At 72.0% G+C, this 115343-nt stretch carries 96 protein-coding genes, 4 tRNA genes and 1 riboswitch (1 of these 101 only partly in view); of the genes, 60 read left to right on the top strand and 40 right to left on the bottom strand.

Features of this window, described 5'->3' with window-relative positions; genetic code table 11:
- Positions 1-7 precede the first annotated feature (7 nt).
- From ATL41_RS07270 to ATL41_RS07255, 4 genes are all read left to right on the top strand, one after another.
- Positions 8-1060: a LacI family DNA-binding transcriptional regulator gene (locus ATL41_RS07270; RefSeq protein ID WP_342744426.1), complete on the top strand. Its 1053-nt coding sequence runs from the start codon at positions 8-10 to the stop codon at positions 1058-1060.
- Positions 1061-1217: 157 nt separating this feature from the next.
- Positions 1218-2600: an ABC transporter substrate-binding protein gene (locus ATL41_RS07265; protein WP_098457881.1), complete on the top strand. Its 1383-nt coding sequence runs from the start codon at positions 1218-1220 to the stop codon at positions 2598-2600.
- A 188-nt stretch (positions 2601-2788) separates the two neighbouring features.
- The gene (locus ATL41_RS07260) at positions 2789-3748 is read left to right on the top strand and encodes a carbohydrate ABC transporter permease (RefSeq protein WP_245854676.1); all 960 of its coding nucleotides are present in this window, start codon (positions 2789-2791) and stop codon (positions 3746-3748) included.
- Positions 3745-4674, top strand: coding sequence for a carbohydrate ABC transporter permease (locus ATL41_RS07255; RefSeq protein WP_098457879.1), 930 nt, complete (start codon positions 3745-3747; stop codon positions 4672-4674). Before ATL41_RS07260 ends, ATL41_RS07255 begins: the two co-directional genes overlap by 4 nt.
- 72 nt (positions 4675-4746) lie before the next feature.
- Here the strand turns inward: ATL41_RS07255 and ATL41_RS07250 are convergent, their stop codons facing one another.
- Positions 4747-5694: a zinc-binding dehydrogenase gene (locus ATL41_RS07250; protein WP_245854675.1), complete on the bottom strand. Its 948-nt coding sequence runs from the start codon at positions 5692-5694 to the stop codon at positions 4747-4749.
- A gap of 273 nt (positions 5695-5967) precedes the next feature.
- On the opposite strand from ATL41_RS07250, the gene ATL41_RS07245 reads away from it, so the two are divergent.
- From ATL41_RS07245 to ATL41_RS07180, 14 genes are all read left to right on the top strand, one after another.
- Positions 5968-10431: a sensor histidine kinase gene (locus ATL41_RS07245; RefSeq protein ID WP_169924513.1), complete on the top strand. Its 4464-nt coding sequence runs from the start codon at positions 5968-5970 to the stop codon at positions 10429-10431.
- A gap of 20 nt (positions 10432-10451) precedes the next feature.
- Entirely contained in the window at positions 10452-10895 is a 444-nt protein-coding gene (locus ATL41_RS07240; protein WP_098457876.1) for a roadblock/LC7 domain-containing protein, read from the top strand.
- Positions 10896-10906: 11 nt separating this feature from the next.
- Complete coding sequence (locus ATL41_RS07235; RefSeq protein ID WP_098457875.1) at positions 10907-11311, top strand: DUF742 domain-containing protein; 405 nt, start codon at positions 10907-10909, stop codon at positions 11309-11311.
- Entirely contained in the window at positions 11292-11891 is a 600-nt protein-coding gene (locus ATL41_RS07230; protein WP_098457874.1) for a GTP-binding protein, read from the top strand. The genes ATL41_RS07235 and ATL41_RS07230 overlap by 20 nt, the downstream gene beginning before the upstream one ends.
- 113 nt (positions 11892-12004) lie before the next feature.
- Positions 12005-12448 carry a hypothetical protein gene (locus tag ATL41_RS07225; protein WP_098457873.1) on the top strand — a complete coding sequence of 148 codons (444 nt, stop codon included), beginning with the start codon at positions 12005-12007 and terminating at the stop codon, positions 12446-12448.
- A gap of 33 nt (positions 12449-12481) precedes the next feature.
- Positions 12482-12569: transfer RNA gene (locus ATL41_RS07220), tRNA-Ser, on the top strand.
- A gap of 253 nt (positions 12570-12822) precedes the next feature.
- Positions 12823-14091, top strand: coding sequence for a threonine/serine exporter family protein (locus ATL41_RS07215; protein WP_245854674.1), 1269 nt, complete (start codon positions 12823-12825; stop codon positions 14089-14091).
- A gap of 51 nt (positions 14092-14142) precedes the next feature.
- Positions 14143-14231, top strand: a tRNA-Ser gene (locus tag ATL41_RS07210).
- A gap of 151 nt (positions 14232-14382) precedes the next feature.
- Positions 14383-14455, top strand: a tRNA-Arg gene (locus ATL41_RS07205).
- 343 nt (positions 14456-14798) lie between these two features.
- Positions 14799-15476 (top strand): copper resistance protein CopC, encoded by a 678-nt coding sequence (locus tag ATL41_RS07200; protein ID WP_169924512.1) that lies wholly within the window; start codon positions 14799-14801, stop codon positions 15474-15476.
- Between the two features lie 28 nt (positions 15477-15504).
- The gene (locus ATL41_RS07195; RefSeq protein WP_098457870.1) at positions 15505-16047 is read left to right on the top strand and encodes a copper chaperone PCu(A)C; all 543 of its coding nucleotides are present in this window, start codon (positions 15505-15507) and stop codon (positions 16045-16047) included.
- Positions 16047-17291 carry a Dyp-type peroxidase gene (locus ATL41_RS07190; RefSeq protein WP_098457869.1) on the top strand — a complete coding sequence of 415 codons (1245 nt, stop codon included), beginning with the start codon at positions 16047-16049 and terminating at the stop codon, positions 17289-17291. The genes ATL41_RS07195 and ATL41_RS07190 overlap by 1 nt, the downstream gene beginning before the upstream one ends.
- A gap of 75 nt (positions 17292-17366) precedes the next feature.
- Positions 17367-18167: an isocitrate lyase/PEP mutase family protein gene (locus ATL41_RS07185; RefSeq protein ID WP_098457868.1), complete on the top strand. Its 801-nt coding sequence runs from the start codon at positions 17367-17369 to the stop codon at positions 18165-18167.
- Between the two features lie 8 nt (positions 18168-18175).
- The gene (locus tag ATL41_RS07180; protein WP_245854673.1) at positions 18176-18526 is read left to right on the top strand and encodes a TraR/DksA family transcriptional regulator; all 351 of its coding nucleotides are present in this window, start codon (positions 18176-18178) and stop codon (positions 18524-18526) included.
- A gap of 26 nt (positions 18527-18552) precedes the next feature.
- Here the strand turns inward: ATL41_RS07180 and ATL41_RS07175 are convergent, their stop codons facing one another.
- Positions 18553-19122 (bottom strand): GNAT family N-acetyltransferase, encoded by a 570-nt coding sequence (locus ATL41_RS07175; RefSeq protein WP_098457867.1) that lies wholly within the window; start codon positions 19120-19122, stop codon positions 18553-18555.
- Between the two features lie 139 nt (positions 19123-19261).
- On the opposite strand from ATL41_RS07175, the gene ATL41_RS07170 reads away from it, so the two are divergent.
- Positions 19262-20215, top strand: a complete 954-nt coding sequence (locus ATL41_RS07170; protein ID WP_098457866.1) for a hypothetical protein — start codon at positions 19262-19264, stop codon at positions 20213-20215.
- Positions 20216-20230: 15 nt separating this feature from the next.
- Here ATL41_RS07170 and ATL41_RS07165 read toward each other — a convergent pair whose 3' ends face one another.
- The 7 genes from ATL41_RS07165 to ATL41_RS07135 form a co-directional block, all read right to left on the bottom strand.
- Positions 20231-20698, bottom strand: a complete 468-nt coding sequence (locus ATL41_RS07165) for a hypothetical protein (RefSeq protein WP_098457865.1) — start codon at positions 20696-20698, stop codon at positions 20231-20233.
- Between the two features lie 37 nt (positions 20699-20735).
- The gene (locus ATL41_RS07160; protein ID WP_098457864.1) at positions 20736-22277 is read right to left on the bottom strand and encodes a SulP family inorganic anion transporter; all 1542 of its coding nucleotides are present in this window, start codon (positions 22275-22277) and stop codon (positions 20736-20738) included.
- Between the two features lie 136 nt (positions 22278-22413).
- Positions 22414-23001 carry a DUF2231 domain-containing protein gene (locus ATL41_RS07155; RefSeq protein ID WP_098457863.1) on the bottom strand — a complete coding sequence of 196 codons (588 nt, stop codon included), beginning with the start codon at positions 22999-23001 and terminating at the stop codon, positions 22414-22416.
- A gap of 88 nt (positions 23002-23089) precedes the next feature.
- Positions 23090-24574 (bottom strand): NAD-dependent epimerase/dehydratase family protein, encoded by a 1485-nt coding sequence (locus ATL41_RS07150; RefSeq protein WP_098457862.1) that lies wholly within the window; start codon positions 24572-24574, stop codon positions 23090-23092.
- Complete coding sequence (locus ATL41_RS07145; RefSeq protein ID WP_098457861.1) at positions 24571-25791, bottom strand: zinc-dependent alcohol dehydrogenase; 1221 nt, start codon at positions 25789-25791, stop codon at positions 24571-24573. Before ATL41_RS07145 ends, ATL41_RS07150 begins: the two co-directional genes overlap by 4 nt.
- Before the next feature lie 75 nt (positions 25792-25866).
- The gene (locus ATL41_RS07140) at positions 25867-26094 is read right to left on the bottom strand and encodes a CDGSH iron-sulfur domain-containing protein (protein WP_169924511.1); all 228 of its coding nucleotides are present in this window, start codon (positions 26092-26094) and stop codon (positions 25867-25869) included.
- Entirely contained in the window at positions 26091-27152 is a 1062-nt protein-coding gene (locus ATL41_RS07135) for an iron-containing redox enzyme family protein (RefSeq protein WP_098457859.1), read from the bottom strand. The genes ATL41_RS07140 and ATL41_RS07135 overlap by 4 nt, the downstream gene beginning before the upstream one ends.
- 129 nt (positions 27153-27281) lie before the next feature.
- On the opposite strand from ATL41_RS07135, the gene ATL41_RS07130 reads away from it, so the two are divergent.
- Positions 27282-27671: a DUF6328 family protein gene (locus ATL41_RS07130; RefSeq protein WP_219810409.1), complete on the top strand. Its 390-nt coding sequence runs from the start codon at positions 27282-27284 to the stop codon at positions 27669-27671.
- A 28-nt stretch (positions 27672-27699) separates the two neighbouring features.
- On the opposite strand, the gene ATL41_RS07125 is transcribed toward ATL41_RS07130, so the two are convergent.
- From ATL41_RS07125 to ATL41_RS07110, 4 genes are all read right to left on the bottom strand, one after another.
- Positions 27700-29460 carry a glycoside hydrolase family 35 protein gene (locus ATL41_RS07125; RefSeq protein ID WP_098457857.1) on the bottom strand — a complete coding sequence of 587 codons (1761 nt, stop codon included), beginning with the start codon at positions 29458-29460 and terminating at the stop codon, positions 27700-27702.
- Positions 29461-29554: 94 nt separating this feature from the next.
- Positions 29555-30889, bottom strand: coding sequence for an ABC transporter substrate-binding protein (locus ATL41_RS07120; protein ID WP_098457856.1), 1335 nt, complete (start codon positions 30887-30889; stop codon positions 29555-29557).
- An 82-nt stretch (positions 30890-30971) separates the two neighbouring features.
- The gene (locus ATL41_RS07115; protein ID WP_098457855.1) at positions 30972-31862 is read right to left on the bottom strand and encodes a carbohydrate ABC transporter permease; all 891 of its coding nucleotides are present in this window, start codon (positions 31860-31862) and stop codon (positions 30972-30974) included.
- 3 nt (positions 31863-31865) lie between these two features.
- Positions 31866-32798, bottom strand: a complete 933-nt coding sequence (locus ATL41_RS07110) for a carbohydrate ABC transporter permease (protein ID WP_425432663.1) — start codon at positions 32796-32798, stop codon at positions 31866-31868.
- A 151-nt stretch (positions 32799-32949) separates the two neighbouring features.
- On the opposite strand from ATL41_RS07110, the gene ATL41_RS07105 reads away from it, so the two are divergent.
- Positions 32950-33993: a LacI family DNA-binding transcriptional regulator gene (locus tag ATL41_RS07105; protein ID WP_098457854.1), complete on the top strand. Its 1044-nt coding sequence runs from the start codon at positions 32950-32952 to the stop codon at positions 33991-33993.
- Between the two features lie 223 nt (positions 33994-34216).
- Entirely contained in the window at positions 34217-38860 is a 4644-nt protein-coding gene (locus ATL41_RS07100; protein ID WP_143556589.1) for an Ig-like domain repeat protein, read from the top strand.
- A gap of 122 nt (positions 38861-38982) precedes the next feature.
- Here ATL41_RS07100 and ATL41_RS07095 read toward each other — a convergent pair whose 3' ends face one another.
- From ATL41_RS07095 to ATL41_RS07080, 4 genes are all read right to left on the bottom strand, one after another.
- Positions 38983-39600, bottom strand: a complete 618-nt coding sequence (locus ATL41_RS07095) for a PadR family transcriptional regulator (protein ID WP_098457852.1) — start codon at positions 39598-39600, stop codon at positions 38983-38985.
- A 118-nt stretch (positions 39601-39718) separates the two neighbouring features.
- Positions 39719-40699, bottom strand: coding sequence for a DNA topoisomerase IB (locus ATL41_RS07090; RefSeq protein WP_169924510.1), 981 nt, complete (start codon positions 40697-40699; stop codon positions 39719-39721).
- Between the two features lie 5 nt (positions 40700-40704).
- Positions 40705-40971 (bottom strand): DUF7218 family protein, encoded by a 267-nt coding sequence (locus tag ATL41_RS07085; protein WP_098457850.1) that lies wholly within the window; start codon positions 40969-40971, stop codon positions 40705-40707.
- Between the two features lie 7 nt (positions 40972-40978).
- Positions 40979-41527, bottom strand: coding sequence for a type 1 glutamine amidotransferase domain-containing protein (locus tag ATL41_RS07080; RefSeq protein ID WP_098457849.1), 549 nt, complete (start codon positions 41525-41527; stop codon positions 40979-40981).
- Between the two features lie 290 nt (positions 41528-41817).
- Between ATL41_RS07080 and ATL41_RS07075 the strand changes: the two genes are divergently transcribed.
- On the top strand, positions 41818-43461 hold the full coding sequence (locus tag ATL41_RS07075) for a methyl-accepting chemotaxis protein (RefSeq protein WP_098458974.1): 1644 nt from the start codon (positions 41818-41820) through the stop codon (positions 43459-43461).
- Between the two features lie 104 nt (positions 43462-43565).
- The gene (locus ATL41_RS07070; RefSeq protein WP_098457848.1) at positions 43566-45161 is read left to right on the top strand and encodes an aspartate:alanine exchanger family transporter; all 1596 of its coding nucleotides are present in this window, start codon (positions 43566-43568) and stop codon (positions 45159-45161) included.
- Between the two features lie 21 nt (positions 45162-45182).
- Here ATL41_RS07070 and pnuC read toward each other — a convergent pair whose 3' ends face one another.
- Complete coding sequence (pnuC, locus tag ATL41_RS07065) at positions 45183-45875, bottom strand: nicotinamide riboside transporter PnuC (RefSeq protein WP_098457847.1); 693 nt, start codon at positions 45873-45875, stop codon at positions 45183-45185.
- A gap of 61 nt (positions 45876-45936) precedes the next feature.
- Here pnuC and ATL41_RS07060 point away from each other — a divergent pair, with 61 nt between their 5' ends.
- Genes ATL41_RS07060 through ATL41_RS07040 form a run of 5 tightly spaced genes read left to right on the top strand, consistent with a single transcriptional unit; the run spans position 45937 to position 52559 of the window.
- Entirely contained in the window at positions 45937-47004 is a 1068-nt protein-coding gene (locus tag ATL41_RS07060) for a threonine aldolase family protein (protein WP_098457846.1), read from the top strand.
- Between the two features lie 56 nt (positions 47005-47060).
- On the top strand, positions 47061-47735 hold the full coding sequence (locus ATL41_RS07055) for a TetR/AcrR family transcriptional regulator (RefSeq protein ID WP_219810370.1): 675 nt from the start codon (positions 47061-47063) through the stop codon (positions 47733-47735).
- A gap of 55 nt (positions 47736-47790) precedes the next feature.
- Positions 47791-50838, top strand: a complete 3048-nt coding sequence (locus tag ATL41_RS07050) for an efflux RND transporter permease subunit (protein WP_098457845.1) — start codon at positions 47791-47793, stop codon at positions 50836-50838.
- 43 nt (positions 50839-50881) lie between these two features.
- The gene (locus ATL41_RS07045) at positions 50882-51949 is read left to right on the top strand and encodes a YihY/virulence factor BrkB family protein (protein WP_098457844.1); all 1068 of its coding nucleotides are present in this window, start codon (positions 50882-50884) and stop codon (positions 51947-51949) included.
- 43 nt (positions 51950-51992) lie between these two features.
- A complete protein-coding gene (locus ATL41_RS07040; RefSeq protein WP_098457843.1) occupies positions 51993-52559 on the top strand; it encodes a CDP-alcohol phosphatidyltransferase family protein in 567 nt (188 codons plus the stop codon).
- A gap of 111 nt (positions 52560-52670) precedes the next feature.
- Here the strand turns inward: ATL41_RS07040 and ATL41_RS07035 are convergent, their stop codons facing one another.
- The 3 genes from ATL41_RS07035 to ATL41_RS07025 all read right to left on the bottom strand — a co-directional run bounded on the left by ATL41_RS07035 (position 52671) and on the right by ATL41_RS07025 (position 56318).
- On the bottom strand, positions 52671-52874 hold the full coding sequence (locus tag ATL41_RS07035) for a cold-shock protein (RefSeq protein WP_098457842.1): 204 nt from the start codon (positions 52872-52874) through the stop codon (positions 52671-52673).
- A gap of 226 nt (positions 52875-53100) precedes the next feature.
- Positions 53101-55215, bottom strand: a complete 2115-nt coding sequence (locus tag ATL41_RS07030) for a thioredoxin domain-containing protein (RefSeq protein WP_219810369.1) — start codon at positions 55213-55215, stop codon at positions 53101-53103.
- A gap of 122 nt (positions 55216-55337) precedes the next feature.
- Positions 55338-56318 carry an aldo/keto reductase gene (locus ATL41_RS07025; RefSeq protein WP_098457840.1) on the bottom strand — a complete coding sequence of 327 codons (981 nt, stop codon included), beginning with the start codon at positions 56316-56318 and terminating at the stop codon, positions 55338-55340.
- 184 nt (positions 56319-56502) lie between these two features.
- Here ATL41_RS07025 and ATL41_RS07020 point away from each other — a divergent pair, with 184 nt between their 5' ends.
- Together ATL41_RS07020 and ATL41_RS07015 are read left to right on the top strand one after the other, a co-directional pair.
- Positions 56503-59901 carry a putative Ig domain-containing protein gene (locus tag ATL41_RS07020; RefSeq protein WP_098457839.1) on the top strand — a complete coding sequence of 1133 codons (3399 nt, stop codon included), beginning with the start codon at positions 56503-56505 and terminating at the stop codon, positions 59899-59901.
- Positions 59902-59962: 61 nt separating this feature from the next.
- Positions 59963-60760, top strand: coding sequence for a nuclease-related domain-containing protein (locus tag ATL41_RS07015; protein WP_098457838.1), 798 nt, complete (start codon positions 59963-59965; stop codon positions 60758-60760).
- A gap of 45 nt (positions 60761-60805) precedes the next feature.
- On the opposite strand, the gene ATL41_RS07010 is transcribed toward ATL41_RS07015, so the two are convergent.
- From ATL41_RS07010 to ATL41_RS06995, 4 genes are all read right to left on the bottom strand, one after another.
- Complete coding sequence (locus ATL41_RS07010; RefSeq protein ID WP_098457837.1) at positions 60806-61393, bottom strand: TetR/AcrR family transcriptional regulator; 588 nt, start codon at positions 61391-61393, stop codon at positions 60806-60808.
- A 47-nt stretch (positions 61394-61440) separates the two neighbouring features.
- Complete coding sequence (locus tag ATL41_RS07005) at positions 61441-63975, bottom strand: YhgE/Pip family protein (RefSeq protein WP_098457836.1); 2535 nt, start codon at positions 63973-63975, stop codon at positions 61441-61443.
- Positions 63976-63994: 19 nt separating this feature from the next.
- Positions 63995-64780, bottom strand: a complete 786-nt coding sequence (locus ATL41_RS07000; protein WP_098457835.1) for an ATP-binding cassette domain-containing protein — start codon at positions 64778-64780, stop codon at positions 63995-63997.
- Positions 64781-65017: 237 nt separating this feature from the next.
- Positions 65018-65962 (bottom strand): hypothetical protein, encoded by a 945-nt coding sequence (locus ATL41_RS06995; protein WP_098457834.1) that lies wholly within the window; start codon positions 65960-65962, stop codon positions 65018-65020.
- A gap of 212 nt (positions 65963-66174) precedes the next feature.
- Here ATL41_RS06995 and ATL41_RS06990 point away from each other — a divergent pair, with 212 nt between their 5' ends.
- Positions 66175-66462, top strand: coding sequence for a DUF4235 domain-containing protein (locus tag ATL41_RS06990; protein WP_098457833.1), 288 nt, complete (start codon positions 66175-66177; stop codon positions 66460-66462).
- Between the two features lie 89 nt (positions 66463-66551).
- Here the strand turns inward: ATL41_RS06990 and ATL41_RS06985 are convergent, their stop codons facing one another.
- Positions 66552-67481 (bottom strand): VOC family protein, encoded by a 930-nt coding sequence (locus ATL41_RS06985; protein ID WP_098457832.1) that lies wholly within the window; start codon positions 67479-67481, stop codon positions 66552-66554.
- A 91-nt stretch (positions 67482-67572) separates the two neighbouring features.
- Positions 67573-67692, top strand: a riboswitch (TPP riboswitch).
- A 68-nt stretch (positions 67693-67760) separates the two neighbouring features.
- On the opposite strand from ATL41_RS06985, the gene ATL41_RS06980 reads away from it, so the two are divergent.
- From ATL41_RS06980 to ATL41_RS13360, 6 genes are all read left to right on the top strand, one after another.
- Positions 67761-68840 (top strand): thiamine ABC transporter substrate-binding protein, encoded by a 1080-nt coding sequence (locus ATL41_RS06980; protein ID WP_098457831.1) that lies wholly within the window; start codon positions 67761-67763, stop codon positions 68838-68840.
- Between the two features lie 13 nt (positions 68841-68853).
- Entirely contained in the window at positions 68854-70629 is a 1776-nt protein-coding gene (locus ATL41_RS06975) for an ABC transporter permease (protein ID WP_425432662.1), read from the top strand.
- On the top strand, positions 70629-71750 hold the full coding sequence (locus tag ATL41_RS06970) for an ABC transporter ATP-binding protein (protein WP_098457830.1): 1122 nt from the start codon (positions 70629-70631) through the stop codon (positions 71748-71750). Before ATL41_RS06975 ends, ATL41_RS06970 begins: the two co-directional genes overlap by 1 nt.
- Before the next feature lie 661 nt (positions 71751-72411).
- Positions 72412-74478 (top strand): Ig-like domain repeat protein, encoded by a 2067-nt coding sequence (locus tag ATL41_RS06965; RefSeq protein ID WP_098457829.1) that lies wholly within the window; start codon positions 72412-72414, stop codon positions 74476-74478.
- Between the two features lie 144 nt (positions 74479-74622).
- Entirely contained in the window at positions 74623-75063 is a 441-nt protein-coding gene (locus ATL41_RS13365; protein WP_219810368.1) for an alpha/beta fold hydrolase, read from the top strand.
- Positions 75021-75365: a hypothetical protein gene (locus tag ATL41_RS13360; protein WP_219810367.1), complete on the top strand. Its 345-nt coding sequence runs from the start codon at positions 75021-75023 to the stop codon at positions 75363-75365. The genes ATL41_RS13365 and ATL41_RS13360 overlap by 43 nt, the downstream gene beginning before the upstream one ends.
- 15 nt (positions 75366-75380) lie before the next feature.
- On the opposite strand, the gene ATL41_RS06955 is transcribed toward ATL41_RS13360, so the two are convergent.
- Positions 75381-75944, bottom strand: coding sequence for an LURP-one-related family protein (locus ATL41_RS06955; RefSeq protein ID WP_098457828.1), 564 nt, complete (start codon positions 75942-75944; stop codon positions 75381-75383).
- Positions 75945-76064: 120 nt separating this feature from the next.
- Here ATL41_RS06955 and ATL41_RS06950 point away from each other — a divergent pair, with 120 nt between their 5' ends.
- The 10 genes from ATL41_RS06950 (at position 76065) to ATL41_RS06905 (ending at position 85843) form a co-directional block, all read left to right on the top strand.
- A complete protein-coding gene (locus tag ATL41_RS06950; RefSeq protein ID WP_098457827.1) occupies positions 76065-77921 on the top strand; it encodes an ABC transporter ATP-binding protein in 1857 nt (618 codons plus the stop codon).
- 221 nt (positions 77922-78142) lie between these two features.
- The gene (locus ATL41_RS06945; protein ID WP_098457826.1) at positions 78143-78436 is read left to right on the top strand and encodes a hypothetical protein; all 294 of its coding nucleotides are present in this window, start codon (positions 78143-78145) and stop codon (positions 78434-78436) included.
- 94 nt (positions 78437-78530) lie between these two features.
- Positions 78531-79004: a P-loop nucleotide/nucleoside kinase family protein gene (locus ATL41_RS06940; RefSeq protein WP_098457825.1), complete on the top strand. Its 474-nt coding sequence runs from the start codon at positions 78531-78533 to the stop codon at positions 79002-79004.
- A gap of 9 nt (positions 79005-79013) precedes the next feature.
- Complete coding sequence (locus ATL41_RS06935) at positions 79014-79946, top strand: LLM class flavin-dependent oxidoreductase (RefSeq protein ID WP_098457824.1); 933 nt, start codon at positions 79014-79016, stop codon at positions 79944-79946.
- A 156-nt stretch (positions 79947-80102) separates the two neighbouring features.
- A complete protein-coding gene (locus tag ATL41_RS13600) occupies positions 80103-81068 on the top strand; it encodes a cold-shock protein (protein ID WP_098457823.1) in 966 nt (321 codons plus the stop codon).
- A 376-nt stretch (positions 81069-81444) separates the two neighbouring features.
- Entirely contained in the window at positions 81445-83295 is a 1851-nt protein-coding gene (gene dnaK, locus ATL41_RS06925; RefSeq protein WP_098457822.1) for a molecular chaperone DnaK, read from the top strand.
- Positions 83292-83867, top strand: a complete 576-nt coding sequence (locus ATL41_RS06920; RefSeq protein ID WP_098457821.1) for a nucleotide exchange factor GrpE — start codon at positions 83292-83294, stop codon at positions 83865-83867. The genes dnaK and ATL41_RS06920 overlap by 4 nt, the downstream gene beginning before the upstream one ends.
- A 93-nt stretch (positions 83868-83960) precedes the next feature.
- Positions 83961-84959 (top strand): DnaJ C-terminal domain-containing protein, encoded by a 999-nt coding sequence (locus ATL41_RS06915; protein ID WP_098457820.1) that lies wholly within the window; start codon positions 83961-83963, stop codon positions 84957-84959.
- A 16-nt stretch (positions 84960-84975) separates the two neighbouring features.
- A complete protein-coding gene (locus tag ATL41_RS06910; RefSeq protein ID WP_098457819.1) occupies positions 84976-85383 on the top strand; it encodes a heat shock protein transcriptional repressor HspR in 408 nt (135 codons plus the stop codon).
- Between the two features lie 160 nt (positions 85384-85543).
- The gene (locus tag ATL41_RS06905) at positions 85544-85843 is read left to right on the top strand and encodes a DUF1540 domain-containing protein (RefSeq protein ID WP_098457818.1); all 300 of its coding nucleotides are present in this window, start codon (positions 85544-85546) and stop codon (positions 85841-85843) included.
- Between the two features lie 100 nt (positions 85844-85943).
- Here the strand turns inward: ATL41_RS06905 and ATL41_RS13160 are convergent, their stop codons facing one another.
- Positions 85944-86690 carry a hypothetical protein gene (locus tag ATL41_RS13160; protein ID WP_169924509.1) on the bottom strand — a complete coding sequence of 249 codons (747 nt, stop codon included), beginning with the start codon at positions 86688-86690 and terminating at the stop codon, positions 85944-85946.
- Positions 86691-86835: 145 nt separating this feature from the next.
- Between ATL41_RS13160 and ATL41_RS06895 the strand changes: the two genes are divergently transcribed.
- Entirely contained in the window at positions 86836-89667 is a 2832-nt protein-coding gene (locus tag ATL41_RS06895) for a sigma-70 family RNA polymerase sigma factor (RefSeq protein ID WP_169924508.1), read from the top strand.
- An 86-nt stretch (positions 89668-89753) separates the two neighbouring features.
- Here the strand turns inward: ATL41_RS06895 and upp are convergent, their stop codons facing one another.
- The gene (gene upp / locus ATL41_RS06890; protein ID WP_098457815.1) at positions 89754-90389 is read right to left on the bottom strand and encodes a uracil phosphoribosyltransferase; all 636 of its coding nucleotides are present in this window, start codon (positions 90387-90389) and stop codon (positions 89754-89756) included.
- Positions 90390-90491: 102 nt separating this feature from the next.
- Between upp and ATL41_RS06885 the strand changes: the two genes are divergently transcribed.
- The gene (locus ATL41_RS06885) at positions 90492-90926 is read left to right on the top strand and encodes a nucleoside deaminase (RefSeq protein ID WP_098458971.1); all 435 of its coding nucleotides are present in this window, start codon (positions 90492-90494) and stop codon (positions 90924-90926) included.
- Positions 90927-90969: 43 nt separating this feature from the next.
- Here the strand turns inward: ATL41_RS06885 and ATL41_RS06880 are convergent, their stop codons facing one another.
- From ATL41_RS06880 to ATL41_RS06865, 5 genes are all read right to left on the bottom strand, one after another.
- The gene (locus ATL41_RS06880; RefSeq protein WP_098457814.1) at positions 90970-91707 is read right to left on the bottom strand and encodes a tyrosine-protein phosphatase; all 738 of its coding nucleotides are present in this window, start codon (positions 91705-91707) and stop codon (positions 90970-90972) included.
- Between the two features lie 43 nt (positions 91708-91750).
- Positions 91751-92635 carry an NAD-dependent protein deacetylase gene (locus ATL41_RS06875; RefSeq protein ID WP_098457813.1) on the bottom strand — a complete coding sequence of 295 codons (885 nt, stop codon included), beginning with the start codon at positions 92633-92635 and terminating at the stop codon, positions 91751-91753.
- 9 nt (positions 92636-92644) lie between these two features.
- Complete coding sequence (locus ATL41_RS13595; protein ID WP_281253862.1) at positions 92645-92770, bottom strand: hypothetical protein; 126 nt, start codon at positions 92768-92770, stop codon at positions 92645-92647.
- Positions 92771-92852: 82 nt separating this feature from the next.
- Positions 92853-93776 (bottom strand): hypothetical protein, encoded by a 924-nt coding sequence (locus ATL41_RS06870; RefSeq protein WP_098457812.1) that lies wholly within the window; start codon positions 93774-93776, stop codon positions 92853-92855.
- A 187-nt stretch (positions 93777-93963) separates the two neighbouring features.
- Complete coding sequence (locus tag ATL41_RS06865) at positions 93964-94641, bottom strand: hemerythrin domain-containing protein (RefSeq protein ID WP_098457811.1); 678 nt, start codon at positions 94639-94641, stop codon at positions 93964-93966.
- Between the two features lie 232 nt (positions 94642-94873).
- Here ATL41_RS06865 and ATL41_RS06860 point away from each other — a divergent pair.
- The 4 genes from ATL41_RS06860 (at position 94874) to ATL41_RS06845 (ending at position 98676) form a co-directional block, all read left to right on the top strand.
- A tRNA-Ser gene (locus ATL41_RS06860) sits at positions 94874-94963 on the top strand.
- Between the two features lie 232 nt (positions 94964-95195).
- A complete protein-coding gene (locus ATL41_RS06855; protein ID WP_098457810.1) occupies positions 95196-96305 on the top strand; it encodes an SPFH domain-containing protein in 1110 nt (369 codons plus the stop codon).
- Between the two features lie 3 nt (positions 96306-96308).
- The gene (locus ATL41_RS06850) at positions 96309-97403 is read left to right on the top strand and encodes a hypothetical protein (protein WP_219810366.1); all 1095 of its coding nucleotides are present in this window, start codon (positions 96309-96311) and stop codon (positions 97401-97403) included.
- A gap of 166 nt (positions 97404-97569) precedes the next feature.
- The gene (locus tag ATL41_RS06845) at positions 97570-98676 is read left to right on the top strand and encodes an alkene reductase (protein ID WP_098457809.1); all 1107 of its coding nucleotides are present in this window, start codon (positions 97570-97572) and stop codon (positions 98674-98676) included.
- Positions 98677-98736: 60 nt separating this feature from the next.
- On the opposite strand, the gene nhaA is transcribed toward ATL41_RS06845, so the two are convergent.
- Positions 98737-99999 carry a Na+/H+ antiporter NhaA gene (gene nhaA, locus ATL41_RS06840; RefSeq protein WP_098457808.1) on the bottom strand — a complete coding sequence of 421 codons (1263 nt, stop codon included), beginning with the start codon at positions 99997-99999 and terminating at the stop codon, positions 98737-98739.
- Between the two features lie 246 nt (positions 100000-100245).
- Between nhaA and ATL41_RS06835 the strand changes: the two genes are divergently transcribed.
- Positions 100246-101781, top strand: a complete 1536-nt coding sequence (locus ATL41_RS06835) for a peptide MFS transporter (RefSeq protein WP_098457807.1) — start codon at positions 100246-100248, stop codon at positions 101779-101781.
- Between the two features lie 170 nt (positions 101782-101951).
- Here ATL41_RS06835 and ligD read toward each other — a convergent pair whose 3' ends face one another.
- Together ligD and ATL41_RS06825 are read right to left on the bottom strand one after the other, a co-directional pair.
- Positions 101952-103001: a non-homologous end-joining DNA ligase gene (gene ligD, locus ATL41_RS06830; RefSeq protein ID WP_098457806.1), complete on the bottom strand. Its 1050-nt coding sequence runs from the start codon at positions 102999-103001 to the stop codon at positions 101952-101954.
- A 329-nt stretch (positions 103002-103330) separates the two neighbouring features.
- On the bottom strand, positions 103331-104401 hold the full coding sequence (locus ATL41_RS06825; RefSeq protein ID WP_181010234.1) for an ABC transporter permease: 1071 nt from the start codon (positions 104399-104401) through the stop codon (positions 103331-103333).
- Between the two features lie 112 nt (positions 104402-104513).
- On the opposite strand from ATL41_RS06825, the gene ATL41_RS06820 reads away from it, so the two are divergent.
- The gene (locus tag ATL41_RS06820) at positions 104514-105110 is read left to right on the top strand and encodes a TetR/AcrR family transcriptional regulator (protein WP_169924507.1); all 597 of its coding nucleotides are present in this window, start codon (positions 104514-104516) and stop codon (positions 105108-105110) included.
- A 4-nt stretch (positions 105111-105114) separates the two neighbouring features.
- Here ATL41_RS06820 and ATL41_RS13355 read toward each other — a convergent pair whose 3' ends face one another.
- On the bottom strand, positions 105115-105822 hold the full coding sequence (locus ATL41_RS13355) for a TetR/AcrR family transcriptional regulator (protein ID WP_098457804.1): 708 nt from the start codon (positions 105820-105822) through the stop codon (positions 105115-105117).
- A gap of 120 nt (positions 105823-105942) precedes the next feature.
- Between ATL41_RS13355 and ATL41_RS06810 the strand changes: the two genes are divergently transcribed.
- The 4 genes from ATL41_RS06810 to ATL41_RS06795 all read left to right on the top strand — a co-directional run bounded on the left by ATL41_RS06810 (position 105943) and on the right by ATL41_RS06795 (position 113352).
- Positions 105943-108660: an MMPL family transporter gene (locus tag ATL41_RS06810; protein ID WP_098457803.1), complete on the top strand. Its 2718-nt coding sequence runs from the start codon at positions 105943-105945 to the stop codon at positions 108658-108660.
- Position 108661: 1 nt separating this feature from the next.
- Entirely contained in the window at positions 108662-111058 is a 2397-nt protein-coding gene (locus ATL41_RS06805) for a YhgE/Pip domain-containing protein (RefSeq protein WP_098457802.1), read from the top strand.
- 193 nt (positions 111059-111251) lie between these two features.
- Positions 111252-111632: a hypothetical protein gene (locus ATL41_RS06800; RefSeq protein ID WP_098457801.1), complete on the top strand. Its 381-nt coding sequence runs from the start codon at positions 111252-111254 to the stop codon at positions 111630-111632.
- 46 nt (positions 111633-111678) lie between these two features.
- The gene (locus ATL41_RS06795; protein ID WP_245854670.1) at positions 111679-113352 is read left to right on the top strand and encodes a glycoside hydrolase family 13 protein; all 1674 of its coding nucleotides are present in this window, start codon (positions 111679-111681) and stop codon (positions 113350-113352) included.
- A gap of 15 nt (positions 113353-113367) precedes the next feature.
- Here the strand turns inward: ATL41_RS06795 and ATL41_RS06790 are convergent, their stop codons facing one another.
- Together ATL41_RS06790 and ATL41_RS06785 are read right to left on the bottom strand one after the other, a co-directional pair.
- On the bottom strand, positions 113368-114663 hold the full coding sequence (locus ATL41_RS06790; protein ID WP_098457800.1) for a hypothetical protein: 1296 nt from the start codon (positions 114661-114663) through the stop codon (positions 113368-113370).
- Between the two features lie 182 nt (positions 114664-114845).
- Positions 114846-115343, bottom strand: partial view of a right-handed parallel beta-helix repeat-containing protein gene (locus ATL41_RS06785; RefSeq protein WP_098457799.1) — the 3' portion only. 831 nt of this gene lie beyond the right edge of the window; only the last 498 of its 1329 coding nucleotides appear in the window; its start codon lies beyond the right edge, outside the window; it ends in the stop codon at positions 114846-114848.

Raw genomic sequence — 115343 nt, 5'->3', positions numbered from 1 at the left:
ACCTTGCGTGCACAATCAGCCAGTGGCGCATGGCATCGATGATGTTGCCCGGGCGGCCGGTGTCTCCACCGCGACCGTGTCCCGAGCTCTCCGAGGCATGCCCAACGTGTCGGCGAAGACCCGTGAGCACGTCCTGTCGGTGGCTGCGGAGATGGGTTACCGCGCCTCGCCTCTCGCCTCGGCCCTCGCGTCCGGGCGCACCCACACGATCGGCCTGCTCACCCCCTGGGTGAACCGCTGGTTCTTCTCCAACGTCATCGAGGGCGCCGAGCGCGCCCTGCGCGAGGTGGGTTTCGACGTCCTGCTCTACTCGTTCGCGGTGTCGGAGAACGGCCGCACCCCGCGCGTCGACCCGGACGTGCTGCGCCGTCGCGTCGACGGCATCCTCGTCGTCGGCCTGCCCCTCGAGGACACCGAGGTCCGGTCGCTCGAGACGCTCGGCAAGCCGATCGTGTTCATCGGCTCAGGAAGCTCGGACCACCCGATCGTCGGGATCGACGACGTGCGCCTGAGCGTCGAGGCGGTGCGCTACCTGCGGTCGCTGGGCCACCGCAACATCGGGCACATCACGGGGACGCCGGACGACCTGCGGCGCTGGACGCCGCCGGTGGACCGGCGCACGGGCTGGCTGACCGCTCTCGAGGAGGCGGGGGTCGAGGCGGACCCGCGCTGGGAGGAGTTCGGCTTCTTCGACATCGACGGCGGCAAGGAGTCGGCGCGGCGGCTGCTCGAACGGTCGCCCGAGATCACGGCGCTGTTCGTCGCGTCGGACGAGATGGCGATGGGCGCCCTGCTCGCGGCGCGCGAGTGCGGTATCCGGGTGCCCGAGGACCTGTCGATCATCGGCGTGGACGGCCACGAGATCTCGGAGCTCGTCGGTCTGACGACCATGAGCCAGCCGGTCGTCGCCCAGGGCGCGACGGCGGCGGCGCTCGTGCTCGACCTGATCGCCGGCAGGCCCGTGGACCAGCACGTGGTGTTCGACGCCGAGCTCGTCGTCCGGGGGACGACGGGGGCGCCGCGCGAGGGGCCGTTGAGGGTGGTCAACCCGGCGCTGTAACGAAGCGGCAACGTGACGCAATCGTTACTCGGTTGCGACCGGACGGGGTTGAAAGTGGCCGATGTAAACGCTTACATGGATCCCGGAGGCGACGTCCGACCACAAGGTTCGGCCGTCGACACCTAGGGGCAACATCACATCGTTGTGGAGGAACTCAATGAGGAGCTTCAACAAGGGCCGTGCCATCACGGCCTCAGTCGTGGGCCTCGGGCTCGCGCTCTCGCTCGCCGCGTGCAGCGACGACGACAACAAGTCTGAGGAGCCGGGCGCTGCGAGCGGCGACTGCGCGGCCTACGAGCAGTACGGCGACCTGAAGGGCAAGACCGTCTCGGTCTACACCTCGATCGTCACGCCCGAGGACACGCCGCACATCGACTCGTACAAGCCGTTCGAGGAGTGCACCGGCGCCAAGATCACGTACGAGGGCTCCAAGGAGTTCGAGGCTCAGCTCCTCGTCAAGATCAAGTCGGGCGCTGCGCCTGACATCGCGTACATCCCGCAGCCGGGTCTGCTCGAGACGATCGCCAAGGACTACCCGGACGCTCTCGTCCCGGCCTCCGAGGGCACCGTCGCGAACGTCGACAAGTACTACTCCCCGTCGTGGAAGTCGTACGGCACCGTCGACGGCACGTTCTACGCCGCTCCGCTCGGCGCCAACGTGAAGTCGTTCGTCTGGTACTCGCCGAAGCAGTTCGAGAAGAACGGCTACACGATCCCGACGACGTGGGACGAGCTCATCGCCCTCTCGGACAAGATCCTCGCCGACCACGGCGCCGAGGGCGCCAAGCCGTGGTGCGCGGGCATCGGCTCCGGCGAGGCCACGGGTTGGCCGGCCACCGACTGGCTCGAGGACCTGGTGCTTCGCACCGCCGGTGGTGACGTCTACGACAAGTGGCTCACCAACGAGGTCAAGTTCGACTCGCCCGAGATCAAGGAGGCGCTCGCGAAGGTCGGCGAGATCCTCAAGAACCCGGACTACGTCAACGGTGGCTACGGTGACGTCGCCTCCATCGCGACCACCACGTTCCAGGACGGCGGCCTGCCGCTCGTCGAGGACGAGCCGCTCTGCTACCTGCACCGCCAGGCCTCGTTCTACGCGGCCAACTGGCCCGAGGGCACGGAGGTCTCCGAGACCGGTGACGCGTTCGCGTTCTACCTCCCGGGCCTGACCGCTGACGAGCGTCCGCTCCTCGGTGGTGGCGAGTTCGCCGCCGCCTTCTCGGACCGCCCCGAGGTCGCCGCCTTCCAGGCGTTCCTCGCGAGCCCCGAGTGGAACAACGCCAAGGCGAAGGCCACCCCCGCGGGTGGTTGGGTCTCGGCCAACTCGGGTCTCGACCCGGAGAACCTGGTCTCCCCGATCGACAAGCTGGCGGCCACCCTCCTCGGTGACACCACCCAGGAGTTCCGCTTCGACGGTTCGGACCTGATGCCTGCTGCGGTCGGCCAGGGTACGTTCTGGACCGAGATGACCAGCTGGCTCGCCGAGGACAAGGACGACGCGGCAGTTCTGTCGGCCATCCAGGCTTCTTGGCCCAAGTGAACCCAGGCCTCGGCCTGACAAAGCCTGACCTCACGGTCTGAGCACCACGGACCGAGGGCCCGTCGCAGCAGCGGCGGGCCCTCGGGCCGCCAGGGTCCACGGGACCCGCAGCTGCACGACGACGACCTCGGGAGGGTCTGGTGGACTGGTTGCTACATCCGGCGACGACTGGAGGAAAGCTCCTCCTGATGGTCTTCGCCGTCGCGCTCTTCGCCGCAGCGATGGGCCTGATCCTGTTTGGCGTCTCGCGCCTCAAGCGTCCGCGCAAGTGGGTGCTGGCCGCCGCGTTCGTCGGGCCCGCCGTGCTGGGCCTGCTCTTCGGCCTCGTCTACCCGGCCCTGACCACCATCAAGGCGTCGTTCTACGACGCCAAGGGCAACAACTTCATCGGCGTCGACAACTACGCCCGTGCGCTCTCCGAGGACGCCTTCCAGAAGGTCCTCGGCAACACCGCGATCTGGGTCATCCTGGTGCCGCTCCTGTCGACCGGCATCGGCCTCGTCTACGCGATCCTCGTGGACCGCAGCAAGTTCGAGAAGTTCGCCAAGGCGCTGATCTTCCTGCCGATGGCGATCTCGATGGTCGGCGCGTCGATCATCTGGAAGTTCATGTACGACTACAAGGCCGTGCTGGAGAACGTCCCGGCGGCCCGCCAGCCGAAGCAGATCGGCCTGCTCAACCAGGTGATCATCTGGATGGGCGGCGAGCCCTACAACTTCCTGCTCAACGGCCCGTGGAACACGCTGTTCCTCATCGTCGTCATGGTTTGGATCCAGGCCGGTTTCGCGATGACCATCCTGTCGGCCTCCATCAAGGCCATCCCCGACGACATCATCGAGGCGGCTCGCCTCGACGGCGTTAACGCCTGGCAGATGTTCTCCCACATCACCGTCCCGAGCGTCCGGCCCTCGCTCGTCGTGGTCCTCACGACGATCGCCATGGGCACGCTCAAGGTCTTCGACATCGTCCGCACGATGACCGGTGGGCAGTTCGGCACGTCGGTCGTCGCGAACGAGTTCTACACGCAGAGCTTCCGGCAGGGCAACGAAGGCCTGGGTGCCGCTCTCGCGGTGATCCTGTTCATCATCATCCTGCCGCTCATCGTGTACAACGTCCGCCAGATGAAGAAGACGGAGGAGGTCCGATGAGCAACACAGAGGTTCCTGTGGACCAGGTCGGGACGGTTCCGACCCCGAGCACCTTCGACAAGGTCGAGCACCGTGCGGACACGGTTCGCAAGACGATGGCCAACCGGATCGGCTCCGCCGTCGCGATCGTCATCGCGCTCCTGTGGACGGTCCCGACGGTCGGCCTGCTGATCACCTCCTTCCGTCCGGAGCGGGACATCAAGACGTCGGGCTGGTGGACGTTCTTCTCCAACCCGACGGTCACGACGGACAACTACGTGTCCGCGATGACGAGCTCGTCGATCAACCTGTCGAACTACTTCGTCAACTCCCTCGTCATCACGATCCCGTCGGTCCTCATCCCGATCACGATCGCGCTGCTCGCGGCGTACGCGTTCGCGTGGATCGACTTCAAGGGCCGCAGCATCCTGTTCGTCGGTGTCTTCACGCTCCAGGTCGTGCCGATCCAGGTCACCCTGATCCCGCTGCTCACGCAGTTCGTGAACTGGGAGCTCAACGGCTCCTTCTGGGTCCTGTGGCTGTCGCACTCGATCTTCGCGCTCCCGCTCGCGATCTTCCTGCTGCACAACTTCATGACCGAGATCCCGCGTGAGCTCGTCGAGGCGGCCCGCGTCGACGGCGCAGGCCACGTGAAGATCTTCTTCTCGGTCCTGCTCCCGCTCCTGGTCCCGGCGATCGCCTCCTTCGCGATCTTCCAGTTCCTGTGGGTGTGGAACGACCTGCTCGTCGCGCTCACGTTCGCGGGCGGTGACAACGCGGTCAAGCCGCTCACCGTCTACATCGCCGACCTGTCGGGTACGCGTGGCGCCGACTGGCACCTGCTCTCCGCAGCGGCGTTCATCTCGATGATCGTGCCCGTGATCATCTTCGTCGGGCTCCAGCGTTACTTCGTCCGCGGTCTCCTCGCGGGGTCCGTCAAGGGCTGACGACGTACGTACGCCGAGAGGGCCGGGTCCTGGTGGACCCGGCCCTCTCGGCGTCTGCGGGGAGTCCTGGCGTCAGCCGTGCCGGACGAGGACGACCTTGCCGAACGGGGACCCGGCGCGGACCGTGTCGTGCGCCTGCTGGGCCTCCTCGAAGGGGAAGGTCGCGTGGACGACGGGCGTGATCGTCCCGTCGACGACGAGCGGCCAGGCCTCCTCGCGGACGGCGGCCATGATCGCGGCCTTCTCCTCGGCGGGCCGCGCCCGCAGGGTCGTGCCGTGCACGCTCGCGCGCTTCGCGAGGAGGGCGCCGAGGTCGAGCTCGCCCTTGCGCCCGCGCGGCAGGCCGATGACGACGAGCCTGCCTCCGGTCGCGAGCGACTCGACGTTCCGTCCGAGGTTCGCAGCACCCACGACGTCGAGCACGACGTCGGCGCCGCCGAGGTCCTGGCAGGCGGAGACGAAGTCCTCGCTCGTCCTGTCGACGACGACGGCCTCGTGGGAGCCGGGGACGCGCGCCAGGAGCTCGCGCAGTCGCTCGGCGCGCTCGGCGCCTCCGGCGACCGCGACGACGCGCGCGCCGCGCGCGACCGCGAGCTGGGCCGCGACCGAGCCGACGCCACCCGTGCCGCCGTGGACCAGCACGACGTCGTCCTGCTGCATCCCGCCGACGTCCACGAGGTTGGACCAGGCCGTCGCGAGCGCCTCCGGGAGCGCCGCTGCTGCGACGTCCGAGAGCGCGTCGGGAACCGGCAGGAGCTGCGACGCGGGCACAGCCGCGAGCTCTGCGTAACCGCCCCCGGCGAGCAGCGCGGCGACGCGCTGGCCCACCTCCCAGCCACGGACCAGCGGACCCGTCGCGACGATGCGACCGGCGACCTCGAGCCCGGGCCAGGACGGTGCGCCGGGCGGGGGCGGGTACTTGCCGGCGACCTGCAGGAGGTCCGCCGGGTTCACCCCCGCCGCCTCGACCGCGACGACGACGCCGTCGTCCAGGAGCCCCGGATCGGGTGAATCCCGCACTACCAGCGGCACCCTGGCTTCCGAATCTGGGGGGTCTGCTGTGATAATGCGCACGGCGCACATCCTAGTTCTGCCACGTCGTCATCACACGGTGAGACATGATTTGGGTGTTTTCCCCGCCCCGCGGGGTGGTGTCTCGTCATCCGAGGCTGCGCTCTGCTAATGGAACCGGCCGAACATGCCGATTCACTGATCACGGCGAGCAACCTGCCTGGTGGCGCGCTGGGGGAGGCCTCCCGTGGGCTCCCTGCGACAAGGGCGAGAGAGGTACCGATGCTCCGCAGACTAGGGGTGCGCGGAAAGATCCTGGCGACACTGGCCGTGCCGGTGCTCGTCCTGGTTCTTGGCGCCGGTTACCTCGTCGTGTCGGCGTACGACACGTGGCAGTACTCGCGTCTGCAGACCAGCTACCTCGGCGTCGTCGTCGTCGAGGACGACCTCATCGATGCACTCCAGCAGGAGCGCTGGTCCTCGGTCGCCGTGGCGACCGGGCGCACCGCGTTCGTGAAGGACCTCGCCGCCGCCCGCAAGGCGACAGACGACGCGGTCAGCAAGCTCGACCGCGCCCTGCGCCAGATGGACCGCAAGAGCGACAACGCGGCCGTCAACGAGACGATGGCCCGGGCCGTCCAGACCCGTCAGCCCGAGCAGCTCGCGCTCGCGCGCAGCCTCGTCGACGAGCGCATCGGCTGGGGAACGTCCGGTGGCGGTACGACCGTCCGTAACCTCATGTCGTACTACGACACGATGATCGACGCTCAGCTCGACCTCGGTGACATCCTCGCGACCACGGTGCGCGACCGTGGCCTCGGTACTCACGTCGTGGCGTACACGAACACGAACCGCCTCATGAACAACATGCAGGTCGAGGCGCAGTCGGGACAGATCCTCATCGAGGACTCGTTCTCGAACATGGACACCGAGGTCGACCGCCGCGCCGTCGCGGTCCAGATGGCCGAGGGCACCACCGTCCGCACCAACGCGATCCGCACCGTCGCCGACCTCGGCTACGAGGGCATCGAGATCCCGTCGCTCAGCGCGTCGTTCCAGATCGCCCGTGACGGTCTTCTCCAGGCCGCCCCGAACACCATCCCGGTGCAGTACCGCACGCAGTGGGAAGATAACGCTGCTGCCGAGAACACGCGCCTGCGCGACGTGCGCGACGACCTGCGCCAGCTCGCCGTGGACTACGGCAAGTCGTCGCAGGACGCCGCGACCCGCTCGCTCCTCCTGACGCTCGCCGCCGCGCTCGCCGCTGTCGCGGTCTCCGTGTTCATCGCGCTCACCGTCGCCCGCACGATCACCGAGCCGCTCCGTCGCCTGACGGACGCCGCCGGTCGTGTCCGTGACGAGCTGCCGCGCATCGTCGACGAGGTCGCCGAGCCGGGCAAGAGCCCCGACGTCTCCGTCGAGAAGATCGAGGTCACCTCGCAGGACGAGGTCGGCCGACTGGCCGGCGCGTTCAACGAGGTGAATGCCGTGACGCTCCGCGTCGCCCGTGAGCAGGCCCTCCTGCGCGGCTCGATCGCCGAGATGTTCATCAACGTCGCTCGTCGCGACCAGGTCCTCCTCAACCGCCAGCTCGTCTTCCTCGACGAGCTCGAGCGCTCCGAGGAAGACCCGGGCACCCTCGCGAACCTCTTCCGCCTCGACCACCTCGCGACGCGAATGCGCCGTAACGCCGAGTCGCTCCTCGTCCTCGCCGGCATCGAGTCGGGCCGTCGCGTCCGCGCTCCCATGCCGCTGTCCGACGTCGTGCGTACGGCATCCTCGGAGATCGAGCTGTACGAGCGCGTCGAGCTCGACCTGCACGTCGACCCGCTCATGCTCGGTCACAACGCGCTGCCCGCCGCGCACCTGATCGCTGAGCTCCTCGAGAACGCGACCGTCTTCTCCGACCCTGGCACCCCGGTCGTCGTGACGGTCGAGGAGGACTCGCGCTGGTACACGGTCGCCGTGCTCGACGAGGGCCTCGGCATGACCGACGAGGAGCTCGACGAGGCCAACGAGAAGGCGTCGACCTACGCCGCGTCCGAGATCGTCGGCTCGCAGCGTCTCGGCCTCTACGTCGTCGGTCGACTCGCCTACAAGCTCGGTGCGTCCGTCCGCTTCTCGCGGCCCGAGGGCCGTGACGGCACGGTCGCTCGCGTCATGCTCCCGCGCGCGCTGTTCATCGCTGCGGACGAGGTCCCGCTCGACGAGCCCGTGGACGTCCTGAGCAAGGACACCCGCGAGGCCACCGAGGCCTGGGTCGCGCCCGAGCCGGCTGCGGCGCAGCCGCTCTCCACGCGCCGCAACGTCGAGCCAGAGCCGCCTGTCGCGGTGCCCGTCGACCTCGACGCGCTCACCGACGGCTCCACGAGCACGGGCATGCCGCGCCGCAAGACGCGCAACGCCCCCGAGACCGCGGCGCCGAGCGCCTCGCTCGGTGCCGTGCCCGAGGCGGACATCGTCCTCCCTGAGCTCGCGGCCTCGGAGCTGCCGAGCGACTTCGTCGCCGGTGCCAACGAGCTGTGGACCCCGCCGAGCAACATCGCCGGTCCCGCATCGCTCCCGACGCGTGGTGGTCGTTCTGCCCTCCCCACGCGCGGTGGCGACGCCCTCCCGACGCGCGGTGGCGACGCCCTCCCGACGCGCGGTGGCGACGCCCTCCCGACGCGCGGTGGCGACGCCCTCCCGACGCGTGGTGGCGCGGACGCTCTCCCGACGCGCGGCGGTGCTTCTGCTCTGCCGACGCGTGGCGGTGGCTCCGGCCTGCCGACGCGTGGCGCTGCCCCGACGGGCGCGTCGGCGCCGCTCCCCGCGGAGCCGACGGCCGACCAGAACGGCCCGATCGCTCCCGTCCCCGAGCGCGCCGCGGTCTTCTCGAACTTCCGCACCCGTCGCTCGCTCGAGTTCATGGGCGAGACGGTCGAGCCGCTCCCCGCGCACGAGCAGGCCGAGACGCCGACCGTGCCGGTCGTCGAGTCCTCGCAGGCCGACGCGTTTGCGCCGGTCGAGGCTGAGCTCCCGGCTCTCGACGAGCACCAGGACGCTGCCGTGCAGGCCTTCGCCGAAGCATGGGCCCCGAGCTCCGACGGCGCCTCTGCGCACGACGCTGCCGAGTCCTTCCACGACGCCGAGAGCGCCGCCTGGCAGCCGACGCACGCCTCGGAGCTCCCCGCTCCGACGCGTGAGGACGAGCGCCTGCGCACCCTCGGCGCGCACGTCGGCTCGATCGCGTCCGCCGCTGACGTCGACGACGAGGCCTACCCGGACGTCCCGACCCGCCGCGGCCGCTACGCCCGCTACGAGGAGGAGACGCCGGCTCCCGTCGCCGACGCCGCACCCGCACCGATCGCGGAGACCGCCCCCGAGGCCGTCCCTGCCCCGGAGATCGACCCGGAGCTCGGTTTCGCGATCCCTGGTCTGGTCGAGGACGAGGTCGAGGTCGAGGTCCCGGATGTCGAGGACGTCGTGTACGACGAGGTGGCTGCGGAGGCCTACCCGGGCGAGCACGTCGACCACGCTGTCGAGCCCGCGGCTCAGGCGGACGAGGCCTACGAGGCAGCGCCCTCGCACGACGAGGCCGCGCAGTACGGCGCCGCTGCGGCGCAGTACGACGCGGCGGCTTACGAGGCGGCGCAATACGAGGCACCCGCGGCGCAATACGAGGCCCCCGCGGCGCAGTACGGGGCCCCCGCGGCCCGGTACGACGCTCCGCAGGCTGAGGCTCCGGCCGCGCACGTCGAGGCCCCTCAGGCCGAGCCTGCCGTGCCGCAGAACGAGCCCGCACCTGCGCCCGCGGACGGCGGCTTCCTGCCGATGCCCGCGGCGAGCGCAGACATCGCTCCCTTCGCGGTCAGCCCTTCGGGAGCAGCGCTGCCCAGCTTCAGCGACGTCCTCGGTGCCGCTCCGGCGGAACCGGCACCGGCCGCCGAGCCCGAGAAGAAGCGTGGCTTCTTCGGGCGCAAGCGGAAGAAGAAGGGCGCCGAGGCTCCCGCCGTCACGCCGCCGCCGGCACCCGCCGCCGCTCCGCAGGAGCAGGCCGGGTGGGGCTTCGCACCCGCCCCGGCAGCCCCGGCGGCCCCGGCCGCGGAGGTCTTCGCCCCGGAGCCGCAGGCTGTCGCGTCGTACGAGGCGCCCGCTGCCTTCGCGCCGGCGGCCCCGGCGGAGGAGACGGCACCGCTCGAGCGTCGTTCGCCGTCCACCTTCACGCCGCAGCCGATCGAGCCCGAGGGCTTCACGTACTCGCCCCCGGCGTTCGACGCGACCATCGGGTCGGCTGTCGAGCCCGAGAGCGCGGCACGCCCCGCGCCGTCGGCCACCGCATTCTTCGGACCGAGGGACGAGGCCGCACCCGCGGCACCGTCCGCGCCTGCCGCTCCGGCAGCACCCGAGGCCCAGCGCACCAGCTGGGGCGTCGGGGAGCTGGACGCAGAGCTCTCTGCCCGGCTCGCACTGCAGGCCGGGATCCAGGAGCAGGCCCTGGCGGAGCTCAGCCAGCTCTCCGCGTACCGGCCGAACCAGATGGCCGGACCCGCGGCGAGCAGCAGCCTCACGAAGCGAGTTCGGACGGAGGTGCCCGCCTCTACACTTCCGGACGAGGGCTCTTCCAAGATCAGCCGCGACGCGGCCGAGCTCCGGGCACGTCTGTCGTCCTTCGTCAGTGCCACCAACCGGGCACGTCAGGAGGGCGACGGAGCTCCGGTGCAAGATGTCCATGAAAACCACGACCCCGCACCACAGTCGCGTTGACTCTGGAAGAAGGAGAGAAAGTGTCCATCAGTACTGAGGCAACCAACTTCGGGTGGTTGCTCGACAACTTCGTCAGGACAGTTGCCGGCACCCGACACACGCTCGTCGTGTCTGCGGACGGTCTGCTCATGGCGATGTCGGAGAACCTGGACCGGACCTCCGGTGACCAGCTCGCCGCCATCGTGTCCGGCATGTCCAGCCTGACGCGCGGTGCCGCGCGCCAGCTCGAGGCCGGGAACGTCCGCCAGTCCATCATCGAGATGGACGACGCGTTCCTGTTCCTCATGAACGTGTCCAACGGTTCCGTGCTCGCTGCGGTCGCAGAGTCCACCTGCGACGTCGGCCTGATCGGTTACGAGATGGCACTGCTCGTCTCGCGCACCGAGGCGACGCTGACTCCGCAGCTCATCACCGAGATGCGCGGCAACCTTCCTGTCGACGGTGCGACTCGTCTTCTCGGCTGAGGGAGATTCACATGTCTAGCTCGCACGACGGTCACGAGTACGAGAGCTCGACCGTCAGGCCTTACGCAGTCACCGGCGGTCGCGTCCGGTCGGCTACGTCCGACCTCCCGCTGGAGGCGCTGGTCGAGGCGATGCCGGGTGCCGTCACGGGAACGCGTCTGACGCCCGAGAAGCGCGAGATCATCCGCCACGCGGCGCTGAACTACGTCTCGGTCGCGGAGCTCTCCGCTCTCCTGCGCATGCCGATCGGCGTGGTCCGCGTCGTCATCGCTGACCTTGCCGACGACGGCTACATCAAGGTGCACACCGCGGCGCCCGTCAACGTCCACACGGGTCACGGCCAGCCTGGCCACCAGAACCCTGCCCTGTCCCTGAGCGTGTTGGAGAGTGTTCTCAATGGCATTTCCTCCCTCTGAGTCCGCGTCCGGCACGCCGCACGCCCCCGCCCCTACGGTCGTCAAGATCGTCGTCGCAGGTGGCTTCGCAGTGGGCAAGACGACGTTCATCGGCTCCATCTCTGACATCGAGCCCCTCAACACCGAGGCTGCGATGACCGAGCACTCCGTCGGCGTCGACGACGCCGGTGGCGTGACCGACCGCAAGACGACGACGACGGTCGCCATGGACTTCGGTCGCATCGAGCTCTCGAGCTCGCTGTGGCTGTACCTCTTCGGCACCCCCGGCCAGGACCGCTTCCTCTTCATGTGGGACGACCTGGTCCGTGGCGCGATCGGCGCCGTCGTGCTCGTCGACACCGACCGCCTCGAGCAGTGCTTCCCGGCGATCGACTACTTCGAGTCGCGCGGCATCCCGTTCGTCGTGGGCGTCAACTGCTTCGACGGCGTTGCCAAGCACCGGCTCGAGGACGTCCGTGAGGCCCTCCAGGTCCCCGCGCACGTCCCGATGCTCTACACGGACGCGCGTTCGCGCGCGGCGACGAAGCAGACGCTGATCTCGCTCGTCCAGCTCGCGATGGCGCGCCTGCGCGCCGCCTGAGCCTCCGCGCACAGCAGTCCCCGGCCGGGGCCGTCCCTGACGGCCCCGGCCGGTGTCGTCTCGGGTAGATTCGTCCCGTCTGCGGGAAGGGCCCGCGCGCGACGGAGGTGGCCGTGTTTCTCGTCGACGGATCAGCGCTGCGGCTGTCCGTCATCGACGACTCGTACCAGCCGCTCCCGGGTGAGGACCCCGCCGTCGTCCGTGAGGCGGCCGCCTGGCAGGCGTGGCTGGACGAGAACGAGCCCGATGTCGGGGTCACGCAGATCGCGCTGACGCAGCTGCGCACCACGGCTGCGCCGCTGGGGCCGGACGCGCGCGAGACGGCGCGTCAGCTCGCGCGCCGCCTGAACCTGCTGCGGATACCCGACCAGGCGATGACCGTGTCGCCGCTCGTGACGCCCGTCCTCGGGCCGTTCGACGCGCTGCACCTGGGCCTCGCCGTCGTGAACCACGAGATCACGACGCTCGTCACGTACGAGCGGGATCTTGCGCGCCTCGCGCGCATGTACGCGCTCGAGGTCGTGAGCCCTGGTCGCGACGACGCCTGGTGGGTCTGAGCGGCGGCTCCTGCGTGGCAGAATGTGCCGCGAGGAGGGCTGACAGAGCGGCCTAATGTGACGGTCTTGAAAACCGTTGTCCCGCAAGGGACCGGGGGTTCGAATCCCTCGCCCTCCGCCACGGTCGAAGGCTGCGCCCACGGGCGCGGCCTTCGTCGTGCTGGTCCGGCGTCGAACGGTGCGTCGTCGCGCTGCGCGGAGTCCAACGGCGCGGCGCCGCGCTGAGCGTGGTGCCTCGCGGCGCGTCGTCGTGCTGCGCGCGGTGCCCGACGGCGCGAAGTCCCAAGGCGCGGAGAATGCGTAGCGGGGCTCCCGGCGCGGCTGGCGGGAGGTTGGTCCCGCGCCCCGGGAGGCGTGCGAGGGATGATGTCCCGGTGAACACCCCCGTGACAGAGGACGAGCTCGAACCGGTCGGGCTCATCAGACAGTCTGGCGCGATCCTGCGGCTCGGCCGCCTCAGCCTCTCGGCCGGCACGGGAAGCTACCGCGTCAAGGCGACGATGCAGCGCGCGGCGCGCGCTCTCGGCATGGCGCGGCACGAGGCGCACGTGACGCTCACGGAGATCACCGCGACGTCGCACCGCGGCCCCATCTTCCGCACGGAGGTGACCGAGGTCCGGTCGATCGGCGTCAACGCCGACCGGCTCATGGAGATCGAGCGGTACGTCTCCGCGCTCCCGGAGCGGACGACGGTCGAGGAGCTCGAGCGTGGCGTCGACCGGATCGCGTCCAAGCCGTTGCTGTACGGGAGCCTCGCCAACGCGCTGTTCGCGGCCGTCGCGTGCGCGGCGTTCGCGTTCCTCAACAACGGCGGACCGGTCGAGTGCGCGGGCGTGTTCCTCGCGGCCGGGTCAGGCCAGCTCTTGCGCCGCACCCTCCTGCACAAGGGACTCAACCAGTTCGCGGTGACGATGCTCGCCGCGTGCCTCGCGTCGTTCATGTACCTCGGCCTGATGATGGTGCTCGACTCGACGGTCGCCGGGTGGGGCGGCCACGAGGCCGGGTACGTCTCTGCCGTCCTGTTCCTCGTGCCGGGCTTCCCGCTCGTCACGGGAGCCCTCGACCTCGCGAAGCTCGACTACTCGGCGGGCGTCGCGCGGCTGACGTACGCCGTCATGATCCTCATGTCGGCCGCGCTCGCCGTGTGGGGCGTCTCGACCCTCGCGGGGGTGACGCCCGACGTCGTGCAGCCGCCCGACATGGCCGCCGGCCTGCTGCTCGGGCTGCGGCTCGTCGCGAGCTTCCTCGGTGTGCTCGGGTTCGCCCTCATGTTCAACAGCCCCTTCCCGATGGCGCTCAGCGCCGCGACGATCGGCATGGTTGCGAACGTGCTGCGCATCAGCGTCGTCGAGCAGGGCCTCGCGCCGCAGGCGGCCGCCGCGATGGCGGCGTGCCTCGTCGGGCTCATCACCGCCGTCGTCGCGCCCGCGATCGACGTGCCGCGCGTGACCGTGTACGTGCCGGCGGTCGTCATCATGGTGCCCGGCGCGACGGCGTACCGCGCCGTGTACTACCTCAACGACCGCGCGTCGACGATGGCCCTTGGCTACGCCGTCGACGCCGGCCTGATCGTCATCGCGCTCGCCATCGGACTCGCGGTCGGACGCATGCTCACGGACCGCGGATGGATGTTCGAACGCTAGTGAGCAGCCGGTTTTGCCCGGGGCTCATGCTCGGATAGGCTGTGCGGGCCTGGAGACGTCGCATAGTCAGGTCTAGTGCGCCACCCTGCTAAGGTGGTAACGGGGCAACCCGTTCGAGGGTTCAAATCCCTCCGTCTCCGCTTCCGAAGGGCCCCGGTCAGCAGACCGGGGCCCTTCGACGTACCCGGCTCTCCCCGGCCGCGAGCATGTGATCGAAGCCATGACCTCGCCGATTTCGCATCCGGCCCTCGCTGCGGGTATGCTCTTCGAGGTCGCCCAAGCGGTGACCACGCGCCCGTAGCTCAACGGATAGAGCATCTGACTACGGATCAGAAGGTTGGGGGTTCGAATCCCTCCGGGCGCACTCGTTTGAGACAGCGAGCAGACCCCCGCGGCCATCGGTCGGCGGGGGTCTTTGCTATGTCCGGAGCCCGGAGCCCGGAGCCCGGAGCCCGGAGCCCGGAGCCCGGAGCCCGGAGCCCGGAGCCCGGAGCCCGGGTCGGGCGCGGCGCCACACCGGGGTCTACTTCCTGACCTTCTCGGACCCGAGGGGCCGACCCGTGTATGGCCTTACCGCCAGGACGGCCGCGCAGGTCCAGGCTAGCGAGCCTGCCGGCCGCCCGGCCTGGAGGGAGTGCCGTGCGTCATAGCGGCGGGCTGACCTGGATCGATAACGTGGCTGACATGTCTGGGCTGTGTGGTGGCGCGTGATTACGTCGCCGAGGCGCCTCGTCCGCCGCTCCCTGGCCGCCCTCGCCCTCGCGGTCGTCGCGTTCTTCTGCTCCGCAGGTGTGGCAATCGCTCACGACCAGCTGGTCGACAGCGTCCCGGCCTCAGGTGAGCGGCTCGACGACGTGCCCGCCGAGGTCCGACTGACGTTCTCCGGCGAGCTCATGGACATCGGGACGACCGTCGTCGTGGCCGACGCCGCAGGCCAGGACTGGGCTGCGAGCGCGCCCGTCCTCGACGGGGCCGCGCTGACCGTGCCGCTCGCGCCCGACCTGCCGGACGGTGCGTACACCGTGCGGTGGCGCGTCGTCTCTGCCGACGGGCACCCCGTCTCCGGGACCGTGCCGTTCCAGGTCGGGGACCGGTCCCCGTCGGGGATGACGGCGTCACGTGGATCCGAGCCGGCGCCTGCTGCTGCGACACCGAGCGCGTCGTCGACGAGCGCGCCGTCCACCAGTGCCGCGCCGGCGCCCGCAGCCCAGGCCACGGACGTCGCCGAACGACAGACCACCAGTGCCGACCCGCAGGCCCCCGGCGCCGAGCCCGCCAGCCCGCTGCGCACCGTCCTGGTCGCCGCCGTCGGCGCGGTGATCGCGCTGGGGATCTACGTCGTCCTGCACGTGACGCGCCGCAGGGCGCGCAGCCGCCAGCCTTGAACCGAGCCCCGATGAGAAACGAGAAGTGATGTCCGTCCGTCGTGCCCTGTCCTCTGTCGCCGCCCTCGCGGTGGTGCTCGCGCTGTCCGCGTGCGATGCGGGTGACCCGAGACCCGCGGCGTCGTCGATCGGGACGCCCGGGCCCAGCGCCGCCACGGTCGTCCTCGAGGACGGCTGGGTCAAGGCCGCTGAGTCGGGCATGTCGGCGGCCTTCGGCGAGCTCGTGAACTCGACGGGCGCGGACGTCACGGTCGTGTCCGTCAGCACGCCCGCCGCGACGTCGACCGAGCTCCACGAGACGGTTCAGGACGACGCCGGGCAGATGGTCATGCGCGAGAAGCAAGGCGGGTTCACGGTCGCGGCAGGGCAGTCGCTGAGTCTCGCGCCCGGTGGGAACCACCTCATGCTCATGGGCCTCGCCGGGCCCCTGCAGGCCGGCGACGAGGTCGAGCTGACCCTCACGCTCGACGACGGCACCACCGTCGACGCGTCAGTCCCGGTCAAGGACTACTCGGGTGCCAACGAGACCTACGAGGGCGACGGCGAGAACATGGAGACGGACGGCCACTGATGGCACGCGGGCAGACGCCTGAGACGGGGCGCATCGGGCTGAGCCGCCGCCAGGTCCTGCTGGGAGGCGCGGTCGCTGGCGCCGGGGCTGTCGTCGCGGTCGGGGCGGACGCGCTGACGCGGCGCGCGACGACGTCGGGCCCCACGGCCACCCGCGCCGAGCCGCACGAGGTGCTGCACGGCGGGGACACCGTCGCGTTCTACGGCGAGCACCAGGCCGGGATCGCGACGACGCCGCCGCAGTCGTGCGCGACGCTCGTCGCCCTCGACCTGCGCCCCGAGACCGACCGCGACGCGCTGCGTCGCATGATGCGGTTGCTGACCGACGACGCTGCTCGCCTCACGCAGGGGCGGTCGGCGCTCGCGGACTCGGAGCCTGAGCTCGCCGTCGTGCCCGCACGGCTCACGGTGACGTTCGGGTTCGGGCCGGAGCTCGTGCGGCGCACCGCCGCCGTGGCGCCGCCGTGGCTGCGGCCGCTCCCGGCCTTCGGGATCGACCGTCTCGACGACGCGTGGAGCGACGGTGACCTGCTGCTCCAGGTCGCGGCCGACGACGCGCTCACCGTCGCCCACGCCGTGCGGATGCTGCTCAAGGACACCCGCCGCTTCGCGACCGTGCGCTGGACCCAGGCCGGGTTCCGGCGCGCTCGGGGCTCCGAGGCGTCGACCACGACGATGCGGAACCTGTTCGGGCAGGTCGACGGCACCGTCAACCCCGAGCCGGGCACTGCGGACTTCGACGAGGTCGTGTGGTCGCGCGACGGCTGGCTCGCGGGCGGCACGAGCATGGTCGTGCGGCGCATCGCGATGAACCTCGACACGTGGGACAAGCTGGACCGCGACGGGCGCGAGCAGTCCGTCGGCCGGCTCCTGGCCAACGGTGCGCCGCTGACCGGCACGCAGGAGCACGACGAGCCCGACTTCGAGGCGACCACACCGCTCGGCTTTCCCGTCATCCCCGAGTTCTCCCACGTGCGCCGTGCGCGGTCGGACGACCCGCGCGAGCGGATCTTCCGCCGCTCCTACAACTACGACGACGCGCCGCGCGGCGAGGAGATCTCCGCCTCCGGGCTCGTGTTCATCGCCTGCCAGGCGGACGTCGACGCGCAGTACGTGCCGCTGCAGCGGCGACTCGACGAGCTCGACCTGCTCAACGAGTGGACGACGCCGATCGGCTCCGCCGTCTTCGCGATCCCGCCCGGCTGCGCCGAGGGCGGGTTCGTCGGGGAGACGTTGCTCGCGTAGCCGCGGCCGTCCGGCCTTCTGAGACGGCACGTGGGCGGACGGGCCGGTGTCTGCGGGCCGGGCTAGCCTGGCCGCATGACCGCGAACACGAGCCCTGCGTCCCTGTCCGTCGCCGACCGCGCTCGTCGCCTGCGCGAGCTGCACGCCGCGCCGGAGATCCTGCGCGTCGTCAACGTGTGGGACGTGATCTCCGCGAAGGCTGTGCTCGAGCTTCCTGAGACGAAGGCGCTCGCGACCGCCGGTCACTCGATCGCCGCGACCTTCGGCTACGGCGACGGCGACATCCCGCTCGACATCACGCTCGACATGGTCGGCCGCATCGTCGAGGCCGCTGGCGACGTGCCCGTGAGCGCCGACCTCGACAACGGCTACGACAACCCGGGCGAGACCGCCCGCCGCGCGATCGGCGTCGGAGTCGTCGGCGCGAACGTCGAGGACCGTCTCGTCCCCGTCACCGAGGCTGCCGATCGCGTCGCCGCGATCGTCGCCGCAGGCGAGGCGGAGGGTGTGCCGTTCGCGCTCAACGCCCGCACGGACGCGTTCGTGCGCGGCGGCGACAAGCCCGTCGCCGACAAGGTCGCCGACGCGATCGAGCGCGGCCGCGCCTACCTCGACGCAGGCGCCGACATCATCTTCGTGCCCGGCGTCCTCGACGCAGACGTGACCCGCCAGCTCGTCGAGGGCATCGGCGAGCGCAAGGTCTCCGTCATCGGCCTGCCCGGCGCCCTCACCGCCGCCGAGTACGAGGCGCTCGGCGTCGGCCGCATCTCCTACGGACCCATGACACAGCGCGTCGCGCTCACCGCCCTGCAGGACGTCGCCGCAAGCCTCTACGCCGACGGCGCCATCCCGACCAGCACGCGCGCGCTCAACTGAGGCCACCTGTGCTCCAGGCCGACGCCGTCGCCGAGCTGCGCACCGCGCTGCTCGCCCGCCGCGCCGAGGCCGAGGAGCGCCTCGGCGCGCACGCCCGCACCTTCCAGGACATCGTCGACGCCGCCGCCAACGCCAACGTCGACGACGAGCACGACCCCGAAGGCACCACGATCGCCTTCGAACGCTCGCAGGTCGACGCCCTCGCCCAGAGCGCCCACGACGCCCTCGACGAGATCAGCGCGGCGCTCGCCCGGCTCGACGACGGCACCTACGGCGTCTGCGAGGCCTGCGGGCAGCCCATCCCGCTCGACCGGCTCCGCGCCCGGCCCACCGCCCGGCGCTGCGTCGCCTGCGCCTGAGCCGTCAGGGCCGAGAGGCACCGGGCTCAACGAGCAGGTGCGCGCACCATCGAGAACACGTCCGGGCCGTCCGGCACGTCCGTGTGCGCGGTGACCGCGAACCCGTGCCCCTCGTACAAGCGGACGTTGCGCACGTCTGACGTCTCCAGCGCGACCGGTGCATCCGGAGCACGCTCCGCGACGAGCGTCAGCGCATCCGTGAGCACCGCAGACCCCAGCCCGGCACCCCGACGGTCCGGGCGCACACCGAGCGTCGCGAAGTCCCACGCCCCTTCGGGGCGCTCCGGCTTCGCCACGCCGAGCAGCCGCTCGAGCCGGTCCCCGTGCAGCTCCGCGACCCGCGCCTGCACCTCGTCCGACGGGGCCGGTGCGTCGGGCGGCAGGACCGCCGCGACCGCTGTCACCGCGTCGTCGACCAGCACGACGCCCCAGCCCACCGCGTGCGCGAGATACAGCGCCTGCAGCTCCTCGAGCCGAGCGTCGTGGTCCTCCGCGGGCACGGACCAGCGCGTCCACGGATAGTCTGCGAAAGCGAGAGCGAGGGTGCGTGCAGCGGCAGGGACGTCGGCGAGCGTGGCCAGTCGCGTCGAGATCATCGGACCTGCCTATCAAGTCCGCGGCTGGCGGCGCCACTCGGACACACGACACACAGCTAGGCTCAGACGCACACCGGCGAACGCGACGAGCGCGTGCGGCGGCCGTCATCACCGCTGATGACCAGCCCGAGGGAGAGCCATGACGTCCACGCAGGCAAGCACGAGCGAGTTCGACCTGTTCGGACCGTGGATCGACGTCGTCGAGACTCCTGACCAGGTGCCGCCGCTCTACCGTGACCACCCGCTCGACCTCGACGCGAGCGAGCTCGTGCTCAAGTTCCCGCGCAACATCGCGCGGCGCGACGCCCACCCCGACATGGACCTCTACGACCACCTCGTGGTCGTCGACGCCACGGCCCTCACCATGCTGTCCCGCCGCGCCGGCGTGCGGAGCGACCGCGGCTACGACACGGTCCGCGTGCGGCACGACGAGATCGTCGCGGTCCGCGACGCCGTCAGCATCCTCGACGGCACCGTCACCGTGACGACCCGCTCCGGGAACGCTGTGAGTGTCCCCTACAACGGCTCCTCACGTGACAACGTCCGTCGCCTCGTCGAGCTGCTCCGAGCCCACGTCACGACCGGCGCCCCGACGCAGCGGGGCGCCGCCGTGCTGCGCGCAGGTCGCGCGACCGCCGACCCCGTCGCTGCGCTCGACCTCGGCCGCGACGACCAGTCGCTCGCCAGCCACGTCCGCGAGATCCGACGCGCCCACCCCGAGCTCGCACCGTGGACCGGGCACTCCCGCCGCGACGTGCGCCGCCACGCGACCGTGATCACCGCACCCTTCCACGCGATCGTCCGGGCGTTCTCGCCCGCGACCCTGCACGCCGCCATCCTGTCCGCCGACGACCGCACGCTCGAGGTCTACGGCCGCCACGCCTGGGTCGTCCGCGGACGCGCCCCCGTCATGTCGACGTCCCGCCTGATCGTCCCGCTCGGCCTGCTCGACACGATCGAGATCGCCCCCGACCCGAGGTACCGCGAGACGATGCGCGCGACGCTCGGCATGGGCGCCGCTCGCATCGACGTCCTTTTCCCCGAGGGAACGGAAGCGCACCAGCTCCTCGAGCGGGCCGCCCGCGGCGCCTGACACGCTTGGGAGGCGTCAGCGCGGATGGCGTCCCCCGTGCTCTCGCAGCTCGCGCAACGGCGCGATGCACCACGGCGTGAGGAAGAACGACGCCCCACCAGTGATCGTGGCGACCGTCAGCACGGCGACGGGGCCCCGTCCCGCAGCGCTGTCCTGCGCGAGGAACCAGACTGCGACGAGCGCGGCCCAGACAGGCACCATCGTGAGCCACATTCGCGCTCGCGCGGTCAGGGGCGCAGGCAGCCGCAACGCCACGACTGCGAGGATCCCACCCACCACGAGGCCGACGAGACCGGCGACGACCGCGTAGATCGTCATGAGCACGCCGAACCACTCGGAGTCGCTCTGGTCGAGCAGCGCGCCAGCGACGGCCCCGGCCCCCATGCCCGTGCACAGGCCGACGAAGAGGTAGCGGCCGACCACGGCGAGCCGCAGGTTGGCGGCCTGCCCGCGGCGGTACGCGGCGACCTCGGAGCTGTCCATGCGCCGAGGCTAGCGCCCGCCATGAGCGGTGAACAGGTCAGGAACCGAGCGTCCCTGACAGTCGCCCGTGCCGCGCCGCACTGTCCGGGTTCATGCCGACGATCTCGACGGTCGCGCCCTTCGCCTCGTAGCGGGTGGTGATCGCGTCGAGCGTCGCGACCGTCGACGCGTCCCACACGTGCGCGCTCGACATGTCGACGACGACGTGGCGCGGACCGTTCGCGTAGTCGAACTGGTAGACGAGGTCGTTCGACGACGCGAAGAACAGCTCGCCGCGCACCGTGTACACGCGCGTCTCGCCGTCGGCGGCGTCGACGTGCGTCACCGACGTCATGTGCGAGACGCGGTTCGCGAACAGCACCGCCGCCACGAGCACCCCGCTGACGACGCCGTACGCAAGGTTGTGCGACCACACCGTCACCACCACGGTCGTGAGCATGACCGCCGTCTCGCTGCGCGGCATGCGTCGTAGCGTGCTCGGACGGACCGAGTGCCAGTCGATCGTCGCGACGCACACCATGATCATCACCGCGACCAGCGCGGCCATCGGGATGGCCGCGACCACGTCGCCCAGCCCGACGACGAGCGCGAGCAGGAACACGCCCGCGAGGAACGTCGAGATGCGGGTGCGGGCGCCGGACACCTTCACGTTGATCATCGTCTGGCCGATCATCGCGCAACCGCCCATGCCGCCGAACAGGCCCGTGATGATGTTCGCGGCGCCCTGGCCCCACGCCTCGCGCGTCTTGTTCGAGTGGGTGTCCGTGACGTCGTCGACCAGCTTGGCGGTCAGCAGCGACTCCAGGAGACCGACGAGCGCGACCCCGAGCGCGAACGGCGCGATGATCTCGAACGTCTCGAGCGTGAGGGGCACGTGCGGCAGCCCGAACGTCGGCAGGGACTCGGGGAGGGCGCCCTCGTCGCCGACGTCCGGCACGTCGATGCCCGCGACCACGACCGCCGTCGTCAGCACGACGATCGCGACGAGCGGCGCCGGGACGATCGTCGTCCAGCGGGGGATGAGCACCATCATGGCGATGCCTGCGGCGGTCAGCGCGTAGACCGCCCACGGGACGTCCACGAGGTGCGGGAGCTGCGCGAGCAGGACGAGGATCGACAGCGCGTTGACGAATCCGACCATGACTGAGCGCGGCACGAACCGCATGAGACGCGCGACGCCGAGCAGCCCGAACGCCACCTGGATGACACCCGCGAGGATGATCGTCGCGACGAGGTAGTCGAGCCCGTGCTCGCGCGCGACCGGCGCGACGACGAGCGCCACAGCCCCGGTCGCCGCAGAGATCATCGCCGGGCGACCGCCGAGGAACGCGATCGCGACCGCCATCGTGAACGACGCGAACAGCCCGACCCGCGGATCGACGCCCGCGATGATCGAGAACGCGATCGCTTCGGGGATCAGCGCGAGCCCGACGACGAGACCGGCGAAGACCTCCGTGCGCAGCCGTCGCGGCGACCGGAGCGCGGCGGCGACGGAGTGGACGGCGTCCGCCTCAGGTGCGCCGGTCGAGGACTGCTCGGGAGCGGCGTCGCGCGGCTCGGGTGTCGGGGAAGCGGGCACAGAGGTCTCCGTCCAAGGGGGTGGCGGCGCGAGAGCCCTCGCTCGATCGCGCCGCCCGACGATACCTTAGCGGCGCCGCCCTGCGCCGCGTCCGGGTGCGGGGCGAGACCCGCCTCACATCACCGGGCCGGGCCCGTCAGTCAGGAATTTCGTCGGTCGTCGCGAGCTGGCCCAGCGGGCGGCCCGACGACGCGCGCTCGGGGCTCTCCTCCGGCGGGCCGAGGCGCGCCGCGAGATGCCCGCCGAGAAAGCCGCCCGCCCCGAGGAGCGACGCCCCCGCGAAGGAGAGGAGCTTCCCCCTCGTCGGGTCGGACCGGCGCGCCCACAGGGACGCGACGCCGAGCGCGAGCGCACCGCTGTTCGCGGCCATGTGGACGGTCGCGACCCGCTTCTGGGACCGGTCGAGCCGCAGGTAGTCGGCGAGACCGAGGTAGGCGGTCGGGAGGCTCGAGACGACGGCGACGCCCAGCAGCGTGCGCGCCGCGTGACCGTCGCGCGGGTGCAGGACGTCGAGCAGCACGCTCGAGATCCACGTGCCCACCGGGACGTCCGAGAGCGCGGCGTGGACGGGGTGCCCCACGGGCGCGCCTTGTGCGACGTCGCGCTCCGTCGCCGACGGGTGGGCCGCGAGGGCGATCCCTTCGACGACCGAGGCCGCGCCGTCGAGCGCGTGCGACTCCTCGAGGCTCGAGACGAGCTCGGCCGGGGTCGGTACGAGAGCCATGCGTCCTCCTTGAAGGTGGTGGATCCGCCTCTCCCAGCGTGCGCCGGGACACGCACGCCCGCACGCTGGACCGCCGACGGCGTGCCCCTCAGCCGTCCGACGCCGTCGCGCCGGCCCGCGAGGCCAGGTCCGACAGGCGGGAGACCCGCGTCGCGGAGAGCGCAGCCTGCCGTGCCACGACCTCACGGTTGAGCCCGAGATCCGTCGCCCGCTCGACGAGCACCGGCCAGACGCCCGCGGTGCTCGCCACCGCCTCTGCTGCGGCGGCCAGCCTGCTCGCGGGGGCGGCGCGCAGGCGCGGGCTGCGCACCGACTCCCGCCGGCGGACCACCGGCAGCCCGGCCAGGTCCGCGAGCGTGACGAGCTGCTCGCGCTCCTCCTCGAGGCCCTGCGCCAGGTCCATCACGGTGCCCATGCCAGCATCCTCGCCGACCGGCGTGCCCAGGCACGCGGTGCACGCGAAGGCGAGCGCGCTCGCGTGCGCCCGCACGAGAGCCGTGACCTCCGTGGCGATCGCCTGCCAGGCCTGCCCCGGCGTCGTACCGATGCGGTGCATCGGCCCGCGCGTCACGAGGCCGTCCCCGGCGCGGATGCCCTCGACGATCTCCTCGATCGCCTCCTGCGCGGTGTGGTGCGGCTCCCAGCCGAGCACCTCACGCGCCCGTCGCGTCGACATGAGCGGCGCCGACGCACCCATGTCGAGCCACCCCGGGTCTGCGGCGAGCACGCAGCTGCGCCACGCGGCGTCCATCGCGATCCGCACCGGCCGGTGCGGCACCTCGACCGTGGCGCGGGCGCCCAAGATCTGCGCGACGTCGTCCGCCTGCACGACGTCCGGTGCAGCGATGTTGAACGGGCCCCGTGCGCCCTGGACGGCAGCGCGCACGTATGCGTCCGCGACGTCGTCCGAGTGCACCGCCTGCAGCCGCATGCCACGCGGCCACGGCAGGACCGGGAGCGCGCCGTGCGCGAGCGCCGCGCGCGGCACGCGCGGCCCCAAGAAGTACCGGTACACCTCCGCGCCGGCCGAGCGCTGGAAGATCAGCGCCGGCCGCAGCCACGACACCGCCGTCTCAGGGTGGGCCGCCGCGAACTCCTGGATGACGCGCTCCTGCGCGGACTTGTCGACGCTGTAGTGCGACGTCGGCACGCCAGCCGTCGGGTGGTCCTCGGAACGTAGCTCGTCGTCGTGCACCGGCGAGTAAGCACCGACCGACGACGCGAGGACGACTGTCGGCACGCGCGCCTCCGCGACGGCCGCGAGCACCCGGGCCGTCCCGGCCACGTTCGCGCGGCGCAGCGCGTCGCGCTCACGGTTCGGCTGGATCTGCCACGCGAGGTGCACGACGGCGTCCGCACCCGCCATCGCAGCCGCGAGCGTCCGCACGAGCCCAGCTTCGTCGCCCGGCTCGCCGACGTCCGCGAGGTGCCACTCGACGCCCGCGAACGGCTCCGCCGTACCCGGGTGCCGGCGCGACACCCCGACCACCTCGGTCACGCGCGGCTCGGCCGCGAGCGCCCGCAAGACGGCTGACCCGACGTTCCCGCTCGCGCCGAGGACGACGACCCTCACCGCGCGCCGTCCGCAGCAGGCAGGCGCGGGTCGAGGACGACCTTGATGCAGCCGTCCTCCTTCTTCTGGAACATCTCGTACGCCTCGGGCGCGCTCTCGAGCGGCAGGCGGTGCGTGCGCAGGTCCAGGACGCCGAGCGGGTCGGCCGGGTCGGTCACGAGCGGCATCAGGTCGTCGACCCAGCGGCGCACGTTGCACTGGCCGGTGCGGATCGTGAGCTGCTTGTCGAAGATCTCCATGAGCGGCATCGGGTCGACCGCGCCGCCGTAGACGCCGGACACCGAGACGGTGCCGCCGCGACGTGCCGCGCCGATCGCGGCGTGCAGCGCGGCGAGGCGGTCGAAGCCCGCCTTCTCGATCATGGCTGCGGCGACGGCGTCGGGCAGGTGCATCATCGCGCGGTGCGCGCCGTGGCTCACGGGCGAGCCGTGCGCCTCCATGCCGACCGCGTCGACGACACCGTCCGCGCCCCGGCCGCCGGTGAGCCCGCGGATCGCCTCGGCGACCTGGTCGGAGCCAGAGAGCTCGCGCAGGTCGAGCGTCTCCACGCCGTGCCGCGCGGCCATGGCGAGCCGCTCAGGCACGAGGTCGACACCGATGACGCGCGCGCCGCGGTGCTTGGCGATGCGGGCGCTCATCTGGCCGATCGGCCCGAGGCCCAGCACCGCGACCGTGTCGCCCGCCTTCATGCCCGTGTACTCGACGGCCTGCCAGGCCGTCGGCAGCACGTCGGAGAGGAACAGGTACTTCTCGTCCGGGGCGCCGTCGTCCGGGACGACGATCGGGCCGTAGTCCGCGTGCGGGACGCGGAGCTTGTCGGCCTGCCCGCCGGGCACCTGGCCGTACAGCTTCGTGTAGCCGAACAGCGCCGCGCCCTTGCCCTGGTCCTTGACCTGGGTCGTCTCGCACTGCGACTGCAGGCCCTGCGTACACATCCAGCAGTGCCCGCACGAGATGTTGAACGGCACGACGACGCGGTCCCCCACCGTGAGGTTCGTCACCCCGGGCCCGACCTCCTCGACGATCCCCATCGCCTCGTGACCGAGGATGTCGCCGCGATCGATGAACGCGCCGAGCAGCGAGTACAGGTGCAGGTCGGAGCCGCAGATCGCCGTCGACGTCACCGAGATGATCGCGTCGGTCGGTTCCTCGATCCGTGGGTCGTCGACGGTCTCGACAGAGACCTTCTCGGTTCCTTGCCAGGTCAGTGCACGCATCGTTCCTCCATCGGTTGAGCCCGCCAGCACGGGGTGTGCGCCGTGCGGGCACGGATCGTCAGGGCTTCTCGCAGGTCACGCGCCCTCGGTCGGGCAGTCGGCCGTGGTGAAGCCGTTGACCTTGTGCGTGCCGTCGCAGAACGGCTTGATCGCGGAGCCGCCGCAGCGGCACAGCGCGACTGCAGAACGGGTGCGGCCGACCTCACGGTCGTCGCCGGTCAGCAGGCGGACGGGGCCGCGGACGAGCAGGGGGCCGTCCGGGCAGAGGGTGATCTCGACGTCGTCCCTGGTCCTGCCGGTCACGGCGTGACCTCGTGCAGCGCGGAGCGGCCGGAATTCCACGCGTCGAGGTGGTCCACCGCGGCCAGACCGTCGATGAACAGGCACGCCGCCGCCCCGAAGACGATGTCGCGGAGGAGCTCGGGCTCGGTCTCCGCGAGGCCGCCCGCGAGGTCGCGCCCGGCGATCTGCTCGTGCACCGCGTCCGCAGCGACGTGCTCGTCGAAGTAGTGCGTGGCATCCTCGCCGTAGCCGTGGCGGCGCAGACCGTCGCCGTAGAGGCGGTTGGGGATCGACGACGTCATCTCGAACGCCGCGAGGTGACCCGTGATCGCGCCGCGCAGGCGGCGGTTCAGGCCGCACATCGACATGAACGTCGACGCGCACAGCGTGATCCCGGGCGCATGGTCGACGTACGCGCCGTACGAGTCGTCGAGGCCGATCGCGCGCATCGACTTGCGGAACAGCTCGGAGTGCATCGACCCGAGGTGGCCGCCGCCGTACTCGTCCGCCTGGATCTCGACCGCCGCGGCCTTCGCGCGCCCGGTCAGGCGCGGGATGGACCACGTGTGCGGGTCCGCCTCCTTGAGCTGGTAGACGGACTTGAGCATGAGCATCTCGCGGAGCTGCTCGAGCGTCGCGTGCCGCGCTGCGTACCGGGAGAGGCTGGGCCCCTGGTCCGCAGCCGTGAGGGCGAAGAGCGCGGCGGCCACGTCCGGGGCGTGCGGTGCGGGCAGCGAGGGCAGCGGCACGCGGTCGCGCAGCTCCTGCTCGAGCGCCCCCTCGAGCAGACGCCGCAGCGCGACGACGCCCGGCTGCCACTCCCGGTCGTCGTCCACGCCGTCGACGCCGCGGTAGTGCAGCTCCTGGAGGACGAACAGCGCGAGCTGCAGGTCGTCGTCGCGCAGCAGGTCGCCGGTCGCCACGGCCTCGTCGATCGCGCGCGACGTCAGGCCGTGCACCGGGCTGTCCGGGGCGTCCGCGGCGCCGGTCCGCAGCGCGTCGAGGACGGCCGCGCTCACGGGACCGCGAGGTTGCGGCGCGGGCAGCCGCAAGGTCGCGGCGATGGTGCTCTGGCTCATGGACGGGCCCCCGTCGGATCGTCGATGGACGACGGCGAGCCAGCGGCACGGGCCGTCCAGGTCCTGTTCCCAGCCTGCGCCACCCCGTGACCTTCCGCCCGCTGGGGCAAGAGCCCGCACCTCCAGGAGCTGCGCATCCTGCAGACCGGTGTGCAGATCCTCACGGGCTTCCTGCTGGTGCTTCCGTTCCAGGGGCGGTTCGGAGACCTCGACGCATACCAGCGTGGTCTCTACCTGGTCCTCGTCACCCTCGGGATCGCCGCGATGGGCTTGCTCATGACACCGGTGAGCGTGCACCGCGCGGTGTTCCAGCGGCAGGTCAAGCCGTCGCTCGTGTCGATGGGAGACCGGCTCGCCCGCGTGAGCCTCGGCGTCGTAGCTCTCCTCATGGGTGGCGCGACCTCGTTGGCGTTCGACGTCGTGCTCGGCAGGATGGCGGGCGCGGTCGTCGGGGTCGTGGTCGTCGTCGGCCTCGCGCTCTCATGGCGCGTGGTCACGCGCCGCGTCGAGCGCGGGTGACCCACGCGCCCGACGCGGCGACGAACGCTCAGCGCTCGGTGTGACCGAGGTCTGGCTCGGCGACGAAGCGTACGGTGCCGTGCTCCGCCCCCTGCAGCTCGAGGACGACGAGGTGGTTGTGCGCGTCGCGCACGAGCGGTCCCGGCACGTACATCGTGCGGGTCGGGCCCTGTGCCGAGAACCGTCCGAGCAGCGTCCCGTTGAGCCACACGAGCCCGCGCGTCCAGCCGTCGAGGCGGAGGAAGTGGTCGCGGCCCGCGACCGTGTCGAAGCGTCCCGACGCGAACGTCGTCCCTGGTACCGGGCCGACGCCGACGCTGCCGCCGTCGAGCGCCGTCGCGAGAGCCGGGCTCACCTCGTCGAGGTCGAGCCCGCGCGTCCGCCACGCGTCGATCGTGCGGCGCGCGGTGCGCGCAGGCCCGAGCAGGCCCTTGGCCTCGCCCAGGCGGCGCCCATAGTTGACGCGCCCCTGGTCCTCGACCAGGAGGCGCAGCCGACCGGCACGGTCGGGGAGCGTGAGCGAGCGAGAGCCCTCGGAGCGGGAGAGCACGCCGAGCGGCTGCCCGTCGAGCTGCGCGACGGCGCGGTCCCGCACCTCCGCGAAGCTCACGACGGCGTCGTCCGCGGCGACGTCCGTCTCGTAGACGACGAAGCCGCTCCAGCGGCCGAGCTCGTCGTGCGTCGGGAGGTGGTCGTGAGTCTGCTCCTCGCCGAGCAGGTCGAGGACGTCGGCGAGCGGCACGGTCCGGTCGAGGTCGACGGTGAGCTCGGGCCCCGGCGGCGGTGGCGCGGGGAGCTCGTCGGGGACGGGCACGTAGCGCGAGATGACCTCGCGGAACGCGAGGTACTTGGGCGTCACGGCGCCGTGCTCGCTGAGCGGCGCGTCATAGTCGTACGACGTCGTGATCGGCCAGTACGTGCCCTTGTCGTTCGCGCCGTTCGTGAAGCCGAAGTTCGTGCCGCCGTGGAACATGTAGAAGTTGACGGACCCGCCCGCGGCGAGGAGCGCATCGAGGTCGCTCGCGTTCTGCTGGGCGGTGGCCGTGTGGTGGTGCTCGCCCCACGAGTCGAACCAGCCGTTCCAGAACTCCATGCACATGAGCGGGCCGGTCGGCTGGTGGCGGCGCAGCGTCTCGAGGCGCTCGGTCGTGCGTGAGCCGAACGTCGCGGTGCGGTGCACGTGCGGGAGCCCGCCGCGCGTGAGCATCTCGTCGTCAGCCTGGTCGCACGTGATGAGCGGGACCTCGATGCCGTTCGACCGGATGAGGCCCTCGAGCCGGGTCAGGTAGTCGGTCGAGTCGCCGTACGCGCCGTACTCGTTCTCGAGCTGGACGAGCAGGACGGGTCCGCCGCGGGTGATCTGGCGCTGCGCGACGACGGGCAGGAGCTGCGCGTAGTAGTCGGCGACCGCCGCGAGGAAGCGCGGCTCGGCCGTCCGCACGCCGACGCTCCCGTCGGCGAACAGCCAGGCCGGGAGCCCGCCGTTGTCCCACTCGGCGCAGATGTACGGCCCGGGCCGCACGATCGCGTGCATGCCCTCGGCGGCGACGAGGTCGAGGAAGCGCCCCAGGTCGCGGGCGCCGTCGGTCCGGAACTCCCCCGGACGACCCGAGTGGAAGTTCCACGCGACGTACGTCTCGATCGTGTTGAGCCCCATGAGCCGCGCCTTGCGGATGCGGTCCGCCCACAGGTCCGGGTGGACGCGGAAGTAGTGCAACGCTCCCGAGACGACCTGGTGCGGCCGGCCGTCGAGGAGGAATGCCTCCGCGCCGATCTCGAACGTGGGCATGGCGATGTGCTCCTTGCTGAGGATGGGGGTCGGGTGTGGGTGGGGGGAGGCGCCGGTCGGGGCCTCGGGGGTAGCCCCGACCGGCGCTGGCTCGTCACTTCGAGACGGTGAAGCCCTGCTGCTCGCCGTACTCGAGCGAGGCGTCCTGCCACGACTTCAGGCCGTCGACGAGCGAGCCCTTGCCGACGTACGCCTGGCCGACCGTGTCGTTGAAGATCGAGTTCGCGTAGACCTGGAACGGCAGGTACTGCCAACCGGCGACGACGTCCTGCGCGGACTGCGCGAGAACCTCGTTGACCTTCTGGCCGCCGAAGTACTCGAACTCCTTGGAGATGAACTCGTCCGAGCCGAGCTCGGCCGTGGTCGCGGGGAACGCGCCGCCGTCGATGCGGATCTGCACGCCGTCGCCCGCGTTGGCGAACTCGACGAACGCGTAGGCGAGCTCGGCGGACTTCGTCGCCGCCGGGACGGCGAGCGAGGAGCCGCCGTTCTCTGCGGTCGCCGCTGCGCCCGCGGACCACTGCGGCATCGGCGCGACGCGCCACTTGCCTGCGCCGTCGGGCACGCCCGACTCGAGGTTGGCGGGCATCCACGCGCCGATCGTCAGGGTCGCGATGGTCCCCTTGCCGAGGCCCTGGTACCACTCGTCGCTCCACGAGCTGATCGGGGCGACGAGCTCCTCGTCGATCATGGTCTGCCACAGGCCCGCGAACTTGGCGGAGCCCTCGTCGGCGAGGTTGATGCCGACCGTCGTGCCGTCGACGGTGAACGGCTTGCCGCCGGCCTGCCAGATCATCGACGTCGTGAAGCCGGCGTCGCCCGTGTCGTTGGCGATGTAGACGCCCGCCTTCTTGAGCGTGCGCGCGGCCTCGAGGTACTCGTCCCAGGTGGTCGGGATCTCGACCTTGTTCTCCTTGAAGACCTCTTCGTTGTAGAAGAGGGCCATGGGGCCGGAGTCCATGGGCAGGCCGAAGACCTGCTCGCCGACCGTCACGGCGCCCTCCGGGCCCGGGGTGAACACGCCGTCGAGCGCGCCGGCGCCGAGCGGCGCGAGGTCGGTCAGCGCGCCGGAGATCGCGAACTGGGGCAGGGCGTAGTACTCGACCTGCGCGACGTCGGGAACGCCGGAGCCGGCAGCGATCGCGTTCTGCAGCGCGGTGTACTGGTCGTTGCCGGTGCCCGCATTGACGAGCTCGACCTCGGTGCCGGGGTTCTTCTTCTCGAACGCGTCGACGACGGCCTCGAGCGTGGGCTCCCACGCCCAGACGGTGATCTTGCCGGACAGCTTGCCGCCGTCGGCCGACGAGGCGCCGCTTGCGGGCTTGGACGGCGTGTCCGTCGCGCCCGAGGAGCAGGCCGTGAGCGCGAGGGCGAGGACGCCCGCGGCTGCGAGGGCCGCCGTCGTGCGGCGGGATGAACGTGGTGCCATGGTGATCGCTCTCTTCTTCGTGAGTGATGGTGGTGACGTCAACACTGCGTGTGCGACGGCCAGGTGCACGGTCGCAGGACCGCTACTCCTTGACCGACCCGGTGGCCAGGCCCGACTGCCAGAACCGCTGCAGCAGGAGGAAGACCACGATGAGAGGAAGGATGGTGAGCACCGATCCGGTGATCACCAGGTTGAAGACGGCCTCGCCTCCCGCGGTGGCCGCCTGGGCGTTCCACGCGTTGAGCCCGAGGGTCAGCGGGTACCACGTGGGGTCCTTGAGCATGATCAGCGGCAGGAAGTAGTTGTTCCACGTCGCGACCATGGTGAACAGCAGCACCGTGACGATGCCGGGGGCGAGGAGCGGGAGGCAGATCTGCCCGAACGTCCGCGCCTCGCTCGCCCCGTCGACCCGCGCCGCCTCGAGCAGCTCGCCCGGGATGGCCTCCTGGGCGAACGTCCACATGAGGTACAGCCCGAACGGAGAGATGAGCGACGGGATGATGACCGCCCAGGGCGTGTTGGTGAGCCCCATGCGGGAGAACATCAGGAACGTCGGGACCGCCAGGGCGGTGCCCGGGACGGCGACCGCACCGATCACGACCGCGAACACCCAGCGCTTGCCGGGGAAGTTGAACTTCGCGAGGCCGTAGCCGCCGAGGATCGCGAGGGCGGTCGCGCCGCCAGCCCCGAGAGCCACGTAGAAGACCGTGTTGCCGAGCCAGCGCATGAAGATGCCGTCGTCGTACGTGACTGTCGTGACGATGTTGTCCCACAGCGCGAAGTCGCCACCGAACCACAGCCCGAACGTGCTCAGCAGGTCGCCCTGGGTCTTCGTGGCGTTGATGACGAGCCACACGAGCGGGACGAGGCTGTAGAGCAGGACGACGCTCGTGACGATCGTGAGGGTCACCGACCGGCGGGGGCGGTCGACCGAGTAGCTCTTGCGCTTGCGGGGAGCGAGTGTCGAGGTCATCGGTCAGGCCTCCTTGCGCATGCCGCGCAGCTGCACGACGTAGGCGATGAGCATCGTGAGCAGGCCCATGATGATCGCGACGGTCGCGGAGTAGTTGTACTGCTGTCCCGAGAAGGACAGCGAGTAGGCGTACAGGTTGGGCGTGAAGAACGTCGTGATCGCGTTCGGTGCCATCGCCTGGAGGATGCTCGGCTCGTTGAAGAGCTGGAAGCTGCCGATGATCGAGAAGATCAGCGCGACGACGAGCGAGCCGCGGATCGCGGGGAGCTTGATCGCGCTGATGACCCGCCACTGGCCGGCGCCGTCGATCTCTGCGGCCTCGTAGAGCGAGGTCGGCACGGTGCGCAGCGCCGAGAAGAAGATCAGCATGTTGTAGCCGACGAACTCCCAGGTCACGATGTTTCCGATCGCGAGCAGGATCCACTCGGGGGCGAGCGGGTTGGGGATCGACGTGCCGAGGAGCTCGTTGAGGTTGCCGATCAGGCCGAAGCGCGTGCCGTACATGAAGCCCCACATGAGCGCGGCGACGACGGCGGGGACGGCGTACGGCATGAAGATCGCGATGCGGAAGAAGTTGCGGCCGTGCAGGCGCCCGGAGTCGATCGCGAGGGCGACGAGCAGGGCGATGCCGAGCATGATCGGCACCTGGACGACGAGGAAGAGCGAGACGCGGCTGAGCGCGGACCAGAACTTGTCGTCGCGCAACGCTGCGGCGTAGTTGTCGAGGCCGACGAAGGCGTTGCCGCCGACGAGCTGCTTGCGGAAGAGGCTCAGGTAGATCGAGTAGGCGATCGGTGCCAGGAACGTCAGGGTGAAGACGCCCATGAACGGCCCGATGAACCCCCAGCCGACCCATCGGCGGTCCAGACGCCGCGGGCGCCGGCGGGTGCCGGTCGGCGGGGTCGGGGCGGTGACGCTCTGCTGCACGTGCGGCACTCCTTCGTGTCCATGATGTTTACGTCAACATCCCGGCGAGCGTGGCACACCGCGACCGCGGGTGTCAACGGGGGTGACCCCTGCGAGACTATTCTGTGACCCGACGATGGTTGCGTCACCATCGCCGCACCCCCGACGGGAGAGGTGTCCGATGGACAGCCCCACCACGAACCAGCCACGCCCCTCGAGGCGACGTTCGGGACCCTCGATCGGCGACGTCGCCGCGCTCGCGGGCGTCTCGGCCCAGACAGTCTCACGCGTGTCCACGGGGGCTGACGTCGTGCGGCCGGAGACGCGCGAACGCGTCCTCGCGGCGATGGAGGAGCTCGGCTACTCGCCCAACAACGCGGCCCGAGCGCTGCGCATGGGCAGCTTCGGCGTGCTCGGCGTCATCGCCCACCGTCTCTCGCGCGCGGGGGAGTCCCACACGATCGACGCCCTCGTCGAAGCAGCGCGTCGCGAGCGGTTCACGGTCAACCTGGTCGACGTCGAGGACCCCGCGTCGACCGGCGTCGACGAAGCGGTGCGCAGGCTCTCGCACCAGGCGATCGACGGGCTCGTGATCATCCGCGCCGAGACGGTCACGCCCGAGACGCTCGCGCTGCCGCCACGGCTTCCCGTCGTCGTCTCGGACTCGCGGTTCGTCGGCCACCACCCCGCCGTCGGCGCGGACCAGGAGGGCGGGACGCGCGACGCGATCGCCCATCTGCTCGGCCTCGGGCACCGCACCGTGCACCACCTCGCGGGCCCGCTGGACAGCGGCCCGGCGAGCCAGCGCGTCACCGCGTGGCGCCAGGCGCTCGAGGCGCGCGGGCGGGAGGTCCACGAGCCGTTGCGCGGCGACTGGACGGCGGCGTCGGGCTATGCGCTCGGGTCGCGCTTCGCGTCAGACCCGGAGGTCACCGCCGTGTTCTGCGCGAACGACGAGATGGCTGCGGGCCTCATGCTCGCGCTGCACGAGCTCGGGCGCCGGGTTCCCGAGGACGTCTCCGTCGTCGGTTTCGACGACATCCCGCTCTCGCGCTACCTGTGGCCGCCGCTGACGACGGTCAAGCAGGACTTCGGGCGGATCGGCGAGGAGCTCGTGCACCTGCTCGTCGAGCAGGTCCGCAACCGCGCCGTGCTCGCCGACCGGCACATCCTCGTGCCCACGCGGCTCGTCGTGCGCCGCAGCACGGGCGCCCCGCGCCGCTGACCCCGCAGCGGGTCCCGCCCCCTCTTCTCTCGACGGATCGCCCGGTTCCACGCGTGGAGCGTGGAATCGGGCGATCGGTAGGCCGGACCGGGCCACGTGCTGCCGCGTCTTGACGAGGCGGTCATCCCCTGACAGGCTAGCCCGCGGCGTCAATGTTGACGTAAACACCGGACATTCGACGCTCATCCCCTCCTCGCTCAACGACGAGAAGAGAGTCCCCCTGATGACCAGCACACAGCCAGCGCGCCGACGGCGCGTGCTCGCCGGAGCGCTCGCCGCGTCCCTCGCCGCCGGAGGCGCGGTCGCAGGCGCGACGAGCGCCTCCGCCATTCCCGCCCCCACCACGCCGCTCGCGGCTGCCACCGCCACGGCGGCCGCCCGGCCCACCACGATCACCCCCAACCCCGCCTACGCGGGCGAACCCTTCCAGGGCTGGGGTAACTCGCTCGTCTGGTTCGCGAACGCCACCGGCGACTACCCCGACGCGCTGCGCGAACAGCTCTTCGACCTCGTGTTCGGCGCCGAAGGCCTCAACATGAACGTCGCCCGCTACAACATCGGCGGAGGACGCGCGTCCGACGTCGGCGACTACTTCCGGCAGGGCGCCGCCGTCGACGGCTACTGGGCCGAGGATCTCAGCACCGACCCCGCGAGCCTCTACGGACCCGTCACCACGAGCTTCGCCGACCGCGCCGCGCTCGCCGCCGCGTGGGACCCCGACGACGAGGCGAGCTACGACTGGACCAAGGACGCCACACAGCGCTGGTGGCTCGAGCGCCTCGCGCAGGAGCGCGAGGACCTCGTCCTCGAGGGCTTCGCCAACTCCCCGCCCTTCTTCATGACGAACTCCGGCTACACCTCGGGCGGCGCGAGCTCCACGACGGAGCAGGTGCGCACGGCCGACGACGTCCCCGCGAAGTTCGCCGGCTACCTCACGCGGGTCGTCGAGCACCTCGAGGACACGTACGACGTCGACTTCCAGACGGTCACGCCGTTCAACGAGCCGTGCACCGGCTACTGGTCCACGCCGTCCGGCCGCCTCGCCGACGGCATCACCCCGTTCACGGATGCGGTGAAGAAACCCCAGGAGGGCGCGCAGATCTGCGCAGGCCCGGGCGCGGGTCAGCAGCAGTCGCTCGTCAAGCTCCTCGCCGACGAGCTCGAGACGTCGTCGTCGGACGCCGTGGTGTCCGCGAACGACGAGACCCACCCGCAGAACTTCAACAACGCGTGGAAGCAGTACGACGCCGCGACGCGCGCCGACGTCGGCCAGATCAACGTCCACACCTACTGGTCCGGCGGCCGCATGCAGGCGCGTGACCACGCGCTCGCCAGCGAGAAGCCGCTGTGGATGAGCGAGACCGGTGGCGACTTCGTGGGCGGTGGCTTTGACCCCGTCGCGATCAGCGGAGGCCTCGGCCTCGCCCAGAAGATCACCGAGGACCTCCGCGAGCTCCAGCCGAACGCCTACGTCCTCTGGCAGGAGGTCGAGGACTTCTACAACATGGAGAAGGGCGAGAACCTCAACTGGGGTTCCGTCTTCATCGACTTCGACTGCGAGTGGGTCGCTGTCGACGGTTCCGTCGTCGACGAGGCTGACGCGATCGGCTTCAAGTCGCAGCGTCGTGTCGCCGACGCGATCGCCGCCGGCAACACGGCCGCGGACGTGGCCGACTGCTCGATCGTCACCAACTCCAAGTTCGACACGATGCGCAACTTCATGCGCTTCATCACCCCCGGCGACCGCTTCGTCGCGGTCGACGACGCCAGCTCGACCGCTGCGCTCGGCGCGGACGGATCGAGCCTGAGCGTCGTGCACACCAACGCCACGACCGCGGACCGCACGGTCGTCCTCGACCTGTCCCGGTTCGGCGACGTCGCGCAGGGCGCGACCGTCACGCCCTACGTCACGACCCAGGCGGCCGACGTCGACGACACGTCGACCGCTCTCGTCGCCGGCACCCCGGTCACGGTCGACCGCGACGCGCGCACCGCGACGCTCACCGTCCCCGCGCGGTCCGTCACGACGTTCGAGGTCAGCGGCGTCTCCGGCGTCGCGCCGACCGCCGCACCGCTGCACGACGGCGGGACCGTCCAGGTCGTCGGCGTGCAGTCGAGCAAGGCCCTGACGCTCTCGACGGAGAGCACGACGACGATCACGTCGCCCGCGACGACGTCCGCCGCGCTCCCGCGCCAGCTCTGGGTCGCGCACGAGACGTCCGACGCCTCGGCCGTCGCGGGCCGCCGCACCTTCGCGCTCGAGTCCGTCCACGACGGCCGCTTCCTCGGCGCGACGAGCGCCGGGACCGACCTGCGCGACGTGACTCTCGCCGAGGCGAGCGCCACGCCCGGCACCCGCTGGCACCTCACGACGCTCGACGGCGTCACCTGGTCCCTCGTCAGCGCCCAGACGGCGTCCTCGCTCGAGGTCGGCGGCCAGTCCACGACCGAGAACGCGCGCGTCGGCGTCTCCGAGTCGAACGGCGGCGCGAACCAGCGCTGGACGTTCCGCGCCGTCGACGAGCAGCCCGTCGTCGTGCCGCTCAAGGCCCGCACGCAGGTCGGCGTCCCTGCCACGCTCCCGTCGACCGTCGTCCCGACCTACTCGTGGGGCTCCGGCGTCGCGACGCCGATCACGTGGTCCGTCCCCGCCGACGCGTGGGAGACGGCCGGCACGGTGACGATCACCGGGACCGGCACGGACGTGTACGGCAACCCGGTGACCGACGCGCGCGTCGTCGTCGAGGTCGGCCAGGTCGTCGCCGCCGACCCCGTGTCGGTGACCGTCGTCGCCGGCTCCTCGCCCGCGCTGCTCGCGGCGTGGGCGCCGACGACCGTCCCGACGCAGGTCGGGCTCGGCGACTCGCGCTTCGACCTGCCCGTCACGTGGGCGCTCGACGACGTCGACGCGGCTGCGCTCGCCGACCCGGGCCGCCTGACCGTGCGCGGCACGGTCGCTGCCTCCGCCACGGGCACGGCGGACGTCGCTGCGACGCTCCACGTGATCGTCGTCCCCGCGGGCGGCGAGGAGAACGTCGCGCTCACGTCGACGCCGTCGGCCGCCGACTTCACCGAGTCCGGCTACCCGGTCACCCGCACGATCAACGGCGACACGACCGACAAGGGCTGGTCCAACTGGAAGAACGAGAAGGAGACCCGCGCAACGCTGACGTACGCGCTCGCACGGCCGGAGGTCGTCGAGAGCGTGCGCGTCTACTTCTACAAGGACGGCTCGAGCTACACGTGGCCGACGACGATGCGCGCCCAGCACCGTGACCCGCGCACGGGGACGTGGGTCGACTCGGGCGACGTCGTGTCCCTGCCCGAGCAGGCGACGGCTCCGGTCGTCGACCTGCCGGTCGGCGCGGCGACCGACGCGGTCCGCGTCGTGCTCGACGCACGCGCGGCGACGCACATCATCGTGTCCGAGGTCGAGGTGTACGCCCAGGTGGGAGCGCCCGCAGCGGTGACCGACCTGGCCCGCCTCACCGTCGGCGGCGTCGACGTCGAGGGCTTCGACCCCGCCGTGACCACGTACGAGGTGCAGGCGCGCGGTGCTGCCCCGGTCGTGCGGGCCGTACCGGTCGACGGCGCCGCGACGGTCGACGTCGTCCGTACCGGGGACACCGTCACGGTGACCGTGACGGCGCCCAGCGGTGCGACGGCCGTGACGACTGTGACGCTCGACAAGCAGGTCGGGCTCACGGCCGCTCGCCTCGCGGGCAGCCCGGTCGCGGGCGCCACGCTCACGGCGCAGGTCGCCGCCGACCCTGCTGACGCGCGGCTGACGTATCGCTGGTCGGTCGACGGCGTGGCTGTCCCGGGTGCGACGAGCGCCACGTGGTCGCCCGGCCTCGCACACGTCGGCAGGTCCGTCACGGCCGAGATCTCTGCGGCCGCGGAGGGCTTCCGGTCTGCGACGGTCGTCACGGTGCCGGTCGTCGTGCTCGACGGGCGTGCGGCGAGCGTCGTGCGGCTCACGCCGTCGGCGACCTCGGTCGTCGAGGGGGGCTCGGTGACGCTCAAGGCCGCCGTGACCTCCGTGAAGCAGTCTGCGGTGGCCGGCGGGACGGTGGCGTTCTTCGACGGCTCGTCGCAGATCGGCGCGGCGAAGGTGGGTGCGGACGGACGCGCTGAGCTCGTCGTGAAGCGCCCCTCTGTCGGTACGCGGACGTACACCGCCGTGTTCGCCCCGGCCGCGGCCGGGGAGCTCACCGTCGCCCCGTCGACGTCGAGCGCCGTCGTCGTGACCGTCACGAAGGCGCCCAAGCCGGCCGTGACCTCACGGACCACCGTCTCCGTCACCCCGACGAAGCCCACGACGACCTCCAAGCCGGTCGTCAAGGTCAGCGTCACCGCTGCGGGCAAGGCCGCGAGCGGCAAGGCGACCGTCACGGTGCGACGCGGCGGGAAGGTCGTCGCGACCAGGACGGCGACGCTGTCCCGCGGAGCCGCGAAGGTCACGCTCCCGCGCCTGACGACGCCGGGCACCTACCAGGTGACCGCGCGCTACGAGGGCGCCGCGGGCGTCAAGGCGTCCGAGGCTCGCAAGACCGTCAAGGTGCTGCGCGCGACGACGACCAAGGCCTCGCTCGCGAAGAAGAAGGTCCGCGCCTCGGCGCGGGCATCGGTCGCGGTCAAGGTCGGCGCAGCTCCGCGCGCGACCGTGACGGGCAAGGTCAGGGTCGCGGTCTACCGCGGCTCGAAGGTCGTCTCGACGAAGACCGTCAGCCTGAAGAAGTCGAGCGCGACGGTGCGGCTCGACCGGCTGAAGCGCGGGAAGTACACGGTCCGGGTGACGTACCTGGGGTCGTCGTCGGCGGCGGCGTCGAAGGCGAAGCCGCTGAAGCTCACCGTCACGCGCTGAACCGAGCCTGACCGTCCGGCGTGCGACAGCCGGACGGTCAGGCCGCGACGATGGATCGCCCGCATGCACACGTGGAGTGTGCGTGCGGGCGATCCGTGCGTGGAGGAGCGTGACGGGGACGGCTACTCGGCGAGGATCAGGTACAGCGCCCTGCGGACCTCGTCGAGCTTCTCGGTCGCGGCCGCGCGCTGCTCCTCGGTCGCGCTGTGGCGCAGCTGCTGGATCGCTCCGCGCAGCTTCGTGACGCTCTCGTGGAAGGCGACGTCGGTCGCGGACCGGCCGGGAGTCGCCGCCCAGGTGCGGGCGATCTGCTCGGCGTTCTCGGTGACGTAGGTGCGCCCGGCCTCGGAGAGCGTGTACTCGGTGCCGCGGCCTTCACCGGTCGTGTCGACGAGCCCCTCGTCGACGAGCTGCTGGAGCGTGGGGTAGACCGAGCCGGGGCTCGGCCGCCAGGCGTCGCCGGTACGGGTGGCGATGGCCTTGATCAGGCCGTAGCCGTTCGACGGCTCCTCAGAGAGGAGCGACAGGACGGCGAGGCGGACGTCGCCGCGACCGGCGCGCCGAGGGCCGCCGTGACGACGCGGGCCACTCGGGCCGCCCGGGCCGTACGGCCCCGGACCGAAGGGTCCTGGACCGTAGGGCCCTGGACCGAACTCGCCGTGGTGGCGGTGGCGCCGACGGCCGCGGCGCGGCTCGTCGGGGCTGGAGAAGTCTGGGGTGGTGTTGCGTGGGGTCCTCATGGGGCTCCCCCTCTCTGTCGTGCGCGGCGTCAATCTCGTGCCGCAGCGATACTTAACGATATATCGCTGACGGATCGGTGGTCAAGACCTCCAGGGAGACAGGTGCGAGTGCCCTGCCTCACTTCCCGCCACGCATGAGGGTCAGGTACGCGTTCGCGTCCCCACGCTTCAGGTCGATCAGCTCGTTCGCGTGGAAACGGTCGAGGATCGCCGGGTCGATGTAGCTGCTCTTCGCCACCGCGGGCGTGTTCCCCGGCAGCTCCGACGTCCGCACGACGGCGGCACGCACCGTCCGGTTCCGCTCCCGCTCGTCCGGCGACCAGCCGATCCGCGCGAGCTCGCGCGCCGCGATGATCGACCCGTGCAGCGTCCGGAAGTCCTTCGCCGTGCACGCCGTCCCGCTGATCTCCTGGATGTACCGGTTCACGTCCGACGCCCGCACCGGCCGCCACGAGCGCCCCTCGCGCCGCGCGAGCAGCCGCGCCCGCGGCGACCTGCGCTCGAGCGGCGACGCGACCGCCTCGGCCAGGTCGTCGTCGACCGTCCGCGTGTGCCACACCTGCCCGCTCTTGCCGCGGAACTCGAGCGTCACGACCCCCTCCTCGACCCGCACGTGCTGGCACAGCAATGTCGTCAGCCCGCGGTTGCCCGTCGCGGCCGTGTGCCGCTCGCTCCCGACGCGCAGGTGCGTCGAGTCCACGAGCCGGACGGCGACGGCGAGCGCCCGCTCGTACGTGCCCGGTTCCGCGCGCAGGTCGCGCGTCACCCGACGGCGCACCTGCGGCAGCCGCTCCGCGAGCTCGAGCTTGCGCGCGTGCTTCGCGCGGTCGTGCGCCTCGACCCACCTCGGGTGGTAGACGTACTGACGACGACCGGCGTCGTCGACCCCCGTCGCGAGGATGTGCGAGCGAGGGGCGGGCGCATACCAGACGTCGCGCCATGCGGGCGGCAGCACGAGCGCCTTGAGGCGCTCGACCACCTCGGGGTCGTCGATGCGGGCGCCGTCCTCGTCGAGGTAGACGAAGCCGCGCCCCGCGCGGCGGCGGGTGAACCCAGGTCCGGACGTGCGGGCCCGGACGAGGCCACGGACGCGGGGCACGGCCGTCAGTGGTTGCGCAGCAGGTCGACGAGCTCGGCCTTACGGAGCGACGAGTAGCCGCTCAGGCCCAGCTCCTTGGCGCGTGCGCGCAGCTCGGGGACCGTGCGGTCCTCGTAGCTCTCGGCGTCGCCGCCCTTCTGGCCGACCTTCGACCGACCCTGGGCGGCCGCGGCGTTGGAGATGCGTGCAGCCTTCTCCTTCGAGGCGCCGTCCTCACGCAGCGTCTCGTACAGCTCCGGGTCCTTGAGCGACCGGTTGCGCGACCTGGGCATGGCAGCCTCAGACCGTCTGGCCGGAGTGACGACCCTCGCTGATCTCCTCGACGACCTTGGCGTTGAACGCCGGAAGGTCGTCGGGCGTGCGGCTCGAGACGAGGCCCTGGTCGACGACGACCTCCTCGTCGACCCACGTCGCGCCCGCGTTGACGAGGTCCGTCCGCAGGCTCGGGTACGAGGTCAGGGTGCGGCCGCTCAGGACGTCCGCGTCCGCGAGGATCCAGGCGCCGTGGCAGATGACGCCGACAGGCTTGCCGTCCGCGAAGAACTGCCGGACGAACGCCACCGCCTTCTCGTCCGTGCGAACCGTGTCCGAGTTCACGACGCCGCCGGGAAGGACGAGCGCGTCGTACCGCGCGGGGTCGGCGTCCGACGTCGTGACGTCGACCGGGGCCTCGTGACCGTTCTTGCCCGTGATGGTGCCGCCCTCCGTCGAGATGAGCTCGGCGTCCGCGCCGTGCTCCGTGACGGCGTCCCAGGGGCTCGTCAGCTCGGAGTCCTCGAAGCCGTCCACGGCGACGAATGCGACCTTCTTGCCGGTGAGGTGTGACATGGTGCGCTCCTCTCTCGGTACGTGCGCCAACCGGGTCGGACGGCGTACCGACCATGGTGTGCACGCTCTTGCCGTCCTGCACGCCGAGAGGTTCCCGACGCGGTCGCCCGGACGGCCTGGTCGCCTCCCGGGCACGGGCCGTCCGAAACGTCCGAAGACGTAACACGATCGTTGCAGTTCAAGCGCTCAACTGCACCTGACCTCGGTCGATGCGCCTCGCAGGGTGTGTTTTCCACGTCACGCCCCGCCGACGGCAGGACGCCGCGGCCAGCCGATATGGGGGAGCCATGATGAGCGCAGCACCGTCCGACCAGCCCACCGCTGCGCCGGAGGTCGAGATGGTCTCCGCGCGCCGGCGCGGCCTGGCCCGCTCGATCGCCGTGCGCCTGCGCCTTCTCGCCGGGATCGGCGTCGCGGGAGTCGTCGTGATCGGTGCCCTCGCGATCGTGCTCATGGGCCAGCTCGCCGCGGACACGGACGAGGTCGCGGCGGCCAACACAGACCTCACGCGCCCGCTCAACCTTCTCCACCAGAACCAGATCAAGGGCCGCCTCATCGTCGCGCAGGTCGCCGCGTCCGGGACCCCCGAGGCCCAGCAGGACTGGCTCGAGAAGCTCGAGGTCAACGATGCGGAGATCGACGAGTCGATCAGGCTCCTCGACCTCCAGCTCGAGGGTGTCTCGGCAGGCTGGTCCGAGTTCAAGAACTACTACAAGACGTACGTGGACGTCCGTGACATGCGCATGATGCCTGTCGCGCTCCACGGGACCGACGAGGAGTACACGCTCTTCCTCACCAAGACGATGCAGCCGCTGATCGACGCGTACGTCGCGGGCCTCGACGCCGTCGCCGAGGAGATCGGGGAGCACGTCGAGTCGATCGCCGAGGGCGCGCAGAACGACGCGAACCGGTCCACGAGCATCGCGATCGTCGTCATCGTCGTCGTCGCTGTCCTGCTGGTCCTGATCGCGGTGCGCGTCGTGCGCTCCGTGCGGCGCTCGATCGCCGGCCTGCGCGCCGCGATCGAGGCGATGGCCGACGGCGACCTCACCGTCGAGGCGGACGAGAGCACGGGCGACGAGCTCGGCGAGACGGCCGAGCGCCTCAACGTCGCGCGCCGGTCGCTCGCGGAGATCCTCGCGGGCGTCGGCGAGACGACCGTGACGGTCGCGTCCGCCGTCGAGGAGCTCGGTGCGTCGGGCGAGCAGGTCGCCGCAGGCGCCCAGGAGTCGTCGACGCAGGCCGGCGTCGTCGCCGCCGCGGCCGAGCAGGTCAGCCGGAACGTCCAGGCGGCCGCGGCGGGTGCCGAGCAGATGGGCGCCTCCATCCGTGAGATCGCGCAGAACGCCTCCGAGGCCGCGCGCGTGGCAGCGCGGGCGACGGACGTCGCCGAGAACACGAGCGCGACCGTCGCGCGCCTTGGCGAGTCGAGCCAGGAGATCAGCACCGTCGTGCGCGCGATCACGCAGATCGCGGAGCAGACGAACCTCCTCGCGCTCAACGCGACGATCGAGGCTGCGCGTGCGGGCGAGGCGGGCAAGGGCTTCGCCGTCGTCGCCTCCGAGGTCAAGGACCTCGCCCAGGAGACCGCTCGCGCGACCGAGGATATCGCCCGCAAGGTCGAGGCCATCCAGGCGGACACGGACGGCGCGATCAACGCGATCGGGGAGATCACCTCGATCGTGTCGTCGATCAACGACTTCCAGCTGACGATCGCCTCCGCGGTCGAGGAGCAGACCGCGACGACGAACGAGATGGGCCGCTCGGTCGTCGAGGCCGCGACCGGCTCCGCCGAGATCGCCCAGAACATCACGGGCGTCGCGACGGCCTCCGAGCAGTCGAGTGCGACGGTCGCGCAGATGACGAGCGCGACCCAGGAGCTCGCCCGTATGTCGTCCGAGCTGCGCGACAAGGTGATGCAGTTCCGCTACTGAGCGGTCGCCCTGCGGGACCCTGAGCGGGCCATGGGTCCCATGTGGAGAGGCTCCGCCGGGTGTGGGGTGGAGCGGGGGTCCTTCCGCTCAGGGTGAGGTGTCACGTGTCTGGTGTGCTGGAGCTGCTCGCAGAGCACCCGGTTCTGCTCCTGTTCCTCGTCGTCGGTCTCGGCGCTGCCGTCGGCCACGTCACCGTCAAGGGCGTGGGCCTCGGCGCGGCCGCGGTGCTGTTCCTGGCCCTCGTCGTCGGCGGTGTCGGCAAGGCGCAGGGCGTCGAGCTCACCGTGCCGCCCGCCTTCGGCACCCTCGGCCTGACGCTCTTCACCTTCACGGTCGGCGTCGTCTCGGGAGCCGAGTTCTTCGCGTCGCTGCGCAAGAGCCTGAGGCTCATCGCGTCGATGATGGGCGTCCTGTGCGCGGGTGCTCTCGTCGCCGTCGGGCTCGGCACGGTGCTCGACCTGTCCCCCGCGACCGTCGCCGGCACGTTCGCGGGCGCCGTGACCAACACCCCCGCGCTCGCCGCGGCGCGCGACGCGGCCGGCGACCAGACCGCCCCGACCGTCGGCTACGCCGTCGCGTACGTCTTCGGCGTCGTCGGCATGCTCGTCGTCGCGATGCTCGTGCTGCGCGGGCGCAGCGCCGACACGGACGCCCCGCCGCCGCTCGTCGAGCGGGCGGTGCGCGTCGAGACGGCGACGGGCCAGTCCCTGCGCGAGCTCACTGAGCTGTTCGGCGGTCAGATATCTTTCGCCCGTCTGCGCAGCGGCTCCGAGGATGCGCCGCCCCGCGCGGCCGGCACCGAGGACGTGCTGGTCAAGGACGACGTCGTGACGGTCGTCGGGCCGGAAGGGCTCGTCAACAAGATCACGACGATGCTCGGCCACACGTCGTCGCACCACCTCGCGCGGGACACCCGCTACCTCGCGATGCGGCGTGTCACGGTCTCCAACCCTCGGGTCGCCGGTCGCACGCTGCGCGAGCTCGACCTGCAGCACCAGTACGAGGCGAGCGTGACGCGCCTGCGACGGGGCGACGTCGACGCCGTCGCGCACGAGGACCAGGTGCTCCAGCTCGGCGACCGCATCCGGGTGATCGCGCCGCGCGGCGTCATGGACAAGGTCACCGAGCTGTTCGGGGACTCGGCTCGCGGCTTCTCGGACATCAACCCCGTCGCCCTCGGCGTGGGGATGTCGCTCGGCGTGCTGCTCGGCCTCGTCGTCCTGCCGATCCCCGGCCAGCACGTCACGATCGGCGCCGCGGCGGGCACGCTCGTCGTCGGGCTCGTGCTCGGACGGATCGGCCGGGTGGGGCCGGTCGTCACGACGATGCCGTTCACGGCAGCGCAGACCCTGTCCGAGCTGGGCCTGCTCGTGTTCCTCGCGCAGGCCGGCCTGGTCGCGGGCGGGCAGATCGCGCCCGCCTTCGCGTCGGGCGAGTGGATCCGCATCGCCGCGCTCGGCGCGGCCGTCACGACCGTCGTCGCGCTCGGGCTGTGGAGCGTGATGCGCCGCTTGTTCAAGGTGGGCGGCACGTCGCTCTCCGGCATGCTCGCCGGCACGCAGACGCAGCCAGCCGTGCTCGCGTTCGCCAACCACCGCACCGGATTCGACTCGCGCGTCGCCCTCGGCTACGCGCTCGTCTACCCGGCCGCGATGATCACGAAGATCGTCCTCGGCGGCGTGCTCGGCTCGCTCGCGTAGCCGGGGCCTGCCTGGCCGCGGTCAGCTCGCGGGCAGTGTGCGCGACGCGCGCCACCAGACGAAGAACCCGGTGAGGGTGAAGGCGCCGTAGAACACGTACATCGACGCGGTCGCCCAGTAGCCGGCCGACAGCAGCAGCGGCACGCCGACGAGGTCGACCGCGACCCACACGAGCCAGAACTCGACCCAGCCGCGGGCCATCCCGTACGTCGCTAGCACGGAGCCGACGAAGATCCACGCGTCGGCCCACACGGGCTCGTAGGAACCGAGCGCGCGGAAGATCGGCGTGAGGACGAGCGTCCCGGCGACGGCGGCGACGACGAGGAACGCCCGCTGACGGCCGTTCGCCCAGCGCGGCAGGATCTGCCCGTCCGACGTCGCGTCGACGGTCGCGTCCGACGCGGCCGCCGTCCGGGCGGCCGTGCGCGCCGCGCGCCACGTCGTCCACCCGTACACGGACACGATGACGAACATGACCTGCCGCCCGGCCTGCCCGAGGAGGTTGGTCGCGTCGGGCGTGCCGAAGACGGCGCCGAGGAAGACCGTGAACAGCAGGACGTTGCCGACGATGCCCACGGGCCACGCCCACACGCGGCGGCGCATGCCGCCGAGCGCGGAGGCCAGGCCGAAGAGGTTGCCGACGACCTCGCGCCACAGCACGACCTGGTCGCCGACGGTGAACGTGGCGTCGAACAGCCACGAGAAGAAGCTCACGCGTTCGCTCCAGTCGCGTCGGGGGTCTCAGGATAGATCTGCGCGGTGCTTCACTGGTGCGATGACGATCAGCCTCGGCTCCGACAACCACGCCGGGATCCACCCTGAGGTGCTCGCCGCGATCGCGGAGGTGAACGTCGGCCGAGCGCCCGCGTACGGCGACGACCCGTGGACGGCGCGCCTCGAGGAGGTGCTTCGCGGCCACCTCGGCGAGACGGCGCGCGCCTTCCCTGTGCTCACGGGCACGGGAGCGAACGTCCTCGGTCTCTCGGCGGCGGTGCCGCGCTGGGGTGCGGTCGTGTGCGCCCGCACGGCGCACGTCATGGGGGACGAGGGTGGCGCGCCGGAGAAGTTCGCGGGGCTCAAGCTGCTGCCCGTGGACGCGCCTGACGGCCGCCTGACGCCGGAGCTCGTGGCCCCGCTGCTCGAGGGGCGTGACGACGTGCACCGCGCCGAGCCTGCGGTCGTCTCGATCACGCAGGCGACCGAGCTGGGCACGCTCTACACGCCCGAGCAGGTCGCCGAGCTCGCGGCGCAGGCGCACGAGCATGGGCTGCTGCTGCACGTCGACGGCGCGCGGATCGCTAACGCGGCCGCAGCGCTCGACCTGCCGTTGCGCGCGCTGACGACCGACGTCGGCGTGGACCTGCTGTCGCTCGGTGGGACGAAGAACGGGGCGCTCGCGGCGGAGGCCGTCGTCGTGCTCGACGCATCGACCGCGCGCGGCGCGCAGGTAGCCGAAGGGGTGCGGCGGCTCCGGATGAGCGGGATGCAGCTCGCGAGCAAGTCGCGGTTCGTCGCGGCGCAGCTCCTCGCGCTCTTCGACGGCGACCTGTGGCTGCGCAACGCGCGCGCCGCGAACGCGGCTGCGGCGAGGTTGCGCGCGGGGATCGACGAGCGGGTCGCCGCGGGCCTGCTGCCCGGCGTCGTGCCCGCGTACGCGACCGACGTGAACGGGGTTTTCGTCGAGCTGCCCGAGCGGGTCGCGGCTGCGCTACGACCCGGCTTCGTGTTCTACGACTGGCCGGGGGAGCCCGGCGTCGTGCGCCTGATGTGCGGCTTCGACGCGACCGAGGACGACGTGGACGGGTTCCTCGAGGCGCTGACCGTGGCGGCCCGGGACGCCTGAACGTTTCCCTATGGGCAACTTTGCCCATAGGGAAACGAGCGTCGTATGCTCGCGCGGTGATCGCACCCACCGTGAGGGGCCTGCGCGAGGCCAAGAAGCGCGCCACCGCGCGCGAGCTCGCCGTCGCCGCCTACACGCTCGTGCGCGAGCGCGGGTACGACGCCGTCACGATCGACGACATCGCGGCGGAGGCCGGCTATTCGCGCCGCACGTTCGCCAACCACTACGCGAGCAAGCCCGAGGCCGTCGTCGACGGCTTCCTCGCCCACGCCACCGTCCTCAGCGACCTCGACCCGACCGTCGTCCCCACGTCGTTCGACGGCGTCATCGACGCCTCCGAGGCCTACGTCCTCGGCATCATCAACGGCCCCGTGCTCGACGACGTCCGCGCCCTCGCCCTCATCGCGCACGAGCACCCCGTCCTCGAGTCGACCGCCCACGCACGCATGCAGGCCTACCGCGCCGCGCTCGCCAAGGATGCGCTCGGCGAGCGCTTCGGCAGCGTGCGCGTCCACCTCTTCGTCGGCGCGGTCATCGGGCTGCTGTCCGGGGCGCTCCACGTCGTCGTCGCGGACGGGGTCGAGAGCCTCGGCTGTCTCGTGACCGGCGCGGACCCGGCGCCGGTTCCGCCTGCCGTGACCCCAGAGCTGCGCGCACAGCTCAGCACGCTCGTCGCCGAGGCGTTCACGCACCTGCGGCACGGCTTCGCCGAACGCCCGACCAGCGCCTGACCCACACACCCCGACCGGACCACGCAGACCGCCCCCACCACAGAACAGGCACCCCGTGCACAACCTCTCCCTCTTCAGCCTCAAGAACCGAGCGCTCATCGCGCTCGTCACGGTGGTCGTCGCCGTCTTCGGCGGTCTCGCGTTCACCTCCCTCAAGCAGGAGCTCATCCCGTCGATCGAGGTGCCGCAGCTCGCGGTCCTCACCGCGCACCCCGGCGCGTCCGTGGAGGTCGTCGCCTCCGACGTCACGACGCCCGTCGAGAAGGCGCTCCAGACCGTCCCGGGCCTCCTCGGCACGACGTCCACGTCGTCGACCGGCATGTCCGTCGTCCTCGCCGAGTTCGAGTTCGGCACCGAGACGGCCAAGGTCGAGCAGAAGATGAATCAGGCCCTCGGCCGGATCAGCTCGTTCCTCCCGGAGAACGTCGACCCGAGCGTGCTCGCGATCAGCCTCGACGACTTCCCGGTCATCCAGGTCGCCGTCTCCTCCGACGACCCGGGAAGCCTCGCCGGGCGGCTCGCGGACGTCGTCGTCCCCGAGCTCGAGCGGCTCGACGGCGTCGCCGCCGCGAGCATCGTCGGTGCCCCGGGCCCGCGCATCTCGGTCACCCCGCGCTTCGAGGACATGGCGGAGAACGGCGTGTCCGCGCAGCAGGTAGCGACGGTACTCGCGCAGAACGGCGTGCTCGTCCCCGCCGGCACGATCGACGATGACGGCTCGTCCATGGCGGTCCAGGTCGGCCAGCGCCTCTCGTCGGTCGAGGACGTCGCGACCATCCCGGTCGGTGCGGTCACGCTCGAGGACGTCGCCGACGTCGAGATGACGACGGACCCGACGACGTCCTACTCGCTCGTCGACGGCAAGGAGGCGCTGACCCTCTCCGTGACGAAGCTGCCCGACGCAAACACGGTCGAGGTCTCGCACGCCGTCCGCGACGCGCTCCCGGGCCTCGAGGAGATGGTCGCGGGCGCGACCTTCTCCGTCCTCGTCGACCAGGCCCCGTTCATCGAGGAGTCGATCAACAGCCTCGCGTCGGAGGGCCTGCTCGGCCTCGTCATGGCTGTCATCGTCATCCTCGCGTTCCTGCGCTCGGGCCGAGCGACCCTCGTCACGGCCGTGTCGATCCCGGTCTCGCTGCTCGTCGCGTTCGTCGGCATGCAGGCCGCGGGCTACACGCTCAACATCCTGTCCCTCGGTGGCCTGACGATCGCGATCGGCCGCATCGTCGACGACTCGATCGTCGTCATCGAGAACGTCGAGCGGCACATGCGCTACGGCAAGACGCGCCGCGCGACGATCGTCGACGCCGTGCGTGAGGTGGCGGGCGCGATCACCGCCTCGACCGTCACGACCGTCGCCGTCTTCCTGCCGATCGCGCTCGTCGGCGGCATGGCGGGCGTGCTGTTCCGCCCGTTCGCGTTCACCGTGGCCATCGCGATGGGCGCGTCGCTGCTCGTCGCGCTGACGATCGTCCCCGTGCTCGCGTACTGGATCCTGAAGTGGAAGGGCCACGGCACGAGCGAGGACGAGACGACCGCCGCCGACGACCTGAGCGACACCGCCGAGGCCACCGGCCTGATCCAGCGCAGCTACGGCCGCCTGCTCACGTGGGTCCTGTCGCACCGCTGGGTCACGGTCGGCATCGCCGTCGTCGTCCTCGTCGGGACGGGCGCGCTCACGCCGCTCATGAAGACGAGCTTCCTCGGCGACATGTCGCAGAACTCGCTCGGCATCACGCAGGCCGTCGCGCCGGGCACGGCGCTCGACGACCAGCTCGAGCAGGCCCGCGAGGTCGACGAGGCGCTGCGCGCGGTCGACGGCGTCGAGCTCGTCGCCGCGACGATCGGCTCGACCGAGAGCTCGGCGCTCCTCTCGGGCGGCAACGAGTCGATCTCGTGGTCGCTCACGACGGACGCCGACGGCGACCAGGCCCGGATCCAGGAGGACGTGCGTGCCGCGATCACGGCGATCGTCCCCGAGGAGGACGTGACCATCTCGCAGCTCGCGGGCATGGGCATGAGCTCCGACGTCGAGATCGCGGTCCGCGGCGCTGAGGCGGCCGACGTCGCGGCGGCGACTGAGACGATCGCGGAGGCGATGCGTCCCCTCGACGAGGTCGAGCAGGTCGCGACGTCGCTCACGACGGCGCGCCCGACCGTGTCGGTCGTGCTCGACCGCGCGCTCCTCGCCCAGATGGGCACGAGCGAGGCGCAGGTCTCGCAGGCGATCGCCGGCATGATCACGCCGCAGCAGATCGGCGCGGTGACGATCGACGGCTCGTCCGTGAGCGTCTACCTCACGCCGACGGACCCGCCCGCGTCGGTCGACGCGATCCGCGACCTCGCGATCGACCCGTCCGGCGTCACGGTCGACGACGTCGCCGAGGTGAAGGTCGAGGACGGCCCGGTCGCGATCACGACGTCGAACGGCGTGCGCAACCAGCTCGTCACCGTCACGCCGCTCACGGACGACCTGGGCCAGACGGCCTCGGTCGTCGGTGACACGCTCGACACGATCGACCTGCCCGACGGCGTCACGGCGGAGATCGGCGGCGTCACCGCCGAGCAGAACGAGGCGTTCTCCCAGCTGGGGCTCGCGATGCTCGTCGCGATCCTCATCGTGTACGTCGTCATGGTCGCGACCTTCCGGTCGCTCCTGCACCCGTTCCTGCTGCTGGTCTCGATCCCGTTCGCCGCGACCGGCGCGGTGCTGCTCCAGGTGGCGACGGGCGTCGCGCTCGGAGTCCCGTCCCTCATCGGCGTGCTGATGCTCATCGGCATCGTCGTGACCAACGCGATCGTGCTGATCGACCTCGTCAAGCAGTATCGCGACCGCGGCGTACCGATGACCGAGGCGCTGCACCGCGGATCGGTCCACCGCGTCCAGCCGATCCTCATGACGGCGTTCGCGACGATCCTCGCGCTCGCCCCGATGGCGATCGGCATCACGGGGCACGGCGGGTTCATCTCGCAGCCGCTCGCGATCGTCGTGATCGGCGGTCTGTTCTCGTCGACGCTCATGACGCTGCTCGTGCTGCCGGCGCTCTACCACCTGGTCGAGTCGATCGGCTCGCGCGGCGCCACGCGCACGCAGGACGTCTGACTCTCGGCGTGCGGGGCCTCGGGCGCGCGGTGATGATCGTGGGATGACGCAGAGCACCGAGGCCACGCCCGCTGACGAGACCCGAGACGTCCCTGCGCGCCGGGAGGACGACTCGGACGTGTCGCGCCGGACGACCGTGCGGTACGCCGTCGTGCGTGCCGTGCGCGAGTTCATGTCGGACCAGTGCACCGACCTCGCGGCGGCGCTCGTGTACTACTCGGTGCTCGCGATAGTCCCCGCGATCGTCGCGCTCGTGTCGATCCTCGGTGTGCTCGCGGACCCGCAGTCGGTGCTCGACGACCTGTTCAAGGTGCTCGAGGACCTCGGCTCGGGCGAGGCCGTCGAGACGCTGCGCCCGGTCCTCGAAGGGATCGCGAGCTCGTCCGCGGCAGGCTGGGGCCTCGTCCTCGGCCTCGTGACCGCCCTGTGGTCGGCATCCGCGTACGTCACCGCGTTCTCGCGTGCGGCGAACCGCGTGTACGGCGTCGAGGAGGGGCGGCCCGTGTGGAAGCTCCGCCCGATCATGTACGGCGTGACTCTCGCGCTGCTCGTCATGGTCGCGCTCATCGCGGTCACGCTCGTGGCGTCGGGCGACGTCGTGCGCGCCGTCGGCGGGCTCGTCGGCGAGGCCGACACGCTCGCGACCGTGTGGTCCGTGCTGCGCTGGCCGGTCGTCGCCGCCCTCGCGGTCCTCGTCGTCGCGATGCTCTACCTCGCGACGCCGAACGTGCGCCACGAGAAGCGGCGCTGGATCTCGCCCGGCGCCGCGACCGCGATCGTCGTGTGGGTCCTGGCGAGCGCGGCCTTCGGGCTCTACGTCTCCAACTTCGCGAGCTACGACGCGACGTACGGGGCGCTCGCCGGCTTCGTCGTCTTCCTCCTCGCGCTGTGGATCGGCAACCTCGCGCTGTTGTTCGGAATCGAGCTGGACGTCGAGCTGCGGCGCGCCCGCCAGCTCCGGCTCGGGCTGCCAGCGGAGCGCGACGTGATCGTGCGGTTGCGGGACACGCGTGCCATCCGGAAGCGCGCCGAGAAGGAGCGCGAGATGCAGCAGGAGGGCGCCGAGATCGCGCAGGAGAGCGCCGACGAGAGCAGGCCGTCCGACTCCTGACGTCCCGCCGGGGCAAGCGGGCCGGGAGGCATAGGCTTGGCTCGTGACCATCCCCAACATCATCACGATCGTCCGTCTGGTCGTGCTGACTCCCCTGTTCGTGGTGCTCGCGGTGCAGGGACGGGTCACGGCCGCTGTCGTCGCCCTCGCGGTCCTCGGCATCACCGACTGGGCTGACGGCTTCATCGCGCGCCGCTGGAACCAGGTGTCCGAGCTCGGCAAGACGCTCGACCCGCTCGCAGACCGGCTCGGGATGGGCGCGGTCATCATCACGCTCGCTGTCACCGGCAACGCGCCCTGGTGGATGCTCGCCCTCGTCGTCGTCCCCGACGTCATCCTCGCGGGCGGGATGCTCTTCCTCCTCGCGACGAAGCGGTTCCCGCTGCCCGAGCTCGAGGTGAACTTCCTCGGCAAGGCGCGCACCGCGCTCCTCATGGTGGGCCTGCCGCTGCTCCTGCTCGCGTCGTCCGACCAGGGCGGGCCGCTGTGGACGGTCGCATATCTCATCAGCGCCGCCGGGTGCTTCGGCCACGCGGCGGCAGCGACGTCGTACGCGTGGCAGGCGTGGCACCTCGTCTACCGCCCGGCGAAGTCCCCCGCCGCCGACTGAGGGACGCGGCCCGTCCTGCCCGACGGCGCACCTCCCCCCGACAAAGACGAACGCCCCCGGTCCGTGGGACCGGGGGCGTTCGTACGTTCCGTCAGAAGACGGTCCGCGAGATCACAGCGGGCGGATGTTCTCCGCCTGCGGGCCCTTCGGGCCCTGCGTGACGTCGAACTCGACCTTCTGGTTCTCGTCCAGCGAGCGGTAGCCGCTCGTCTGGATGGCCGAGTAGTGGGCGAACACGTCAGCGCTGCCGTCCTCGGGGGCGATGAAGCCGAAGCCCTTCTCAGCGTTGAACCACTTCACGGTTCCAACAGTCATTCCAAAACTCCTTCAGAGTGCTCGGACGGCCCCGCCCTTCGGGGCCCTTCCGTCGCGGTGTTCGGCGTCCACTCCTGAGGATCAAGATCGCAATGGAATGACCATTGCAGTGAAGACGAGCGAGGCACAGCAACTACCTCGGCATACTAGAGGCAAGATCACACGTTGCGCGAGACGTCGTGGGCACTTTTACCGGGATGTGATCACCGGTAGGGGCTTCCGCCCGCTACCCCCCGGGCTGCTCGTCCGCGAGGTACGCGGCCAGCGCCGCCGCCGACGTGATGGGCAACGAGCACGACGAGCCGCGGCACACGTACGCCGTCGGCTCACCGCCGATGGCAGGGCGGCCCGCAAGCGAGGGCACGGGCCCGTCCGGGTTCCCGACGACGATGACCAGGCCGGGCGCGTGCGCGGCCCACGCGGCGAGCGCGAGGGGTCCCGCGGCGAGCTCGCGCGGGTCGTCATCGCCGACGATCACCACCTCGCGCGGCCCGTCGAGCAAGGACTCCGCGACAGCGAGGCCCCACCCGGCGAAGCGCGGAGCGCCCGTCGCGAGGGCGCGGTAGGGCGCGAGCGCGGCGTCGGCCGCCACCCGGTAACCGAGGTCGCCGGTCATGGTCCCGAGCCGCACGAGCGCGCCGGCAAGAGCAGAGCGGCCGGACGGGCTCGCGTTGTCGGTCGGGTCGCCCGCGCGGACGAACAAGGGCGGTCCCTCGACGTCGGCTGCCGAGTCGTAGACGTGCCGCCCGTCGACGAACAGGTCGAGTGCTGACTCGACGAGCGACTGCGCGGTCGTGAACCACCGGGCCTCGCCCGTCGCGGCGAAGAGGGTGAGCAGGCCGTCGGCGAGCAGCGCGTAGTCCTCGAGCGAGCCGTCGGCGTCGGCGAGCCGGTCGCCGAGGGACGCGCGGCGCAGCCGCCCGTCGCGCAGGTGGTGCGAGACGACGTGGTCCGCGACCGCCTCGGCGACCTCGACGAGGTGGGGCGCGTCGAGGACACGGCCCGCCTCCGCGAAGGACGAGATCGCGAGGCCGTTCCAGGCGGTGACGATCTTCTCGTCCCGCCCTGGCGGCGTGCGCTGCGCACGGGCGGCGCGCAGGACGGGCCGCAGCCGCGCCCACCGGGCGCCGCGGTCGGCGTCGACGATCTCGGGCTCCTCGCCGGGCGGGGGAGCGGACGCGAACGCCTCGGGGTGCAGCCGCAGGACGGACGCCCCCTCCTCGAACGTGCCCGCCGCGGTCACGCCGCACGTGCGCGCGACCCACGCGGCGTCGTCGGGCTCGGGCGTGCTGGCGAGGGCCTCCGCGACCTGCTCCGGCGTCCACACGTAGTAGCGGCCTTCGACGCCCTCCGTGTCCGCGTCGAGGGAGGCCGCGAAGCCGCCGCTCGCGAGCATCTCCCGGGTCATGAACCCGGCGGTCTCGAGGGCGACGCGCCGTGCCCACACGTCGCCGGTCGCGCGCCACAGGCGGGCGTACACGCCCACGAGCTGGGCGTTGTCGTAGAGCATCTTCTCGAAGTGCGGCACGGTCCACGTCGCGTCGACCGAGTAGCGGGCGAAGCCGCCGCCGAGCTGGTCGTACAGCCCGCCCGACGCCATCGCCGCGGCCGTCGCGCGGACGGTGGCGAGCGCGACCGGGTCGCCCGTGCGGGCGTGGTGGCGCAGGAGGTGCTCGAGCGTCATCGACGGCGGGAACTTCGGCGCGTCGCCGAACCCGCCGTTCTGGTCGTCGCGTTCCGTGACGAGCACGGTCACCGCACCCGCGAGCTCCGAGGCCGACGGCGACACGGTCCCGCCGTCGACGCCGACCGGCATCGCATACGCGCCGCCCTCCTGCTCGGCCCCGGCCCGCAGGTACTCGACGAGCGATGCCGCCTGCCGCTCGACGTCGTCCCGACGCTCGACCCACGACTCTCTGACCGCGGCGAGGACCTGCCGGAACGACGGGACGCCTCGCACAGGCACCGGCGGGAAGTACGTGCCCGCGTGGAACGGATCGCCGTCCGGGGTGAGGAAGACCGTCATGGGCCATCCGCCCTGACGGGTGAGCGCGACGAGCGCGGCCATGTGCACCGCATCGACGTCGGGCCGTTCCTCCCGGTCGACCTTGATGCAGACGAAGCCCTCGTTCATCTGCGCGGCGGTCTCTGCGTCCTCGAAGGACTCGTGCGCCATGACGTGGCACCAGTGGCAGGCGGCGTAGCCGACGGACAGGAGGACGGGGACGTCGCGACGGCGTGCCTCCGCGAACGCCTCGTCAGACCACTCCCACCAGTCGACGGGGTTGTCGGCGTGCTGGCGCAGGTAGGGGGAGAGTGCAGACGCGAGACGGTTGGGCACGGCAGCCTCCATTGCTGGTCGTCTCCTCATTCTTGCCCGGGACCTGCGCTCGCGCCGGGCGCGGCCGCCGGCGTCCCGGAGGGCGGACGCGGCGCGGCGCCCGCCCTCCGGTCGTCAGCGCGTCACGGCCGCGGCGCTCCCGCGGCGGCGACGAGGGCGTAGTCCTCGTCGGTCAGCACGAGGTCGGCGCCCGTCACCCAGCCGTCGACCTGGGCAGGCGTGCGCGCGCCGACGATCGCGCCGGTGACGCCGCGCGTGCCGAGCACCCACGCGACCGCGGCGGCCGGCTGCTCGACACCGTGGCGGCGGGCAACCTCGCCGAGCGCGTCGCTGATCGCGAGGTTCTCCTCGAGGTGCGTTGTGAACGCCGGGTCGGCGTGGCGCCAGTCGTCCTTGGGCAGCGCGGCGACGCGCTCCGCCGAGAAGGCGCCCGTCAGCAGGCCCGAGCCCATCGGGCTGTAGACGATCGTGCCGACGCCGTGGTCGGCGCACCACGGCAGCAGCTCGGCGGCCGAGTCGCGGCGGATCGCCGAGTACGGCGGCTGCAGCGTGTCGACGTGCCCGAGCGCCTCCGCGCGCTCGAGCGCCGCGACGTCGTGGTTGGACAGGCCGATCGCGCGGACCTTGCCCTCGGCCTTGAAGTCGAGCATCGCCTGCCAGTACTCCTCGAGGGGCGTGCCGTCCTCGGCGGGCCAGTGCACCTGGTACAGGTCGATGCGCTCGACGTCGAGCCTGCGCAGGGAGTCCTCGAGCTGGCGGCGCAGCGCTCGCGGCTCGGCGATGCGCTCGGCGCGGGCCGAGGGGTCGGCGGACCAGTCCATGCCGCCCTTCGTGAAGACGTAGGGGCGGTCGGCCTCGGGCAGGTCGGCGAGGGCGCGAGCGACGACCTCCTCGGAGTGGCCGAGGCCGTAGACGGAGGCGGTGTCGATCCAGTTGACGCCACGCTCGACGGCGTGACGGATCGCGGTGATCGAGTCCGCGTCGTCCTGCTGGCCCCAGCCGAAGGCCCAGCCGCTGCCTCCGATGGCCCAGGCGCCGAAGCCGACGCGGGTGATGGTCATGTCGGTCGTGCCGAGGGGCACGGTCGTGAGGGAAGTGTCCATCTCCCCACTGTCCGGGCCTGACGGCCGCGACCGCAAGCGGGCGCTGACGTGGGCATGCGAGGGTGCGCCGGAGGTTGTATCACCTACGGCTCGAGTGTCGCGGCTTGCGAGATGCCGCTAAGACGTTCGTCCCGTGTGACCATGACACGTCTTTTTCCTGACGTCGCGCCGTGAAAGGCACCTCATGCGTCTGCCTCGCCTCCTCCGTTCCACCGCCGCCCAGGTGGTCGCCGTCGTCCTCGCTGCTGGGGTCGCCCTCGTCGCGGCACCCGTCGCGACCGCGGTGGCGCCGGTGGGCCTCGACGACTTCTCGGGCAACGTCCGGGGCGTGCGCACGGTCGAGACCGACGGGACGGCCAGCTTCACCGAGAACGGCGGCAAGGGCGTCGTGCGCACGACGCACCCCGGCGGCGGCGCGCCGAGCTCCGTGACCCTCCGGTACGCGATCCCGACGGCGGATCTCACCTCGGGCGGCAGCAACGGTCAGTTCTTCCTGGAGTTCGACTCGATCGTCAGGTCGTCGCCGTCCCCGGGAGAGGTCGCCGCGAACATCTGGATCACGCTCGTCGACTCTCTCGGCCGTGAGAGCATCGCGGCGTCGTCCGGCATCAGCAACGCCCCCGACGGCTACGGCATCGTCCGGCCGCTGTGCGACGCAGCCGCGGCCGGCTGCTCCGGGGGCTTCTCCGGCACCGCCGACTTCACGTCCGTCACGGAGATCGCCGTGACGGTCGCGCACCCGAAGAACCTCGACGGCGCCAACGAGCTGGTCGCCGTCATCGACGCGATCCGCACGACGCCGCTCGCCGGCGCGCAGCCGGCCCCGCGCGCCGCGTACGTCACGACCGAGTCGAGCACCTATCGCGGGGGAGCCGACGGGACCTCGGTCCACTTCCGGGTGCGCTACTCCGGGACGACGCCGTTCAGCGGTGGGGCGTGGGGCGCGAACGACTTCGCGGTGGCGACGACGGGCGGGACGACGGCACGCGTGACGTCGGTGACAGGAACCGCCGAGGACCACGTCGTCAAGGTCGCCGTCGGAGGTTCGTCCGGGACGGTGCGGCTCGATGTCCCGGCCGGGATGCTCCACGACACGTGGGGCCAGCCGACGGTAGGGAGCTCGGCAACGGTCGCGTACACGCGCGTCCCCGCCCCCGTCCTCCCTGAGCTCACCGCCGAGCAGCGCCACCTCGTCGTCGGTACGCCGCTCGACCTCCAGCTCGACGTGCCCGACCCGGCGGACTACCTTGTGATCTCTGGGATGCTCCCGCCCGAGCTGACCCTGTCGAGCAGCGGCCGGATCTCAGGGACGCCGACCGTGGCCGGCGACTTCTCTGCCACCATCCTGGCTCAGGACGAGTTCCGGCAGTCGGACGCGAAGACATACGAGTTTCGCGTCCTGCCGACGGTCACCTTCCCCGCCTCGCCGGACGTCAACCTGACCCTCGGCCTCCCGTCAGCGCCGTTCGGCATCGTCGCGCTGGGAGCTTCCGCCGGGACGGTCGCACTCACGCTCGACGGGCTCCCCGCAGGAATGTCGTTCGACCCCGTGACGCGCACGGTCAGCGGCACACCGACGGCCGCAGGAACGTTCCCGCTCACTGCCGTAGCGACGAGCGTCGCTGTTCCGAGCCTCGAGCTCGGCCGCGCCCGGGTGCAGACGCTGACCGTCGGCGTACCGCCGTCCGCGGAACCGCTAGGCAGCATCTTCGTCCGGGAGGCGCAGCCGTCGACCATCCCGCTCCCACCGGGCAACGCCTACCAGGTCGTCGCCGGGAGCCTGCCGGTCGGCATGGTGATCTCCGGAGCCTCGATCACGGGAGTGCCGACCGGCGCGGGGACGTCGTCGTTCACCCTGTTCGTGACCAACCCCTTCGGCTCGAGCACGATCACCGGGTCGATCGTCGTCGGGAGCTCCGTCGTCGTCCCCGGGGCGACGCGCGACGCCGTCGTGGGCGAGGCGTTCTCCCACGAGGTCCTGGCGACAGGACTTCCCGCCCCGGACGTGACGGTCTCGCAGGGCACGCTCCCGCCCGGCGTCACCGCCCGGGTCGAGGGTGCTCTCCTCACGCTCAGCGGGACACCCACGGTCCCGGGAACGTACGACGTGGCGGTCCGTGCCGTCCGGACCCTGTCCGGCGACGACGTGAGCGCGACGATCCGTGTCATCGTCCGCGAGAAGCCGGTCGTGACGCCAGCCTCGGACCTCACGGTCCACCTCGGTGACGCCGTCGACCGGACGTTCGTCGCGACGGGCGACCCCGCTCCCGCCTGGACGGCGACCGGGCTCCCAGCAGGAGTGAGAGCAACGGACCTGGGCGACGGCAGCGTGCGGATCCACGGCACGCCGACCACGAGCGGGACGAGCGCCATGACCTTGACCGCGACGAACATGGCTGGCTCAGCATCGACCAGCTTCGTGCTGCACGTCCAGAAGGCGCCTGCGTTCACGAGTGCCGACGACCTCGACCTCGAGGCGGGTGTGCCCGTGTCCGCCGTCGTGACCGTCGACGGCTACCCCGTGCCGACGATCACGGCGACCGGGCTGCCTCAGGGTCTGACGTTCGCGGACCGCGGCGACGGCACGGCGACGATCAGCGGGACGCCGGCCCGCGGCGGGGCGACGACGGTCCGTCTGACCGCGACGAACGTCGTGAGCGCCGCGACGACCGACGTCGAGGTGACGGTCGTCGAGAAGCCTGCGGTGACCTCCGACCCCGTGGCGAAGGTCGTCGCGGGCGGCGCGGTGAACCTGACCGTCACGTTCGGAGGGTTCCCGGTCCCCGCGCTCGCCCTCGAGAGCGCGGGTGCCGGAGCGGCAGGCGTCGCCCGGGTGATGGCGGCGAGCCGCGGAGTCCTCGCGGCCGGACCGGCCCCGGTCGCAGCTACGACCCTTCCGCCGGGACTGACCTTCACCGACAACGGCGACGGCACGGCGACGATCGCCGGGAGGCCCACGGTCGGTGGGCTCTTCCGGCCTACGGTCGTCGCGACGAGCAGCGCGGGCGTGACCCGCCAGACGCTCGACCTGACGGTCGCCGCGATCACGACGACGGACGTCTCGGGGGACGAGGAGGTCGTGGTCGGCGACAAGGTCGACCTGACGTTCCGCGCGGGTGGCTACCCGACGCCCGTCCTGCGCGTCGTCGGCACCCTGCCGCTCGGACTGACCTTCACCGACAACGGCGACGGCACCGGCACGCTCCGGGGGACCGTGCTCGTGACGGGGACGCACACCGTGACGATCGAGGCGGACAACGGCGCGGTCCGGCGCTTCTCGGCGACGATCGTCGCCGCCGTCCAGGAAGCGCCCGGAACGGACGACGGCGCCGACGACGGTGGCGGCACGGACGAGCCCACGCCAGGTCCCGCGGACGGCACGGACGAGCCCGCGGACGACACGGACGAGCCGACGCCGACCGACGACGACTCGACCGACGGCGACTCGACCGACGGCGACTCGACCGACGGCGTCGACCGGCTGCCGCGCACCGGCACCGAGGGGCTGACCTCGCTCGTCGTCGCGCTGGCGGCGATCGCGCTCGGTGCGCTCATGGTGGAGGTCCGGCGCCGCAGGGCATAACGGCCCCAACTGGTCGACGGAACGGCTCATCTTTACCCGGGGTTGAGCCGATGGAGAAGGTATGACGGACATCAACAGCGCGCCCGGGTTGGTGGGGACGCACACGCCTGCGGCTCACCGCAACCGCGTGCTGGGCCGTCACAGCTGGACGGTGCTGCGCGACCTGCGCCGTCCGAGCAAGCTTGGCGGACGCATCGACCGGCTCTTCGTGGGCCCGGGCGGCATCGTCGTCGTCGAGAGCGCCCGCTGGCTGGGCGACGTCGCGGTCGAGCGCGGCGCGCTCCGCCTCGACGGTGTCCCGAAGGACGAGGCCGCCGAGCACGCGGGCATGACCGCCGCGCACATCGCCGCCCTCCTCCCGGCGGACCTGCGCACGTCGGTCCGCGCCGTCGTCTCCCTCGCGTACCAGGACCTGGCGCCCGCCGCCGTCGGCCCCGCCGACGTCATCGGTGAGGCCAGCCTCGAGAAGTGGCTGCTCGACCTCCCGGCGCGGCTCGACGCGCAGCGCGCGGACGAGGCGGCGTGCCTCCTGCTCGAGCTGCTCGTCGGCCGCACCCCGGACGTCTCGACGTCGGTCGAGCTGGACGCCCCGCGTCGCCGCCGCGCGATCAAGGAGCCGACCGAGCTGCACCTGCAGATGACGACGATCCAGCCGCCGACGACCGGCGAGACCCCGGTCGTCTCGACGTTCGTCACGCCCGCCTCCCCGCGCAGCGACCGTCTGGCCGCCGCGCCGGTCGAGCAGCCCGCCGTGCCGACGCGCACGCGCCGCGCCTCGGGCGTCTGGCCTGTCGTGTGGTTCGGCGCCGCGCTGGTCGCGTTCCTCAACATCGAGGCGCTCGGCCGCCTGTTCGGCTGAGCCGGCCGCACCTTCCCGTCGACGCGGTCCCCTGACCGCGGGAGGCTAGAGCCCCGCGGTGAGCCGCAGCACGCTCGCGCGCACGTCCTCCACGGACCGGTCCGGCTGGAACAGCAACCACTCGAGCCCGGCGACGAGCACCGCACCGAAGGTCGCGGCGCCGACGAGCGACGCGTCCTCGCCGGGCGAGATCTCGCCGACGACGTCGGCGAACGTCGCGATCGTCACCGCGCGCAGCGCGCCGATCGTCTCCTGCCACTCGCGCTCGACGCGGAACACCTCCGCGGCCATGAGCTTCGCGAAGTCCGGGTTGGCCTGCATCGACGAGAGCAGCGCGCCGACGACCGCGGAGAGCGCCTCGCGCCCGCGCAGGTCGCCACGCGCCTCGTTGATCGTCGTCTGGAGGCGCTCGCTGCCCTCCGCGAGGGCGGCCTCGAGGATCTCCGACTTCGACGTGAAGTTGTAGTAGACGCTGCCCTTCGCGACGCCCGCGGCGAGCGCGATGTCGTCGACGGACGTTGCCGAGAAGCCGCGCTCGGCGACGAGCCGCACCGCGGCCTCGATCACCTGCGCGCGGGTCCCGCGTCGTCGTGCGGCATGGCCGTCGGTCCTCGGGGTGGTGGCGTCGCTCATGCTGCCGATCCTCCCAGAGCGGCCGACGGCCCGCCGAACGGTCATGCTCAGAGCGCGATCGCCGGGTGCAGGCGGTCGAGCGTCCACGTGCGCATCCGGCTGGCGCGCCACGCGGTGACCGCGAGCGAGCCGAGCAGGACGCCCCCGAGGACGAGCGTGCTCGCCACCAGGCGGCCGTCCGCACCGCCCGTGATGACCTGGCGCAGGCCCTGGACGGCGTACGACATCGGCAGCCACGGGTGGATCGCCTGGAAGAACGACGCCGTCGTCTGCACGGGGTAGGTGCCGCCCGAGCCGGCGAGCTGCAGCATGAGCAGCGCGAGGATGAGCACCTTGCCCGCCGCGGGCCCCGCGAGGGCGAGGATCGCCTGCTGCAGCGCGAAGAAGGTCGCGGCCACGAGCACGGTGAACGCGATCGTGCCGGGGACGTTCGTGAGGTCCATGCCGAGGCCGAGCGCGACGACGGAGAGCATCACTCCCGCCTGCGCCGCACCGATGAGCAGGCCGGGGAGGTAGCCGGCGATCGCGACGCGCCAGCCGGAGACGGGCGCGGCGAGCGCCCGCGGCGGCACGGGCCGCAGCACGAGCCACGTGATGAGCGCGCCGACGAACAGCGCGAGCGACAGGAAGAACGGCGCGAAGCCCTCGCCGAAGCCCTCGGCCTGCGCGAGGTCGGAGTCGGCGACCGTGACGGGCGCGGCGACGACCGCGGCACGCTGGGCGCGCAGGTTCGCGTCGTCGTCGGGGATCTGCTCGGCGCCGCTGGCGAGGCCGTCGGCGAGCTGCCCCGCGCCGTCGTGCAGCTGCGTGGTGCCGTCCGCGAGCCTGTCGGCACCGTCGGCGAGGCGGGCGGTGCCGTCGGCGAGGGTGCCCGCGCCGGTCGCTGCGCTGCGCGCGCCGGTGCGCAGCCGGGACGCGCCTCCGGCGAGCTCGGAGGTGCCGTCGGAGAGCGTTCGCGTGCCGTCGCTCAGCGTCTCGGCGCCCGCGGAGAGGGTTCTGGCGCCCTTCGCGGCGTCCTTGAGGCCCTTCGCGAGCGTGCCCGAGCCCTGGGAGAGCGTCGTCGACGACGTCGCGAGCCTGCTCGCGCCCTTGTCGACGGCGGTCGCGCCCGTCGCGAGCGCGGTGGCGCCGTCGGAGAGCTTGGAGGTGCCGTCGGCGAGCGCGCCGGCGCCCTTCTCGAGCGTGCCGAGGCCCGTGCTGAGCGACGTGGCGCCGGCAGCGAGCTGGTCGACACCGTCACGCAGCGTGGGCTCGGTCCCGGTGCTCGGGTGGAGCTGCGCGTCGATCGCGGCGGCTCCGGTGGCGGCGGCCTGGAAACGCTCGACGAGCGTCGCGCCGTCGAGCGCGCCGAGCTTCGCGAGGGCCTCCTTGTTCGCGGCGATCACGCCCTGCACCTTCGGGTCGGCCGCGGACGGGTCGCTCGCCGCGAGCATCGCGGTGTTCTGCGTGAGGAGCGTCGCGACGTCGGCGAGCTGCTGGGGCAGTCCCTCGATCGTCGGCTGGGACGCGGCGAGGCCGGCCGCGAGGCTGTGCGCGCCGTCAGCGAGGCGGGCGGTGCCGGACCGGAGGTCCTGGGCGCCCGTGCTGAGGGCGTCGGCGCCGTCGGCGGCAGACGCTGCGCCTTCTGCGAGGTCCGTCGCGCCGTCGTGCGCGTCGGCGAGGCCGTCGGCGAGGGCGGTCGCGCCGTCCGCGAGGTCGCCCGTGCCGTCGGCGAGCGTTCCGGCGCCGGTCGCGAGCTTCCCCGCGCCGGACGCGAGGGTCGTGCCGCCCTTCGCGAGGGTCGACGTGCCGGTCGCGAGGTCGGACGCGCCGTCCGCGAGCGTCGAGGCGCCGCTGTCGAGGCGCTGGGCGCCGTCGTCGAGACGGGCCACCCCCTGGTGCGCGGAGCTGACGCCGTCGGCGAGCGTGCGCAGACCCTCCGCGAGGGAGGCTGAGCCGTCCGCCGCGGAGGCCGCGCCGTCGGCGAGGGTCACGGCGCCGTCGGCGACCTGGTCGGACGCGTCGGTGAGCCGGATCGCACCGTCCGACGCCGTGGCGAAGCCGTCGCGCGCGGAGCCGAGGCCGACGAGGACCGTGTCGACCGCGTGCGCGCCGATCTCCTCACGCACCGCGGACTCGACCTGGACCATCGCGGAGCGGCCGAGCGTCGTCGCGAGGAACGAGTTCGCGTCGTTGTACGTGACGTCGATGCGTGCCTGCTCGGGGGCGTCGCCGCCCGCGCTGACGATCGTCTCGGAGAAGTCCGCGGGGATCGTCACCGCGAAGTAGTAGTCGCCGTCGGAGACGCCCGCGAGAGCGTCGTCGCGCGACGTGACGCGCCAGTCGAGGTCACCCGACTCGACGAGCTTCTCGGTGATCTGCGCGCCGGCGTCGACGGGCTCGCCGTCGCGCTGCGCGGCGACGTCCTCGTTGACGAGGGCGACGGGCAGCTTGTCCATGTTGCCGGTCGGGTCCCAGAACGCCCACAGGTACAGGGCGCCGTAGAGGAGGGGGATGAGGATGAGGGCGCCGACGGCGACCTTGGGGAGGGTGCCGCGGCGGAACCGGCGGAGCTCGCTCCCTGTCGATGCTGCAGAGATCATGAGGTCTTCCTGGGGGAGGTCAGGCGTCGAGCTGCGGGCCGGTGGTCAGGCGCACGACGCGGGGCGACGTCTGCCAGGTCATGGCCTGCACCTCCCCTGCGGACGCGACGGAAGCGATGACGGTGACGCCCGCGGCGGCGAGGCCGGCGAGGCTGTCCCAGACGAGCTGGCGGCGCGCGGCGTCGTGCACCTGGTCGAGGTCGTCGACGACGAGGAGGCGCGGCTGCGCGAGCATCGCGACGGTGATGCGCAGGAGCATCGCGTCGACCTCGTCGAGGTCCCACACGACCGTGTCGAGCGCGGGCAGGTGGCGTTCGCCGAAGACGGCGGAGGCGGCGTCGCGGTACGTCTGCTCGGTGAGGCGCGGGGCGCGGCGGTACCAGGGCGTGAGCCAGGTGAGGCGCTCGCGGAGTGTGTCGGCGACCGTCACCGAGTCGTCGAGGCGGTCGATCGCGTCGAAGCCGGCGACGGCGGCGAGCTTCTGGACGGCGTAGCGCTCGCGGGGCAGCTCGTGGCCGAGGACGGTGAGCTGGCGTGTGCTGCGGTCGGGCCGCATGCGGCCGGCGAGGGTGAGCAGGAGGCTCGTGCGGCCGGAGCCCTGGGGTCCCTGGAGGACGACGAGGTCGCCCTCGCGGACGTGGAGGGAGACGGGTCCGTAGACGGTTCCGCGTGCGGACGTGAGCGTGAGGTCCTTCGCCTGGACGACGGCGCGGCGCGGCGCGGGCTGGGAGGGCGGCGCAGCGTGCGCGGGTGCGGCAGGGAGGTCCTCGACCTCGGTGCGGCTCGCGGGAGGGGTGGGGTTCATAGTCCTGTTCCTGAGCTTGCGGCAGTCTTTTGATCTGACCGGTCAGTTCAAAATTAGGTCGGGCCGGGACGAGCGTCAACCGGAGGCGGCCAGAAGCGGCGAGGATCACAGCGGGCGGACGGCAACCGGGCGACCGCCTGTCGGTAGGCCGACGGCGACGCCCGCAGTCGCGGGCAGGGTGCGCGTGGGGGCGTCCTCGGCACCGGGGCGGTCCGGCGCGACGGCGATGACCCGGGCTCAGCCCTTCCAGGCCCAGGTCAGCGAGGGCGACTGCCGCACGGACCCGTAGTCGCGCCACATCGCGCGGGCGTCGGCCTTCTGCCGCGCCGTGCACGTCCGCGCGTAGTACATGACGGCCGTGCGCCCCGTGATCACCGACGCCATGCAGTCCGCCTGCAGCTCGCCCGGCTCGGCCGGCCCGCGGGCGTAGAGCCGCTCGGCGCTCGCGGTCGACTCCTCGTACGCGCTCTCGCCGTCGACGAGCGGGCGCACCTGGACGACGTGCGCGCACTCGTGCAGCGCCGTGTGCTCGAGCACGGCGTCGGGCAGGCCCGAGCGCAGCCGGATCGACTGGGTCCAGCGTGCCTGCCCGTCAGCCCACGCCCACGACGAGCGGGCCTTGCCGACGGTCTGGCCCGACCGCACGTCGGGCGAGTCGACGTAGATCGGCGTGAGCGGGCAGAAGTCGCGCACGGCGGCGCGAGCCCGAGCGACGTACGCGGCGTGCTCCTGGCTGTCCGACTGGAAGATCGTGAGCTCGGGGCTCGTGCGGACCGTGCCGGTGCCCGGGTCGAGCACGACGCGGTACGTCGCGTCGCCCGCCCGGCTCGGCACGGGGAGCGCGACGGCCGTGGTCTCGGCCACCTCCTCGGCGACCGGCGTCCACCGCCCGCCGTCCCGGCGCTCGAGCCGGAGCGTCGGCCCGGCCGCACTCACCTCGACCGTGACGACGACGTCCTCGTCCGTCGCGGCGACGTCCGGGTGGTCGACGTCGGTGATCGTCGCGTGCGCCCCCGTCGCGCCCGCTCTCTCGTCCGCGCCCGCGGCGACGGCACGGACGAGCCCGTCGCCCGTCAGGCCCGGGGCCGAGGGGCGCGGAGCCGCGGACACGAGGACCCAGGACAGCGCGAGCGCACCCGCGAGCGCCGGCACGGCGCGCCGCGTCCAGGTGTCTCGCCGCACTGGTCCTCCTCGCCCCGGGTGCCGTCGTCGTGAGCGACCTGTCCATCGTGCCCCGTCGTGCCGACGACGGCCAGGACGGCCGGACCTGGTCGGGCGCTCGTGCGGCGTGCGTGCAGGTCGGCCGACGTGCAGCGCGCCACGGTCCCGGTAGCGTGGGCAGGGTGGCCGCCCGACCCGGGCTGCCGCACCGACGAGCGACGAGGAGGACCGACGTGGCTGACGACAACGACGAGGGCATGGTCGACAAGCTGATCCTGATCGGCACGTCCGCGCTGGCGGCGTGGCTGGCGCAGAAGCTCCTCGGCGCGGTGTGGAAGAAGGCGACGGGGCACGACGCCCCGAAGGACCCGCTCGACAACGAGTCGAATATCGCGGGCATCGTGACCTTCGCGGGCGTGACGGGTGCGGTCGCCGCGCTGAGCCGCATCGCTGCGAACAAGGGCGCGCGCAAGGTGACGTCGCGGATCTCTGCGGGGCGCACCCTGAAGGCCTCGCGCTGACGCGGGTCCTGCACGCTTCGCGCTGACGCCCTGGCAGACGGCTCGGCCCCCTCGTCGCTCGCGACGAGGGGGCCGAGGTGTGTCCGGGGTCAGCCGACGGCGACGCGGATCTCGTTGCGCCACGGGTCGGCGAACGTGAGCACGGCGCCGTCGTCCGCGGCGGCGACGCCCGCGTGCTTGAGGCGGTCGGCGAGCGCGCCGACCTCGTCGCGCGTCGGGACGACGATCGACACCTCGCCGAGGCCGAGGTTCACGGGCCGCGGGCCAGCGCCCATCGACGCCCACGTGTTCATCGCCATGTGGTGGTGGTAGCCGCCGGCGGACACGAACAGGGCCGAGCCCATCTCGGTCGTCGCCTCGAAGCCGAGGGTGTCGACGTAGAAGCGGCGCGCGGTCGGGATGTCGCCGACCTGCAGGTGGACGTGGCCGAGGGTCGCGGCCGAGGCATGCGGGGCAGCGAGGACGGCCTCGTCGAGGTGCTGCTGCATGAATGCGTTCGGGTCGAGGTGCAGCGTGGCCATCTCGACGTGGCCGTCGCGCCAGCGCCACTGGTCGCGCGGGCGGTCGACGTACAGCTCGATGCCGTTGCCCTCGGGGTCGTCGAGGTAGAACGCCTCGGAGACGAGGTGGTCGCCCGCGCCGGTGTAGAGCTGCGGGGTGAGCGTCGCGACGCGCGCGAGCGTCGCGGCGAGGCCTGCGGCGTCGGCGAAGAGGATCGCCGTGTGGAACAGGCCGGCCTCGCCAGGGCGGCGCGGCGGCAGGTCGCGAGCCTCACGCAGGACGACGAGCGGCGTCGTGCCGCGGCCGAGGGTGACGACGGCGTCGCGGCCGTCCGCGGCGTCGTTCGCCAGGACCTCGAGCGCGATGACGTTCGTGTAGAAGGCGACCATCGCGTCGATGTCGCGGACGTACAGCGTGACCGCGTCCATGTGCGTCTCGGCTGCGAGGCGGTCGCCGGGCAGGAGGGCGGAGGGTGCGGCGGCGTGGGCGCTCGCGGCGTCGATCATGTCTCGGCTCATGTCTTCAGTCTCCCCCGAGAAAGTTGAAGCGTCAACCATTCTCGGTGTGAGGACGGGCACGGCCGCGAGGCGCGGCGGGCGGTAGGCTGGTCAGGAACGACAGGGGAGCGCTGCCGCCCGCACGGACGGTGAGCGCTGAGAGTGCGGACCACCGCAGACCCTCGAACCTGATCCGGTTAGCACCGGTGTAGGGAGTCGGGATTCTCTCCACGTCGTGCGCCGCAGCACACGCGGGGCGCGACGCGGCACCCCTCCTTTGACCTAGGAGGACACCAACGCATGAGCACCACCACCCGCCGCCGCAAGGGCACCGCAGCCACGCTCGCAGCGATCGCCACCACGAGCCTGCTCGTCGCCTGCTCCACCGAGCAGAGCCCGGCGACCACGACGACGACGGCCGGCCCGCCGACCGGCAAGGTCACCCTCGTCACCCACGACTCTTTCGAGCTCACCGACGAGCAGAAGGCCGACCTCGAGGGGCTCGGCCTCGACGTCGAGGTCACCCAGCTCGGCGACGGCGGCACCCTCGTCAACCAGCTCATCCTCACCAAGGACTCCCCGCTCGGCGACGTCGCCTACGGCATCGACAACATCTTCGGCGCACGCGCCCTCGAGGCCGGCGTCTTCGCCGACCACGCCTCCCCCGCCCTGCCCGACGCCGCGAAGGACCTCCTGCTCGAGGGCTCGACCGCGCTCACCCCGATCGACCAGGGCGACGTCTGCATCAACGTCGACGACCGCTGGTTCGACGCGCACCCCGACGTGCCCGTCCCCGCGACCCTCGACGACCTCGCCGACCCCGCGCTCAAGGACCTCGTCGTCCTCACCAACCCCGCGACGTCGACCCCCGGCCTCGCCTTCCTCGCCGCGACCGTCGGCGCCTACGGCGAGGACGGCTACCTCGACTACTGGACGAGCCTCAAGGACAACGGCGTGAAGATCTCCGACTCCTGGTCGGACGCCTACTACGTCGACTTCTCCGGCGGCGGCGAGGGCGGCCCGCGCCCCGTCGTCCTCTCGTACGGCTCGTCGCCCGCCTACACGCTCGACGGCGACGAGTCCACGACGTCGTCCCTCCCCGCGACGTGCTTCCGCCAGGTCGAGTACGCGGGCGTGATCGCCGGCTCCGACAACCCCGCCGCTGCAGGTGCACTCGTCGACTACATGCTCTCCGCCGACTTCCAGGCGGCCCTCCCTGACACGGTGTACATGTACCCGGTCGACCCGGACGTCGACCTGCCCGAGGCGTTCGAGAAGTTCGGGCCGCTCGCCGAGAAGACGATCACGGTCGACCCCGCGACGCTCGCGGAGAACCGCGACGCCTGGATCGAGTCGTGGACTGACACGATGCTCGGCTGAGACGAGCACGACCGTGACGACGACCCTCGCACCGGCACCGACCGGGAACCGCGCCCCCCACGGGGACGCGGCACCCGGCGGTGCCCGGCGCAGGGCGACCGGGCGTGCGCTCTGGTTCGCCGCCGTCGGGGTCCCGGGACTGTTCCTCGCGGTCTTCTTCCTGTGGCCCGTCGCGACGATGATCCTCAAGGGCTTCGCGTCGCCCGACGCCGCGGCGCACCCCGCGTGGTCGCCCGCCGCCTGGGACCTCGGCGGGTTCGGCGAGGTGCTCGGCCGCCCGCGCACGTGGCGCGTCGTCGGCCTGACCTTCCTGCAGGCCGGCCTCGGGACCGTGCTCTCCGTCCTGCTCGGCCTCCCCGGCGCGTACGTGCTGTACCGGCGGACGTTCCCCGGCCGTGCGTTCGTGCGTGCGGTCGTCACGGTGCCGTTCGTCCTGCCGACCGTCGTCGTCGGTGTCGCGTTCCGCAGCCTGTTCATGGACGCAGGCCCGCTCGGCGGGCTCGGCCTCGACCAGAGCCTCACCGCGATCGTCGTCGCGCTCGTCTTCTTCAACTACTCCGTCGTCGTGCGCACGGTCGGCGGTTTCTGGGCGCAGCTCGACGCCCGTCCCGAGCAGGCCGCGCGCGCCCTCGGCGCGAGCCCGCTGCGCGTCCTGCGCACGGTCACGCTGCCCGCGCTCGCCCCCGCGATCGCGTCGGCCGCCGCGCTCGTCTTCTTCTTCTGCGCGACGGCGTTCGGCACCGTCCTCATCCTCGGAGGCAGCCGCTTCGGCACGATCGAGACGGAGATCTACGTCCGCACGACGCAGTTCCTCGACCTGCGCGCGGCCGCGGTCCTGTCGGTCCTGCAGCTCGTCGTCGTCGCGGCCGTCCTGTGGGTGTCGGGCCGCGCGTCGGCACGGCGCGTGCGTGCGCTCGCCCTGCTCGGCTCGGCTCCCGGCGAGCGACGGCTGCGCCCGCGCGGGCTCGGTGCGGGCGGCTGGGCGAGCCTCGCCGTGACAGCCGTCGTCGTGCTCGGGCTGCTCGTGTGGCCCATGGCGAACCTGCTGCTGCGCTCGCTGCGCACGGCCGACGGCACGTGGACCCTGCAGAACTACCGGAACCTCGCCGAGCCCGTCGCGGGCTCGTCTGTGACCGCGTGGCAGGCCGCGGGCACCTCGCTGCGGACGGCTGCGGTCGCGGCCCTGATCGCCGTCGTCGTGGGCGGCCTCGTCGCGCTCGTGGTGTCCCGGCGCCCACGCTCACGGGCAGGCCGTCGCGGCCTCGCGCTGCTCGACGGCGTGTTCATGCTGCCGCTCGGCGTCTCGGCCGTGACGGTCGGCTTCGGGTTCCTCGTGACGCTCGACCGACCGCTCGGCCTCGGCGTCGACCTGCGCTCGTCGGGGCTGCTCGTGCCCGTCGCGCAGGCGGTCGTCGCGATCCCCATCGTCGTGCGCACGGTGCTGCCGGTGCTCCGCGCGCTCGACCCGCGCCTGCGGGAGGCGGCCGCGACGCTCGGCGCTCGCCCCGGCCGCGTGCTCGCGACGGTCGACCTGCCGCTCGTCACGCGTCCGCTCGGTCTCGCCGTCGGCTTCGCGTTCGCGGTGTCCCTCGGCGAGTTCGGTGCGACGGCGTTCCTCGCGCGGCCCGACTCGGCGACGCTGCCGGTCGTGATCTTCCGGCTCATCGGGCGGCCGGGTGCGGAGAACTTCGGGACGGCGCTCGCCGCGGCGGTCGTCCTGGCCGTCGTGACGGCGACAGTGATGGTGGTGGCCGAGCGGATGCGCGGCGACAAGGCAGGAGAGCTCTGATGGTCGATGTGGTGGTGGCGCGCAGCGCCGCTTCGGACGCTCCCGTCACGCCCGCGGAGGGTGCGCCCGGGCTGAGGCTGCGCGACGTCGTCGTCGGGTACGAGGGAGCGTCGCGCCGCGACGCCCCCGTGCGTGCGGTCGACGGCGTCTCGCTCGACCTGCCGCGCGGGCAGGTGCTCGCGCTGCTCGGTCCGTCCGGCTGCGGCAAGTCGAGCCTCTTGCGCGCGGTCGCGGGCCTCGAGCGGTCGACGGGCGAGATCTCCTGGGGCGGGCACTCGCTCGCGGGGCTGCCCGTGCACGAGCGCGGCATCGGCCTGATGTTCCAGGACGGCCAGCTCTTCCCGCACCGCGACGTCGCGGGCAACGTCGCCTACGGCCTCGAGGGCCGCGCCCTGCGCGGCGGGCGACGTGAGCGCATCCCTGCCGCGCGCCGTCGGGCACGCGTCGCGGAGCTGCTCGACGCCGTCGGCCTCGCAGGCTACGAGTCACGGCAGGTCTCGACCCTCTCGGGCGGCGAGCGGCAGCGCGTCGCGCTCGCCCGCTCGCTCGCGCCGGCCCCCGGGCTGCTGCTGCTCGACGAGCCGCTCTCGGCGCTCGACCGCGAGCTGCGCGAGCGCCTCGCGGTTGACCTGCGCGCCGCCCTCCTCGCGACGGGCACCACCGCCGTGTTCGTCACGCACGACCAGGACGAGGCGTTCACGGTCGCCGACCGTGTCGCGGTCATGTCGCGCGGTCGCGTGCTGCAGGAGGGGACTCCCGCCGAGCTCTGGGCCGCGCCCGCGGACCGCACGGTCGCGTCCTTCCTCGGCTACGAGGTGTTCGTCACGGTGGACGGGGCGTCGCTCGCGGTACCACCGGGGGGCTTCCGCCTGCTGGGGCTGGGTTCCGTCGGCCAGGACGCGCCCGTCGGAGCGGAGCGCGACATGGCGCTCTTGCGCCGCGGGGTCGTGACGGGCGTCCCGTTCCGTCGCGGTGCGGCGTCGGCGCTCGTCGAGATTGAAGGACTCGGCACGGTCACGGTCCACGAGGCGGCGACGGGGGCCCGGGCGCTCGAGACGTTAAACGTGGGTGATGTCGTGCAGCTACGCCTCACCCTGGGCCGGTGCGCACCCTGCGCGTGAGACACGCGTGAGTCTCGTTAGTCGAGACGAGCGGGTGAATGCTCGCACCCCCTCAGGAGGTCGAAAGCAGATCGTGGGGCGCGGAATCTCGCGGAAACCTGGCTCCGTGTGTGTCGTTGCTGGTCAGGGGTGACGCGCAGGGTGATCCACAGGAGCGCTCTTCCGGTTGCGGGACCCTCGGGTCGTTGGCACGCTTCGGTGTGCACGCCAAGCGTGCAGCGACGTCGCTCGCCTGGGCCCTGTGTCACCGGCCATGGCGCGACTAGCCAGAGATGCCGCCAGGCGTCGGGGTGAGGTGCGGGGGCACCGCATCCCAGACGCAGGTCCGCGCAGGTCCGTCACGGTCGCCGTGAGATCTTCGTGGCGCCCTGGCGCCGCCGGTTCGGGGGAAACGGTGGCGTGGGTGTGGTGCGCCGGGTCCTGGATCGGGGGATCGGACCCGGCGCTTTCTCATGTCCGCCGCGTACGTTCTCGGTCCGACGCATGAGACGCGCTCGTGTTGTTAGGCATGCCTCAGTAAGTTGAGCCTTACTTCACTGTTCGCGCGGCCGACGGCCCCGTCTGGTCCCGCGCCTGGACTTCACCGGAGCTCTCTATGACAACGACCAGAGGTCGTCGCGCCCTCGGGGCGGTACTGACAGCCGCCCTCACCCTCGCCGGCGTGGCAGCAGTCGCACCCTCCGCGCATGCAGCGGGACTCGCCACGGCGATTGACGACGCCCAGCTCGACTGGGGCGTCAGCGGCTACGCCCAGCAGGGCGTGTTCGGCGCGTGGACGTTCGGTGCCTTCCAGGGCGACGCGAGCTACCTCGACGGCACCGCAGGCCAGACCGAGTACGCCGTCGACGCGTACCCCGCGTCGTCCTTGCCCGTCGGTATCACCCCCAACGCGGTGCGGTTCTCGGGCGGCACCGGAAGCCTGGATCGGACGACCGGGGACGTGACGGTCTCGTGGACCGGGTCCTACACCGTCAACGCCTACCCCTCGACCTTCGGCGCTCCGTCGGAGACCTACGCGGACCCGCAGCTCGTCATCGCTGACGGCGCGGCGCGACTGACCTTCGATGTCACCTTCGGCGAAGGCAAGGACACGGGAGGCGCGACCGTGCCGGCCGTCGACGCTGGCCGGATCGCCGTCGCCACGGTCGCGGACGTCGACGTCGCCGACGTTCTCGACGGGGACTTCCGCCTGCAGCCCGACTACCAGGGCGTGACCCTCCCCAGCAGCGTCGTCACGAACCAGAGCACGTCGTGCGTCGCCTCGGGCGGCGCGACCGGCTGGTGGGGCTCGTGGCCTGAGGAGTTCGTCGCGGTCGTCCCGACGTCCCTCAAGTCGCACTTCTACTCGACCAGCTGCGGCGGTTCGCAGGACAAGAAGCCAGCGCTCCCGCTCGCGGTCGACCTCGGGATCAAGGGGGCCGTGACGGTCTCCCAGACGACCGTCGCGGCCGACGGCACGACGACGGTCACGGTCGAGGGACGCAACTTCGACCCGAGCTTCGCGATCGGGACGCGACCGCCGTTCGCAGGTCTCCAGTCCGGCGTCTACATCGCGTTCGCCCGCGCCGAGGACGCGTGGCGCCCGTCCGAGGGCGGCACGTCGCCGAAGCTCGCCGCCAGCGAGCTCCGCAACGGCGTCTCGGTGATGTGGGCCATCCCGGCGGCGTCCTTCGCGGCCTCGAGCCCCACGCAGTCGATCGACGGCACGGGCTACACCGAGCTGCGCACCGACGGCTCGTTCACGACGACGGTCAAGGTCGACAAGAGCTGGCTCGCCGACGTGCCCGGCCGCTACGGCATCTACACCTACGCAGGTGGCGGCCCCAAGGTCGCGGCCTACGAGACCTTCACGCCGCTGACGTTCGTCGAGGCCCCGAAGATCACGCGCCAGCCGGCCGCCGTCTCCGTCGTCGACGGCAGCAAGGCGACCTTCACGGTCGCCGCGACTGGCGGCGGGAAGCTCGCGTACCAGTGGCAGCGGAAGAACGCGTCGGGCAGCTGGGCGGACGTCGCCGGCGCGACCTCGTCGTCCTACGCCCTCACAGCCGCACTCGCGGCTCACGGGACGGAGTACCGCGCGGTCGTCTCGAACGAGGTCGGCTCGGTGACGTCGGCGGCCGCCAGGCTGACGGTGACCGCCAAGCCGGTCGTCGACGCCAAGGCGACGTCGTCGCTCTCGGTTCCTGCGAGCGTCCGCTACGCGGGTACCGCGAGCGTGTCGGTCAAGCGGGTCGCGGGCAAGCCTGCTCCGACCGGGAAGGTCACGATCACGAGCGGCAGCACGACCGTCGGCTCCGCCACGCTGAAGAACGGTGTGGCCAAGGTCAAGCTCTCGACGAAGCTCGGTGTCGGGGCAAAGCGCTCGCTGACCTTCACCTACTCAGGCGACTCGGCCTACAAGCCCGTGACGGTTACCCGCACCGTCAAGGTCGCCAAGGCGTCTGCCAAGGTCAAGGCGACCCTCGCGAAGAAGAAGGTCTCGACCAAGGCGAGGTCGAAGGTGTCCGTCAAGGTCACCGCGACCGGGACGACGCCGGGCGGCAAGGTCACCGTGACCGCGACCAAGGGCAAGAAGAAGGTCGTGCGGACGGTCAGCCTCACCAAGGGCAAGGGAGCTGTCACGCTCCCTCGTCTCGCGAAGGGCACGTGGACCGTCAAGGCCACGTACTCCGGCTCGAGCAAGGTGACCAAGGCGACATCGGGCAAGACGCGGCTCGTCGTCGGCTGACGGGACCACGCAAGAGGGCGCCGCACCCGCCGTCACGGCGGGTGCGGCGCCCTCGTCGTCTGCCCGACGGCGTGTGTCAGTGGCCCCCGGTACGTTGCGACGACCGCGGGGAACCTGGCGGCAGTCCCACGAGGAGGAGCGAGCATGAAGCACGTCGAGGTAGGCCTGGACGGCGCACGCACGGGATACGTCGAGATCGCCGGCGAGGGAACCCCGCTCGTGCTCCTCCACGGGCTCGGGGCCGCGTCAGCGCCCTACTACGCCGCGACCGTCGCGAGCCCCGCTCTCGCCGGGCGGCACGCCTTCCTCGTCGACCTGCTCGGGTTCGGGACGAGCGACAGGCCCACCTCGTTCAGCTACAGCCTCGCCGACCAGGCCGACGCCGTAGCGCGCGCGCTCGCCGCTCTCGGGCTCTCGGCAGTCGACCTCGTCGCGCACAGCATGAGCGGCGGGATCGCCGTATCCTCGCTGACCGCAGGCCCGACCTCGCCGGGCGGCTGGTGCTCGTCGAGCCGAGCCTGGAACCGACGCCGCGTCCCGGCGTGGACGGGCTCACCGAGGAGGAGTTCGTCCGCAGCGGCTTAGCCCGTCGGCTCGAGGCGGCCGGCCCGGACTGGGCCGCAACCATGCGGGTCGCCGACCCGGTCGCGCAGTACCGCTCCGAGCGGGCGCTCGGTGACATGCCGGTGCTCGACGAGGCCCTCCACGCGTTATCGATGCCCGTCCACGTGATCGTGGGTGGGCTCCCCGGCTGGCTCGCGGGCGACCCGGCGCTCGCGGGCGCTGGCATCGGCGTGACCGTCGTCCCGGAGACGACGCACGTCCTCATGCTCGAGAACCCCGCGGCGTTCGCCGACGCGGTCGCAAGGGCGCTCCCGCTCCCGTGAGCGCGCCGACGCGGCTCAGCGCTGCTGGAGCGCGTCGAGCGCGACCGTCATCGCGGCCGCGACGCGGCCGTCGAGGCGGGCGCCCGGGACGGTCGCCGTGTAGCGGTCGCGCAGAGAGAACTGCCGCTCGACCGACAGGACCGGTCCGTACGGGTCGGCGAAGTCGAAGTGATACGCGAACGGCAGGTCGACGAACCGGCGCAGGAGCGCGACGGTCTGGTTGCGCTCCTGACCGACCGCCGAGATCCCCGCCGCCTCGAGGTGCCACGTCGAGCGCAGCAGCGACTTGCCGAAGTCCTTGCGGAACATGCCGATCGGGGTGCCCGCGGCGTCCATGACGTCGTAGGTCGCCGCGAGGTCCATGACCTGCCGCGCCTTGAACGAGAAGACCGGCGTCGTGCGCGAGTCGTCCGTGAAGAACGTGACCTGCTCCTTGAACGCCATGCGCTTCTGCTGCGCGACGGCGAGCAGCTCCCCCTGCGAGCCGTCGGGGAGGACCGCGTGCACCGCATAGCGGTTCACCATCATCGTGATGCGCTGCAGCACCATGAACTTGTCGATGCCGTAGAGCGAGGCCATGTGTTCTCCTGACGTGGATGTGCGGCCAACCTGGCCAGGGACGATCATGACGGCTCGCGGGCCGGGACGCGAGCGCCGTGGAGGATGATTGTTTGACCCGCCCAAGCACGAGGAGGCTGCGTGCGCAGCATCGCCCGGATCCTGGCCGCCACCCGCGTCCTGTGGCCGTACTACACCGGCATCGTCGTCTGCTCGCTGCTGACGACCGCGACAGCGCTCGTGGCCCCGTTCATCCTCAAGGAAGCGACCGACACGGTCGTGGGCGTCGCGACGGGAGGGCCGGCCGACGGCGTCATCCGCACGGTCGTGTGGCTCGCCGTCGCGCTCCTCGTCGCGGACCTGCTCAGCTCGACCGTGCAGAACGTCGGCGGGTACCTCGGCGACGTCATGGCGTCACGCATGCGCCGCATGCTCTCGACGCGCTACTACGCAAAGCTCCTCGGGCTGCCGCAGCGATACTTCGACAACCAGGTCACCGGCGCGATCATCAGCCGCCTGACCAGGTCGATCACCGAGGTCACGGGCTTCCTCAACAACTTCGCGAACAACTTCTTCCCGATGCTGCTCACGGTCGCGGCCGTCCTCGTGATCAGCGCGGGCTACTCGTGGCCGCTCGCCCTGCTCATTGCCCTCGTCTTCCCCGTGTACGTGGGGCTCACGGCGCTCACGAGCAAGAAGTGGCAGGCGCTCGAGGCGCAGAAGAACGAGCAGGTCGACCTCGCGGGCGGGCGCTTCGCCGAGGTTGTCGGGCAGATCAACGTCGTCAAGAGCTTCGTCGCGGAGCGGCGCGAGCTGCGGCTGTTCGACCGCCGCTTCGCGCGCACCGTCGAGACGACGCGCGAGCAGTCGCGGCACTGGCACACGATGGACGCGATCCGCCGCGCGTTCCTCAACGTCGTGTTCTTCGGGATCTACGTGATCCTCTTCGTCGGCACGGCGCAGGGCCGCTTCACGGTCGGCGACATGGTGCTGCTCATCCAGCTCGTCGCGATGGCGAAGTCGCCGGTGACGATGATGAGCTACCTCGTCGACACGACGCAGCGCGCGATCGCGGGCAGCAAGGACTACTTCGAGGTCATGGCCGAGCCGGCCGACCGCGACGAGCCGCTCCTGCTGACGGCGGACGCGCTCGACGAGGGGCGCGACGACGACAGCCCGGCCACCGCCGTCGTCCCGGTCGCTGCCGCGGACGTGCCCGACGACGGCCCGGTCGTCGAGGTGCGCAACGTGTCCTTCGCGTACGAGGAAGGCGCCGAGGTCCTCTCCGACGTGTCGTTCACGATGCGCCGCGGCGAGCGCGTCGCGCTCGTGAGCGAGAGCGGCGGCGGCAAGACCACGCTCGTGAGCCTGCTGCTCGGCTTCTACCGCCCGACGGCGGGCACGATCCGGGTTGCGGGCTGCGACGTCGCCGAGCAGCCGCTCACCGAGCTGCGCCGCAGGGTCGCTGTCGTGTTCCAGGAGGCCGCCCTGTTCTCGGGGACGGTCCGGGAGAACATCGCGTACGGCCGCGACGGCGCGACGGACGAGGAGATCGTCGACGCCGCGACCCGGGCGAACGCCCACGCGTTCGTCTCGGCGTTCGCGGACGGCTACGACTCGACGATCGGGGAGCGCGGCCTGAAGCTCTCGGGCGGCCAGAAGCAGCGCATCGCGGTCGCGCGGGCGATGCTCAAGGACGCGCCGATCCTCGTCCTCGACGAGGCGACGTCGGCGCTCGACACGAAGTCGGAGCGCGCCGTGCAGGCGGGGCTCGACGAGCTCATGGAGAACCGGACGACGCTGATCATCGCGCACCGCCTGTCGACGATCTCGTCGGTGGACACGATCGTGACGCTGCGCGACGGTCGGGTCGACGAGATCGGCAGCCCGGACGAGCTCGCGACGAGCGGGGGCATCTATGCGGAGCTGCTGAGCCTGCAGGCCTCGGCGTCGCGCAAGGACCGCAAGCGACTGCGGGACCTCGGCTTCCGCGCCTGACCTGGATCGACGCTCTTCCGCAACGGGCTGCAAGAACCCTGTTGCCGACGTTGCAAATTTCTGTAATGTGCGGATCGTGCGGTTTGGCCGGGCAGAGCTGCCCGCGTCGCCGCGCGCGCTCCGGAGCGGTGACGAACGGACTCGAGACCCGGCCGGGGCGGTGAGCTCACGCCCGCACCGTCGCGGCCGCGACGGTGCCCCATCCAGCCAAGGAGTTCCACGTGAAGCGCACTCTCCTCGCAGCAGCAACCAGCCTCCTGCTCGCAGCCTCGGCCACCGCCCTCGCGGCACCCGCCTCGGCCGCGTCGACCGGCGGCTACCAGATCTGCGGCGCCGGCAAGGTCGTGGCCGCGAAGGTCAAGGGCACGGGCGCCAACGTCACCATCTCGGTGCCGGGACGCAAGGTCACCCAGTACCTGCCGTCCGGCGTCATCACGTACGTCAAGGGCACCCAGCAGGTCGGTACCTGGACCGTGTCGGGCAGCTACCAGTCCGCGTCGGGCTACTGCGCCTGAGCGTTCGTCCGTCGGGCTCGGGCCCGGGCGCTGCAGCGTCCGGGCCCGAGCCCTTCCTCCGCCCGCTCCGCGTGGGCGCCCCTAGTGTGGGCGCATGAGTCGTGACCAGGTCGTCCTCGTGTGCGGCGTCGCGGGCGCCGGCAAGTCGACGCTCGCACGCGAGCTCGAGAGCGACGGCTACGTGCTCCTCTCCTTCGACCAGACGGCGTGGGAGGCAGGCCACCGCGAGCACCCGGTCCCGCCGCACGTCGCCGACGAGGTGCACGCCCGGCTCACCGGGCGCCTGCTGTCGCTCGTCGCAGACGGGCGCGACGTCGTCGTCGACACGTCCTTCTGGTCTCGCGCCTCGCGGGACCGCTACCGCACGGTGCTCGCGCCGACCGGCGTCGTGCCTGTCGTCTGGTTCCTCGACGTCGCGCGCGACGTCGTCCTCGCGCGTCTCGCCCGACGCCGCGGCGCGGGACCTGACGACGTCCTCGTCCCGCCTGACCTTGCCGAGCGGTACCTCGACGGCTTCGAGCGACCCACCGCGGAGGAGGGCCCGGTCAGGGTCCTGACCGGGGGATAGTCTCGCCGCATGAGCCACCGCCCTGACATCGCCGTCATGCTCCCCCGCGACCTGCGCGCCGACCGGGTCCGCGAGTTCGTCACGACCGCCGAGCAGCTCGGCTTCGACGAGGTGTGGGTCGTCGAGGACCTGGGCTTCCACGGTGGTGTCGCACAGGCGGCGACCGTGCTCGCCTGGACCGAGCGCATCCGCGTCGGCCTCGGCATCCTGCCCGCCGCGGTCCGCAACCCCGCGTTCACGGCGATGGAGGTCGCGACGCTCGCTGCGCTGTTCCCCGGCCGGGTGGACGTCGGCATGGGCCACGGCCTGCCGGGCTGGATGCGCGAGGTCGGCACGTGGCCGGCGCGACCGCTCGCGCTCCTCGAAGAAAGCGTGCGCGCCGTGCGCGCCCTCGTCGCAGGAGAAGAGGGCGCGGGCACGCGCCTCGACCCCGCTGTCGTGCCCGACGTCGTTCCACGTCTCTTGCTCGGGGTGCGCGGCCCGCGCTCCCTCGCTCTCTCGGGGCGGATCGCCGACGGCACGATCCTCGCCGAGCCCGCGACACCGGAGTACGTGCGCGCGAGCCTCGACCTCATCGACCCGGCCGGCCCGCACCGGGTCGTCACGTACAACGTCGGCGCGGTCGCGGACGACGCCGCGGACGCGATCGCTCTCGCCCGCCCCGCGCTCGAGTGGATCGGCGAGCCTGACTGGGCGACGCACCTCGCCGACCTTCCGTTCCGCGACGAGCTCGTCGCTGTGCGCGCGGCGAGCGGCACGCGCGCGGACTTCGCCGCAGCGCTGCCGGACGAGTGGGTGGCCGAGCTCGCGCTGGCTGGCACGCCGGACCAGGTGCGTGGCCGTATCGCTTCGCTCGGTGAGGCGGGCGTCTCGTCGAGCGTGTTCATCCCTGCCGGCCCTGACCCGGTCGCTGCGCTCGCGGACCTCGCGCGCGTGCTGTGACGCCGGGCCCCCTTTCGGCGAGGTCGCGAGCTTGAGAGTGAGGTCGTGCCGTCTGGGTATCGACCTCGAGGCCGACGTCACGACCTCGGGAGGTGTCGCCACGCCTGTCGGTCAGGGACACTGGGGGAAGACCTATCGCTTTGACGAGGAGTACACGTGCCGCAGGGAACAGTCCGTTGGTTCGACGCTGAACGAGGTTTCGGCTTCATCGACGTCGGGGACGGTGGCGAGGACCTGTTCGTGCACGCGTCCGAGATCCTCGACGACGACGGCCCGCGCGTGCTCCGCGAGGGTCAGGTCGTCGAGTACGAGGTGGGCGAGGGCAGCCGCGGGCCGCAGGCCCGGCAGGTGCGCGTCACGGGCGACTGGTCCCAGGACGCCCAGCTCGGCATCCTCGGCACGGTCGCCTGGTACGAGCCCAGCAAGGGCTACGGCTTCGTCGACCCGGACGACGGCCGCGGCGAGATCTTCGTGCACAGCTCCGCGATCGTCGGCGGCGGCGTGGTCGTCGAGGGTCAGCGCGTCGCGTTCCTCGTGGTCGACGGTGAGAAGGGCCCGCAGGCGGACCACCTGCTCCCGCTCGCGTCCGACGCTGCCGGCGTTGGGCCCGCAGCCGCGGGCTCGACGTCGGACGGCGCCGACGGCACCGTCTCCTGGTACGACGACGCCAAGGGCTTCGGCTTCATCGCACCCGACGCGGGCGGCGACGACATCTTCGTCCACGCCAAGGCGCTCGGCCACGGCCTCACGGAGCTCCCGGAGGGTGCGCGCGTGACCTTCGACGTCGTCGAGGGCGACCGCGGGCCGAACGCCCGCAACGTGCAGATCGTGGGTGGCGCTCGCGGGCGTGGCTCGCGCGGTGGCTTCGGCTCGGACCGCGGCTTCGACCGCGGCCGCCAGGGCCGTTCGAGCGCGCCGGTGCGCGGCGGCAAGGGCACGGTCGCGCGGTACGACGCCGACCGCGGCTTCGGCTTCATCACCCCGGACGCGGGCGGTGACGACCTGTTCGTCCACTTCTCGGTCATCCGGGGCAACGAGCCGCTCTACCCGGGCGACCGCGTCAGCTTCGGCATCCGCCAGAGCGACCGCGGCCCGCAGGCCGACCGCGTGGAGCTCATCTAACCCGCGCCAGCCCGGCCCGGCTGCGGCCCTGGCGCCGCCTGGCCCACTGATCGCCTGGGTGCACACGTCACGTGTGCACCCAGGCGATCTGTCGTCGCGCCTTGGCCCCGTGCCGTCACCGATCGCCCAGACGCGCAGTCCTGTGCATCTGTGCGATCTGTCGGGCCGGAGGTCGGATCTCCGGCCCGAGTGAGATCCAGCTTGTCCGGTGCTCGTCCACCCGACGAGGCGTGCGTGGCGCGGGAATAGGCCACCAGCCAACAAGGTTGAGCCAGACAGACTCAAGTTTGACCCGCCATGACTTGCGCCCCTCAGGCTCAAGACGCAGACTTGAGTGAAACGGACTCAACCGCACCACTACATGGAGGCATCACCCATGGCACGAGCAGTCGGCATCGACCTCGGCACCACCAACTCCGTCGTCGCGGTCCTCGAGGGTGGCGAGCCCACGGTCATCGCCAACGCCGAGGGCATGCGCACCACCCCGTCGGTCGTCGCGTTCTCCAAGTCCGGCGAGGTCCTCGTCGGTGAGATCGCCAAGCGCCAGGCCGTCACGAACGTCGACCGCACGATCAGCTCGGTCAAGCGCCACATGGGCACCGACTGGTCCACCGAGATCGACGACAAGAAGTACACGGCCCAGGAGATCTCCGCCCGCGTCCTCGGCAAGCTCAAGCGCGACGCCGAGGAGTACCTGGGCGAGCCCGTCACCGACGCGGTCATCACCGTCCCCGCCTACTTCAACGACGCCGAGCGTCAGGCCACGAAGGACGCCGGCCAGATCGCCGGCCTCAACGTCCTGCGCATCGTCAACGAGCCGACCGCGGCCGCGCTCGCCTACGGCCTCGAGAAGGGCAAGGAGGACGAGCTCATCCTCGTCTTCGACCTCGGTGGCGGTACCTTCGACGTCTCCCTGCTCGAGGTGGGCAAGGACGAGGACGAGTTCTCCACGATCCAGGTCCGCGCGACCTCCGGTGACAACCGCCTCGGCGGTGACGACTGGGACAACCGGATCGTCGAGCACCTCATCAAGGAGGTCAAGAACAGCTCGGGCGTCGACCTGTCCAAGGACAAGATCGCGCTCCAGCGTCTGCGTGAGGCTGCCGAGCAGGCGAAGAAGGAGCTCTCGTCCGCGACGAGCACCAACATCTCCATGCAGTACCTCTCGATGAGCGAGAACGGCCCCATCCACCTGGACACGAAGCTCACGCGTGCTCAGTTCCAGCAGATGACGCAGGACCTCATCGACCGCACCAAGGCGCCGTTCCACGCGGTCATCCGCGACGCCGGCATCTCGGTCAACGACATCGACCACGTGGTCCTCGTCGGTGGTTCGACCCGCATGCCCGCGGTGACCGAGGTCGTCAAGGAGCTCACGGGCGGCAAGGAGCCCAACAAGGGCGTCAACCCGGACGAGGTCGTCGCCGTCGGCGCCGCGCTGCAGGCCGGTGTCATCAAGGGTGAGCGCAAGGACGTCCTCCTCATCGACGTCACCCCCCTGAGCCTCGGCATCGAGACCAAGGGCGGCGTCATGACGAAGCTCATCGAGCGCAACACGGCCATCCCGACGAAGCGCTCCGAGGTCTTCTCGACGGCGGAGGACAACCAGCCGTCCGTGCTGATCCAGGTCTTCCAGGGTGAGCGCGAGTTCGCCCGCGACAACAAGCCGCTCGGCACCTTCGAGCTCACCGGCATCGCCCCCGCTCCGCGCGGCGTGCCGCAGATCGAGGTCGCTTTCGACATCGACGCGAACGGCATCGTGCACGTGTCCGCCAAGGACCGCGGCACGGGCAAGGAGCAGTCGATGACGATCACCGGCGGCTCGGCCCTCCCCAAGGAGGACATCGAGCGCATGGTCCGCGAGGCGGAGGAGCACGCCGCCGAGGACAAGAAGCGTCGCGAGGAGGCGGAGACCCGCAACCAGGCCGAGGCCTTCGCGTACTCGACCGAGAAGCTCCTCAAGGACAACGACGAGAAGCTCTCGGACGACGTCAAGAAGGAGGTCGGCGAGGCTGTCGAGGAGCTCAAGAAGGCTCTCGAGGGCGACGACGTCGCCGAGGTCAAGGCGAAGCAGGAGCACCTGAGCACGGTCGCCCAGAAGATCGGCGAGGCGCTCTACGCCCAGCAGCAGACCGAGGGCGCCGAGGGCGCCCCGGCGGCCGAGGAGACGTCGTCCGACGACGACGTCGTCGATGCCGAGATCGTCGACGAGGATGAGTCCAAGTGACCGAGTCCCCCTTCGAGTTCACGGACAAGCGTCGGATCGACCCGGAGACGGGCGAGCCGCGCGAGACGCCCGCCGAGACGCCCGCTGACGCGGACGCCGACGTTCAGGTGCCTGACGACGCGTCGTCCCTCCAGGACGACGCGCTCGCCGCGGCCCAGAAGGTCGCCGACGAGCGCCTCGAGGACCTGCTGCGGGAGCGCGCGAGCTTCACGAACTACCGCAACCGGGCCCTGCGTGACCAGGAGGCGGCTCGCACCAAGGGCATCGAGGATGTGCTCTCCTCGCTGCTCCCCGTGCTCGACGACATCGACCGGGCCAGGCAGGCCGGCGAGCTCGAGGGGCCGTTCGCGGCCATCGCCGACAAGCTCGACGGGACTCTGGCCAAGTTCGAGATCGCACGCTTCGGCGAGGTCGGGGACGAGTTCGACCCCAACTTCCACGACGCGCTGATGCACGAGGAGTCCGCGGAGGCGCAGACGACGACCGTGAAGTTCGTCGTCGAGCCGGGCTACAAGATCGGCGAGCGTGTCGTGCGCGCCGCTCGGGTGGCCGTCGTCGGACCGCAGCACTGACAGCACGACGGATCGGTGACGGCCTGCGCCGCGGCTCGGCCGCGGCGCAGGCCGTACCCTCAGCACAGACATGAACGAAGGAAGTGACCGCTGTTGACCGGACAGGACTGGCTCGAGAAGGACTTCTACGCGAGCCTCGGCGTCTCCAAGGACGCTGACGCGGCTGCGATCAAGAAGGCCTACCGCAAGCTCGCGCGCCAGTACCACCCGGACCAGAACGCCGGCGACGCGAAGGCGGAGTCACGCTTCAAGGAGATCGGTGAGGCCTACGCCGTCCTCTCCGACCCGGAGCAGCGGCGCCAGTACGACGCCGTGCGCGCGATGGGCGGTGGCGCTCGCTTCGCCGCGGGGCCCGGCGGCGCCGGCAGCGCCGGCGGCTTCGAGGACCTCTTCGGCGGCATGTTCGGCGGTGGTGGCGGTACCCGCACGACGCCGTTCCCGGGAGCCAACACCTCGACGGGCGGCGGCTTCGAGGACATCCTCGGCGGCCTCTTCGGTGGCGGCCGCGGCCCCGCGGGTTTCCGCGGCGCGCGCGCCCAGCAGGGTGCCGACATCAACGCGACGACCACGCTGTCCTTCCGCTCCGCCGTCGAGGGCGCGACCGTCTCCCTCGACGTCGAGGGCCGCAACGTCACGACCCGCATCCCCGCGGGGGTGCGCGACGGCCAGAAGATCCGCCTGCGCGGCAAGGGCCGCCCCGGCACCGGCGGCGCCCCGGCGGGCGACCTCAACATCACCGTCAAGGTCACGCCGCACCCCGTCTACACGGTCGACGGCACGAACCTGCGCATGACCCTGCCCGTCACGTTCGACGAGGCCGCGCTCGGCGCGACGATCGACGTCCCGACCCTCGACGGGCAGACCGTGCGCGTCAAGGTCCCGGCGGGCACGCCGTCGGGCAGGACGCTGCGCGTCAAGGGACGTGGTGTGAAGACCGCGAAGGCTACCGGCGACCTGCTCGTCACCGTCAACGTCGTGGTGCCGCAGAAGCTCGACACGGCCGCCCGCAAGGCCGTCGAGGCCTTCGCGAAGGCGACCGCGGACGAGGGCCGCAACGTTCGCGCGGACCTCCTGGCCCGCGCGCAGGAATGACCGCACGGAGGGTCTGATGGACGTCGCCGACCGCCCGATCTTCCCGATCTCGCAAGCCGCCGAGCTTGCCGGGATGCACCCGCAGACGCTGCGCCAGTACGACCGCCTCGGGCTGGTCGTCCCGAGCCGCACGCCCGGGCGCGGGCGGCGTTACAGCGCGCGCGACGTCGAGCGGCTGCGCACCGTGCAGCAGCTCAGCCAGGAGGAGGGCATCAACCTCGCGGGCATCATGCGCATCCTCGACCTGCAGGACGAGGTGCACGCCCTCCGCGAGCGGCTGCGCGCCCTGACGACCATGACCGAGGCCGGGCACCGCGTGTTCGCGGCAGACCCGACCGGTGACATCGTCGCCCTGCCCCGCGGCAAGCGGCAGGCCCGCGTCCGCACGTCGGGCGCGCTCGTCGTCTGGCGCCCGCGCTCCTGACTGTCAGATCCCCGGCGCATTCCGCAACGTCGCGATGCCCTAATAACCGCATGATTCCGCGGTTCTGGTGAGGCTTACCTCTCTGTACAACGCGCCGCCGCAGCCCTATGGTCAGCAACAAGAGCCGACAGGTGACCATCGGACAGACGCGGAGAAGACCATGAGCGCGATGCTGGAGATGCCTCCCGTCAGCGAGTGCACGATCGCTGGCTGTTCCTACAACCACGACGGCTGCCACGCGGCCGCGATCACGATCGCCGGGAACGCGGGCGACGCGTCCTGCGCCACCTTCATCCCGCTCGACCTCAAGGGCGGGCTCTCGCGCGTCGTCGCCTCCGTCGGGGCGTGCCAGCGCGTCGAGTGCAGCCACAACGACCACCTCGAGTGCAACGCCGAGTCCGTCCGGATCGGCGCTGGCGGCACGCACCACGCGGACTGCCTCACCTACGACCCGGCCTGACCGGGCGCGCCCGCCGCAGCGGGTGCATGTACGAGGGATGCCACGGGGCCCTGGCGCGTGCCAGGGCCCCGTGGCGTGCCTTGCGGAAATTCCCCCGAATCTAGCTCCGCAAGGAGCTCAGCAGTCCCGCACAGCTCGCGGGGTCGTCGGGAAGACGCTCAACCCACAGGCGCGCGGGCGCGCGCATGGACCGGGGGCCGACGACGCTCGTGAGGCCTGCGATGAGCGTCCGGATGTCCTCGACGGTCGCGGGCAGCGCGTCGTCGCGCCGGGTCATGATCGCGAAGAGACCGGGGCGGAGCTGGGCAGCCGGGTGGTAGCGGCCGAGCATGCGAGCGAGGGCGGCGCCGACGAGCGCGCCGACGCGGATCTGGTCGAGGCGGTGGCCGCCCTCGGTCGCGACGTCGAGCACGAGCAGGCACCACCCGGTCTCGGGGGTCGCGGCGGTGTACGTCTCCTCGAGGCGTGCCGTCAGGTATGCGGCTGTGCGCAGTCCGGTGAGCGGGTCGGTCGAGGACTGCGTCGCGGCCGTCGTCTCCTGGGACTCGGCCCAGCCGACGGCGACCGCGCGCGTGACCTCGAGCGGCGCGTCGAAGCCCAGCGTGTCGAAGAGGCAGCCGAGGTCGTCGAGGGTCTCGGCCATGTCGCTGCCGCGCTCGGCGCGCGCGGCGCCCAGCCGGTGCGCGGCGGGGGTGGGGTCGACTCCCGTCTCGAGGGCCTCGACGAGGGCCTCGGCGGCCGGGTGGGCCCAGTCGTCGCCGTGCCGCCAGACGGTGGTGAGCGAGGCCGTGCGCCAGCTCCGCAGGAGGGCTTCCTGCGGGTCGAAGGGCTCGGTCACGTCCGTCACGACTGATGAGAGGGGCGAGCTCGGTGACTATGACGCGACTCTTCGTGACCAGTTTGGAAGATGCTGCGGGGTGCCCCGTGCGGCATGTTGCATGGCACTATTCCTCTGGTGCGGTGTGATCACCGCAGATGGGCGGGGAAGCCACATGAGTGACGTGACGCGCGTCCCGGAGGGGATCGCGAGTGACGCCGAGCTGATCACAGCCGTGCGACAGGGCGACACGGCTGCCTTTGGCGCGCTCTACGAGCGGCATGCCGAGGCGGCGCGCAGGGTCGCGCAGCGGTACGTGCCGGCGACTGACGCGGACGACGTCGTCGCGGGCGCCTTCGAGAAGGTCCTCGGGGTGCTCCGCGCGGGCAAGGGCCCGGACGTCGCGTTCCGCGCGTACCTGTTCACGGTCGTCCGGCGCCGGGCGGTCGAGGCGCTCGAGAAAGCGCGGCGCACGACAGCGACGGACGACGTCGACGTGTTCGACTCGGTCGTCGGGCCGCTCGCGTCCACCGAGGAGCCGATGCTCCAGGGCTTCGAGGACCGCACCGTCGCGCGCGCGTTCGAGTCCCTTCCGGAGCGCTGGCGCACGGTGCTCTGGTACCTGGACATCGAGCAGCAGACCCCGGCGGCGGTCGCGCCAGCGCTCGGCATGTCGGCGAACGGCGTCTCGGCGCTCGCGTACCGCGCGCGCGAAGGGCTGCGCCAGGCCTACCTGCAGGCCCACCTCACCACTGCTGGCGTCGCGGACGACTGCCGGGCGATCAACGAGCAGCTCGGGTCGTACGCGCGCGGCGGTCTTGCGCGTCGCGAGACGACGCGGGTCGAGGCGCACCTCGACCAGTGCGCGGTCTGCCGCGCCGCCGCCCTCGAGCTGGGCGACCTCGCGCAGGGGATGCGCGCCGTCGTCGCCCCGCTCGTCCTCGGCACGCTCGGCCTCGGTGCGCTCGGCCTGCTCCCCCTCGGTGGTGCGGTGCCTGCCGTGGGTGCTGCCGGTGCAGGTGCCGCGGCGGGCACGGAAGGTCTGGCCGCGTCCCAGGCCGACGCCGCGGCGGTCCTCGGCCGTGCCGCAGGTGCGCCGGTCAACGGTGCGGGCACCGCTGCCGGGGTCGTCCCTGGTGGCGCGGCCGCAGCTCCCACGGCTGGAGTGCTGGCGGCGCTCGCCCAGGTCCCGGTCGGTGTGCTGCTCGCCGCAGGCTTCGTCGTCGTTGGTGGCCTCGTGGCCGCTGTCGTCGCGTTCTCGTCCGGTGGCAGCCCGGTCATCCCGGCCCGTCCCCTCTCCGGTGGCGCGGAGACCCTGCAGCAGCCGACCTCACCGCCGGTCGCGACTCCCGTCCCGGTCGCGGACGACCCGGAGGAGGAGCCGACGCCGGAGTCCACGGAGTCCGCGGCTCCGCCGGACGGGCCGCTCGTGCCGCCTGCCTCGGGCGACGGACCGTCGTCCGAGCCGACGGGCGGCACGGGGCCCACGGCGGACCCGTCCGGCGAGCCCGGCGACGAGCCGTCTGACGAGCCGACCGACGATCCGTCCGACGAGCCCGCTCCGGAGCCGACGGACGAGCCGACCACGGAGCCCACGCCCAGCCCGACGCGGTCCGCGGCACCCACGCCCACGCCGTCGCCGTCGCCGACGTCGACCAACGAGGCCGAGGAGCCGTCGGACGAGCCGGTCGCGCCGACCGCGCTGCGGCTCGCGATCTCCCAGCTGAGGGCCCTCGGCACGGCGTCCGTGACGTTCTCGGTGTCGAACACCGCGCCGCAGACGGCCACGGACATCGAGGTGGAGCTCACGCTCCCGCAGGGCGTCTACGTCACGGGCGTCGGTCTGAGCGACAGCCCGGTCAAGGCGGCTCCAGCCGCGGCGCGCACCCGGCTCGCGTTCCCGACCTTGTTCGCGTTCGCGCCTCAGACCTTCAGCGCGCGCGTCGCGGCCGCGATCAGCGAGGCCGCCGCGGAGACCACGACGTGGTCGTGCTCGACGACGGAGACCTCTGTCGTCTGTACGGTCCCGGACATCGCCGCGGGCGGTGAGGTCTCGACCACGATCGACCTCATGCTCGACGCGTACAACATGTCCGAGCTCAGCGTCTCGGCGCGCGTGACGACGGCTGGCGGCTCGACGACGATGACGCTGCAGGTCGCGGTCGAGCCGGCCCCGGCGGACGTGCAGGCGCGTGTGCTCGACGACAGCGCCCTCGTGGCTGGCGGGACCGGCTACCTGGGCGTCGAGGTGACGAACGCGGGCGAGACCTCGACGCCCGCGTTGGTGCGCGTGACCCTCCCCGAGGGGGCTGACTGGTCTGCGGAGCGCGGTGGCGCGCTCTCTCCGGGGGCGGAGGGCTGGACGTGCGACCTGCTCGACTCGCCGGAGCGCACGCTCGAGTGCGTCACGGAGGACCTGCCGGGCAACCCGCGCGGTCTCCGTGACTGGGTGCGACTGGACCTGCCCGCGTACACGGGCACGCGAGAGCTCGGCAAGAGCGAGCTCTCGTGGGGTCCGGACGCCGACTCGTTGACCACCGCGCTGTACTGGCCCGCGCCGCTCCTCGGGGTGACGATCGCGTCGGAGGACGTCTTCCTGCCGCGCCCCGCTCAGTACGAGCCGACCGACCCCGGCACGCTGGGCTTCGTCGTGACCGGCAACGGCCGGTCCGTGAGCGGCGCGAGGGCCGTCGTCGAGCTCCCCGAGCTCATCGAGCTCGACGCGCAGCCGACGATGAACGACGAGCTGTGCGGCGTCGACGGGCGCACGGTCGTCTGTGCGCTTCCCGTGCTCTCGCCCGGGTCGCAGCTCCGCATCGAGGTGCCGGTCCGTGCGACGGTCGAGCAGGGCGGCGGCACCGTGTGGGTGCCCGCACGCGTCGAGATCGCCCATCCCGCTGGCCCGGTCGTGCTCGGTTCGGGAGAGGGTGTCATCGAGGTGCAGAGCCCCGTGTCCCTGACGAGCCTCACGAGCCTCCAGGTCGAGCGAGCACTGTTCCACCCGTGACGCAGCAGAGCCCCTGACCGTTCGCGGTCAGGGGCTCTGTCGTGCGGTCCTCAGCTCGACTGCGCCGAGCGGGAGGGGGCGTCGGCTCAGACGATGCCGTAGAGGCGGTCGCCCGCGTCGCCGAGGCCGGGGACGATGTAGGCGTTCTCGTCGAGGCGCTCGTCGACGGCGGCGACGACGACGGTCACGTCGGCGCGGTCACCGATGGCCTCCTCGAGGACCTTGAGGCCCTCGGGTGCGGCGAGCAGGCAGACGGCGGTGACGTCGCGCGCGCCACGGTCGAGCAGGTAGTTGATCGACGCGACGAGCGTGCCACCGGTGGCGAGCATCGGGTCGAGCAGGAAGCACTGGCGACCGGACAGGTCATCGGGGAGGCGGTTGGCGTAGGTGATCGCCTCGAGCGTCTCCTCGTCGCGCTGCATGCCGAGGAAGCCCACCTCGGCGGTCGGGATGAGGCGGGTCATGCCCTCGAGCATGCCGAGGCCCGCGCGCAGGATCGGGACGACGATCGGCTGCGGGTCTGCGATCTTCGTGCCGACCGTGTCGGTGACCGGGGTCGTGATGGGCGCGTCCTCGGTGCGCACCTCACGGGTGGCCTCGTAGGCGAGGAGGGTCACGAGCTCGTCGACCAGGAGCCGGAAGTTCGGCGAGGCCGTGTTCTTGTCACGCAGGACGGTGAGCTTGTGGGCGACGAGCGGGTGGTCGGCTACGTGCAGGCGCATGGGTCAACCGTACCGCTCGCGGGGTCGCCGCGGACCGCCCTGGGCTGTGACTTCGTCTGCGACCATGAGTCCATGCACGACGACGGACGGTGGGACGAGGCGATGGGTCTCGCCCTCGCGGAGGCGCACCTCGCGCTCGCGACGCACGACGTGCCGGTGGGCGCCGTCGTCGTCGACGCGTCGGGGCAGGTCGTGGGGCGCGGGCACAACGAGCGGGAGGCGTCGGGGGACCCGACGGCGCACGCCGAGGTGGTGGCCCTGCGCGCTGCGGCGGAGGCGCTGGGGACGTGGCGCCTCGACGGCTGCACGCTCGTCGTGACGCTCGAGCCGTGCGTCATGTGCGCGGGCGCGATCATGGCGGCACGGGTGCCGCGGCTCGTGCTGGGGGCGTGGGACGACAAGGCGGGCGCGACGGGCTCGAAGTGGGACCTCGTGCGTGACCCGCGCGCGCTGCACACGGTCGAGGTGCGGCCGGGCGTGCGCGCGGCGGAGTGCGAGGGGCTGCTGCGGGAGTTCTTCGCGTCGCGTCGCGGCTGACGGGCGCGGCGCCCGAGCCGCGCGGCGTCGTCGGGCGCGCGGCTCAGCCGAGGAGGCGGGCCTCGAGAGCCTTGAGCTCGTCGTCGGTCATGCCGTGCGCGCGCAGGTAGGGGAGCGTGCGCTCGGAGGAGCCCTGCTCGACGGCGTCGAGCGCGGTCTCGATCGCCTCGGCCGGGCTGCCGACGAGCAGGTCGACGAACTCGTGCGCGCGCTCGTCGCCGAGGAAGGCGACGAGGCGCACCATCTGCGCGTCGAGCCACGGCCCACGCAGCCGGGCCTCGGTCTGGACGTAGTTCGCGACGACGTCGTCACGCGAGACGCCGATCGCGCGCAGCGCGAGGGCGACCGTGATGCCCGTGCGGTCCTTGCCTGCGGTGCAGTGCACGAGGACGGCCCCGGGCGCGGCCGTCGCGACGGAGCGGACGGCGGCCGTGAGCGTCGTCGCGCAGCCCTCGACCATGTGCCGGTAAAGCTGGGTGAGGCCGATCTCGGGCTGCACGAGCGCGTGCGCGGACGAGTCGAAGATCGGCAGGTGCGACACGGTGAAGCCGTGGTCGGCGAACTGCGACGGGGCCGTCTGCTGCTCGCGCTCGTCGCGCAGATCGATCACGGCGACGAGGCCGACGTCGCGCAGGGCCGTCGCTGCAGCGTCGTCGAGGGACGACGGCGCGTCCGAGCGCAGGAGGGCGTGCGGACGGACGGTCGTGGAGCCGACGCGGTAGCCGGCGACGTCGCGCAGGTTGGCGAAGCCGGCGATCTGGTCGAGCGGTGCGGTCGTCATGGTCCGATCCTCCCAGGTCGGGGCGACCGCGCTCGGAGAGGAGTCAGCCCGCGGGGCGCGGCGGCGTCGGGAGGAGGTGGGGCAGCAGCGCGGTGAGGGTCTCGCTCGTGCCGGCGTCGAGGCGGACGGTCGCGATGTCGTCGGCGCGCGTGGCGCCGCGGTTGATGATCGCGAGCGGCTTGCCGCTGCGCACGGCGTGCCGGGCGTACCGCAACCCCGAGTGGACGGTGAGGGACGAGCCGGCGACGAGCAGGACGTCGGCGTCGTCGACGATCTCGTAGCTCCGCGCGACCTTCTCGCGCGGGACCGTCTCGCCGAAGTAGACGATGTCGGGCTTGAGCATGCCGCCGCAGCGCTCGCAGTCGGCGACCACGAAGGAGGCGGTCGACTCGACGACGGCGTCGGCGTCGGGCGCGATCTCGATGTCGTCGACGACGCCCTGCGCCTCCCGGAAACCAGGGTTGAGCGCGGTCAGCCGGACGTCGAGTGATTCACGTGAAACGGTGTACCCGCAGGCCAGGCAGCGCACCCGGTCGTACGAGCCGTGCAGGTCGACGAGGTTCTGCGAGCCGGCGCGGCGGTGGAGGGTATCGACGTTCTGCGTCACGACGCCCGACACGGCACCCGCTCGCTCGAGCGCGGCCAGCGCGCGGTGCCCGTCGTTGGGGCGCGTGGCGGCCATGTGGCGCCACCCGACGTGGTTGCGCGCCCAGTAGTGCCGCCGGAACGCCGGGTCGCCCGTGAACTGCTGATAGGTCATCGGGTTGCGGGGCGCCGATCCGGGTCCGCGGTAGTCCGGGATCCCCGAGTCCGTCGACAGGCCCGCGCCCGTGAGCACGGCGGTGCGGCGTCCGCGCACGAGCGCGACGAGCTCGGCCACGTCAGGCGCGAGCGCCGCGCGGGTGTCGAGGAGGGCGGTCGAGGTCACCCGACCACGCTACGACGACGTCGCCGGGCGCGCCGTGACGCGGGAGACGTTGTGACCGGACTCCCATCCTGGCGCGGGCGCGACCCGCGCGCGGCACGCGCAGCCGTTCTCGGCGGCAGTCGTGTCGGTTGCCATGGGTACTGCTCCTGGTGCGTGTTGTTGTCAGCGGAGAAACACCGCCCGGCTCGCGTGAGCCGGGCGGTGTTCGTGGGGTGGGTCAGTAGAGCTGGATCTTCTTGCCGTTCTGGCGGAACTCGTAGAAGACTCCACAGCGGTGCGACTTGGCGTCCTTGATTGCGGCCGTCAGCGTCCAGCCGAGCTTCGGGTCATAGGAGTAGTACGAGTAGCCGCGGGTGCACAGAAACCCGCCCCATACATCCACGTTCTTGTTCGTTGTTGATGACTGCTTCAGGCGCTTGTTGACGGAGTCGACCTTCTTCTGAAGAGCCTTCGCCGCGGCGCTCAGCGACTTGGCAGCCTTGGTGGTCGCCGTCGCGCTGGTCGCCTTGCGCTTCTTGAGCGCAGCGGTGCGAGCCTTCGTCGCCTTCGAGCGCAGCGACTTCAGCGACTTCTTCTCCGCCGACGTCAGCTTCTTGGCCTTCGAGCCGTTCGAGAGCTTCTTCTCGGCCGCGAGAGCCTTCTTCGTCGCCGTCAGCGCCTTCGAGAACTTCGAGTACGCCGCGGAACGCGACGAGACGAGAGAGCGCTGGCGCTTCGTCTTCTTCAGCAGGACGGTGCGCGCCTTCGTCAGGGCCTTGGTGGCCCGCTGCGACGACGCCGCGCTCGTCTTGCTGATCTGCTTCACAGCCTTGGCACGAGCCTTCGTGGCCGTCGGCAGCGCCTTCGAGACGACCTTACGGTCCTTCTTCGACAGGAACTTCGCCTTCGAGCCGGTCACGCTCTTCTTGGCCGACTTGATCGACTTGTCGAGCGCCTTGCGCGCCGCGACAGCCTCCGCGTAGGCGACGTCCGGCGTCGTGCTGGCGGTGACGTTCGTGGCCGCCGTCGTCGCAGCCGGGACGGCGCCCGCGCTCGCGGTCGGCGCGGCGACGAGCGAGGCGGACAGGAACGCTGCCCCCAGTACGAGGATGATGCGCGAGCGCGCCCCGCCAGGGCGGGGCACGGAGGTCGGGAGGGTCATGGTGCCCGTTCTCTCGTGGTGCGGCGCGACCGGTCGGGCGAGCCAGGGCGCACAGGCGCCCCTTCGAACCATCGGCGCCCGCCAGCGAGTCATGAACCCCGGGCAACCACACTGGCAAGGGCCGGCGTGCGCCGCCGGACATGACGACCGCCGGCGCACCCCGGCCCGCTCCCCGAGAACAGCCGCGTCAGGCGGGCACGCCCTCCGGGTACAGCGTCCGCAGCTCGGCGAGGTACTGGCGGCGCCCGACCAGCAGGTACATCAGCCGGGCCGGCAGCGGAAGGTTCGCGCGCACCCACGCGCGAGCCTCGTCGTCGGACATCGGCGCCATCATGTGCCCGAGCTGGACGAACATCCGCTCCTTCGGGATCTTGCTCCGCGCCACCTGGCCCAGGACGTCCCACTCGTCCTGCGTGAAGGTCGTCCGGACCCACGCGCGGATCTGCTCCTCCTCGGCGCCCAGGTGCTCCTCGAGCGTCACCCGAACCTGGTCGAGCGCCTCTGCGGCGTCGTCCCGTGCGGTCGCGCTCGCGGTGGCCTCGAGCTCCGCGAGCGGAGCCTCGAGGCGGACGAGCTGTTGCGCGACCGTCGCGTGCTGCGACCGCATGAGATCGACGTGGAGCGCGCACGCCGGAGCGCGTGCCGCCAGGTCGTCCCACAGGAGCGTGTCCTCCGTGGAGTGGTGGTCGTGCAGGCCGTGCGCGATCTCCCTGACGTGCGCGACGACGATCGCCGCCCGGTCCCTGTCGCCCGGGCGGATCTCCCCCACGAGCGGGACGGCCCGCTGCAGGAGGTGGCGGAACATCGCGTGGACGACGTTCATGTCGTCGGTGTTGCACAGGCCTACGGCCGTGGTCTTGCTCATGTGCGTTCCCCTCGTTGCGGCACGTGGTGCGCTCCGCCGAGCGTGCCGACCTGGACACGCTAGGACCGGCGGCCCGCCACCATGCAGGGTTCTTTGGGGCGGTTTGTCCGGGTGAGGGGTAACGACCCGGGTGACCCGTCGTCCCGACCCGAGCGGGCTCGGAGCCCTGCGAGGGGCCCGGAACTGCGCCGATTTCGACGATCGGCCCTTTGGAAGGTACGCTTCTCGGCGAGGTAGCGTGTCCGAGCGGCCTAAGGAGCACGCCTCGAAAGCGTGTGTGGGTGAAAGTCCACCGTGGGTTCAAATCCCACCGCTACCGCCACCAGGAGCCCGGTCCCACATCGTGGGGCCGGGCTTCTGCATTCTCCGCGCGCAGGTCACCGTGTCGCTGGGCCCACGCCCGTCCCGGAGCTGCCATTTCACCCACGGCGACTGCCCGTTTCAGCCCCACGCTCGGTGACGTGCCGTCGAGCGCCCGGTACGGTTCTTGTGGCGTGCGCAGGGCCGCCACGGCGGTGACCAGGCACGCCGCCACGGAGAGACACGGAGATCACATGTCGTTCATGGAGAAGCTGCGCGGACAGCTCATCGATATCATCGAGTTCCTCGATGACAGTCGCGACACGATCGTGTGGCGCTTCCCGCGCCAGGGCAACGAGATCAAGAACGGCGCCAAGCTCATCGTCCGCGAGGGCCAGGTCGCGGTCTTCGAGAACGAGGGCCAGCTCGCCGACGTCTTCGGTCCCGGCACGTACACCCTCGAGACCCAGAACATCCCGATCCTCTCGACCCTCAAGGGCTGGAAGTACGGCTTCAACTCGCCGTTCAAGGCCGAGGTCTACTTCGTCTCCACGCGCCAGTTCACCGACTTCAAGTGGGGCACGCAGAACCCCATCATGATGCGCGACCCGGAGTTCGGCGTCGTGCGCCTGCGCGGCTTCGGCACGTACGCGCTCCAGGTCACCGACCCGTCCGCGCTGCTGCGCCAGCTCGTCGGAACCGACCCGAACTTCCGCACCGAGGAGATCGGCGAGTACTTCCGCCAGAACGTCGTCTCCCACCTCGGCCCGGCCATCGGCGCCGCCAACATCGCCGCGCTCGACATCGCGGCGAGCCAGCACACGCTCGGCGCGACGCTCGCGCGCGAGCTGACGACCTCCCTCGCGGAGTACGGCGTCGCGATCACGAAGTTCGTCATCGAGAACATCTCCCTGCCGCCCGAGGTCGAGGAGGCGCTCGACAAGCGCACCCAGATGTCGGTGCTCGGCAACCTCGACCAGTACACGAAGTTCCAGACCGCCAACGCGATCGAGGACGCCGCGAACAACCCCGGCGGCTCCGGCGAGGGGATGGGCATGGGCATGGGGCTCGCGATGGGTCAGGCGATGGCCGCGTCGATGGGCGCCGCAGCCGCCGCCGCGACGACGCCCGGCACGCCCACCGCGCCCGCGGCTCCGCCGCCGCTGCCCGGTGGCACGCCCTGGTACTACGCCGACGCCGCGGGCGCGCAGCAGGGCCCCGTCCCCGCCGCGCAGCTCGCCGGCAAGGTCACCGCCGAGACCCTCGTGTGGCAGGACGGCATGGCCGCCTGGACGCCCGCCCGTGACGTCCCGGCGCTGTCCCACCTCCTCGGCTCGACGCCGCCGCCGCTCCCGGGAGCCTGACCCGTGAGCGACCCGATCCAGGACCCGACGACGACGGGCCCTGCGCCAGAGCCTGCGATCGCCGAGCTCATGGCGACGCGCTGCACGAGCTGCGGCTCGCAGCTCGCCTACGCGCCGGGCACGTCGTACCTGCGGTGCACCTGCATGAGCCAGGTGGAGATCGCCGACGCCGGGCACGTCGTCGAGCAGGCGTACGAGGCGTGGGCACGCGAGAACGCAGGCCAGAGCCCCGTCGCCGCGAGCGTCCTGCGGACGCTGCGCTGCGACGGCTGCGGCGCGCAGATGCAGAGCGCCAACCTGTCCGACAGCTGCCAGTTCTGCGCGGGGCACCTCGTCGCCGTGAGCGCCGTCGAGGGCACGGTCGCGCCGTCGGGGGTCCTGCCGTTTGCGCTCGACAGCTCGGCCGCGCAGGCCGCCGTCGTCAAGTGGGTGCAGTCGCGCTGGCTCGCGCCGAACGCGCTCAAGGACGTCAACGGCACGGAGGCGCTGCGCGGCACGTACGTCCCGCACTGGGCGTTCGACGCCGACACCACGACCGACTACACCGGCCAGCGCGGCGAGGAGTACTGGGAGGGCGAAGGCGAGGAGCGCACCCGCGAGGTGCGCTGGTACAGCGCGCGCGGCACGACGAAGCGCCGGTTCGACGACGTCCTCGTCGTCGGCACGACGACCCTCTCGGAGAAGCAGCTCGACGACCTGACGCCGTGGGACACCGCGAGCATCGTGCCGTTCCAGCCCGGATACCTCGCGGGCTACTCGACGGTGAGCTACGACGTCGACCCGGCCGCGGGCCTCGAGAAGGCCAAGCAGAAGATGGCCGGCCCGATCCGCAAGGATGTCGAGAAGGACATCGGCGGCGACGAGCAGCGGGTCCACTCGCTGCAGACCGCCTACGCCAACGTCATGTTCACGCTCCTGCTGCTGCCCGTCTGGATCATGACGTACATGTACGCGGGCAAGCAGTGGCAGGTCATGGTCAACGCGACCACCGGTGAGGTCATCGGCAAGCGCCCCTACTCGCCGGTCAAGGTGACGCTCGCGATCCTGGCGGCGCTCGCCGTCGTGATCACGCTGATCGTGCTCTTCCTGCGGAACTGACCGCCCGCCGGCCCATTGCTGGGGCGCGCCCATCGTCACCAAGGCGGCGATGGGCGCGCCCTGCGCTGCGGGTCGGGGCCAGCGCGCGTCGTGACCCTCGCCACAAAGGGGCCTGTCAGGGGCGTGGGACGGAATGTCTGGGGGTGCCCACGGGGTTGCGCCGCGCATGACTACTTCCGCGCGCACCGATGCACCCGCCGACCTGTTCGCCCCGATCACCATCGGGGACTTCACGCTCGCGAACCGCATCACCATGGCTCCGCTCACGCGCACGCGCGCTGACGAGCGGGGCGTCCACGGCGAGCTCGCCGTCGAGTACTACCGCCAGCGCGCGAGCGTCGGCCTGATCGTCTCCGAGGGCACCTATCCGCTGCAGGAGTCGAAGGCGTTCCCCGGCCAGCCCGGCATCGAGACCGACGAGCAGGTCGCCGCGTGGCGCAAGGTCACCGACGCCGTCCACGCCGAGGGCGGGCTCATCTTCATGCAGCTCATGCACTCCGGCCGCGTGAGCCACACGGAGATCAACGGCACGAGCCGCGTCGTCGGCCCGAGCGCCGTCGCGATCGACGGCGAGGCCCGCACCCCCAAGGGCAAGCAGCCGTTCCCTGTCCCGCACGCCCTGACGCTCGAGGAGATCGAGACGACCAAGGCCGCGATGGTCGCGGGCGCGCGCAACGCGATCCGCGCCGGGTTCGACGGCGTCGAGATCCACTCCGCTAACGGCTACCTGCTGCACGAGTTCCTCTCGCCCGCCTCGAACGTCCGCGACGACCAGTACGGCGGCAGCCCCGAGAACCGCGCGCGCTTTGTCGTCGAGGTGACCCAGGCCGTCGCCGAGGCGATCGGCGCTGGCCGCACCGGCATCCGCATCTCGCCCGAGCACAACATCCAGGGCGCCCTCGAGACCGACGCCGACGACGTCCGCGCCACCTACGGCGCGCTCCTCGACGGCATCGGCGGGCTCGGCCTCGCCTACCTGAGCGTCCTGCACCACGACGTCGGCGGCGAGCTCGTCCAGGGACTGCGCTCCCGGTTCGACGGTGTGCTCATCGGCAACACGGGCTTCGCCGTCCCGACGACGCGGGAGGACGCCGTCGCGGCTCTCGCGTACGCCGACGCCGTCGCCGTCGGTCGCCCGCTCATCGCCAACCCGGACCTCGTCGCCCGCTGGTCCACGGGCGCTCCCGAGAACACGCCCGACCCGGCGACGTTCTACGGCGCCACCGCCGAGGGGTACACCGACTACCCGACGCTCGTCGGCGCCTCTGCCTGACCGACGCGGCCGCCGCGCGGGACGAGCTGCGGAGCGCGCCCGCGCGGCGGCCGCCACGTCTCAGACGTGGTCGTCAGCCTCGGCGATCGTGGGCTGGGGGGAGTCAGGGATCCCGTCCTCGTTCATGTCGGTCCCTCGTGCCCGGCGCGAGTCCCACACGAGGAGCAGCGCCGCCGCGACCGCCGAGATCGCCGTACCCGCCATGACGGCGGCCTTGGCGGCCGCCGTCATGGCGTCGTCGTCGAACGAGAGCTCGGTGATGAGCAGGGACACGGTGAAGCCGATCCCCGCGAGCAGGCCGACCGGCAGGAGGTCGCGCATGCCGACGCCGTCAGGCAGGCGCAGGCGGCTCAGCCGCGTCACGAGCGCCACGCTTCCGAGGACGCCCGTGACCTTCCCGAGGACGAGACCGAGCGTGACGGCGAGGAAGACGGCGGACGCCCCGGCAGCGCCGTCGGTGCCGCCGCCGAGCGTGACGCCAGCGGAGAAGAACGCGAAGATCGGCAGCGCGAGCGCCGTCGACCACGGGCGCACCGCGTGCTCGTACCGGTGGGCACGGTCGTCCGGCTCGCCGTCCATGGCGCGCGCCGGGACGGTCAGGCCCAGCAGCACACCCGCAATCGTCGCGTGCACGCCCGAGGCGTGCATGAGGACCCACGCCGCGACACCGAGCGGCGCGAGCAGCCACGGGTGCGCGTACGGAGACCGGGCGAGCGCGCCGAACGCGACGACGCTCAGGAGCGCGAGACCGAGCGCCCCGAGCGACACGGAGCCCGTGTAGAAGACCGCGATCACGATGATCGCAAGCAGGTCGTCGACGACCGCGAGCGTCAGCAGGAACGTGCGGATCGCGACGGGCAGGCCGCGACCGAACACGGCCAGGACGGCGAGCGCGAACGCGATGTCGGTCGCCGTCGGGATGGCCCAGCCGCCGGTTGCGGCGTCGTTCCCCGCACCGAGGACCACCGCGAGGTAGACGAGCGCGGGGACAGCCATGCCGCCGACGGCAGCCACGACGGGCACGGCCGCGCTGCGCGGGTCGCGGAGCGCGCCGACGACGATCTCACGCTTGAGCTCGAGGCCGACGGTGAGGAAGAAGACCGCCAGGAGGCCGTCAGCGGCCCACGCGGCGAGCGACAGGTCGAGGTGCCACGCGGCAGGGCCTACGACGGTCGACGAGACGGCGTCGTAGGAGTCGCGCCACGGGGAGTTCGCCCACCCGAGTGCGACGGCGGCGGCGGCGATGAGGAGCGCGCCGCCCGTCGTCTCGCGCGAGATCCACGTGCGAAAGCGTGACGGGGCGTGTGCTGGGGCGTGCGTCATGTGACCTCCGGGAAGCAGCGCAGATCTCACGGAGGGTCTCCGAGAGAACGCCGACCAGGCTTCCCGGCACACCAGGCATCGATCTTATGGCTCGCACGTCCGCCCTGCTCGGCGCTGCACACCATGTGAGAAGCGCGACGATAGGACCCTTGGGGCGGCCGCTTCCGTGAGACGGCGGGACAATAGGAGGCGGCTTCTCGCCCGACCACCCGCGGCGAGCGCACCCCCCACCGGAAGGACACCCCCATGAGCGCGACGAGCGCCACCGGGTCGACGCCGAGCACCCCGTCGGCGCGGTCGCAGGACCACCGATTCTTCGGGCACCCGCTCGGACTGATGACGCTCTTCGGCACCGAGCTGTGGGAGCGGTTCAGCTACTACGGGATGCGCGCCATCCTGCTGTACTTCATCACCGACACCCTCGCCAACGGCGGGCTCGGGATCGACCGCTCGACCGGCGTCGCGATCACCTCGATCTACGGCGCCTCGGTGTACCTGCTCTCCGTCGTCGGCGGATGGCTCGCCGACCGCGTCATCGGTGCGCGCAGGGCGACGCTCTACGGCGGCCTGATCATCGCGACCGGTCACGTCCTGCTGGCCGTGCCGGGCGGAGCGCCGACGGCGTTCGCGGGCATCATCTCCGTCGCCGTGGGTACGGGACTGCTCAAGCCGAACGTGTCGAGCATGGTCGGCGACCTGTACGAGCGCGGTGACGCCCGCCGCGACGGCGGCTTCTCGATCTTCTACATGGGCATCAACCTCGGGTCGTTCTTCTCCCCGATCCTCGTCGGGGCCGCCCGCAGCTGGGGCGGCTACCACGCGGGCTTCCTCGTCGCCGCGATCGGCATGGCCTTCGCGCTCGTGTTCTTCGTGCTCGGCCGCAAGGCGCTGTACGGGGCCGGGGACCACGTCGACAACCCGATCACCCGCGAGGAGCGCCCGGCGCTCGCGCGCGGCGGCGTCGGCATCCTCGGGCTGATCGCCCTCTCGGCGCTCGCCGCATGGGGCGTCGCGAGCTGGCGGGGCAACGGCTCGGCCTTCGGCACCGAGGGCGTCGTCGACACGATCTCCTACCTCGCGTTCGCCGCACCCATCGCGTACTTCATCGTCATGCTGCGCTCGCCCAAGGTCACCGCGCCCGAGCGCAAGCGCGTCCTCGCGTACATCCCGCTGTTCATCGCGGCGATGCTGTTCTGGATGATCAACGAGCAGGCCGCGAGCTCGTTGTCCGCGTTCGCCGAGGACAAGACCGACCTGTCGTTCCTGTGGTGGACGATCGAGCCGGCGTTCTTCCAGTCGGTGAACCCGCTCATCATCATCCTGTTCGCGCCCGTCTTCGCAGGAGTGTGGAGCAAGCTCGCGGAGCGCGGCCCGTCGACCGCACACAAGTTCGGCATCGGCCTCGCGCTCGCCGCCCTGTCGTTCGTGTTCCTCGCGGTGATGACGGCGCTCGCGGGCGACGCGAAGGTCGGCTCTGGCGTGCTCGTCGGCACGTACGCGATCCAGACGATCGGCGAGCTGTTCCTCTCGCCCGTCGGCCTTGCCGCGACGACGCTCCTCGCCCCCGCTGCCTTCCGCTCCCAGGCGATGGCGCTGTGGTTCCTCGCGCCGTCCGCCGGCCAGGCGATCACCGCGCAGCTCGTCTCCGCGACCGACGACCTCGCGAACAACTATGCGTCGTACTTCGGCACGATCGGCGTCGTCACCCTCGCGATCGCGGGCATGTTCTTCCTCGTGACGCCGTGGATCACCCGGCACATCCGCGAGGGCGAAGAGGCCTGAGCGCTCGTTCCGCGCGCGCCCCCGTGGCGCACCCCGCGCCGTACGCGCGCCGAGGTAGGGGCGTGTACGCGACGTAGGTGCTCCTAGGGCCCTACCTCGCGTGGAGGGCCCTACCTCGCGTGCAGACCCCTCCCTCGCGGGTGGCCTGCCTCGCATGGAGGAGGCTGGACTCAGGAGCCGGAGCCTGCGTGCGGGGCAGCGTCGGGCTTGCGGGCGCGGCTCGGCTGCACACGAGGCGGCTCGCCGGGCATCTTCGGGAAGTCGGGCGGGAACGGCAGCTCGCCGAGCCCCTCGCCCAGGTCGCGCTCCCACCAGCCGAGCAGCACGTCGATCGTGCCGGGCTCCTCGCCCATGCGCGCCCACGGGTCGCCGACGTCGCGCAGCCGCTCGGGCACGGTCGTGATCGTGAAGTCCTCGGGGCGCGCGCCGTCGAGCTCGTCCCACTCGAGGGGGCACGAGACCGGCGCGTGGGGGAGCGGCCGCGGGCTGTACGCGCCCGCCATCGTCCGGTCCCGGTTCGCCTGGTTGTAGTCGACGAAGATCCGCTCCCCGCGCTCCTCCTTCCACCACGCCGTCGTGACGGCGTCGGGCATGCGCCGCTCGAGCTCGCGCGACGCCGCGATCACCGCGTGCCGCACGTCGAGAAACTCGTGGGTCGGCTCGACCGGCGCGAACACGTGCAGCCCGCGGTTGCCCGACGTCTTCACGAACGACGTCAGGCCTGCCTCGGAGAGGACCGAGCGCAGCTCGACCGCCGCACGGACCGCGTCGGCGAAGTCCGTGCCGGGCTGCGGGTCGAGGTCGATCCGCAGCTGATCGGGGTTGTCCGGGTCGCCTGCGCGCGACGCCCACGGGTGGAAGACGACCGTGTTCATCTGCACCGCCCACACGACGGTCGCGACCTCGTCGACGACGAGCTGCGGGTGCGTGCGGCCGCTCGGGTACGTGACCATGACGGACCGCACGTAGTCCGGCGCACCGTTCGGCGGGTTCTTCGAGAAGAACTGCTCGCCGTCGACCCCACCAGGGAAACGCTGGAGGGAGAGCGGCCGGTCGCCGTTCGCGGCGAGGAACGCGTCGCCGACGTCGATCACGTACCGCGCGAGGTCGAGCTTCGTGAGGCCGGGCTCCGGCCACAGCACACGGCTCGGGCTCGTCAGCCGGACCTCGCGGCCGCCGTCGGGCCCGGGCACCTCCAGGACGAGCGCTTCGCTAGCCATACGTCGAACCTACCCACGGCGCCGCGCGACGCCACCGGGGCTTCGCTGCGCCGCCGGGGACTTCGCAGCGCCGCGCCCGTCCGCCGAGGTCGAGCAGTCTCGCGGTGTGCCGGCCCGGTCGAGGCAGGTGCTCCCACGCGAGGTAGGGCTGCCCACGCGAGGTAGGGCTGCCCACGCGAGGTAGGGCCGCCCACGCGAGGTAGGGCTCTGGAAGCCGCTGTCTCGCGTGGGGAGCCCTACCTCGGCGCAAGCGGAGGAAAGAGCTGCGCGACGGAGGCGGGACCTGAGCGACCCCGCCGTGCCGGACGGCGAGGCGCGGCGCCGTACGGTCAGACGACGTCGCTCGTGGCGAGCGACGCCTCGAGCTCGGCGTCGAGGATGACGAGCTCGGCCTCGTCGACGGCCTTCTGGCGGCGGGCGCCGACGACGCAGAGGGCGATGCCCGCGACGACCCAGGCGGCCAGGATGATGACGGCGCCGGTCGCGCCCTTGCCGTCGAAGTACGCGGCGGACCGCATGAGCGTGCCGGTCGAGCCGGGTGGGAGGAGCTGGCCGAACAGGCCGAGGCCGGAGGGCAGCCACGCGCCCGAGGTGCCGATGCCGGCGAGCGGGTTGCCGAGGAACATCATCGACGCGGCGAGAGCGGTGAAGCCCTTCCCGCCGAAGAGCGCCTGCAGGCCGAGCAGCGGGACGGAGATCGCGGCGATGCCGAGGCCGAGCGCGGCAGCGGGCAGGAGGATCGAGCCCTCGAAGCTGCCGAACCAGAAGCGCAGGATCGACGTGACGACGACGCCGCCGACGACGGCGAAGCTGCCCGCGCTCACGAGCTGCATCTTGAGCCGGCCGGGGAAGAGCTTCATGGCGACGACGGCGGGGACGATGCCACCGAAGACGAGCGGGAACGCGAGGCCGCCGATGCCGATGCCCGACGGGTCGTCGGCGGTGTAGGGGACGAGGTCCTCGACGGTGACGGTCAGGCCAGCGGCGCCGGCGGCGGCCGTCGTGGTCTGGGTGAGCGAGCCGGAGATCGCGGCGCTGCCCGCGGTCGCGGTGAGGAGGCGGACGGTGTCGCCCTCGACGACGTAGCCGCCGTTGACGCTGCGGTCGAGGATCGCGTCGCGCAGGGCTGCCTCGTCGGCGAAGGTCTCGGGAACGAACGCGCCGGGGGCGACGGCCTCGAGGTTCGCGTTGAGCGCGCCGGTCGTCTGGGCGTCGCCGACGGTGCCGGTCGCGAGGTCGTGGGGGCCGCTCTTGAGCGACGGCAGGACGAAGAGCATGAGCAGGACGACGACGATCGCCGTCAGTGCGCCGAGGGAGCCGAGCAGCTTCGGGAGGGTCCCGGCGGGCTTCTTCGGGAGGTGCGGGTTGGCCGCGGTGGTGGTGCGGGCGGAGTTGGTCACGAGATCCTCAGTCAGTAGTGGAGGATTTTCCTCCGCTAATCTCGCCGACGTCGGATACTGTGTCAACCCCGGGATCTCAACGTTCCCGGCAGCGCACCCCTGGGAGGACCCCGTGCGAGCCGACGCTCTGAGACGTCGCGAAGCACTCATCACTGCTGCTCGCGAGCAGTTTCTGCGCCACGGGGACGCCGTCGCCCTCGAGGCCGTCGCAGCACGCGCCGGTGTGGGCATCGCCACTCTCTACCGCAACTTCCCGTCGCGTCAGGACCTCATCGACGCAACCGCCTGCGCCGTGCTCGCCGACATGCTGCGGGTCGCGCAGGTCGCACGCGTCGGGTTGGGCTCGGACCCGGACGGCGCGTGGCGGACCTTCGTCGCCGATCTTGTCGACCTGCGCCTCGGCTCGGTCATCACAGCGCTCACCCACGCGCCCGGCACCGACCCGTCGCCCCAGGTCACCGAGGCGCAGGGCCGCGCCGAGCGTGAGATCGACAGCGTCCTCGTCCTGGCCCGCAAGGCCGGGCTGCTGCGCGAGGACGTGGGCCTCACGGAGTTCGTCCTCGTCGTCGCGCACCTGAGCCAGCCGCCGACGCTCCGGACGCCCGGAGCCTTCCCCGGATTCTCGGCCCGCCTCATGGCGATGCTCCTCGCGGGCATGCGTCCGGACGGGACGCCACTGCCTGACAGCGAGGCTGGCCCGGGGTGCTGAGCCCTCAGCCCTCGACGCGCGTGAGGTGGTCGATCACCGTCGGCAGCCACGACGCCGCCGCCTCCGCCGCCTCGCCGAACGGGTCCGCGGCGCTCGCCGCGTTCCCGTCGGGTTGGCTCGCGTGCAGGAGCAGGGCCCGCTCGAGCTCGGTCTGGAAGCCCGAGATGAGCAGGCGGATGAACACGCCCTCGGGGATGAGGGAGACGACGCCGATGCGCGCCATGAGTGCGCTGATCTCGCCGGCGATCGCGTCCATGACCGCGGCCTCACGGGCCGCGTGCGCGGCGGCCGCGCGCGGGTCGCGCATCGCGCGCAGGCGCAGCTCGCTGTTGACGACGCCCCAGCGGGGGTCGAGCGTGAGGGCGCGCAGGAGGGTCGTGACGATGCGGCCGATCGTGGCGGCGTCGACGTCGACACCCTCGCAGCGCTCGCTGGCCCAGGGGGCCTCGAGGATCGCGACGCGGAGCTGCTGGACGGCGCGCTCCTGCTCGCGCGCGCTGAGCGCGTCGATGAGCGCGGCCTTGTCCTCGAAGTTCGAGTAGAACGCGCCGCGCGTGAAGTCGGCGCCCTCGCAGATCGCCTCGATCGACGTCGCCTCGACGCCGTGCTCCGCGAAGAGGGCGAGGGCGGCGTCGAGAAGTCGCTCGCGCGTGCGCTCGCGGCGCGCGCTCGTGCGCGGGCCGTCGGCGGTGACGGGCGCTTCGGCAGTCATCGTTCTCCTCTCGGACGGCGTCAGCCTACTTCAGATACACACGTGTATCCAATACGTCGATGTATCGGATACAGTGGTGCATCGCAACGCCGCCCTGCACGCCACCGACCGGGAGCTCACGTGTCCTCCGCCTTGTACCGCCTCGGATCCTGGGCCTTCCGCGCCCGGCGCACCGTCGTCGCCCTCTGGCTCGTCCTGCTCGTCGTCCTCGGTGCGTCCGCGGGCTTGCTCCAGAAGGGCTTCGACAACTCCGTCTCCATCCCCGGGACCGAGTCGCAGGCCGCGCTCGACCAGCTCAAGGCGACCTTCCCCCAGGTCAGCGGTGCTTCCGCGCAGGTGCTCGTCCTCGCGCCCGAGGGCGCGGACGTTCGTGCCGACGACGTCGCCGCGACCGTCCGCGACGCTGCGGACGCGATCGCGGACGTCGAGCACGTCGCCGCCGTCTCGACCCCGTACATCGACCCCCTCACGGGAGACGACCTCAGCGGCGACGCGATCACCGGCGGGAGCGACGACCACCGCGCCGCCCTCCTGACCGTCACCCTCGACGGGCCGTCCACGACCGTCACCGACGAGACCAAGGAAGAGCTGCGCGCCGCGACCGCGGCCCTCGCGGAGGCGCTCCCCGACGGCTGGGACGCGACTCTCGGTGGCGAGCTCTTCGCGTCGGAGTTCCCCGGTCTCACGCTCACCGAGGCGCTCGGCGTCGTCGTCGCGCTCGTCGTGCTCATGCTGACGCTCGGCTCCTTCGTCGCCGCAGGCATGCCCCTGCTCAACGCGATCCTCGGCGTCGCCGTCTCGATGCTCCTCGTCGTCCTGTCGACCGCCTTCACGCCCGTCACCTCGACGACGCCGATGCTCGCGCTCATGCTCGGCCTCGCCGTCGGCATCGACTACGCGCTGTTCATCGTGTCCCGCTACCGCGAGCTGCTCTCCGAAGGGCTCGACCCGCAGGAGGCGGCAGCCCGCTCGGTCGCGACGTCCGGCTCCGCCGTCGTCTTCGCCGGCCTGACCGTCATGATCGCGCTCGTCGGCCTCGGCGTCGCCGGCATCCCCTTCCTCACGACGATGGGCATCGCCGGCGCCGCCGCCGTCGGCATCTCTGTCGTCGTCTCGCTCACGATGGTCCCCGCGCTGCTCGGCTTCGCGGGCGAGCGCCTGCGCCCCCGCCCGTCGCGCCGCGCTCGCCGCGCCGCCGCAGCCGGCAAGGCGCCCGCCCCGAGCACGACGCCGACCCGCGCCTCCCGCTTCTTCGCCGGCTGGGTGAACCTCGCCGTCGCGAAGCCCTGGGTGACGATCGTCGTCGTGCTCGGCGCCGTCGTCGGCCTCGCCCTGCCCGCGCTCAACCTGCGGCTCGCCCTGCCCGACGCGGGCGTCCTGCCCGAGTCGAGCTCCGCGCGCGTCACCTACGAGCGCATCTCCGACCACTACGGCCCCGGCTCGAACGGCCCGCTCATCATCACCGGCTCCGTCCTGACGAGCGACGACCCGCTCGGCCTCGCCGCCGACCTCGCCGACGAGATGCGCGCCCTGCCGGGCGTCGCCGACGTCCCGCTCGCGACGCCCAACGAGTCCGCCGACACGGTCATCGTCCAGGTCGTCCCCGAGTCCGGCCCCAACGACGAGGAGACCGCCGAGCTCGTCCAGACGATCCGCGACATGCGCCCCGAGCTCCAGGAGCGCTACGACGTCGACATCTCGGTGACCGGCTACACCGCCGTCGGCATCGACGTCTCCGCCAAGCTCGGCGCGGCACTCCTGCCCTTCGGCATCTTCGTCGTCGGCCTCTCCCTCGTCCTGCTGACGATGGTGTTCCGCTCGGTCGCCGTGCCGCTCAAGGCGACGCTCGGCTACCTGCTCTCGGTCCTCGCCGCGTTCGGCGTCGTCACCCTCGTCTTCGAGGACGGCTTCGCTGCCGAGATGCTCAACGTCGGCCGCCTCGGCCCCGTCATCTCGTTCATGCCGATCATCCTCATGGGCGTGCTGTTCGGCCTCGCGATGGACTACGAGGTCTTCCTCGTCTCCCGCATCCGCGAGGACTACGTCCACGGGCGCGACGCGCGCGCCGCGATCCGCAGCGGCTTCGCCGGCTCGGCGAAGGTCGTCACGGCCGCCGCGGTCATCATGATCGCCGTCTTCTTCGCGTTCGTCCCCGAGGGCGACGTCAACATCAAGCCGATCGCGCTCGGCCTCGCCGTGGGCGTCGCGGTCGACGCGTTCCTCGTGCGCATGACGCTCGTGCCCGCCGTCCTCGAGCTGCTCGGCGACCGCGCCTGGTGGATGCCCGCGTGGCTCGACCGTGCGCTCCCGTCGTTCGACGTCGAGGGCGAGGGCCTGCACCGCGAGCTCTCCCTCGCGGGCTGGCCCGGCGAGGGCACGGCCGTCGCCGCACGCGGCCTCGAGCTCGCGCCCAAGGCCGACGTCGCGACGCCGATCGACCTCGAGGTTCCCGAGCGCGGGGTGCTCGTCGTCGACGGACCCGCCCGCGCCGTCACCGGGCTCCTCCTCACGCTCGCGGGCCGCGTCCGCCCCGAGGGCGGCGACCTCAAGGTCGACGACCTCGTCCTCCCCGAGCGCGCCGCGACCGTGCGCCGTCGCGCCGCATGGCTCGACGCCCGCCGCGGCGACGCCCGCGCCGTCGACGCGGCGCTGCGCGAGCAACCGCGCGTGCTCGTCGTCGACCACGCGCACCACCTGCACGGCAACAGCCATGCCGGTGCCGCCCTCGCGGCCGCCGCGCAGCAGGGCACCACGCTCGTCCTCGGCACGACAGCCCCGGACGTCCTGCCTCCCGGCGTCGCCTCCACCCACCTGCTGACCCTCCCGAAGGGCGAGTGACATGACCAGCACCACCTCCATGCCGCGGTCCACCCGACGCCGCTGGGCGGTCGCCCTCGTCGCGCTGCTCGTCCCGCTCGCGCTCGTCAGCGCACTCCTCGCCGCCCAGTGGGACCCGGCGTCCCGCGCGGGCGACGTGACGGCCGCCGTCGTCAACCACGACGAGCCCGTCACGCTCGACGGCCAGATCACCCCGCTCGGCCGCCAGCTCGCCGCGCAGCTCGTCAAGGACTCCCGCTCGCAGGGCGGCTGGTCCTGGGTCGTCACCGACTCCGAGGAAGCCGCTGACGGCCTCGACGAGGGCCGCTACGCCGCCGTCGTGACGATCCCCGAGGACTTCTCTGCCGCCGCGACGTCGTTCGCGGCCGACCAGTCCGCCGCGCGCCCCGCGCAGATCGACGTCACGACCGCCGAGAGCTCGACCGCGACGCGCAACCTCGTGACGTCGGCGCTCGCCGACGCCGCGACCGTGGGCCTCGGCCGCCAGCTCACCGAGACGTACCTCGAGAACGTCCTCGTCGGTTTCCAGGACATCAGCGACCAGCTCGGCGAGGCAGCCGACGGCGCCCAGCAGCTCGCCGACGGCGCCGGTGAGCTCGCCGACGGCCAGGAGCAGCTCGCGGACGGCGCGGGCACGCTCGCGGACGGCACGGGCAGCCTCGCCGAGGGCCTGCGTGCCCTCGCCGACGGTGCCGGCACGGCGTCGTCGGGCGCGAGCACCCTCGCCGACGGCACGCGCACCCTCGCGGGCGGCGCGGGCGACCTGGCCGACGGTGCCGACCAGCTCGCGAAGGGCACCAAGCCGCTCGCCCAGGGCGCGAAGAGCGCCGCCGGCGGTGCGCGCGACCTCGCCCAGGGCACCGGCGACCTCGCCGACGGCCTCGACACCCTGGCCGACGGCGCGAAGGACCTCACGGCGGGGTCCACGGCCGTGGCTGACGGCGTCGACGAGCTCGTCGACGGGCTCGAGGAGCTCGCGGCGGGAGCCGAGGGCGTCCCGGCCGGCTTCGCCGCTGCGCGCGCCGGCGTCGACGCGCTCTCGGGAGACCCTCTCGACCAGCTCGTCGAGGGCGTCCGTCAGCTCGGTGCCGCGCAGGCGGCGGCCGGGTGCGCCCCGGGCGACGGCGGCGCCTGCGACGTGTTCGACGAGGCTCTCGCCGACGCGGTCGCGCAGTACCGTGGCGCCCTGGGCCAGCTCTCCGACGGCCTCGCCGAGGCCGAGGGGACCCCCGCTTCCGCGACCTCGGCACCGACCGGCTCCTACCTGCTCGCGTCAGGCCTCGCCGCCGCGGTCGGCACCGACGGCTCCGCGACCGCCGAGCCGACGGGGGCGAAGGCCCTCGCCGCCGGCGCCCGAGCGACGGCGGACGGCACGAAGGCCCTCTCCGGAGGCCTCGCACAGACCGCCAAGGGCGCAGCCGCGCTCGACAAGGGCGCGTCCAGCCTCGCAGGCGGCCTCAAGACGCTCGCGACCGGCACGTCGACGCTGAGCACCGGCGCGAGCGGTCTCGCGTCCGGTGCCGTGGAGCTCGCGTCCGGCGCGAAGAGCCTCGCGTCGGGCACGAACCAGCTCGCAGGCGGCGTCGCGCAGCTCTCGACCGGCGCCGGCGAGGCAGCCTCGGGTGCGGGCGATCTCGGCGACGGCGCCTCCCAGCTCGCCGACGGCCTCGCCCAGGCCGCCCCGGGCGCGAAGCAGCTCGCGGACGGCACGTCCGAGCTCGCGGACGGCCTCGGCCAGGCGGTCGACGGCATCGCCGAGCAGGCCCCGAAGAACCCCGAGACGCTCGCCCAGGTGATCGCTGCCCCGGTCGCGGCGCCCACGCTCCCCGACCTCGGGCCGCTCGCCGGCGTCGGCCTCACCGCCGCCGTCGCGCTCTGGCTCGGCGCGCTCGTCATGACCATGCGCCCGCGCACGTCAGGCCTCGCCCTGCTCGGCACGACCCGCTCGTCGGCGCGCATGACGCTCCACGGCGTCACGCTCGCCGTCGGCGTCACCGCACTCCAGGGTGTGCTCGTCGGAGCGGTGGTCGTGGCGGTCACGGACGCTCCGGTCGTGATGATCCCCGCCGCAGCCCTCGCGGCCGTCGCGATGCTCCTGTTCCTCCACGCGCTCGTCGCGTGGGCGGGCAACGTGGGCCGTGCGATCGCGCTCGTCGTCGGCGTCTCCGTCCTCGTCGCGGCGTCCGCGCCGTCGGCCCCCGCATGGCTCGAGCAGCTCGGCGCCCTCGGTCCGCTCGACGCGGCAGGCCGCTTCCTGACCGCCGCCGCGGGCGACGGCGGCGGCGCCGGCACGGTCGTGCTCCTGCTCGTCTGGGCGGCTGCAGGCTTCGCGGCCGACGTCGCGGCGACCGCCTGGGCGCGTCGTCGTGCGGGCGGGCTCGTGCTCGCCGCCGCCTGACGGGCGCGCCCTCGCCGCCACGTGACGCGGCGACGGCGCACGACGTCATCCCTGGTCTTACCCCGCACGGCAGCAGCCGCAGCGGTACATGCGCGACTACGCTCGACCCACAGGGGTTCGAGACGGGGGTCAGGACGTGGTTCAGGTGGGATCTCAGGGTGGCGACGCGGAGCTGTTCGCGGCACTTCGTAGCGTGCCGGTAGAGCGCTGGGACGCGCTCGCCGCGGCTTTCGCGCGCGCCGAAGGCGCCTCGGGCGGCTGGTACGCGCCGTCGCCCGACGAGGGCGACGACGAGGCGCAGCCGGCACCGCGCCTCGACGAGGACGCGCGTGCGCTCGTCGGCGCGCTCGAGCCGTTCGTCGGCGCGGCCGGGATCGAGCCGGGGGCGGTGCCCGACGCCGTGGTCGACGCCGACCTCGACGAGCTGACGGACATGACGGCGACGGCTGCGCTGCGGACGGTCGCCGCCGTCCTGCACGCGGGCAAGACCGACGAGGGGCTGCTGCTCTCCGCCTTCGAGAGCGGCGCGATGCAGACGCTCACCGACCGGCTCCTGACGGCGCGCGCAGCCTGACGCTCGGTGGCACGTGCCCGGGGCCGGTTTCGCCTAGGGTGGCTCGGTGAGCTCTGCACCTGCCTCGTCGTCCTCCGCCCGCTCCACCTCCGAGGAGGCGTCGCCCTGGTGGCGTGACGCCGTCTTCTACCAGGTGTACCCGCGGTCGTACGCGGACAGCGACGGTGACGGCATGGGCGACCTGCGCGGCATCACCGAGCGGCTCGACCACGTCGCCGCGCTCGGCGTCGACGCGCTGTGGCTCTCGCCGTTCTACCCGTCGCCCCAGGTCGACGCCGGCTACGACGTCGCGGACTACTGCGACGTCGACCCGATGTTCGGCACGCTCGACGACTTCGACGCGCTCCTCGCGGCCGCGCACGAGCGCGGCCTGCGCGTGACGATCGATCTCGTCCCGAACCACTGCTCCGACCAGCACCCGTGGTTCCGCGCCGCCGTCGCCGCCGGACGCGGCAGCGCGGAGCGCGCCCGGTTCCACTTCGTCGACGGCCGCGGTGAGAACGGCGAGCTGCCGCCCAACAACTGGCAGTCGGTCTTCGGCGGGCCGTCGTGGACGCGCGTGACCGAGCCGGACGGAACGCCGGGGCAGTGGTACTACCACCTGTTCGCTGCCGAGCAGCCGGACTTCGACTGGGGCAACCCTGAGGTCCTCGCGGAGTTCGAGCGCATCCTGCGCTTCTGGCTCGACCGCGGTGTCGACGGCTTCCGGATCGACGTCTCGGACGCGCTCATCAAGGACACGTCGTGGCCCGACACGGAGGACGGCTCCCCGGTCATCCCCAAGGGCGAGTCGAGCGGCGTGCACGAGGTCTACCGTGCGTTCCGCCGCGTCATGGACGAGTACCCCGGCGAGCGCATGGCGGTCATCGAGACGGGCGCGCCCGACGACGTCGTCGCTGCGTTCCTGCGGCCCGACGAGATGCACCTCGCGTTCAACTTCCGCTTCGTCAAGGCGGGCTGGGACGGGCCGTCGCTGCGCGCGGCCGTCGACGAGTCGATCGTGGCGAACGCCGCCGTCGGCGCCCCGACGACGTGGGTCACGGACAACCACGACACGACGCGCTCGGTCACGCGGTACGGCGCGGACGTGAAGCTCGTCGGGGACTACGTGCCCGACGTCGCGCAGGCACGCTCCCTCGACGCCGAGGCGTTCGTGCGCGGCACCCGCCGCGCGCGGGCGATGGCCGTGCTGCTGCTGTCGCTGCCCGGCGCCGCGTACGTGTACGCCGGCCAGGAGCTCGGCCTGCCCGAGGTCGAGGACCTGCCGCTCGAGGTGCTCCAGGACCCGGCCGTCGCCCGGTCCGGTGGCCGCGTCCGCGGCCGTGACGGCTGCCGTGTGCCGCTGCCGTGGTCGGGCGTGCGCCCGCCCTTCGGCTTCGCACCCGACGACGTCGCGACCTGGCTCCCGCAGCCCGAGGCGTGGGCAGACCTCACGGTCGAGCGGCAGGAGAGCGACCGGTCCTCGATGCTCGCGCTCTGCCGCGCGGTGCTCGCCGCGCGCCGCGCCGAGCCCGCGATGCGCGGCGGGACCGTCGTGTGGGAGCAGGAGGGGCCGGACGTGCTCGTGCTGCGCCGTCAGGCCGACGGCGGGAGCACCCTCACGGTCGTCGTGAACCTCTCGGAGGAGCCGGTCGCGCTGCCCGCAGGCGAGGTCCTCGTCGCGAGCAGCACGACAGACGGCGGCCTCCTCCCGGGGGAGTCGGCCGCCGTCGTGCGGTGATGCGCTGCGGGCTCGTCAGGAGCCGCGGCTGATGCGGAACGCGTGGTTGTCGGTGAACGAGTTGCGCGCCTGCGTGAGGTTCGTGCCCGACGGCATGATGATGCCGCAGTACTGGTGACGCGTCCCGGTGCCGAACGAGTTGCCGGTGACGGCGACCTTCTGCAGCGGGCCGAACTTGCTCCGAGTGATGTTCACGGAGCACGAGCCGTTGTTGATCCAGTTGCCCTCGAAGCGGGCGTTGGAGACCTTGCCGCGCCCCTGGGTGATCATGACCGCGGCGCTGCTCGATCCCTCGAGGCGGCTGCCGGTCACGCGCAGGTTGGTGCCCTGCTGGATCTGGATGTTGTCGTCGTGCGACGGGCCGCCCCCGTGGTTGGGGTCGTTCGCGTAGTACAGGTTGCCGTGCAGCCACGAGTCCTCGATGAGGACGTCCGGGCCGATGATCGTCACCTGGTCGATCACGCGGTGGATGTTGGTGCGCAGCAGGGTGAAGCGCGCACCGACGACGCCCATGACGTACGGCGACGGGTTGGCCGCGGCGATCTCACTGTCGACGATCGTCGCGCGGCGGGCGTTGTCGGCGACCTGGACGAGGTGGGTGATCGACTTGGCGCGAGCGCCGCCGCGCACGATCGAGTTCTTGATCGTGACGTCGTTCGCGCGGATCTTCACGACGCCGCGGATGTCGTAGCCGTCGATGACGGTGCCGTTCTTCGTGATGACGAGGTCGCGGTTGTGGACCTTGAGCTTCTTCTTCTTGCTCGCGGGGACGCCGGTGTTGCTCGCGTTCGGCTTGCCCGTGCGCTTCTTGAAGCCGACGGTGCTGAGCTTGACGCGCACCTTGGTGCTGGCCTTGAGGCGGATCTTGCCGCTGGCCGACGTCGTGACGCGGACCTTGTCGGTGGTCGTGCCCTTGCCGTACTTCACGACCGTGCGCTCGACCTTGGCCTTGCCAGGCGTCCAGAGCTGGAGCGTGCCCGGCTTCTTGGCGCCGCGGACGGTCACCTTGACGACGAGCGACGTCGTCTTCGCGGGGACCTGGGCGTGGCGCTTGATCTTCTTGGTGGTCGCCTTGCCGGCCTTGAGGGGCGTGCCCTTGGCGCTGCCGAGCGTGCGCTTGGCCTTGACGGCCTTGTAGGTGCTCACCTTCTTCTTGGCGACGCGCTGGCTCATGCTCTCGGGGGTCGAGCTGGCTGCGGTCGCGGCGGGGGCGATCACGGCGAGGCCGGACAGGGCGACCACGGCGGCGACGGTCGAAGCGATCAGGGTGCGGACGGCACGGGGGGCGGGTGTGCGTTCGGGGGTGTGCACAGAGGCTCCTCGGTGGGGAATATGCCCGTTTTGGGATACCTCCAGGGTGACCCGGGGGGTCGCTGCGCGGGAACCGTCCTGGCCTGGGGCGCGCGTCACACGTGCAGGGCCGCTGGTCAGCGGAGCCGCATCGGGCGAAAAGTGACGCATACCACCCAGATCGGCAGGGTGGAGCGGGTGCTTTAGCCCTTCGAGACGCGGAAAGCAGCCCCGTCGACGAACGCGTTGCCGGCCTGCGTGACCGTGGTCGTCGGCGGGACGAGCAGTGCGCAGTACGGGTGCCGGGTGGAGGTGCCGAAGACGTTGTTGCGGAACGTGAGCCCGCGCAGCGGGCCCTGCTTCGACTCCGCGATGTTCACGGAGCACGAACCGCCGTCGATCCAGCTGTTCTCCACGATCATGTCGGAGACCTTGCCGCGGCCCTGCGTGATCATGATCGCGGCGCTGCTGGATCCCTCGAGCCGGCTGCCCGTCACGCGCAGGTTGGAGCCGACCTGGACCTGGATGTTGTCGTCGTGCGACGGCCCGCCACCGTGGTTCGGGTCGTTCGCGTAGAACAGGTTGTCGTGGAGCCAGGAGCTCTTGATCGTCACGTCGTCACCGAGGACCGTGACCTGGTCGATCACCGTGTGGATGTTGACCCGCTCGAGCGTGAAGCCCGAGCCCAGCACGCCCATCAC

The sequence above is a fragment of the Flavimobilis soli genome, assembly GCF_002564025.1.
Lineage (GTDB): Bacteria > Actinomycetota > Actinomycetes > Actinomycetales > Cellulomonadaceae > Flavimobilis > Flavimobilis soli.
This window is presented reverse-complemented; position numbering and strand designations above follow the sequence as displayed.

What these genes read in the sequence shown, in the direction of transcription:
- ATL41_RS06985 (WP_098457832.1), bottom strand. Translation starts at nt 67,481, where the DNA reads ATGAGCCGAGACATGATCGACGCCGCGAGCGCCCACGCCGCCGCACCC.
- ATL41_RS06940 (WP_098457825.1), top strand. Translation starts at nt 78,531, where the DNA reads ATGAGTCGTGACCAGGTCGTCCTCGTGTGCGGCGTCGCGGGCGCCGGC.
- ATL41_RS06805 (WP_098457802.1), top strand. Translation starts at nt 108,662, where the DNA reads ATGACCAGCACCACCTCCATGCCGCGGTCCACCCGACGCCGCTGGGCG.
- ATL41_RS07255 (WP_098457879.1), top strand. Translation starts at nt 3,745, where the DNA reads ATGAGCAACACAGAGGTTCCTGTGGACCAGGTCGGGACGGTTCCGACC.
- ATL41_RS07265 (WP_098457881.1), top strand. Translation starts at nt 1,218, where the DNA reads ATGAGGAGCTTCAACAAGGGCCGTGCCATCACGGCCTCAGTCGTGGGC.
- dnaK (WP_098457822.1), top strand. Translation starts at nt 81,445, where the DNA reads ATGGCACGAGCAGTCGGCATCGACCTCGGCACCACCAACTCCGTCGTC.
- ATL41_RS13595 (WP_281253862.1), bottom strand. Translation starts at nt 92,770, where the DNA reads ATGGCAACCGACACGACTGCCGCCGAGAACGGCTGCGCGTGCCGCGCG.
- ATL41_RS07080 (WP_098457849.1), bottom strand. Translation starts at nt 41,527, where the DNA reads ATGTCACACCTCACCGGCAAGAAGGTCGCATTCGTCGCCGTGGACGGC.
- ATL41_RS06980 (WP_098457831.1), top strand. Translation starts at nt 67,761, where the DNA reads ATGAGCACCACCACCCGCCGCCGCAAGGGCACCGCAGCCACGCTCGCA.
- ATL41_RS06895 (WP_169924508.1), top strand. Translation starts at nt 86,836, where the DNA reads ATGAGTGACGTGACGCGCGTCCCGGAGGGGATCGCGAGTGACGCCGAG.
- ATL41_RS07175 (WP_098457867.1), bottom strand. Translation starts at nt 19,122, where the DNA reads ATGATCTCGACGCGACTGGCCACGCTCGCCGACGTCCCTGCCGCTGCA.
- ATL41_RS07000 (WP_098457835.1), bottom strand. Translation starts at nt 64,780, where the DNA reads ATGAACCCCACCCCTCCCGCGAGCCGCACCGAGGTCGAGGACCTCCCT.
- ATL41_RS07020 (WP_098457839.1), top strand. Translation starts at nt 56,503, where the DNA reads ATGCGTCTGCCTCGCCTCCTCCGTTCCACCGCCGCCCAGGTGGTCGCC.
- ATL41_RS07105 (WP_098457854.1), top strand. Translation starts at nt 32,950, where the DNA reads ATGGACAGCCCCACCACGAACCAGCCACGCCCCTCGAGGCGACGTTCG.
- ATL41_RS06870 (WP_098457812.1), bottom strand. Translation starts at nt 93,776, where the DNA reads ATGACCCTCCCGACCTCCGTGCCCCGCCCTGGCGGGGCGCGCTCGCGC.
- ATL41_RS07015 (WP_098457838.1), top strand. Translation starts at nt 59,963, where the DNA reads ATGACGGACATCAACAGCGCGCCCGGGTTGGTGGGGACGCACACGCCT.
- ATL41_RS06835 (WP_098457807.1), top strand. Translation starts at nt 100,246, where the DNA reads ATGAGCGCGACGAGCGCCACCGGGTCGACGCCGAGCACCCCGTCGGCG.
- ATL41_RS06935 (WP_098457824.1), top strand. Translation starts at nt 79,014, where the DNA reads ATGAGCCACCGCCCTGACATCGCCGTCATGCTCCCCCGCGACCTGCGC.
- ATL41_RS06970 (WP_098457830.1), top strand. Translation starts at nt 70,629, where the DNA reads ATGGTCGATGTGGTGGTGGCGCGCAGCGCCGCTTCGGACGCTCCCGTC.
- ATL41_RS06865 (WP_098457811.1), bottom strand. Translation starts at nt 94,641, where the DNA reads ATGAGCAAGACCACGGCCGTAGGCCTGTGCAACACCGACGACATGAAC.
- ATL41_RS06885 (WP_098458971.1), top strand. Translation starts at nt 90,492, where the DNA reads ATGGGTCTCGCCCTCGCGGAGGCGCACCTCGCGCTCGCGACGCACGAC.
- ATL41_RS07165 (WP_098457865.1), bottom strand. Translation starts at nt 20,698, where the DNA reads ATGGACAGCTCCGAGGTCGCCGCGTACCGCCGCGGGCAGGCCGCCAAC.
- ATL41_RS07125 (WP_098457857.1), bottom strand. Translation starts at nt 29,460, where the DNA reads ATGCCCACGTTCGAGATCGGCGCGGAGGCATTCCTCCTCGACGGCCGG.
- ATL41_RS07185 (WP_098457868.1), top strand. Translation starts at nt 17,367, where the DNA reads ATGACCGCGAACACGAGCCCTGCGTCCCTGTCCGTCGCCGACCGCGCT.
- ATL41_RS07010 (WP_098457837.1), bottom strand. Translation starts at nt 61,393, where the DNA reads ATGAGCGACGCCACCACCCCGAGGACCGACGGCCATGCCGCACGACGA.
- ATL41_RS07120 (WP_098457856.1), bottom strand. Translation starts at nt 30,889, where the DNA reads ATGGCACCACGTTCATCCCGCCGCACGACGGCGGCCCTCGCAGCCGCG.
- ATL41_RS07035 (WP_098457842.1), bottom strand. Translation starts at nt 52,874, where the DNA reads ATGACTGTTGGAACCGTGAAGTGGTTCAACGCTGAGAAGGGCTTCGGC.
- upp (WP_098457815.1), bottom strand. Translation starts at nt 90,389, where the DNA reads ATGCGCCTGCACGTAGCCGACCACCCGCTCGTCGCCCACAAGCTCACC.
- ATL41_RS07005 (WP_098457836.1), bottom strand. Translation starts at nt 63,975, where the DNA reads ATGATCTCTGCAGCATCGACAGGGAGCGAGCTCCGCCGGTTCCGCCGC.
- ATL41_RS07085 (WP_098457850.1), bottom strand. Translation starts at nt 40,971, where the DNA reads ATGCCCAGGTCGCGCAACCGGTCGCTCAAGGACCCGGAGCTGTACGAG.
- ATL41_RS06845 (WP_098457809.1), top strand. Translation starts at nt 97,570, where the DNA reads ATGACTACTTCCGCGCGCACCGATGCACCCGCCGACCTGTTCGCCCCG.
- ATL41_RS13355 (WP_098457804.1), bottom strand. Translation starts at nt 105,822, where the DNA reads ATGACTGCCGAAGCGCCCGTCACCGCCGACGGCCCGCGCACGAGCGCG.
- ATL41_RS07190 (WP_098457869.1), top strand. Translation starts at nt 16,047, where the DNA reads ATGGCACGCGGGCAGACGCCTGAGACGGGGCGCATCGGGCTGAGCCGC.
- ATL41_RS07095 (WP_098457852.1), bottom strand. Translation starts at nt 39,600, where the DNA reads ATGAGGACCCCACGCAACACCACCCCAGACTTCTCCAGCCCCGACGAG.
- ATL41_RS06905 (WP_098457818.1), top strand. Translation starts at nt 85,544, where the DNA reads ATGAGCGCGATGCTGGAGATGCCTCCCGTCAGCGAGTGCACGATCGCT.
- ATL41_RS07060 (WP_098457846.1), top strand. Translation starts at nt 45,937, where the DNA reads ATGACGATCAGCCTCGGCTCCGACAACCACGCCGGGATCCACCCTGAG.
- ATL41_RS07170 (WP_098457866.1), top strand. Translation starts at nt 19,262, where the DNA reads ATGACGTCCACGCAGGCAAGCACGAGCGAGTTCGACCTGTTCGGACCG.
- ATL41_RS06955 (WP_098457828.1), bottom strand. Translation starts at nt 75,944, where the DNA reads ATGGCCTCGCTCTACGGCATCGACAAGTTCATGGTGCTGCAGCGCATC.
- ATL41_RS07075 (WP_098458974.1), top strand. Translation starts at nt 41,818, where the DNA reads ATGAGCGCAGCACCGTCCGACCAGCCCACCGCTGCGCCGGAGGTCGAG.
- ATL41_RS07115 (WP_098457855.1), bottom strand. Translation starts at nt 31,862, where the DNA reads ATGACCTCGACACTCGCTCCCCGCAAGCGCAAGAGCTACTCGGTCGAC.
- ATL41_RS07025 (WP_098457840.1), bottom strand. Translation starts at nt 56,318, where the DNA reads ATGGACACTTCCCTCACGACCGTGCCCCTCGGCACGACCGACATGACC.
- nhaA (WP_098457808.1), bottom strand. Translation starts at nt 99,999, where the DNA reads ATGACGCACGCCCCAGCACACGCCCCGTCACGCTTTCGCACGTGGATC.
- ATL41_RS07155 (WP_098457863.1), bottom strand. Translation starts at nt 23,001, where the DNA reads ATGGCTCTCGTACCGACCCCGGCCGAGCTCGTCTCGAGCCTCGAGGAG.
- ATL41_RS07045 (WP_098457844.1), top strand. Translation starts at nt 50,882, where the DNA reads ATGACGCAGAGCACCGAGGCCACGCCCGCTGACGAGACCCGAGACGTC.
- ligD (WP_098457806.1), bottom strand. Translation starts at nt 103,001, where the DNA reads ATGGCTAGCGAAGCGCTCGTCCTGGAGGTGCCCGGGCCCGACGGCGGC.
- ATL41_RS13365 (WP_219810368.1), top strand. Translation starts at nt 74,623, where the DNA reads ATGAAGCACGTCGAGGTAGGCCTGGACGGCGCACGCACGGGATACGTC.
- ATL41_RS07245 (WP_169924513.1), top strand. Translation starts at nt 5,968, where the DNA reads ATGCTCCGCAGACTAGGGGTGCGCGGAAAGATCCTGGCGACACTGGCC.
- ATL41_RS07260 (WP_245854676.1), top strand. Translation starts at nt 2,789, where the DNA reads ATGGTCTTCGCCGTCGCGCTCTTCGCCGCAGCGATGGGCCTGATCCTG.
- ATL41_RS07145 (WP_098457861.1), bottom strand. Translation starts at nt 25,791, where the DNA reads ATGCGTGCACTGACCTGGCAAGGAACCGAGAAGGTCTCTGTCGAGACC.
- ATL41_RS07100 (WP_143556589.1), top strand. Translation starts at nt 34,217, where the DNA reads ATGACCAGCACACAGCCAGCGCGCCGACGGCGCGTGCTCGCCGGAGCG.
- ATL41_RS06880 (WP_098457814.1), bottom strand. Translation starts at nt 91,707, where the DNA reads ATGACGACCGCACCGCTCGACCAGATCGCCGGCTTCGCCAACCTGCGC.
- ATL41_RS06855 (WP_098457810.1), top strand. Translation starts at nt 95,196, where the DNA reads ATGTCGTTCATGGAGAAGCTGCGCGGACAGCTCATCGATATCATCGAG.
- ATL41_RS06910 (WP_098457819.1), top strand. Translation starts at nt 84,976, where the DNA reads ATGGACGTCGCCGACCGCCCGATCTTCCCGATCTCGCAAGCCGCCGAG.
- ATL41_RS07195 (WP_098457870.1), top strand. Translation starts at nt 15,505, where the DNA reads ATGTCCGTCCGTCGTGCCCTGTCCTCTGTCGCCGCCCTCGCGGTGGTG.
- ATL41_RS07135 (WP_098457859.1), bottom strand. Translation starts at nt 27,152, where the DNA reads ATGAGCCAGAGCACCATCGCCGCGACCTTGCGGCTGCCCGCGCCGCAA.
- ATL41_RS07235 (WP_098457875.1), top strand. Translation starts at nt 10,907, where the DNA reads ATGTCTAGCTCGCACGACGGTCACGAGTACGAGAGCTCGACCGTCAGG.
- ATL41_RS07230 (WP_098457874.1), top strand. Translation starts at nt 11,292, where the DNA reads ATGGCATTTCCTCCCTCTGAGTCCGCGTCCGGCACGCCGCACGCCCCC.